The sequence below is a fragment of the Marinobacter sp. GH_1 genome, assembly GCF_048595985.1.
Lineage (GTDB): Bacteria > Pseudomonadota > Gammaproteobacteria > Pseudomonadales > Oleiphilaceae > Marinobacter > Marinobacter shengliensis.
In genome coordinates, this window is record NZ_CP184460.1 from 862,599 (window position 1) to 975,228 (window position 112,630).

Consider the following 112,630-nt stretch of genomic DNA (forward strand, 5'->3'; position numbering starts at 1 on the left):
CAATTTTCGCCTGGCTGCATTTTTTGTGGCAGGCAAGAAGCGATGTGACCGAAATGGTGGTATACGGGCTGTTGCTTCTGGCTTTGCTGTTTATCAGGGCATACTGGTTTGGTGTTTCTTCGTTGGTTCCCTTGCGAAAGTCCAGAGCTTGATTGGAAAGTAAGCATTTTGGTGGCGTATTGACCAGTGGCATAGGTGGAAACCGAATGAGGGGAAAGTTTTTCGAAAAAGGGCGTTGACAGTTTTTGTGGCGCCTGTAGAATGCGCACCACTTCTGAGGGACAAGCCGCTGACGGCAACCTTCCAGACGAAAGCAACTGTTTGAAAGTATTCGAAAATTTGATCTGAAGATTCTTCGAAATAAACGGTTGACAGGGCAGCGGAACGATGTAGAATACGCGGCCTTGATTGAGCAACAGCTCAAACGCTCTTTAAAAAGTTAACCAAGTAATTCGTGTGGGCGCTGGCCGAGGTGTTTCGGATACGAAATATCAGGACAGTGACTCGTCGAAATTGAGTTTTGTCTTGAGCAAGAATTAAGAACTTTCGAGTTCTTGTATGATTTAAACTGAAGAGTTTGATCATGGCTCAGATTGAACGCTGGCGGCAGGCTTAACACATGCAAGTCGAGCGGTAACAGGGGGTGCTTGCACCCCGCTGACGAGCGGCGGACGGGTGAGTAATGCTTAGGAATCTGCCCAGTAGTGGGGGATAGCCCGGGGAAACCCGGATTAATACCGCATACGTCCTACGGGAGAAAGCAGGGGATCTTCGGACCTTGCGCTACTGGATGAGCCTAAGTCGGATTAGCTAGTTGGTGGGGTAAAGGCCTACCAAGGCGACGATCCGTAGCTGGTCTGAGAGGATGATCAGCCACATCGGGACTGAGACACGGCCCGAACTCCTACGGGAGGCAGCAGTGGGGAATATTGGACAATGGGGGCAACCCTGATCCAGCCATGCCGCGTGTGTGAAGAAGGCTTTCGGGTTGTAAAGCACTTTCAGCGAGGAGGAAGGCTCTGAAGTTAATACCTTCAGGGATTGACGTTACTCGCAGAAGAAGCACCGGCTAACTCCGTGCCAGCAGCCGCGGTAATACGGAGGGTGCAAGCGTTAATCGGAATTACTGGGCGTAAAGCGCGCGTAGGTGGTTAGGTAAGCGAGATGTGAAAGCCCCGGGCTTAACCTGGGAACGGCATTTCGAACTGTCTGACTAGAGTGTGGTAGAGGGTAGTGGAATTTCCTGTGTAGCGGTGAAATGCGTAGATATAGGAAGGAACACCAGTGGCGAAGGCGGCTACCTGGACCAACACTGACACTGAGGTGCGAAAGCGTGGGGAGCAAACAGGATTAGATACCCTGGTAGTCCACGCCGTAAACGATGTCAACTAGCCGTTGGGACTCTTGAAGTCTTAGTGGCGCAGCTAACGCACTAAGTTGACCGCCTGGGGAGTACGGCCGCAAGGTTAAAACTCAAATGAATTGACGGGGGCCCGCACAAGCGGTGGAGCATGTGGTTTAATTCGACGCAACGCGAAGAACCTTACCTGGCCTTGACATCCAGAGAACTTTCCAGAGATGGATTGGTGCCTTCGGGAACTCTGAGACAGGTGCTGCATGGCCGTCGTCAGCTCGTGTCGTGAGATGTTGGGTTAAGTCCCGTAACGAGCGCAACCCCTATCCCTGGTTGCTAGCAGGTAATGCTGAGAACTCCAGGGAGACTGCCGGTGACAAACCGGAGGAAGGTGGGGATGACGTCAGGTCATCATGGCCCTTACGGCCAGGGCTACACACGTGCTACAATGGCGCGTACAGAGGGCTGCCAACTCGCGAGAGTGCGCCAATCCCTTAAAACGCGTCGTAGTCCGGATCGGAGTCTGCAACTCGACTCCGTGAAGTCGGAATCGCTAGTAATCGCGAATCAGAATGTCGCGGTGAATACGTTCCCGGGCCTTGTACACACCGCCCGTCACACCATGGGAGTGGATTGCACCAGAAGTAGTTAGTCTAACCTTCGGGAGGACGATTACCACGGTGTGGTTCATGACTGGGGTGAAGTCGTAACAAGGTAGCCGTAGGGGAACCTGCGGCTGGATCACCTCCTTAAACGAAGCCGAATGCTTCGGTCAGAGTCCACACGAATTACTTGGTTGGCTAATAAAGAGAGCAAAAGGGTCTTTCAGACCCGACTTGGCTTGTTGTATGACAAGCAAAACCGGGTCTGTAGCTCAGGTGGTTAGAGCGCACCCCTGATAAGGGTGAGGTCGGTGGTTCAAGTCCACCCAGACCCACCAAAATCGCTCAGCTCGTCGTTGCTTCCAGGCTCACGTGCTACTCGCACGCTACACCTGAAAGCGCCTAGATCTGAACGATTTTCCGAGTACGGCATCTGGCCGGCTTGGTGAGTGGTTTCGATGAGGGGCTATAGCTCAGCTGGGAGAGCGCCTGCCTTGCACGCAGGAGGTCGGCAGTTCGATCCTGCCTAGCTCCACCAAACTTTACTGACTAACTCCGGTTAGCAGTGTGCAGAAACAAGTATTTCGATTTAATGACATCGGTTGTTAAGCGAAGTCCTTCTTTCTGATCACTGGGTCAGATTTGCTCTTTAACAAATTGGACGAGATAGAACACGAATAGATTTCTCTCATTATCTCCGAGAGAAACTGTTCAAAGTGATAGCGATTTCAAGCGTTATCCGGTGTTGTCGTTGAAGTGGTTGTTATATCGCTTCAAGGAACTGTCTCCAGTTATCGTCTTCCTGGTTTACCAGGCGGTCGATGGATGGAACACAGTTGTCTTGGGGTTATATAGTCAAGCAACTAAGCGCATACGGTGGATGCCTTGGCAGTCAGAGGCGATGAAAGACGTGGAAGCCTGCGATAAGGTTCGGGGAGCTGGCAAACGAGCTGTGATCCGGACATCTCTGAATGGGGAAACCCACCTGGTTTCGGCCAGGTATCTTACACTGAATCCATAGGTGTAAGAGGCGAACCGGGGGAACTGAAACATCTAAGTACCCCGAGGAAAAGAAATCAACCGAGATTCCCTAAGTAGCGGCGAGCGAACGGGGACCAGCCCTTAAGCTGGACAACTGGTAGGAGAAGGCTCTGGAAAGTGCCGCCATAGTGGGTGATAGCCCCGTATCCGAAACCTGAGTCCAGTGAAATCGAGTAGGTCGGCGCACGAGAAACGTTGACTGAACATGGGGGGACCATCCTCCAAGGCTAAATACTCCTGACTGACCGATAGTGAACCAGTACCGTGAGGGAAAGGCGAAAAGAACCCCTGTGAGGGGAGTGAAATAGACCCTGAAACCGTATGCGTACAAGCAGTCGGAGCAGACTTGTTCTGTGACGGCGTACCTTTTGTATAATGGGTCAGCGACTTATGTTCAGTGGCGAGGTTAACCGTTTAGGGGAGCCGTAGGGAAACCGAGTCTGAATAGGGCGAATTAGTCGCTGGGCATAGACCCGAAACCGGGCGATCTATCCATGAGCAGGTTGAAGGTGCCGTAACAGGCACTGGAGGACCGAACCCACTGTCGTTGAAAAGCCAGGGGATGACTTGTGGATCGGAGTGAAAGGCTAATCAAGCCCGGAGATAGCTGGTTCTCCCCGAAAGCTATTTAGGTAGCGCCTCGGACGAATACCACAGGGGGTAGAGCACTGTTTCGGCTAGGGGGTCATCTCGACTTACCAACCCGATGCAAACTCCGAATACCTGTGAGTACTATCCGGGAGACACACGGCGGGTGCTAACGTCCGTCGTGAAGAGGGAAACAACCCAGACCGCCAGCTAAGGTCCCAAAGTACCAGTTAAGTGGGAAACGATGTGGGAAGGCTCAGACAGCTAGGAGGTTGGCTTAGAAGCAGCCATCCTTTAAAGAAAGCGTAATAGCTCACTAGTCGAGTCGGCCTGCGCGGAAGATGTAACGGGGCTCAAACTGGTCACCGAAGCTGCGGCTGCATACTTTGTATGCGGGGTAGGGGAGCGTTCTGTAAGCCTGCGAAGGTGTGTTGAGAAGCATGCTGGAGGTATCAGAAGTGCGAATGCTGACATGAGTAACGACAATGCGGGTGAAAAACCCGCACGCCGGAAGACCAAGGGTTCCTGCGCAACGCTAATCGGCGCAGGGTGAGTCGGCCCCTAAGGCGAGACCGAAAGGTGTAGTCGATGGGAAACGGGTTAATATTCCCGTACCTTGGATAGCTGCGATGGAGAGACGGAGAAGGCTAGGTGAGCCGGGCGACGGTTGTCCCGGTTTAAGCGAGTAGGGAGTGGACTTAGGCAAATCCGGGTCCACAATCCTGAGACGCGACGACGAGTGCCCAAGGGCGCGAAGTCATTGATGCCCTGCTTCCAGGAAAATCTTCTAAGCTTCAGGCTATTCGAGACCGTACCCCAAACCGACACAGGTGGTCAGGTAGAGAATACCAAGGCGCTTGAGAGAACTCGGGTAAAGGAACTAGGCAAAATGGTGCCGTAACTTCGGGAGAAGGCACGCCGGTGTGTACGTGAAGCCCCTGCGGGTGGAGCGGAAGCCGGTCGAAGATACCAGGCCCCTGCGACTGTTTATTAAAAACACAGCACTCTGCAAACACGTAAGTGGACGTATAGGGTGTGACGCCTGCCCGGTGCCGGAAGGTTAATTGATGGGGTTAGCACTCGTGCGAAGCTCTTGATCGAAGCCCCGGTAAACGGCGGCCGTAACTATAACGGTCCTAAGGTAGCGAAATTCCTTGTCGGGTAAGTTCCGACCTGCACGAATGGCGTAACGATGGGGGCGCTGTCTCTACCCGAGACTCAGTGAAATTGAAATCGCCGTGAAGATGCGGTGTATCCGCGGCTAGACGGAAAGACCCCGTGAACCTTTACTATAGCTTCACAGTGAACTTTGAGCATGCTTGTGTAGGATAGCTGGGAGGCTTTGAACCCGGGACGCCAGTTCCGGTGGAGCCAACCTTGAAATACCAGCCTGGCATGTTTGAGGTTCTAACTCTGACCCCTTATCGGGGTTGAGGACACTGTGTGGTGGGTAGTTTGACTGGGGCGGTCTCCTCCCAAAGCGTAACGGAGGAGCACAAAGGTGGGCTAAGTACGGTCGGACATCGTACGGTTAGTGTAATGGCACAAGCCCGCTTGACTGCGAGACAGACACGTCGAGCAGGTACGAAAGTAGGTCATAGTGATCCGGTGGTTCTGTATGGAAGGGCCATCGCTCAACGGATAAAAGGTACTCCGGGGATAACAGGCTGATACCGCCCAAGAGTTCACATCGACGGCGGTGTTTGGCACCTCGATGTCGGCTCATCACATCCTGGGGCTGAAGCCGGTCCCAAGGGTATGGCTGTTCGCCATTTAAAGTGGTACGCGAGCTGGGTTTAGAACGTCGTGAGACAGTTCGGTCCCTATCTGCCGTGGACGTTGGAGATTTGAGGAAAGCTGCTCCTAGTACGAGAGGACCGGAGTGGACGAACCGCTGGTGTTCGGGTTGTGTCGCCAGACGCATTGCCCGGTAGCTATGTTCGGACAGGATAACCGCTGAAAGCATCTAAGCGGGAAGCCCCTTCCAAGATGAGATCTCCCTGAGGCCTTGAGCCTCCTGAAGAGCCGTTCAAGACCAGGACGTTGATAGGCTGGGTGTGTAAGCGCTGTGAGGCGTTGAGCTAACCAGTACTAATTGCTCGTGCGGCTTGACTATATAACACCCAAGACAATTGCGGATAACGCAGAGCAGGGCAAACGCCACGCTCCATAGAAATCAACATCACGTTCCATCTCGTCCTTCCCAGTGATCATCCGTTTTGCCTGACGACCATAGCGGTCTGGAACCACCTGATCCCATCCCGAACTCAGAAGTGAAACAGACCAGCGCCGATGGTAGTGTGGTTCGCCCATGTGAGAGTAGGTCATCGTCAGGCTCTTAATACCAAAGCCCCAGCATCCTTGATGTTGGGGCTTTTTTATTCGTGCCTCGGGAGAAGTGATATACTCCCTACCATTATCCGAACCAAGTTTTGATGGGAGCCTTCCAATGGCCGCAACTGATCACCTGGTCATTTTTGACACTACTCTCCGTGATGGCGAACAGAGCCCTGGCGCCACCATGAACAAGAACGAGAAGCTGCGTATTGCCAAGGTGCTCGAGAAATTGCGCGTGGATGTGATAGAGGCCGGCTTTGCAATTGCCAGTCAGGGCGACTTCGAAGCGGTCAAGGCCATCGCAGAAACCATCAAGGATTCCACGGTATGTAGTCTTGCTCGTGCCCTGGACAAAGATATTGATCGTGCGGCGGAGGCCATCCGCCCAGCGGACAGCGGCCGTATCCATACCTTTATTGCCACCTCACCGATCCATATGAAGCATAAACTTCAGATGGAGCCGGATCAGGTAGTGGAGCAGGCGATCCGGGCGGTAAAGCGCGCTCGTAGCCATACCGATGACGTGGAGTTTTCCTGTGAAGACGCCGGTCGTTCGGAGCTGGATTTCCTGTGCCGAATTATCGAAGCGGCGATTGATGCCGGCGCCCGAACCATTAATATTCCAGACACTGTCGGTTATGCGATCCCCGAGCAGTTCGCTGAAACAATCCGACAGCTATTGAACCGTATCCCCAACGCTGACAAAGCTATTTTTTCCGTCCATTGTCATAATGATCTGGGGCTGGCTGTGGCTAACTCTCTTGCTGCGGTTACCAGTGGTGCCCGCCAGGTGGAGTGCACCATTAACGGTCTGGGTGAGCGTGCCGGTAATGCTTCTCTGGAAGAAATCGTGATGGCTGTGCGTACCCGCCAGGATCTCTTCAGTATTGATACACGAATCGATACCCAGCACATCGTGCCGGCGTCCCGGCTTGTGTCGACCATTACCGGTTTTCCGGTACAGCCGAACAAGGCCATTGTGGGCGCCAATGCCTTTGCCCATGAGTCCGGCATCCATCAGGATGGCGTACTCAAACACCGGGAAACCTATGAGATTATGCGCGCGCAAGACGTGGGCTGGCATACCAACAGCCTGGTTCTGGGTAAGCATTCCGGTCGTAACGCCTTCCGTACCCGGTTACTGGAACTGGGCATTCAGTTCGATACCGAGTCCGAGCTGAATGAAGCGTTTACCCGTTTCAAGGCCCTGGCTGATCTGAAGCACGAGATTTTTGATGAAGATCTCCAGGCCATAGCCAGCGACACGCGTCAGAAAGACGAGGAGGGGCGTTATGGTCTCGTCTGCATGCAGGTCTGCTCGGAAACCGGTGTTGTACCCAAGGCTCATCTGACCCTGACCATGGATGGCAAGGAACACACGGTTGAGGCCGAGGGTAGTGGTCCGGTGGATGCAACATTCAAGGCGATTGAGTCGCTGGTTGATTCAGGCTGTAATCTCCAGCTGTATTCCGTGAATAATATAACCAGTGGCACCGATGCCCAGGGCGAAGTGACCGTGCGCCTTGAGCGTGGCGGGCGTATTGTCAATGGCGTTGGCTCTGATACTGATATCATCATCGCATCAGCAAAGGCCTATATCGAGGCGTTGAACCTGATTGCCAGAGGTGGTATTCGTCAGCACCCCCAGGTGGCCGATGTCTGATAGTGACGTTATGTGGCACTTGTCCCCGGTCAGAGGCATGATGTGATCCGAACAGAAGCGGAAAGGCAGTTCTATCTTGGGGCCGCCGGCATTCAGCTGTGGTATGCCCGCGCACCGCTGCCTGGCGCGGCGGCAAGCCCGGAGTATGATTTCGGCGTTACCGAAGTCGAGCCAGCCCCGGTCGTTGTTGATGCGCCGGCAACCAAGCGTGCCGTGCCCACTCGCCCTGCCGTTGATCCCGGCAATAAAGACCGTCTGGCGCAACTCAAAAATCTGATGGAGACCGGCGCTGGTAAACCAGATAAAGCAGCGCCGCTGGCCGAGGCTGAGTCGCAAGTTGTGGATTCCGTCGAGCCAGACTCGGCCGCAGAACTGTTGGGTGAAAATCAGCCCAATGTCAGCCCACGGGTTGCTTCGATCAAAGATATCGCACGGCTGTGTCTGCAGTTCTGGGTGGGAGATAGAGTTCTTTTGCTTGCCAATCTCTCAGAGGAAGCCAGTTTCAGCATGCAGGAAGCGCTGGCTCGCAATATTCTTCGCAGTCTTGGTGAGCAGGCCCCGGACAAGTCAGGGGTCATTCAATGGCCGCTGTTCAATAATGTGAGGGTATCGCTCAACAGTGATGCAGATCTGACGGGCTTGCTGCAGCAATCGCTGTCCCATGTCTCTGACAAGTCTGTCATAACACTTGGTTTTGGTCCCGAGGCTGGTGCGGCGGCCAATATCCTTTCCGACGTTGTGGGTCGCAGGCCGGAAGTGGTATTTGATGCCTCGCTTGCAGCCCTGGCAGGTAACCCGGTACTGAAGCGAGAGTTATGGCAAAAAATTCGCGCCCTGGGCGCGAAGGATTGATGTCGACACAGATCCTTCGCCAGGTTCAGAATCAGGACCTGAGGGTTCGCAGCCTCGTGGAATCCGATCTCCCCCGAGTGATGGAACTGGAGCGCCTGGGGTATTCTCACCCCTGGCCGGTGTCTGTATTCCAGGACTGTTTTAAGCCGCAATATCGACTGTGGGCGCTGATGCAAGGCGATGAGTTGGTAGGTTATGCCGTAGTCAACTATATGGTTGATGAGGCTCACCTGCTGAATGTCTGCGTGCATCCTGCCCTGCGGGGTCACGGAGCTGGCCGTTACTTGTTGCGCTACGCCGTGGCTGAATCTATCCGGGACGGAATGGTACAGATGATTCTGGAAGTCCGGCAAAGCAACGAAGCGGCGGCTGCGTTGTATGCCAGCGAGGGATTTGAGGAAATCGGCCGCAGGCCCGGCTACTACCCGGATGCCACTGGCCGAGAAGATGCCCGCGTAATGGTCTATCGGTTCACCTGACCCCACGCTACCCCGTATAATAGCCCGTTTTTCACCCAACCCAATCAGGTTTCCGTTGTTTATGTCTAACCTATCCCAGGAAGTGGCCAAGCGCCGCACCTTTGCGATTATCTCGCACCCGGATGCCGGTAAAACCACCATTACCGAGAAAGTGCTGCTCTTCGGTCAGGCGCTTCAGAAAGCCGGAACGGTCAAGGGCAAGAAGTCCGGCCAGCACGCAAAGTCCGACTGGATGGAGATGGAAAAAGAGCGGGGTATCTCGGTCACCACCTCAGTGATGCAGTTTCCTTATGGTGGCAAGCTGGTCAACCTGTTGGATACCCCAGGTCACGAAGACTTCTCTGAGGATACCTATCGGACCCTGACGGCGGTTGATTCGTGCCTGATGGTTATCGACAGCGCCAAGGGCGTTGAGGAACGCACCATCAAGCTGATGGAAGTGACCCGCCTGCGTGATACGCCAATCATCACCTTCATGAACAAACTGGATCGCGACACCCGGGACCCGATCGAGTTAATGGATGAAGTGGAAGATGTTCTAAAAATTGCCTGCGCCCCCATCACCTGGCCGATTGGCATGGGCAAGAGTTTCAAGGGTGTCTACCACTTGTATCGGGATGAAGTGATCCTCTATCAGACTGGCCAGGGCCACACCATTCAGGAAAAGCGGGTTGTCAAAGGCCTGAATAACCCCGAGCTCGATGAAGCGATTGACGGCTATGCCGCTGACCTGCGTGACGAAATTGAATTGGTTAAGGGTGCGTCTCATGAGTTTGATCATGAGGCATTCCTTGCCGGGCAACTAACCCCGGTGTTCTTTGGTACAGCACTCGGTAATTTCGGTGTGGACCATATGCTGGACGGCCTGGTTGACTGGGCGCCTGCGCCCCAGGGGCGCGAAACGGATGTGCGCAAGGTCGAGCCGGCGGAGGATGCTTTTTCCGGTTTTGTATTCAAGATCCAGGCAAACATGGACCCACAGCATCGTGACCGGGTCGCGTTCCTGCGTATCGTGTCAGGTCGCTACAATCAGGGTATGAAGGCGCGCCATGTGCGGATTGGTAAAGAAGTGAGGTTCTCCGACGCTCTGACGTTCATGGCGGGTGACCGTGAACATGCCGAGGAGGCATACGCTGGCGATATTATCGGTTTGCACAACCACGGTACGATCCAGTTGGGCGATACCTTTACCGCCGGCGATGACATGAAGTTCACCGGCATTCCGAACTTCGCGCCGGAGCTGTTCCGCCGTATCCGCCTGAAGGATCCGCTCAAGGCGAAGCAATTACAGAAAGGCCTGATCCAGCTCTCTGAGGAGGGTGCTGTTCAGGTGTTTCGGCCGGTGAAGAACAACGATCTGATTGTTGGTGCAGTAGGCGTCTTGCAGTTCGATGTGGTGGTTAGTCGCCTCAAGAGTGAATACAAGGTTGAGGCCGTTTACGAGCCGATCAATGTTGCCACTGCACGCTGGGTGAGCTGCAGTGATGAGCGCAAACTCGATGAGTTCCAGCGCAAGAATCAGGAGAACCTGGCCCTCGATGGCAGTGACCGGCTGGCCTACATTGCACCGACCATGGTCAACCTGAATCTGGCTCAGGAACGTTATCCGGATATCCAGTTCCATAAAACCCGGGAACACTGATCGGCCACCGGAGGACTCCATGCAGCTGGTTGATGCCCATTGTCATTTCGATTTCCCCGAGTTTGATGGGATTCGTGACCAGGTGTTGGCGGAGGCCAGAGGCCGGGGAGTGGAGGCGTTGGTCATTCCGGGTGTTCGCCGGGCGGACTGGGCGCGGGTTCAGGCGCTGGCTTCACCGGATAGGGGGCTCTGGATTTGCCTGGGAATTCATCCCTGGTTTGTTGGAGAGCACAGTGAGCAGGATCTGATTGTCCTCGAGGCGCAGCTCGCCGACCTCCCCGAGGGCTGCGTAGCGCTGGGAGAATGTGGCCTTGATGCTCTTCATGGTGAACTCGCCGCGCAATTGCCTTGGTTCCAGGCGCAGGTTGATATTGCCGCGAGGGTGAAGTTGCCGTTGGTCATTCACTCGGTGCGCAGCCATGATGAAGTGCATGGGTTGCTGCGCTCTTCCGGTTGGTCTGGCCGGGCCTTGGTTCATGGCTTCTCCGGAAGTTACCAGCAAGCCAGAAAGCTGGTGGATCTTGGCTGTTATATCGGGGTTGGTGGTGTGATCACCCACGATCGGGCGCGTAAAACCCGCGATGCGATTGCCAGGTTGCCGGTCGAGGCCCTGGTGATCGAGACCGATGCGCCCGACATGGCTCCGGCCGGTGTGGCCAAGGGACAGAATTCACCGATTTACCTGCCGAGGGTACTGCAGGCGTTGGCGGAGCTGAGGGCCGAGTCGGCCGAAACGCTCTCTGAAGCCTTGTATGATAACGTTCGACAGTTGTACGGCTGGTGTTGATGCCAGTGCAGAATAGGGGATTGACGAAACACAGTGAGGCAGGGTTGGTTTTCCTGACTGCTTCGAGTATACTTCGCGCCCTGGCTTTTCAAGGCGATGTCACTATCTCAGCCCCGAATGGTGGCGACGTCAACATACAGGTATGAACCTCCTCCGGATGCCTTGCATTTACCGGTGGTGGTTTTTAACGTTTCTTATATAGCGTTCAAGGCGGAATCAATGAAGACTCTGAGTGCGAAACCAGAAACAGTAAAACGTGACTGGTACGTTGTAGACGCAGCCGGCAAGACGCTGGGTCGTCTGTCAACCGAAATCGCCCTTCGTCTGCGGGGCAAGCATAAGCCTGAGTATACCCCTCACGTGGACACTGGCGACTACATCATTGTTATCAATGCCAGCCAGGTGAAGGTTACCGGCAAAAAGGCATCGGCAAAGATGTATTACAGCCATACCGGCTTTCCGGGTGGAATCAAATCCATCAACTTCGAGAAGCTGGTTGACAAGGCTCCCGAGCAAATCATTCAGAAGGCCGTAAAAGGTATGCTTCCGAAGGGTCCGCTTGGTCGCGCCATGTTCAAGAAGCTGAAAGTGTACGCAGGCGCTGAGCATGCTCATGCCGCCCAGCAGCCCAAAGAACTCGACATCTAACGGAAGGCGAATATGTCTGTAGCACAAAATTACGGTACTGGTCGCCGCAAATCATCCACGGCTCGCGTCTTTATCAAGCCGGGTAGCGGTAACATCTCCATTAACGGTCGCACCATCGAAGATTTCTTCGGTCGTGAAACTCTTCGCATGATCGTTCGTCAGCCGCTGGTTGTTGCTGAGTCTGCTGATCGATTCGACATCACCATCACCGTAAAGGGCGGTGGTATCAGTGGCCAGGCTGGCGCAATTCGCCATGGTCTGACTCGTGCGCTGATGGAATACGACGAAACTCTGCGCCCTGCGCTGCGTAAAGCGGGTTACGTAACCCGTGACGCCCGTAAGGTTGAGCGTAAGAAGGTTGGTCTGCGCAAGGCGCGTAAGCGTCCGCAGTACTCCAAGCGTTAATCGGCGCCATTGCCGATGGAAAAACCCGATCCTATGGTCGGGTTTTTTTATGCCTTGAAGGTCGCCAGATTTTTGATCTGACGCAGGGATAGGCTCTCAGTTGAGCCTTTCCGGCTTGTAAGCGAGGGGTAATTTCATTACCATTTCAGCGCTTATATTTTTGGGTTGTGAAGTCCTTTTCGAAGCGCAGTGCCGGTTTTTCCGCGTCTGTGCCTCGCCTGATGGGAGAAAACCATAATGAGTAATGGCGACGTGAACCAAGGTCGACGCCGGTTTTTGATCGGTGCAACGTCCGTGGTGGGTGGTGTCGGCGTCGTCGGTGCAGCGGTCCCTTTCGTGGCGTCCTGGAATCCCAGTGCGAAAGCGGAAGCGGCCGGTGCTCCGGTAACCGTAACTGTCGACAAGATCGAACCTGGACAACAGATTACCGTCGAATGGCGGGGTAAGCCGGTGTGGATTATCCGGCGCACCGACGAGATGCTTGAGAACATTGAAAAGCTGTCTCCGCGAATGAAAGATCCTGAGTCCGAAGACCCTCAGCAACCGGCTTACATCACCGGCGCACAGCGGTCCATCAAGCCGGAGTTTATTGTCCTGGTGGGTATCTGCACGCACTTGGGGTGCGTGCCAAGCTATCGCCCGGAAGTGGCGCCGGCTGACTTGGGTAGTGAATGGTTGGGTGGTCTTTTCTGTCCGTGCCATGGCTCCCGATTCGACTTGTCCGGTCGTGTGTTCTCCAATCAGCCGGCTCCGCTGAACCTTGAGGTTCCGCCGTACCGGTTTGATGACGATGCGACCATGACCATTGGTCTTGATCCGGAGGCAGCGTAATGAACAAACTGCTTAATTGGGTAGACGAGCGTCTGCCGGTTGTCGATGCTTGGAACAAGCATGTAGGTAAGTATTACGCTCCGAAGAACTTCAATATGTGGTACTTCTTCGGTTCGCTTGCCATGCTGGTGTTGGTGAACCAGCTGGTCACCGGAATCTGGCTGACCATGAGCTATAATCCGTCTGCGGAAGGTGCGTTTGCTTCCGTTGAGTACATCATGCGTGATGTCGAGTGGGGCTGGCTGCTTCGTTATCTGCACTCCACCGGCGCGTCAGCGTTCTTTGTGGTGGTCTATCTGCACATGTTCCGTGGTCTGATGTACGGCTCGTACCAGAAGCCGCGTGAGCTGATCTGGATCTTCGGCATGCTGATCTACCTGGTGCTGATGGCAGAGGCATTCATGGGCTACCTGCTGCCCTGGGGTCAGATGTCTTACTGGGGTGCTCAGGTTATCGTTAACCTGTTCGGTGCAATTCCGGTAATTGGTGAAGACCTGTCTCTGTGGATTCGTGGTGACTACCTGATTTCCGGTATTACCCTGAACCGCTTCTTTGCCCTGCACGTGGTTGCATTGCCGATCGTACTGCTCGGTCTGGTGGTGCTGCACATTCTGGCGCTGCACGAAGTGGGTTCTAACAACCCTGACGGTATTGATATCAAGAAGAACAAGGACGAAAACGGTATTCCCAAAGACGGCATTCCGTTCCACCCGTACTACACCGTACATGACCTGTTGGGTGTGGCGGTCTTCTTCTTCATCTTCTTCATCGTTGTGTTTTACTTCCCGGAGATGGGCGGCCTGTTCCTGGAGAAGCCGAACTTCGAACCTGCGAACAGTCTGAAGACGCCGGCACACATCGCACCGGTATGGTACTTCACTCCGTTCTACGCAATGCTTCGTGCGGTAACCGTTGATCTCTTTGGTCTCGATGCCAAGTTCTGGGGTGTGGTTGTGATGGGTGCAGCAATTGCCATCCTGTTCGTGCTGCCATGGCTCGACAAGAGCCCGGTGCGGTCTATCCGCTACAAGGGCTGGATGAGTAAGGTTGCGCTGGCCATCTTTGTCGTCAGCTTTATCGTCCTGGGCTATCTGGGTATCGTTCCGGCCACCGAGGGTCGTACCATCGTCGCCCAGATTCTGACAGTGCTGTACTTCCTGTACTTCATTCTCATGCCGTTCTATACGCGCATGGAAAAAACCAAGCCAGTACCAGAGAGGGTGACAGGATAATGAGAAAGCTGATTTTTGGTCTTTTCATCGCAATCCTGCCGGCTCTCGGGCTGGCGGCTGCTCCCGGCGGTCCTCTCGACACCATGAAGCCGGATCACACCAACAAGGAATCACTGCAGCGGGGCGTGGCTCTGTTCACTAACTATTGCATGGGCTGTCACTCCATGGAGTACGCTCGTTACAAGCGGGTGTCTGACGACCTGGAGATTCCGGCCGAGCTTTACGAGGAGAACCTGATCTTCACCGGTGCCAAAATCGGTGAGTTGATGAAGATTTCCATGGGTAAGGACATGGCCGCAGGCTGGTTCGGTGCTCCGCCACCTGATCTGACTCTGGTTACCCGTGTGCGTGGTGAGTCCTGGGTATATTCCTACCTTCGTGGTTTCTACAAGGACGATTCCCGTCCGCTGGGGGTAAACAACGTGGTGTTCGACAACGTTGGTATGCCGCATGTGATGGTAGAAATGCAGGGACTGTGTGCTGTGGAGCCGCGCATTGGCGTTGGCGCTTCGGTAGAGCCGCTCAGTGGCAACATCAACAATGCCGATGTGTGCCCGGAGTATGCGATTGAAGGCAGCATGTCAGCAGCAGACTTCGACCGCGCCATGTGGGACTTGACCAACTTCATGTCCTACATGGGTGATCCTGTGAAGGTTGAGCGTGAGCGTCTGGGGATTTTCGTGCTGATCTTTGTGGCGATCTTCTTCATCTTTGCGTACCTGCTTAACCGCGAGTACTGGAAAGACGTGCACTAAGATTTAGGGTATAATCCTGGATCCTGAATTCCAGCGGGTCGGTAAGGTCCGCTGGAATTTTGCGTTTGTGGATTGTTTCGATTTTTAGAATCGTGAGGTAGCTATATGGGCGTTGTGACCAAGCGGTCATCAATGACGTTTTTCTCGGATCCGGCCAGTCATTACAGCCACCGTGTTCGCATTGTTCTGGCTGAAAAGGGCGTAACCGTTGATATCGTAGACGTGGATCCGGACAACCCGCCTGGAGAACTGGCGGATCTGAATCCGTATAACGCCCTGCCTACTCTGGTGGACCGGGATCTCGTGCTGTACGAGCCCAACATCATGATGGAGTATCTGGACGAGCGTTTCCCGCACCCGCCACTGTTGCCGGTATACCCGGTCGCGCGGGCCAACAGTCGCCTGATGATTCACCGTATTCAGAAGGACTGGTGCGGCCTGGTTGATCAGGTTCTGGCGCAGCCGACGGGCAAAGCGGCAGATGCGGCTCGTAAAGAGCTGAAAGAGAGTCTGCTGGCAACAGCGCCTCTGTTTGCGGAAATGCCGTTCTTCCTGTCAGAAGAGTTCACTATCGTGGATTGCTGCATCGCGCCAATTCTCTGGCGCCTGCCGGCGCTGGGCATTGATCTGAGTGACAAGCAGGCCAAGCCTATTCAGAAATACATGGACAGCATCTTTGCCCGGGAAGGTTTCAAGGCAAGCCTTTCAGACCTGGAAGAAGACATCCGAAGCTGATCGGCAAGCCCGCATGGCGGGGCAGGAGTGGTTGCAGTGCCTGATATGAGTGTCACTATGACGTCTAGCCGTCCATACCTGGTGCGATCCCTGAACGAGTGGATTCTGGATAACGACTGTACTCCCTACATCGTCGTCGATGCGGGTGTGCAGGGCGTTCAGGTGCCGACAGAGCACGTCGCCAACGGTCAGATTGTTTTGAATATCAGTCCCGGCGCCGTGCGGGGGCTGGTGATCGGCAATGGCGCGCTTGAGTTCAGTGCCCGCTTTGGCGGGGTGCCCATGCAGGTGTTTATCCCGTTGCAGGCCGTGATGGCTATCTACGCCAAGGAAAATGGTGAGGGGATGGTGTTCGGCAGTGAGCCGGGTTCACCGGACCCTGATGGCGGAGCGGATGGAGATGCGCCGGCTGACAGGCGATCCGATGAGCGCCCGAGTGGGCGACCAACCCTGAAAGTGGTGAAGTAAAAAAGCCGGCGAAAGCCGGCTTTTTCGTTATCCGCCAAACAGTTTGTGGTCAACCAGGTCGCACAGGGTGTTGATGATCAGCAGCATCAACGGGGTGGCTTCATGGGGTGCCAGATCATTCAGTGCAATTTCATGGTCTTCCGGGTGCATTAGCGAGGTGATGTCTGACTTTTCCCGGGCACTCAGAACGACCACCTGCATCTCCCGGTCGTGGGCGGCCTGGATCGCCTGGATGAGGTTGGCCTTGTGGCCGTCATCGACAATGACAAACAGAAGGTCACCGGGTTTGCCGATGGCACGAACCTGTCGGGAGAAGGTGTCGTTGAACCGGTTATCCCTGCATATGGCCGAATAGGTAGTGGCATCCGCACCGAGGTTGATGGCGGGCAGTGCCGGCCGGTCCTGCTCAAAGCGATTCAGCAGTGCCGTGCAGAAATACTGGGCCAGGATATTGGCGTTGCCATTGGCGCAGGCGATAAGTTTGCCGTCCTGCAGCAGAGTATTCACAAAGGCATCTGCCACGTCCTCGATATCCGGCCCAGCGGTGCTGGCGGCCTGGGCAGTCTGTTCCATGTGGTTGGCAAACCACTGGTTAATCTTTTGTGCGGTGTCGGTCATTGGTTCGGTTATTCTGCCTGGATTGCGTTTTTGATCCATTGTACCCGGTATTTGCGCACCGTACCCGGCATGATCGCGACGACGTCAATTCTCGAGGCGATGTTCCACAAGCCATGCCTGTGCAGGTAATAAGAGGCAGCCCGGAGCAGTCGTCGCTGCTTGCCATACGTTATGGAGCCTGCTGGATCGACCAGGCTGCCATCGCCGCGATAGCGAACCTCGAAGAACACCAGGGTATCGCCGTCCCGGCCAATCAGGTCAAGTTCTCCGCCCCGGTTGTAGACGTTCTGCTCCAGAATGGTAATACCGTTTTTCACCAGATAGCGGGCGGCCACCCCTTCGTAATGATTTCCAATGGCGCGTTTGCCTTCCATGGCTTATGTCCTCTACAGGCGCTGGCTATCAACTTGCTCAGTTTCACGAGCGCCTTCCCGGGAAGTAGCCTCGTTGAGTTCCGGGGCCAGTACCGGGCGCCCGTTCTGGAACTGTGCCCAAAGTTGATGGCGGTGGATGGCGCCGTCCGGGGACATGGTGAGGGTGCCGGTTTGACCATCAATGGCGGCGCCTTCCACCTGCCGCAGCAGCGGCAGCCGTTTGCTCAACTGCCAGGCGTCGGCCCCCATGGCAAACAGCCGGCCCAGTTGGCCGCGTGTGCCGCTGAGATTCTGCTCGGCCTGAGTGCGCATTGGGTTGTCCTCGGCCAGGACCCAGGGGATGTCGGTAAACGTCACCCGGTTCAGGTCGCGATCGCGCCCCGGGTCGGGGGTGCCCTCGTAGACAATGGACGGCGCATATACCGGCAGATCGCCAGAGAAGTAAAACGCAAACAGCGGATTGAACTGGCGTGCCACGTTGGGTTGCGCAACCAGTACAATGGCCTCGGCATCCTGTCGGCGACGGGGTTCGAACTCTACGTTCTGGCCAATGGTTCTTTCCACCTGGATAGCCCGCTGCCGGGATGTGGTGACCCCGAGCAGGTCGGCGGTAACTGACCGGAAGTTGTCCTCCGGGAAGAACCGTTCAATGTCGAGCGCGGAACCGTTGTGGGTAGCCATGCGTTGCAGCAATGCCTGTTCCACACGATCACCCCATTCGCCCCGGGGAATGAGCACCAGGATCTGGCGGAGCGACTGCGCTGCCAGCTGGTCGGCAATCTGCCGGGCTTCATCTTCGGCTGATAGGCCGAACTGGTAAAGCCCGTCGGGCACACGGCTGTCCGCCGGCAGGTAATTCAGCCCGAGCACTGGAACGGCAAGTGTGTTTCTCGCACTCAGGCCTGCAAGTGCGTCTTTCTCGAGGGGGCCAACAATCAGGTCAATGTTCTGGCCAGCCAGTTCTTCATACAGCGCCGTAAAAGGTTTGCTGGAGGTGTCGACGATGCGGATATCGGTTTTGCTGCGGTCCGCGCTGTCATCACTGAAATAGGCAGCGAGGAAGCCGTCCCGGATTGCGCGCCCGGCACTTGCCAGAGAGCCCTGCAGGGGAAGTGCCAGTACGATGCGTTCCGGCCGGCTGGTGGCCAGTTCCGACAGCAGGCGAAGGTCTGTGGGCAGGATCTGTGCCGCGGGGTGCCCTGGCCAGTTATTCTGCCAGGCCCTGATCAGACGCCCCTGTTCGTCAAGGCCGACATCGCGGGCGCGCAAGGTGGTGGCCAGCTCCAGCCAGCCCTGTTCTTCGAAGCCGATGGCTGTTTCTGAAGCTTCATTCAGCGCTTGCCCGGGGATTGTCCTGAGGTATTGCCAGATCTGGTCGTGGGTGTCCTGTGGGTCGCTTTGGGTGTCAGTCTGGCTGAGCAGCATCAGCGTGAGCGCGGCGGACAGCTGGTCATCATTGAAGGCGAATGTCTCGGCCTGCAGCTGCGCGGCTTTTGCCATGATGTCTGACGGGTAGCCGAGGAAGTGGTCTGGTGACAGATTGCCGACCAGTTCATTCGCCCAGTCGCTGTCTTGCAGTTCAACGGCGCTGGCCATGGACAGAAGTAATTTCTGGCCGGTTAGCTGGCTGTCGATAGTGTCCAGCTGCTGGTTGCGGAGAATCCGGCGCGCTGCCCTGTGGTTGCCCTGGTCTTGAAAGTTGCTGGCCATCCGCAGCAGGTAACGCTGTGCTGTTACGGGGTTTCGTTCGCTGGCAGCAAGCTCGAGTGCACGCTCTGGTGTGTCTGCAACCTGGCTGTCCAGGTTGACGGTGGCGCAACCCCCAGTCAGAAGGATGACCAGGGTGATCAGGGCAAAAAGTGTTCGATGGCTGCGGTATTTAGTCATAGCAGGCTCGGAGTCTCCGGATCATTAGGCTTGTGGTGCCGCTTTATTGGTGGCAAGTTTACCAGCTCCCGGCCCATTTCACATGACATGCCTGTCATGGGTGCCGGGTTGCACGGGAGTGACGCAGCTCCTGTCTTCTATCGGTGGGAGTATGTGTATGTCCGGTTCGGAAAATGTCCGGAAAGAGATGGATGGTGTTCTGTATGTGGTTGCAACGCCAATTGGTAATCTGGACGATCTCTCTGACAGGGCGCGTCAGACCTTGGCAAAAGTGGACCTGGTGGCTGCGGAGGATACCCGTCACTCCGGACGGTTGCTCCAGCATCTTGGGTTGAGCAAACAAATGTTGGCGCTGCATGACCACAATGAGCGTGCTCGGGTAGCAGGGATTCTGGATGCGCTGGCGGCGGGGCGGCAGGTAGCGTTGGTATCTGATGCTGGCACACCGCTGATCTCGGACCCGGGTTACTTGCTGGTTCGCGAGGTTCGCGCGGCGGGTTACCGGGTGTCGCCGGTGCCTGGCCCGTGTGCGCTGGTTGCCGCCTTGTCTGTGGCGGGGTTGCCGACCGACCGGTTTCTGTTCGCAGGCTTTTTGCCAGCCAAGCGCTCGGGCCGGCAGGCTGCGTTGACGGAATTGGCGCGGGAGCCAGCGACTTTGGTGTTCTATGAGTCGCCACATCGCATTATCGAATTTATGAAAGACCTGGCTGAGGTATTGGGGGCGGATCGGGAGTGTGTGTTGGGGCGAGAGCTGACCAAGACCTTTGAGACCTTCTACAGTGGTCGCGCGGATGAGGTGCTTGAACAGCTTGAGAGTGATCCTCATGGAGCCAGGGGCGAGTTTGTGGTGATGGTCCGTGGCGCGGCGCCGACACCCGCTGGAGAAGCCTCCGTTCTGGACACCGATAAACTGCTGGAGTTGTTGATCAAGGAGTTGCCGGTGAAGAAGGCGGCCCGGATTGCGGCGGAAGTCAGTGGTCTGGGTAAAAATGAGCTCTACCAGCGCGCGTTGGAGCTGAAAGATCATTAAGGCCTTGCATGGCGGCGGATGCGGGGGTATTGTCGGCACCGAGCTCGCCAGGCAGTCGCCGCCGGTTTCGATCGGGGGAGGAAAGTCCGGGCTCCGCAGGGTAAGGTGCCAGGTAACGCCTGGGCGGCGCGAGCCGACGGAAAGTGCAACAGAAAGTATACCGCCTAAGCGCCTTCGGGCGCCGGTAAGGGTGAAATGGTGCGGTAAGAGCGCACCGCGTGGCTGGCAACAGTCCACGGCGATGGTAAACCCCACCTGGAGCAAGACCAAATAGGAATCCAATGGCGTGGCCCGCGCTGGATTCGGGTAGGTTGCTTGAGGCCTGCGGTGACGCAGGTCCTAGATGAATGACTGTCCAAGACAGAACCCGGCTTATCGGCGAGCTCGCCATTTTCTCTTTTGATGTAATGCCTATCCTTCTCACAATTCGGCCTTTATAGCCAAAAAATCTTAAACCTCAGAAAGGCTCTTTAGAGTTTTCTGCAGGTGCTTGTTTTTTCTCCTTTTCTTTACGTCTTTTTAACGATTTTCTAAGTTTCCCCTTTGTAACCTCTTGTCATTAAAGGAACTTTCGCCTGTGTGGTGCCGAATGCGGCGCTTGCATTGTCTTTTGCGTGTTTCTATAGTGTGCGGAAGTGGGAAAAAGTGGTTTCAAGTGGTTTTTTGTGGAAATAGCAGCCTTGGATACGGCATAAATGAGCAACTTTCTTGGCAGTCATGCCATCAATATGGACGCGAAGGGTCGCCTGGCGATCCCGACAAAGGTGCGTGAGGAACTCGCGCAGCTTTGTGGTGGCCGTATTGTTCTGACCGCCAATGCCGATGAAGAGCGCTGTCTTTTGCTGTATCCAGAGCCGGAGTGGGAAACCCTCAGGCCCAAAATTGAAGCGCTGCCGAACATGAATAAAGCAGCACGGCGTTTACAGCGGCTGATTCTCGGTAATGCGGCGCCCATGGAGCTGGATTCCGCGGGCCGCATCCTGGTGCCGCCGACGCTGAGAAGCTACGCGCACCTGGAGAAAAAGTTGATGCTGATTGGCCAGGGCAAGAAGCTGGAGCTCTGGAGCGAGGAGCGCTGGTTTGCCTGGCTGGATGAGTCTTCTGGCGATGACGATATGCCGCCGGAAATGGAGGCGCTGTCGCTATGACCAAAACAGAGCAGGCGTCAGATCAACCTTTCCGGCATCGGTCGGTGCTTCTGGATGAGGCTGTCGATTATCTGATCAATGATCCAGCTGGTCGTTATGTGGACGCCACCTTCGGTCGGGGCGGTCACAGTCGTCTGATTCTGGGCCAGTTGGACGCTCAGGGCAGCTTGATGGGTATCGATAAAGACCCGGAAGCCATTCAGGTTGCCAAAGAACTGGCAGCACAAGATGGCCGGTTTTCCTGGTATCACGGCTCCTTTTCTGAGTTGAGTCGGGCTCTGGACAGTCAGCAGTGGCCGACGGTACAGGGCGTGTTGATGGATCTCGGGGTGTCGTCGCCACAGTTGGACGATGCCGCGCGCGGTTTTTCGTTTATGCGCAATGGTCCGCTGGACATGAGGATGAACCCTCAGGAGGGGCAAAGCGCTGCTCAATGGCTGGCAACCGCAGACGAGCGAGACATTGCGGATGTGATCTGGCGATACGGCGAAGAACGTTTTTCTCGCCGTATCGCGCGTCTGGTAGTTGCCCGCCGGCAGGAAGAGGCCATTGAAACAACCCGCCAGCTGGCGGAATTGGTGGCTGAGGCGGTGCCCAAGAAAGAAAAGCACAAACACCCGGCCACCAGAACGTTTCAGGCTATCCGCATCTTTATCAATCGGGAGCTGGAAGACCTGGAAGTCGGTTTGGTTGCTGCGGTCGAGCGCCTGGCGCCAGGCGGTCGCCTGGTGGTGATCAGCTTTCACTCGCTTGAAGATCGCCTGGTAAAGCGCTTCATGCGGGATTTGGCCCGTGGCCCGATGATACCCAAGGGTGTGCCAGTGACCGCTGACCAGGAGCGCTCCGAGTTTTGCCTGGTAGGTAAGGCCAGCAAGGCCAATGAGCAGGAAATTACCGAAAACGTCCGTGCCCGTAGTGCAGTCATGCGGGTACTGGAAAGACGAACCAACTAATCGAATTCGCAGGGGAGCGCGACGTTATGGGCGCGGTAGCCATCGAACAACCAACCAAGACCACCAAGCTCAGCAAGCAGCGGGTTCGTGACGGCGTGGCAACCGCCGTGCGCCTGTCCCGGCAGGTTTTCGACACCACGCGGGAGAGCCGGGTGGTGGTGACTCTGGCGTTGGTGGCGGTATTAACACTGTCTGCCATCGGTGTTGTTGTCAGTGCCCACGAAAACCGGGAGTTATTCAATACGTTGTCCGGGTTGCAGCAGCAACGTGATGCTTATCAGCGGGAATGGAGTCAGCTCTTGCTTGAGCAGAGTGCGCTGAGTGCTCATGGGCGCGTAGAACACCTGGCGGCAGAACGTTTCAATATGGTGGTGCCGGGGCGACAGGACATAGTTCTTGTGCCGCTGATGTCTCCGGTTGCGGCGAAATAACGATCATAACAAACACATCAGGGTGATCGATTTGTCCGGTCAGGGAAAGCAGGCAGCAAACTGGCAGCAGCGTTTGTCCGCGGGGTTGAAGGCCTGGCGCTTCGGCTCGGTGCTGGGCGTTTTTCTGCTCGTGATGCTGGGTATTGGCTGGCGTCTGGTCGATCTGCATGTGGTGGATAAGGAGTTTCTGCGCCAGCAGGGCGATGTCCGGACCATCCGGGTTGAGTCGATTGACGCTCATCGTGGCGTGGTTAGCGATCGCCATGGTGAGCCATTGGCGGTCAGCACCCCGGTTCAGACACTGTGGGCAAACCCCTCTGAAACTGATCCTGATGATCCCCGGTTGGCGGGTCTGGCTCGCCTGTTGGGTATGACCGAAGGTTCGCTGCGGGAGCGTTTGCGTACGTTTGCGGGTCGTGAATTCATCTATCTGCGCCGGAAAGTTCAGCCCAGCCTGGCGCGTGAAGCGCTGGATCTTGGGATCGGTGGCATCTATGCCCGGCAAGAATACCGTCGGTACTACCCTGCCGGAGAGGTGACTGCGCATGTGGTCGGTTTCACCAATATCGACGAACTGGGGCAGGAAGGGATTGAACTGGCCTATAACCAGTGGCTAACCGGCGAGCCCGGGCGCAAGCGGGTACTCAAGGACAATCGTGGGCGTGTCATCAAAGACCTGATGCTGATCCGGGATGCCCGCCCCGGCCGGGATCTTGAGCTCAGCCTGGACCTGAGGCTTCAGTACCTGGCCTACCGAGAACTCAAGGCAGTGGTAACTGCCCATAACGCCCGGGGCGGCACGCTGGTCATGCTGGACGTGGATACCGGTGAAGTTTTGGCAATGGTTAACCAGGGTTCATACAACCCCAATGACCGGGCCCAGTTATCCGCGGATAATCTGCGCAACAAAGCAATCACCGACTTGTTTGAGCCAGGCTCCACCATCAAGCCGATTACCATCGCGGCGGCACTGGAATCCGGCAAGTACCAGGTTAACAGCACCATAGACACCTCACCCGGCTTTCGCCGATTTGGTCGTTTTACCATCCGGGATGCGCGAAATTACGGAACCATGGACCTGACAGAAATGATCGTCAAATCCAGTAACGTGGGGGTCAGCCAGATTGCCACGGAGCTTGGGGGCGATGTGTTGAGGAATCTGTTCGCCAGGATGGGGTTGGGGCAGGCAACCGGTATCGGCTTCCCAGGGGAAGCCGTTGGTGTTTTACCGGCACCGCCAAGGTGGCGCCCGGTTGAAGAATCCACGCTGTCCTACGGTTACGGCATGAGCGTGAACGCCTTGCAGTTAGCCCAGGCCTATATGGTGATTGCTAATGGTGGCATCCGTTACCCGTTAAGCCTGATGAAGCAGGATGCTCCGCCCCAGGGGCAGCGGGTATTGAGTGAAGACGTGGCGTTTGCCGTGCGCGGTATGCTGAAAGAGGCCGTGGCGCGGGGAACGGGTGGTCGCGGCCAGCCGGGTCTCTATGCCGCCGGAGGCAAGACCGGCACGGTTCATCTCGTGGGCGCCCGGGGTTATGAAAAGAGCCAGTACAAAGCGATATTTGCGGGCATGGCGCCGATTGATGATCCGCGTATCGTGACGGTTGTGGCCGTGGATGCGCCTCAATCCGGAGAGTACTACGGTGGCGAAGTGGCGGCCCCGGTATTCGCCCGGGTGATGGGGGACGCACTGCGACTGCTGAATGTGAAGCCAGAACTGGAAGTCAGCGGGGCCAAAGCGCCCCGTCAGGCTCCCGGAGAGAGAGGGTAACACCATGTGCATCACATCTATCAGCAACTTGTTACAGGGTATTGTCGACGTGCCATCGGTGTTTGATGTCACGATTCATGGCCTGAAGACCGACAGCCGGGCGGTGACGCCGGGCGATGCGTTTATCGCACTGGCCGGGGCTCGAACGTCATCGGATCAATACGTTGATCAGGCGATAACGGCGGGTGCCACCGCGATACTTCTGGAGTCTGCAGAATCCAGGGAATGCCATGAACGCCATGGTGCGCTGGTGGTGCCAATCGTTGGGCTGCGGGCCCAGTTGGGGCGGCTTGCGGATCGATTTTTCGAGCATCCCTCCCGGCATTTGCGCCTGATCGGCGTGACCGGTACCAACGGGAAAACATCGGTTACCCAGTACATCGCACAACTTTTGAAAGCAACCGGCACCCCCTGTGGTGTGCTCGGTACGCTGGGGTATGGCATGCCGGGTAATCTTCAGCCCGCGACCCATACCACCCCGGACGTTGTCCAGGTCAACCGGGTGCTTAACCGGATTCGCACCGACGGCGGTCGTGCGGCGGTGATGGAAGTGTCATCCCACGCACTGGATCAGGGGCGGATTGACAAGCTGACCATGACCGGAGCGGTGTTCACCAACCTTACCCGCGATCACCTGGATTACCACGGCACCATGGAAGCTTATGGCGAGGCTAAGGCCAGACTGTTCCGCCGGGAAGAGCTGCATTTTTCCGTGATCAATTTTGACGACCCTTTCGGTCGGCAGCTGTATGAACAGCTCAATGGTCAGTGTGACCGGGTCCGTTACAGTTTGCATGAGGCCCAGACCGAGCTCTGGTTGAAAGATTTTGCGCCGACGACCACCGGCTTCCGGGCCCGCGTTGATGGCCAGTGGGGCGAGTTTGATTTGCAGGTGCCCTTGTTGGGCAGCTTTAACGCGAGCAACGTACTGGCGGCACTGGCCACGATCCTGACGCTGGGGGTGCCGGTTGACCGAGCGGTCGCCGCAACAGCAGGGCTGACCCCGCCACCGGGGCGGTTGGAGCGGTTTACCGGTGCCGATGGCAAGAACGTGGTCGTGGACTACGCCCACACGCCGGACGCCCTCGCCAATGCGTTGGCTGCCCTGCGCTCCCACGTCACCGGCCGGCTGATCTGCGTGTTCGGCTGTGGTGGTGACCGGGACCCCGGAAAGCGTCCGGAAATGGCCCGCGAGGCGGAGAAACAGGCAGATGTGATCATCGTCACCGATGACAACCCTCGATCTGAACACCCGGCGCGGATTGTCCGTGATATTGAGCAGGGTTTTTCAAAGGACGGGTGTTTCAAGGTTATTCATGACCGCGCTGAGGCGATAGCGGCAGCGGTGACCATGGCCGGGCCGGAAGACCTCGTACTGATCGCCGGGAAGGGACATGAAGCCTGGCAGGAGATTGCCGGGCAGAAGCTTCCGTTCAGTGATGCAGAGCAGGTTCGCCACCTATTGAAGCTGAATGGGGGTGTGGCATGATGCGCGCCTTTTCGCTGGCGGAGGCCCGCGACTGGTTGCAGGCAACCGTTGCCGGATCCGTTTCAGCGCTTGATGCGGTTCGGTTTGACGGCGTTTCCACCGACACCCGGTCTGTGGTGCCAGGGCAGCTGTTTGTGGCACTGCGAGGCGAGCGGTTTGATGGTCACGGATTTGTCCGGCAAGCCATGGAGCAGGGAGCGGTTGCGGCGGTTGTGGATACCGCCGACAGCTCCCTGGCGATCCCACAGCTGGTGGTCGCCGATACGGTGGATGCGCTGGCGCGGCTCGCGGCCGGAAATCGCGATGAAAGCAGTGCTCGCTTGTTGGCTGTGACCGGCAGCAGTGGCAAAACCACGGTTCGGGAAATGACGTCGGCGATTCTTGCGGGCATGGGGCCGACTCTGGCCACCGAAGGCAACCTGAATAATCACATCGGGGTGCCGCTGACCCTGTTCCGCCTGGCACCAGAGCACCGGTTTGGTGCTATTGAGTTGGGTGCCAGTGGCCTGGGAGAAATTGCCCACACGGTGGCGGTGGTTCGTCCCGAAGTGGCAATCCTGACCAACGCCGGCCAGGCACATCTGGAAGGCTTCGGCAGCTACCAGAACATTGTATTGGCCAAGGGTGAAATTATTGATGGCGTGCCCGCCGATGGCGTGGTTGTGCTGAATCGCGACGACCCCGCTTTTGACCAGTGGCGCGAGCGGGCGGGCCAGCGCCGGGTGCTGAGTGTTTCTCGCCTGGGTGCTGCGGATGCTGACTATCACGCAATTGCCAGCACTCCGATGGCAGAGGGGTTTGAAACTGAGGTTAGCGGCCCCGAAGGCTGGCGCTGCAACGTGCGCATTCCTTTGGCAGGGGAACACAACATCACCAATGGTCTGCTGGCCCTGGCGGCATGTCGTGCGTTGGGTGCCACGGACCAACAGATCGTGGACGGCCTCGCAGGGGTGCAGGCGGTGAAAGGGCGATTGCAGGTACTGAACCCCGCAGCCGATTTGACCGTGATTGATGACAGCTACAACGCCAACCCGGCGTCCATGATCGCTGCCCTGAATGTGCTGGCGGGTTACCCCGGTACTCGGGTGGCGGTATTGGGTGCCATGGCGGAGCTGGGTGCGGAGGCTGCCGAGTTGCACCGGCAGGTGGGTGCCCATGCCCAGGCCAAAGGCATTGAGCGCCTGTTGGCGGTAGGCCCGGGTGCAGAGGCATACGAGGCCGGTTTTGGTGCCGGCACTGAAATTTTCCAGAGTCATGAGCAGGCTGTGCCGGCCATCGTGGATGGCCGGCAGGGCGCTATAACAGTTCTGGTGAAAGGTTCTCGCAGTTCCGCCATGGATCGCGTGGTGGAGGGGATTCAGACAAAGGTGAAAAACACATGCTGCTCTGGCTGACAGAGATTCTATCGCAATACTTTTCCGCACTGACGGTGTTTCAGTACCTGACCCTGCGCGCCATTCTGGGCGTGCTCACAGCGCTGTTGATATCGCTGCTGATCGGGCCGGTGATGATTCGCAAGCTAAGCCAGTACCAGATTGGCCAGGCGGTGCGTGATGATGGTCCGCAGACCCATCTCAGCAAAGCCGGAACACCGACCATGGGCGGTGCGCTGATTCTGGTGGCGATTGCGATTTCCACCCTGTTGTGGGCGGATCTGAGCAACCGCTACGTCTGGGTGGTGCTGTCTGTCACGCTGCTGTTTGGTGCGATTGGCTGGGTTGATGATTACCGTAAAGTGGTTGAGCGTAATCCCCGTGGCCTGCCTGGGCGCTGGAAGTATTTCTGGCAATCGGTCATCGGCGCTGCCGCAGCTATTGTGCTTTACATGACGGCATCGCTGCCCCAAGAGACCTCGCTGTATCTGCCATTCCTGAAAAACGTATCACTGACCCTGGGGCCGGTGATGTTCATTCTTCTGACCTACTTTGTGATCGTTGGTAGCAGCAACGCCGTGAACCTGACCGACGGTCTGGATGGCCTGGCCATCATGCCGACGGTGATGGTGGCGAGTGCGCTGGCGATCTTTGCCTATGTGTCTGGTCATGCCCAGTTCGCCAACTATCTGCTGATTCCACACCTGCCGGGTGCCGGTGAGCTGATCGTGTTCTGCTGTGCGCTGGTCGGGGCGGGGCTTGGTTTCTTGTGGTTCAACACCTATCCGGCTCAGGTGTTCATGGGGGATGTAGGTGCACTTGCACTGGGCGCTGCCCTGGGCGTGGTGGCCGTGATTGTCCGCCAGGAGATCGTGCTGTTCATCATGGGCGGCGTGTTTGTGATGGAAACCATCTCGGTGATCCTGCAAGTGGCTTCGTTCCGGCTGACCGGGCGTCGCATCTTCCGCATGGCGCCGTTGCATCACCATTTTGAATTGAAAGGCTGGCCCGAACCGCGCGTTATTGTGCGTTTCTGGGTGGTCACTGTGGTTTTGGTACTGATTGGCCTCGCCAGTCTGAAAATCCGATAGGAAGTGGTTACAGCTATGAGTGTCATTGTTTCGGATCGTCGCACATTGGTAGTAGGGCTCGGTAAAACCGGGCTCTCCTGCGTGCGCTATTTGTCCGGAACGGGCCGCGACATTGCTGTGGCTGACAGCCGGGAAAACCCGCCCGGGCTGGAAGAACTGCGCGCGGGCTGGCCGGATATACCGGTCTATCTCGGAGCGTTTGATCCCTCGTTGTTTGCCGGTTTTAACGAACTGGTCGTCAGCCCGGGTATTGCCATTGCGGAGCCAGCCATTGCCGCTGCCGCCAAAAATGGCGCTCGAGTTCGCGGTGATATTGATGTGTTTGCCGACGCGGCAGATGCACCCATCATAGCCATCACGGGTTCCAACGGTAAGACAACGGTCACCACTCTGGTCGGGGAAATGGCCCGGGCGGCGGGGCGGAACGTCAAGGTTGGCGGCAATATCGGTACACCCGCCCTGGATCTCCTTGGTCAGGGCGCAGACCTGTATGTGCTGGAACTCTCGAGTTTTCAACTGGAAACCACCGAAGAGCTGAACGCCGAGGCCGCCACCGTGCTCAATGTCAGTGACGATCACATGGACCGTTACCCGGACAAAATGGCGTACTTTCAGGCAAAACAGCGGATTTACCGGGGCTGTAAGAACGCCATTGTGAATCTTGACGACGCCCTGAGCACTCCCATGGCGCGGGATAACCTGCGGTTTATCTGTTTTGGCTTTAATCGGGTGAACCCGGAGACCTTCAGCACCCGGGACGACGATCAGGGAACCTGGATAACCTTCGGGTTCGACAACCTGTTGCTGGCCAGCGAGCTCAAGCTGATGGGGCGGCACAACATCAGCAACGTGATGGCCGCATTGGCCCTTGGTCACGCAGCGGGCCTGCCAATGGAGACCATGCTTGGGGTGGCACGTGAGTTTACCGGCTTGCCCCATCGCTGTGAGTTTGTCCGGCATCTGGATGGCGTTGATTACATCAATGATTCCAAAGGCACCAACGTGGGTGCCACTGTTGCCGCGATCGAAAGCCTGACGCCCCAAGACGGCCAGGTAATCCTGATTGCCGGTGGCGATGGCAAAGGCGCTGACTTCAAACCCCTGGCGGAACCCGCAGCCAGATACTGCCGTGCGGTCGTATTGATGGGGCGTGATGCCGACACCATTGCCAGGTCGTTGGCCGACGGTGTTGACATCGTTAAGGCAGAGTCGCTGGCCGAGGCCGTCGAGCAAGCGCGCCGGCTGGCGCAGCCAGGCGACCGGGTGCTGTTGTCACCGGCCTGCGCCAGTTTTGACATGTTCCGGGATTATAACGATCGCGGAGACCAGTTCCGTGTGTTGGTGGAGGCCCAGTGATGCAAGTGGGTGCAGCCAGTTACCGGCCACAAGCCTGGTTAGGTGATCTCCAGCCCCTGCCAGTGCTGGTGGTGACATCCGTTGCGCTTCTGGTGCTGGGCGTGGTGATGATTTCGTCTGCCTCCATGGATATGGCAGCGGCCACCATGGGCAACAGTTATCACTACGTGATCCGGCAGGTGCTGTTTGCGGCGCTCGGTTGCCTCATGGCCCTGGTCGCCGTGAATGTGCCGGTGTCCTGGTGGGAGCGCAGCGGGTGGCTGCTGCTGGGTGTCGGCATGCTCGTCTTGGTGCTGGTGCTCACACCCATGGGGCGCACAGTCAACGGCTCAACCCGCTGGATTCCTCTGGGACTGTTCAATGTGCAGGTATCCGAGGTGGCCAAGCTTTGCCTGATCGCCTATCTGGCCGGATACGTGGTTCGGCGCCGGAATGAGTTGCTGAACACCTGGTCCGGGTTTCTGAAGCCCCTGGTGGTGTTGGGCCTGGCGTCGGTGCTGCTGGTTATTCAGCCAGACTTCGGCGCCACCGTGGTGCTGGTCACCGCCGCAGCGGGCATGATCTTCCTTAGCGGCGTTCGGCTAACCCGGTTTGCTCCGTTGATCGGCATCCTGGCGTTGCTGGGAACCGTTCTGGTGGTTACCCAGCCGTATCGTCTGAAGCGGGTGGTGAGCTATCTGGACCCCTGGAAAGACCAGTTTGATACCGGGTACCAGCTTACCCAGTCGCTGATTGCTTTCGGTCGGGGCGAATGGGCCGGTGTTGGCCTGGGCAATTCGATCCAGAAGCTGTTCTATCTGCCGGAGGCACATACCGACTTCATCTTCGCCATCATCGCCGAAGAGTTTGGTTTGTTGGGCTCGCTGATTGTGTTGGCATTGTTCACCGCACTGGTGGTGAGCGGGTTGGTGATCGCGCGGCGGGCGGAGAAAGCGGGTATGCCGTTTGGTGCGTGCTTCAGTTATGGCCTTACCCTGCTGATGGGTCTGCAGGCGGGTATCAATATGGCCGTCAGCACGGGATTGTTACCCACTAAGGGGCTGACGCTGCCCTTGGTGAGCTACGGCGGATCCAGCCTGATGATGACCTGCATTGGTATCGGCGTGTTGGCAAGGGTTGAAATTGAACGGCTTGATAAGGTGCGAATGAATTCAGAACAAACCAGAAAAAAAACGCGGGGAGGTGCTGTGTATGAGTAAGCCCCGTCGTTTTCTGATGATGGCTGGTGGCACCGGTGGCCACGTATTCCCCGCGCTGGCGACCGCCCGTGCGCTGCAGGACAGAGGCCACGAGGTGTTCTGGCTGGGCGCAAAGGGCGGTATGGAAGAGCGGCTGATTGGCGAGACGGATATTCCTCTGTCGCTGATTCATATTTCCGGGCTTCGTGGCAAAGGCAAACTGGCCCTGGTGCTGGCACCGATCCGCTTAATGCGTGCTCTGGGTGAGGCGTTCACCGTGCTGCGAAAGATCAAGCCGGATTGCGTTGTGGGCATGGGTGGCTTTGTGACTGGCCCGGGTGGCATCGCTGCCTTTCTGCAGCGTGTGCCCCTGGTGATCCATGAGCAGAATGCCATCGCGGGAATGACCAACCGTTGGCTGACTCGGGTTGCGGATACGGTGCTCGAAGCCTTTCCCGGGAGCTTTGGGGCGAACGTGGTAACCCGCTGCACCGGCAACCCGGTGCGCAAAGATGTCACCGAAATCGACGAGCCGGAGCGCCGCCTCAAGGGCCGGACCGGGCCGGTGCGTGTTCTGGTTGTGGGCGGCAGTTTGGGTGCCCGGGTTTTCAACCAGCAGGTACCAGCTGCACTGGCGTTGTTGCCGGAGGAACTGCGCCCGGAGGTTCGGCACCAGTGTGGTGAAAAAAATGCGCAGGAAGCCCGGGACGCCTATGAGGCTGTCGGTGTCTCGGCCAGTGTTGAACCGTTTATCCGGGACATGGCCGAAGCCTACGCCTGGGCAGATATTGTGGTGTGTCGGGCTGGAGCCCTGACGGTATCAGAACTCTGCGCCGCTGGCGTCGGGGCCGTGTTGGTCCCTTTCCCCCACGCGGTGGACGACCACCAGACCCGCAATGGCGAACACATGGTAAAAGCAGGGGCAGCCATTCTGATACCCCAGCAGATGATGACTCCGGATGTGCTGGCGGAGACCTTGAAAGATCTCGCAGGCGACCGGGAACGAATTTCGACAATGGCGACGGCCGCCCGCTCACTGGCCCGCCCTGATGCAACGGAGAGAGTCGTGAATTACTGTCTGGAGGCCGCCAATGGCTGAAGTAACCAATCCGCCGCTGGTCTATCAGGTGCCCGAAATGCGCCGTATTCGCCGTATCCATTTTGTTGGTATCGGCGGTGCGGGCATGAGTGGCATCGCAGAGGTGCTCAAGAACCAGGGTTACGACGTGTCCGGGTCGGACCTGAAAGAGAGTCCGGTTACCGGCCGCCTCCGCGCCATGGGCGTAGAAGTCCAGATCGGCCATCGGGCGGAGAACAGTGAGCAGGCAGACGTCGTGGTCGTCTCTTCTGCTGTCGCTGGCGACAACCCTGAGGTGACAGCCGCCCGCAGCCGCCGCGTGCCGATCGTACCGCGAGCAGAAATGCTGGCGGAAATCATGCGCTATCGCCATGGCATTGCCATCGCTGGCACCCACGGCAAGACCACCACCACCAGCCTGATTGCCTCGATTCTTGGGGAAGCGGGCCTGGACCCGACCTTTGTCATTGGCGGCAAGCTCAACAGTGCCGGTACCAATGCCCAGCTCGGTGGCTCCCGGTACCTGGTGGCAGAGGCTGACGAAAGCGATGCATCGTTCCTGCACCTGACCCCAGTGATTTCGGTGGTGACCAACATCGAAGCCGACCACATGGATACCTACGGCGGTGATGTTGAAAAACTGAAACAGACGTTCGTGGACTTTCTGCACAACCTGCCATTCTACGGCATTGCCGTGATGTGTGTGGATGACGCCTACGTGCAGGAAATCATTCCGAGGATATCCCGGGCCATCATTACCTACGGCATCGACAACCCGGATGCGGATTACCGGGCCGAGCAGATCAGTTCAGATGGTCTGAGAACCCATTTTGTTGTGCGCCGCCCAGGGAATCGCTCAGACCTGACGGTCGAGCTGAAAATGCCGGGCCGTCACAATGTTTTGAATGCTCTGGCTGCCATTGCCGTTGCCACCGATGAAGGGGTGGATGATCAGGCAATCTGTCGGGGCCTGGCGGGCTTTGCCGGTGTCGGCCGGCGCTTCCAGGTGTATGGCGAATACCGGATTCCGCAAGGGTCGGTAACGCTGGTGGACGATTACGGGCACCATCCCACTGAAGTGGAAGCGGTTATCCGTGCCGCACGCGATGCCTGGCCTGGCCGGCGCATTGTCATGCTGTACCAGCCCCATCGCTACACCCGTACCCGGGATTTGTACGAAGACTTTGTACGTGTGTTGTCGGAACTCGATGGCCTGTTATTGATGGATGTGTATTCAGCCGGCGAGCCGGCAATACCCGGTGCCGATGGCCGTGCCCTGTGCCGGAGTATCCGGCAGCGTGGCAAGGTTGAGCCGGTGTTCGTCGAGGAAAACCGGGAAATCGAAAACCTGTTGGAAAGTGCTCTGAAAGACGGCGACCTGCTGATTACCCAGGGTGCCGGCGATATTGGTGGCGTTGCTGCACGACTGGCTGCGGCGGGAGTGAGCAAGTGAGTGATTTGAGTCATACCAACGCACAGCCCTATCAGGCATCACCGGAACTGGTGAAAGCCTTCGGGCGCGTGGCGGTCTTCATGGGGGGCGATTCCGCAGAGCGGGCGGTGTCCCTGAAGAGTGGCCAGGCTGTGTTGTCGGCGTTGCAGTCGGCCGGCGTTGATGCCTTTGGTATTGACGTGCGTGGCTGCCTGCTGAAAACCGTCGAAGCTCCGGAGTACGACCGGGTGTTTATTGCCCTGCACGGCCGGGGCGGCGAGGACGGCACCCTGCAGGCGATTCTGGGGCAGGCGGGCATTCCCTACACCGGCAGCGAGGTTTTGGCCTCGGCCCTGGCCATGGACAAGTTACGTACCAAGTATGTATTCCAGGGCTGCGGTCTGCCAACGCCTGCATTCCGGGCCATGACCTCCGCCGCGGAGGCGGATGAGATTATCCGGAGCCTGGGCACACCGTTGAGTGTCAAGGCGGCCCACGAAGGTTCCAGTATCGGGATCTTCAAGGTTCACAATGTCGAAGAGCTGGCGGAGGCCTATCGAAAGGCAGCGGAAATCGATGATCTTGTGCTGGTGGAGCAGTGGATTGAGGGGCCGGAATTTACCGTCAGCCTGCTTCAGGACAAAGCTCTGCCGGCCATTGGCCTGAGTACAGACCATACCTTTTACGACTACGACGCCAAGTATCTGGCCGATGATACCCGGTACCGGATTCCGTGTGGCCTGGCCCCGGACGATGAAGTCCGGTTGCAGCACCTGGCGCTGGACGCCTTTCGGGTGCTCGGGTGCAGAACCTGGGGGCGGGTCGACATCATGCAGGATGCTGACGGCGAATTCTGGTTGCTGGAGGCGAACACTGTCCCTGGTATGACTGACCACAGCCTGGTGCCGATGGCCGCCAAGGCAGCAGGCATCAGCTTCGAAGAACTGGTCGTGCGGATTCTCAAGGACACGCTGCCGGAGGCGACGAATGCTTGAAACATTACTGATCCGGAGCCGGGCGGTACCGCCCGAGCCGCCCCGGCGACGGGGGGCAACCTCGGTCGGACCGGAGCGGGACCGGTTTGGTGTGTTGCGAGGGGTATTGTCGGCGGTGCCTTGGCTACAGGTGGGGCTGGGCGCGACCATTGTTCTGCTGGCGGCCATGGTGCCCTGGGCAACCGACCGGCTGCTTACTGCCATGGACCAGCAGATCATTGCGGTGGATGTGCGCGGAGACTTTGTTGGCGACAGCTCGGTGGCCGTGGAGCGTGCTGCCGGCGCCTGGATTGGCAAGAGTTACTTCGCCACCGATCTGGCGGAGGTGAAAGCCGAACTGGAACGTCGGCCGTGGGTAGCCTCGGCGGCGGTCAGGCGGGTTTGGCCAGGGCGGCTGGAGATCGACATCCGGGAGAAAAAGCCATTGGCGTATTGGACGGATGGCCGGCTGGTAAGCAGGTCAGGCGAGCTATTCCTGCCGCCAAACCCGGAAGTGGCGGGCAGATTGCCCAGGCTGGCGGGGCCGGATGAGCGGGTGCGAGAGGTGATTTCCATGGCCCGCACCATGAGTGACCAGTTGGCCGGTTACGGGCTCGGATTTGCTGGCTTGTCCCTGGAACAACGGGGCGCCTGGACACTCACGCTGTCAAACGGCATTGAGGTGGTTTTGGGGCGTGACAAGGTCGAGCAACGTTTTGAGCGTTTTATTACGGTTTATGAGAACCGCCTGGCTTCGCGAGTGGACGAAGTCAGTCGGGTTGATGCCCGCTACTCCAACGGCGTGGCGGTGCAGTGGAAGTCGGACGTGGCAACCGCCGCGCCGAAATCCTGATAACGATTATTACGAACCTGGGGTTTGGTGAAACACATGTCATCGGTTGAAACGGAAAACATGATTGTCGGCCTGGATATCGGAACTTCCAAAGTGGTTGCGATTGTCGGCAAGCGCAAGATGGATGGAACCATCGAAGTGGTTGGTATCGGCTCACACCCGTCCCGCGGCCTCAAGCGGGGGGTGGTGGTGAATATCGAAACCACGGTTCAGGCCATCCAGCGGGCAGTGGAGGAAGCTGAACTGATGGCTGGCTGCCGAATTCATTCGGTCTACGCAGGCATCGCGGGCAGTCATATCAAGAGCCTGAACTCCCACGGTATCGTGGCCATCCGCGACCGGGAAGTGACTCAGGCCGATATCGACCGGGTGATCGACGCGGCCCAGGCGGTTGCCATACCCGCTGATCAGAAAATCCTGCATATCCTGCCGCAGGAATTCGTGATCGATAACCAGGAAGGCATCAAGGAGCCCATGGGCATGTCCGGTGTGCGCCTGGAAGCCAAGGTGCACCTGGTGACCTGCGCGGTAAACGCGGCACAGAACATCGAGAAATGTGTGAAGCGCTGCGGCCTTGAGGTAGACGACATCATCCTTGAGCAACTGGCATCGAGCCACGCGATTCTGACCGAGGATGAAAAAGAGTTGGGTGTCTGTGTGGTGGATATCGGTGGGGGCACCACCGATATCGCGGTGTTTACCGGCGGTGCGATCCGCCATACCGCGGTGATTCCCATTGCCGGTGATCAGGTCACCAATGACATTGCCATGGCGCTGCGCACGCCAACGCAAAATGCCGAAGAGATCAAGATCAAATACGCCTGCGCGCTGACTCAGCTCGCCGGTGCCGACGAAACCATCAAGGTTCCCAGTGTCGGGGACCGGGCGCCCAGAGACCTGTCACGGCAGGCGCTGGCGGAAGTGGTGGAGCCCCGTTACGAGGAGCTGTTCACCCTGGTGCAGTCGGAACTTCGCCGGTCGGGATTCGAAGACATGATTCCCGCAGGCATCGTGATTACGGGCGGTTCGTCCACCATGGAAGGGGTGGTGGAGCTGGCCGAAGAAATCTTCCACATGCCGGTAAGGCTGGCCTGTCCGCAGGCGGTCTCCGGCATGACCGAAGTGGTCAACAACCCGATCTACGCCACTGGTGTGGGGTTGTTGATTCATGGCTTCCGGCAAATGGATCTTGGCCGGGCGCCGGTGCTCAAAGGGGAGGATGCACCTTCCCTGATTGAGCGCATGAAAGCCTGGTTTACCGGTCACTTCTGACGGTGAATCAGCAGGTAGTACACGAAGGTATCTCGAAAAACACAAAACGATCGAATGAAACCGGTCTGGAAAGACCGGAAACAGCACGAAGGAGTAGGGGATATGTTTGAACTCGTTGATAGTGTTCAGCAAAACGCAGTTATAAAGGTTGTCGGTGTTGGCGGTGGTGGCGGTAACGCCGTTCGTCACATGCTTAACAGCGACATTGAAGGTGTGGAGTTTATCTGCGCCAACACAGACGCCCAGGCACTGAAAGACCTGGACGCCCGCCAGATTATCCAGCTTGGTGGCAATATCACCAAAGGTCTGGGTGCTGGTGCCAACCCGGAAGTGGGCCGTCAGTCTGCCCTGGAAGATCGTGATCGTATTGCCGAGGCGCTCAGCGGCTCGGATATGGTCTTTATCACCGCCGGCATGGGTGGTGGAACCGGCACCGGTGCCGCGCCTGTTGTCGCGGAAGTGGCCCGGGAGTTGGGTATCCTGACCGTTGCCGTGGTCACCAAGCCGTTCCAGTTTGAGGGTGGCAAGCGTATGAGCGTGGCCGAGTCCGGCCTGAAAGAGCTGGGCGAGAGCGTTGATTCACTGATCACCATCCCGAACGAGAAGCTGTTGGCGGTCATGGGAAAGAAGACCAGCCTGCTGGACGCCTTTGCCTCCGCCAACGACGTGTTGCTGGGCGCGGTTCAGGGTATCGCTGACCTGATCACCCGCAACGGTATGATCAACGTTGACTTTGCCGATGTTAAAACCGTGATGTCCGAAATGGGCAACGCGATGATGGGTACCGGCCGCGCCACCGGCGAGAACCGCGCCCGTGAAGCCGCTGAGGCCGCCGTTCGCAGCCCGCTGCTGGAAGACATCAACCTGCAGGGCGCCAAGGGCATCCTGGTCAACATTACCGCCGGCATGGATCTGAACCTGGGCGAATTCTCCGAAGTTGGCGACATCGTTCGTGAATTTGCTTCAGACGCCGCCACGGTGGTGGTGGGCACGGTTATCGATCCGGAAATGACCGACGAGCTCAAGGTCACCGTGGTGGCGACGGGTCTCGGCGGTGAGCGTGAGAAGCCCACCAAGGTGGTGGACAACTCACGCACACTGGACGGCAAGACCGATTACAACCAGTTGGATCGGCCTGCTGTGCTGCGTCGTCGTGCGGTTTCGCAGGGCAATGTGGCGCTGGACCAGAGCAAAGAAAGCGAAGAGCAGGGCGTGGACTATCTCGATATTCCCGCATTCCTTCGCCGGCAGGCTGATTGATAATCTGTCTCACCTGTGTTCGGGGGTATCGGTTTCAACGCAGCCAGATGGAACCTTTAGTCCGGAATAAACGTGAGCTGGTTGGCCATAGCGGATGACTATTGCAATTTTTAAGTAAAGTCATGTTGGCTAAATGGTACTCAGTCTTGAATTCTGATATTCTCCGGGCAGTTTTTTGCTCAGAATATCGACTTTTTGTGACGGAATGATGAACCGATGATCAGACAACGGACACTCAAAAATACCATCCGTGCGACCGGTATCGGCCTGCACTCAGGGGAAAAGGTTTACCTGACCCTGAAGCCGGCTCCGGTTGATACGGGCATCATCTTCCGCCGTACGGACCTCGACCCAATGGTTGAGATCCGGGCATGCGCGGAAAATGTAGGTGAGACCATGCTGTCCACGACGCTGGTAAATGACGGTGTCCGTGTGGCGACCGTAGAGCATTTGCTCTCAGCCATGGCTGGTCTTGGCATTGACAACTGCTATGTCGAACTGAGCGCGGCGGAAGTGCCGATTATGGATGGTTCAGCTGGGCCGTTCGTATTCCTGCTGCAGTCTGCCGGCATTTCCGAACAGGATGCCGCCAAGCGGTTTATCCGCATCAAGCGGGAGGTCACCATCGAAGAAGGTGACAAGAAAGCGACCTTCCTGCCGTTTGAAGGCTTCAAGGTCAGCTTCGGTATCGACTTTGACCATCCTGTGTTCAAGGGTCGTGCCCAGACCGCAACGGTGGATTTCTCCAGCACGTCTTTTGTGAAGGAAGTCTCCCGTGCCCGTACCTTCGGGTTCATGCGCGATATCGAGAAGCTGCGTGCGATGAACCTGGCGCTGGGTGGCAGCGTGGACAATGCCATTGTGGTCGACGACTACAAGATCCTTAACGAAGATGGCCTTCGTTATGACGATGAGTTCGTCAAGCACAAGGTTCTGGACGCGATCGGCGATCTCTACCTGCTGGGCAACAGCCTGATCGGTGAGTTCCGCGGTATCAAATCCGGTCACGACTTGAATAATAAGCTGCTGCGCAAGCTCAGGGCGGAAGAAGACGCATGGGAAGTGGTGACCTTCGATGATGAAGCCACTGCTCCTATCTCTTACATGAAACCTGTGCTCGCGGTGGGTTAAGGCCGGAAGCCTTAATCCCGGACGTGGCTTGCGAGTTTTTCGAGAACCTCGCGTAGTGCTTTATCCTTCGTGTGCCCGGCTTCCTCTTTGAGGAGCCGGGCATTTTCTTTGCTGAGGGGCGTCATTTTCGCCTCCGGTTTGTCCCGGTACCTCAAGGGTGACACCTTGATGCGAACCTTCCAGACAAACCTGAACAACTCCTGCTCCCGCAGCTTTTCCATGATCTCGTGTTGCCGGAACCGTAACCGGGTAGCCTTGCTGGCGTTGTCGGTGGCCAGCACCAGTTCTCCGTCGGTACAGCTGACAAAACGCGTGCCGTCTGCCAGCTCCTCCGGAACCGCGTCGAGCACCAGTTGTTCCGCCTGCTGGTGAAGCTCGGCTTTGGTCAGCAGGGCTTTCAGAGTAGAGCCGGGGCTGGAAGCCACTTTGCCAAAGATCATTTTTTGGTCATTTTTTTTGCTCATAACCGGCTTTTTTCTCGACGGGACTGTTTACGATTGGTTACACTTCGGCACGCTTTGTGCGTAGCGCTGATAACACACTCGTTTTACATTGTGGGTAATGAGTATGTCTACCGGGCGCTGCGATTTATCAGTACGTAGTTGTTGCCAAGGATAGCAGAACCGCTCGGATATTTATTTCCGGGCCGCAGCACTACAGGGACAGGTATGCGGCTCTTCAATGAAATCGAATGACGATATGAACGTAATATTCGTTGGCAAACGCCACGGCCGTTCCCGGGCAATCGCGCTCAACGCCGGTATTGTTGCAGCTCTGGTGTTTACTGTGCTGGCGCTGCTGTTGGCGGCTGGCTGGGCGGGTTATCAGGTGGCCGTGGCAAAGGCGGAAGCCAAAAAGCCCACAGAGACCGAACTGGTATCTACCTGGCAAGACAAGCTTCAGGAGCAGCGGGCCGAGGTGACGCGGGTTCGGGAGAACGTGCAGCAGCAGGTGGACGCTTTGACACTCCGGCTTGGTGATATCCAGGGGCGGCTTCTGCGACTGGATGCCCTTGGTCAGCGCTTCGTTGAGTCCGGGCTGGTGGCCAGCGATGAATTCAACTTTGATCAGCCGGCGGCTGTTGGTGGCCCCGAAGACGGTATGGGTGGTGAGTCCTACAGTGCCCCTGAGTTGACCGATATGATCGAGCAATTGGAGCGCACGCTGGATGATCGTGAAAAGCAGCTGCGATTGCTTGATAAGGTGGCGTCCCGCAACAAGCTCGAAGACGAGCTGTATCTGCAGGGCCGTCCCATTACCTGGGGCTGGTTGTCGTCCCCTTACGGATACCGTACCGACCCCTTCACTGGCAAGCGCCGCTGGCATGCCGGAGTGGATCTGGCGGGTAAGGAAGGCAGTGATATCATCACTGTCGGTGCCGGCGTTGTGACCTTTGCCGGTGACCGCTTTGGCTACGGCAATCTGGTTGAGGTAGATCACGGCGACGGGCTGGTTACCCGTTATGCCCACGCCAAGACCATCAAGGTCGAAACCGGTGATGTGGTCCAGAAAGGGCAGGTTGTGGCACTGATGGGAAGCACCGGCCGGTCTACTGGCCCCCACGTGCATTTTGAAGTGATCCGCAATGGCAAGTCCGAAAATCCTGAGAAATATATCCAGCGCGCAAGCCGCTGATTCCATTCCCGTGAACCCCACCTTTTGTCCTGTCGCCAAATAAGGTTAGAATGCCGGCTTCCTCCGTTTAACTGAAGAAGCAGTGGTCTATGTTCACAAAGCTTGCAACGAAGATGTTCGGCAGTAAAAACGCCAGAGAAATCAAGCGGATGCGAAAAACCGTTACGCGCATCAATCAACTTGAAGAGGCGCTGGGCGGGTTGTCGGACACCGAGTTGCAGGGCAAGACCGCTGAATTCCGCCGGCGTCTTGATGAGGGCGAAGCCCTGGATGCCCTGCTGCCCGAAGCCTTTGCCACCGTTCGCGAGGCCAGCCGCCGGGTGATGGGCATGCGTCATTACGACGTACAGCTGATTGGTGGTATGACCCTGCACGAAGGCCGCATTGCCGAGATGAAGACCGGTGAGGGTAAAACCCTGGTGGCCACCGCAGCGGTTTATCTCAACGCATTGCCCGGCAAGGGCGTTCACGTTGTCACCGTCAACGATTACCTGGCAAGCCGTGATGCCGAGTGGATGGGCAAGCTGTATCGCTTCCTTGGCCTGACCATTGGCGTGGTCGTTGCTGGTCAGCCACCGGAAGAGAAGCGCGCCGCCTACCAGGCGGATATCACCTACGGTACCAACAACGAATTCGGCTTTGACTACCTGCGCGATAACATGGCCTTCAGTATTGATGACAAGGTTCAGCGCGGTCTCAACTTTGCCATCGTGGATGAGGTGGATTCCATCCTGATCGACGAAGCCCGTACCCCCCTGATTATTTCCGGTGCTGCCGAAGATTCCTCGAAGCTCTATCAGGCCATCAATACGCTGATTCCGGGCCTTGAAAAAGGCGAGGTCAGTGAATCCGGAGAAAGCTCCGGCGACTTTACCATCGACGAAAAGTCACGCCAGGTGGAGCTCACCGAGGCCGGTCATGAGAAGGTTGAAGAATTACTTCTGGAGCGAGGCCTGCTGCAGGAGGGCGAAAGCCTTTACTCGGCAGCCAACCTGAGCCTGCTGCACCACGTTCATTCGGCCCTGCGGGCTCATCACCTGTTCCAGAAGGATGTCGACTACATCGTTCAGGGTGGTCAGGTGGTGATCGTTGATGAACACACCGGCCGGACCATGCCGGGCCGCCGCTGGAGCGAAGGCCTGCACCAGGCCATCGAGGCGAAAGAAGGCCTGAAGATCCAGGCCGAGAGTCAGACCCTGGCGTCGACCACCTTCCAGAACTATTTCCGTCTGTACGACAAGTTGGCCGGCATGACCGGTACCGCAGACACCGAAGCTTTCGAATTCCGTCAGATCTACGGTCTGGACGTGGTGGTGATTCCGCCCAACAAGCCCATTCAGCGGATTGACTACAACGACCTGGTGTACCTGACCCAGGAAGAAAAGTTCCACGCCATCATTGATGAGATCAAGGATGTCACGGGTGAAGGTCGGCCTATCCTGGTGGGTACCGCGTCCATCGAGGCCTCCGAGCTGCTGTCCATGCTGCTCAAGAAGGCCCGCATCGAGCACAAGATCCTAAACGCCAAGCAGCATGACTCTGAGGCACTGATCATTGCCCAGGCGGGTCGCCCCGGCGCGGTGACGATTGCAACGAACATGGCCGGTCGTGGTACGGACATTGTGTTGGGCGGTAACTGGGAATACGAAGTGGCCGCCCTGGATAATCCGTCCGAGGAAGAAGTCGCCCGCATGAAGGCGGAATGGACCGAACGCCACAATCAGGTGCTGGATGCCGGTGGTCTGCATATTATCGGTACCGAGCGTCACGAATCCCGGCGGATTGACAACCAGTTACGGGGTCGTGCCGGCCGTCAGGGCGATCCGGGTTCTTCCCGTTTCTTCCTGTCGCTGGAAGATAACCTGATGCGGATCTTTGCGCCTGAACGGGTGAAGAACCTGATGCAGGCCATGGGTATGAAAAAGGGTGAGGCCATCGAGCACCGTATGGTCACCAACGCCATCGAGAAATCCCAGCGCAAGGTGGAAGGTCGTAACTTCGACATGCGTAAAACCCTGCTGGAATACGATGACGTAGCCAACGATCAGCGCACGGTGATTTACGACCAGCGTAACGAGGTGATGGCGTCTGACGACATCTCCGAGATGGTCGACACCATTCGCAGCGATGTGGTTGACGCTATGGTCAGCGAGTTTATTCCGCCCCAGAGCATGCCGGAACAGTGGGACGTGGCCGGGCTGGAAGCGCAGCTGCAATCTGAAATGGCGATTGATCTGCCGATTCAACAGTGGCTGGATGAAGACAGCAAGCTGTATGAGGAAAACCTGCGCCAGAAGATTCTCGACGCTATCGTCACCGAATATAAGGCGAAAGAAGAGATTGCTGGCGCAGAGCCCATGCGCAAGTTCGAGAAACAGGTGTTCCTGCAGGTGCTCGACACCCTGTGGAAGGAGCATTTGTCGAACATGGACCACCTGCGCCGGGGTATCCACCTGCGCGGTTACGCTCAGAAGAACCCGAAACAGGAATACAAGCGCGAAGCCTTCAACCTGTTTGAGACCATGCTGGACACCATGAAGCGTGACGTCACCCGTGTGTTGTGTCATGTCCGGGTTCAGAGTCGCGAAGAGATGGAAGAGATCGAGCGCCGCCGCAAGGAAGAGCTGGAGCGGGAAATGGCCCGGGCCAAGTTGCGGCACGATCAGACCAGTGCCACCCAGGGTGAGGATGCTGGCCAGGGCAACCAGGCCCAGGGCACCCCGGAGACCTTTGTTCGCCAGGAGCGCAAGGTAGGGCGAAACGAGCCGTGTCCCTGCGGGTCTGGCAAGAAGTACAAGCAGTGTTGCGGTAAGGTCAGCTAAAACCTGAGCAGCAACCTCGGCACCAGAACCCGCAATCGGCCAGTGTATGGGCGGTATGCGGGTTTTGTCGTTTACAGTTTCGGATAGATTCAGGAGGCAGGCATGGCAGTAGGTCCCGGAACCTTACCCGAGTTTTACCCGGTGGCGGGTATCAAGGTGGGGATTGCGAGTGCGGGTATCAAAAAGCCCGGGCGTAAAGACATAGTGGTGTTTGAGTTGGTGCCGGAGGCGAGGGTAGCGGGCATCTTTACCCGCAATCAGTTTTGCGCGGCTCCTGTGGCACTCAGCCGTAAACACTTGGCCCAGGGCGCACCCCGCTACCTGCTGATCAACACCGGCAATGCCAACGCCGGTACCGGCGAACGTGGCATGGCCGATGCTCTGCGCTGTTGTGAAGCGCTGGCCGCCGAAGCAAGCGTTAGCCCTGACGCAGTGTTGCCGTTCTCAACCGGTGTGATCGGTGAGCCCTTGCCGGTCGACAAGATTGTCAAGGCGTTGCCGGAAGCCCTGGCCAGTGCCCGGGAAGATCGCTGGGCGGAAGCCGCCAGTGGCATCATGACCACCGACACCCGGCCCAAAGGTGCGTCTGTGCGGGTGGATCTGGGTGGCCATGCGGTGACCATCTCCGGCATCAGCAAGGGCGCGGGCATGATCCGGCCAAACATGGCCACCATGCTCGGGTTTATCGCCACCGACGCCCGCATTGCACCCGACGTGCTGCAGTCATTGGCGTCGGAGCTGGGCGAGAAGTCGTTCAACCGGATTACCATTGATGGCGACACCTCCACCAACGATGCCTGCATGTTGATGGCCAGTGGCCAGTACGACGGGCCGGAAATCACCGCAGACAGCCCGCACCTGCCGACGCTGAGAGAAGCCCTTCGCCAGGTATACCTGGACCTGGCCCATGCCATTGTCCGGGACGGTGAGGGTGCCACCAAGTTTGTCACCATCGATGTCAGCGGTGCGGCCAGCCAGCAGGAGGCCCTCGATGTGGCCTATACCGTCGCGCACTCGCCGCTGGTGAAGACCGCGCTGTTTGCTTCGGACCCCAACTGGGGCCGGATTCTGGCGGCGGTGGGGCGCGCGGGTGTGCCGGACCTGGACCTGGGCTCTTTGGAAATCTATCTGGGGGATGTCTGCCTGGTGCGCAATGGTGGCCGTGCCGATGATTACTCCGAAGACCGGGGTCAGCGGGTAATGAGCCAGGAAGAAATCACCATTGCCATCGACCTCAAGCGCGGTAGCGTTCAGGAAACCGTGTGGACCTGTGACTTCTCCCACGACTATGTGACCATCAATGCCGAATACCGTACCTGAGCCTGAGACCCTGGCGGGGAAGAAGCAGATCCACGTTGCCGTCGCCGTCATTATCCGTGACGGCCGGGTTCTGATTGCCCGCCGTCCGGATCACGTGCATCAGGGCGGACTGCTGGAGTTCCCGGGTGGCAAGGTGGAGTCGGGGGAAACCGTACAGCAGGCCCTGGTTCGGGAGATTGCCGAGGAAACCGGCCTGCAGGTGCCCCTGGCCAGCCTGGAGCCGGTGATCGGTATTCGACATGATTACGGCGATAAACAGGTTTTCCTGGATGTCTGGAGAACCACCGAAGCCGAGGGGCAGCCAGAGGGCCGGGAAGGGCAACCGATCAGCTGGCTGCGCCCGTGCGAGCTCGCCGATGCGGATTTCCCCGCCGCCAACCGCCCGATCATCAGGGCACTCAATTTACCGCAGCGCCTCGCGATTGTTGGCCCTATGGCATCCTGGCAGGACGGTATCAGCAGGCTGGAACGGTCGATTGGCGGGATGGCGGGGCAGCTGGTTGTGCTTCGGGCGCCTCAATTGCCGGATAACGATTACCTGAAACTGGCGGCAGAGGCTTTGCCGATCTGTTCCGGTGCCGGTGTCGGACTGGTTTTGCATGGGCATCCGCGCTTGCTTGGTGCGTTTCCGAAAGCTGCCGGCCTGCACCTGCCCTGGCGTGAAGCTCAGGCGCTCTCAAGGCGCCCTGTGCCGGCCGATCGATGGCTGGGGGTGTCCTGCCATGACCAGGGGCAGCTGCACCATGCGGCGGCTCTGGGTGCGGATTACGCGACGCTGGGCCCGGTGTTGGAAACGCCCACCCATCCGGGGCAACCCGGAATCGGCTGGGAGCAGTTCGAATTCCTGGTGGCCAATGCCAGGCTTCCAGTCTACGGGCTGGGGGGGCTGGGGCCAGGTCATGAAACACTGTGTCGTGAGCGGGGCGGCCAGGGCATTGCCGGTATCGGTTTCTGGTGGTGAGCCGCTGGCGGAGATTACGGATTTCCGCCGGCATCAGCCTGTGCGACAGTGGTTAAACAGTGACAGATCAACAACGAGCGGGGAGTACAGCGTGAGCAAGTTGACCCATCTGGATGATAAGGGTGAAGCCCGAATGGTGGATGTGACGAGCAAGGCCGTCACCGAGCGGGAGGCCCGGGCGGAAGCAACCATCCGCATGGCGCCGGAAACCCTGCGAATGATCATTGATGGTGAGCATCCCAAGGGCGACGTGCTGGCTACCGCCCGTATCGCCGGCATCATGGCGGCCAAGAAGACCCATGACCTGATTCCCCTGTGCCATGCCCTGAATCTGACATCGGTGAAAGTGGAGTTGTCTCCGGGGGCGGATGGCGCCTCTGTGCATATCCTTACCCGTTGCAAGCTGTCGGGGCAGACCGGTGTCGAGATGGAGGCGCTCACGGCTGCCAGTGTTGCCGCTTTGACCCTGTACGACATGTGCAAAGCCGTTGATAAGGCGATGGTGGTGGATGGTGTGCGGCTGCTGGAAAAGAAGGGTGGCCGCTCGGGACACTGGCGCGCGCCGGAACAATGATCTGCTCTCTGGCCTTGGCCGTACTCTTTCCGACCACACTGTATTCGGAGAGTAAACGTGCCAACACTACGCCAGGCAAGCAGCCGCATGATAGAATGCCCGCCCAATTTGTCAGAACCACGAGGAAATACAGTGGCTGTTCGTTACATTGAGACCTGCCGTTTGCCCACCCCCTTCGGTGTGTTCGACATGCACGGCTTTGAGGAGCCGGACACCGGAAAGGAGCATGTGGCACTAACGCTGGGCGATATTGATAGCGATGAGCCGCTGCTGGCACGTACCCATTCCGAGTGCCTGACTGGCGACGCCCTGTACAGTATGCGTTGTGATTGCGGGTATCAGCTGGAAGAAGCATTGCGCAGCATTGCCCGCGAAGGCCGTGGCATTCTGATGTACCTGCGCCAGGAAGGCCGTGGCATCGGGTTGCTGAACAAGATTCGCGCCTACCGGTTGCAGGACCAGGGCGCAGATACCGTAGAGGCCAACGAGCGGCTGGGTTTCGGTGCGGATTTGCGGGACTACAGCATGTGCAAGGACATGCTCGAGCACCTGGGGATCCGAAGCCTGAAGCTGATGACCAACAACCCCAGGAAGGTCAAGGCGTTGGAGTCTTACGGAATTCAGATTTCGGAGCGGGTTCCCCTGCACGTGGGTCGCAACCCGCACAACGAACACTATCTCAATACCAAGCAAAGCAAGCTCGGCCACTGGCTCGAGACTCATCAGGATGACGACCCGGCCTGATTGAGCCGGTTGGCAGAGTCGGCTGATAGCACGGCTGCGCTATCAGCCAGCAGTGATCACTTGATGGCGGTCAGGGCGGCGTTACCGAGGCGGTCAATCCGACTGGCGATGGCGCTACGGATACCTTCCGGGTCCAGCCCGCATTCCTTGAGCAATTCCCCGTGCTTGCCATGGTCGACGAAGCGGTCAGGCAAGCCCAGCTGCAGCACCGGCAGCATCACTTCCCGTTTATTCAGGCATTCGGTCACTGCGCTACCGGCACCGCCGGCCACCACGTTTTCTTCCAGCGTTACCAGCAGGTCATGTTGTTCGGCCAGTTCCAGTACCAGGCTCTCATCCAGTGGTTTAACGAAACGCATATCCGCCACTGTCGCATTCAGGCTGTCGGCCGCTTCCAGGGCTGAGCCCAACAGGGTGCCAAAGTTAAGTATGGCCACCCGAGCGCCCTCGCGGACAACGCGACCCTTGCCGAGGGGCAGAGCCGACAGCGCCTGCTGGATTTCGGCACCGGGGCCGGTGCCCCGGGGGTAGCGCACGGCAGCTGGGCCATGGTACTGAAGACCGGTGTGCAGGAGCTGGCGGGTTTCGTTTTCATCTGAGGGGGTCATCACCACCATTTTCGGGATGCAGCGGAGATAGCTGATGTCGAACGCGCCGGCATGGGTCGGGCCGTCTTCGCCCACCAGCCCCGCCCGGTCGATGGCAAACAGCACGTCCAGATCCTGGATGGCAACGTCGTGAATCAGTTGGTCATAGCCCCGTTGCAGAAATGTGGAATAGATTGCCACGACGGGTTTGGCGCCGTCACAGGCCAGTCCGGCGGCCAGGGTGACCGCGTGCTGCTCGGCGATGGCGACGTCAAAGTAGCGGTCCGGGTAGCGTTCGGAAAACGCCAGCAGGTCTGAGCCTTCACACATGGCGGGTGTAATGCCGACCACGCGCTCATCCTGCTCGGCGGCATCGCACAGCCATTGTCCGAAGACGTTGGCGTATTTTGGTTTGGCCTGCTTCGGTTTGACCGGCTCCGGTTTGCTCGGTGGCACGGGTTCAATCTTGTTGATGGCGTGATAGCCAATGGGGTCCGCCTCTGCGGGCGCAAAGCCTTTGCCTTTGGTGGTGACCACATGCAGGAACTGCGGGCCGTCCAGCTCCCGGATGTTCTCCAGGGTTTCAACCAGCAATGGCAGATCGTGGCCATCAATCGGGCCGATGTAGTTGAAGCCCAGCTCCTCGAACAGCGTGCCCGGGGCAATCATGCCCTTGAAGTGTTCTTCGGTTTTCTTCGCCAGCGCCATCAGGTGCGGGGTGCTTTTCAGCACTTTCTTGCTGCTGTCCCGAACCTGGTTGTAGGTTCGGCTGGCCAGCAGCTTGGCAAAATAGTTGGACAACCCGCCCACGTTGCGGGAGATCGACATGTCATTATCGTTCAGGATGACCAGCATGTCGGCATGCAGATGGCCGGCGTGGTTCAGGGCCTCGAAGGCCATCCCGGCGGTCATTGCGCCGTCGCCGATTACGGCGATGCTCTTGCGCCCGGTATTCTGCATGCGGGCTGCAATGGCCATGCCCAGTGCGGCGCTGATCGATGTGCTGGAGTGGCCAACGCCAAAGGTGTCGTATTCACTTTCCGCGCGTTTCGGGAACCCGGCCAGGCCATCCTTGCGGCGGATGCTGCCCATCTGTTCCCGGCGACCCGTCAGGATCTTGTGGGGGTAGGCCTGGTGGCCAACATCCCAGACCAGTCGATCTTCAGGCGTATTGAAGACATAGTGCAGGGCGACGGTCAGTTCCAGAACGCCCAGGCCGGCACCAAAGTGCCCGCCGGTCTGGCCGACAGACCAGAGCAGGAAAGCCCGGAGTTCTCTGGCCAGTTGGGGAAGATCTTCCTCGGGCAGGGTGCGCAGCTGGGCGGGCACGTCAATCCGGTCAAGAATGGGCGTGTTGGGCCGCTGCGACGGGATTTCCCTGAAAATGTATGTGTCCTGCATCAGCTCGGGTCTTTATCGGAATATGGATTCTATGACTGGCATTATAAGGGAACAGGGAGGTGTGTTTCACACTTCCCGGGCCAGATGTTACAAAACGGTGTCGTCAAACCGGCCGATTCTTGTTTGTCAGCGCGGTTCAGTGGCTTCTGGCCACCACATAATCGGCCATGGCCCTCAGCACCTCGGCTTCGTCGCCGAAACTGTCCAGGGCACTCTGGGCCTGATCCAGCAGCTTCTCCAGGTGTTCCCTGGCACCGGAAATACCCAGCAGGGCCGGATAGGTGGGTTTCTCCCTGGCGGCGTCCGAGCCCTGTCGCTTTCCGATGACTTCGGTATCGCCTTCAATATCCAGCAGGTCATCCTGCACCTGGAACGCCAGGCCCAGGGCGCTGGCAAAATCAGACAGGGCGGCCAGTTGTTGATCTGTGACCGAACCGGATGTCAGCGCGCCAAGGCGAACACTGGCTTCGATCAGGGCGCCGGTTTTATGGCGATGCATGGACTCAAGCTGTTCTATGGTCAGTTGGCGGCCAACCGATTCCAGATCAATGGCCTGGCCACCAACCATGCCCTGATGTCCGCTGGCGGTCGCCAGTTCCCGAATCATTGCGATGCGTTGTTGGTCTGACAGCTCCGGGGCCTCCGCCAGAAGTGCAAAGGCCAGGGTTTGCAGCGCATCGCCGGCCAGTATGGCGCTGGCTTCGTCAAACGCGATGTGAACGGTTGGTCGGCCACGCCGGAGGTCGTCGTCATCCATGGCGGGCAGGTCGTCGTGCACCAGGGAATAGGCGTGCACCAGTTCCAGCGCACAGGCGGGGGCCAGCGCCGCTAACGGATCGGCGCCGATGGCGCGGGCTGCGGCCAGGCACAGTGCCGGGCGAATGCGCTTGCCACCGCCCAGAACGCTGTAGCGCATGGCCTCATCCAGCCTGGGTGAGGCGGCGCCATCGCGAATGGAGCGTTCCAGTGCCTGGTCGATTTGCTGGCGGGATTGCTCCAGAAATTCCAGAGCCAGGGACAGGCGCTCACTCATCAGTTGGCATCATCCGCTGAAAAGGGACGGGTCTCCAGGGAGCCATCGCTGTTCTGAACCAGCTGTTCAACACGCTGCTCGGCGGTTTTCAGGGCGGTCTGGCATTCTCGGGTGAGCTTTACGCCCCGCTCGAAGGCTGCCAGTGACTGCTCCAGCGAAAGCTCTCCCTGCTCAAGATCGCGAACCAATCGCTCAAGTTCGTCCAGGGATTTTTCAAAGTCGGCAATGGATGTGCTGCTGTTATTCTCACCGGCCATGGGCGACCTCCGGTCAGGTGTTTCGGAAATTGCGCGGATTATATCAGAGTCCCTGAGCTATCGCTGCCAGGCGAATTGGCGTTTTTCCAGAGTTGTGGCATTCGGTCCCCAGGATTGCTCGGTGACTGACACCTGGCCCTGTCGGGACACGGTAACAACCGTGGTTGCTCGGGTTCCGTAGTGGTCGCCGACGATGAATGGTGAAGACAGAAATCGCTCGGTTTCCATGCCAACGCCGGTATCCGGAAGGCTCTGGTCTGGCGCTGGCGTGGTGTCCTGTAAGAGTGACAGTAGCTGTTTGTGCAGCGGCGCCGGGTCTTTGCGCGCTTGTTCCACGCAGTGGCCAACGGCCTTGCGTAGCCTCAGCAGTTTTGGCCAGGGGGTCTGCAGCAGGTGGTTACTCAGGCCATAAACGCCCCGGAATACCTGCCGGCCAGGGTGGGCGTCCCGATTGCTGTAATACCAGCCTCCAAGCCCGGTCAGCTTCACCAGGTTGAACCCAGCGTAGCGGCCCGGCTCTGCATCCAGTGAGGATTGCAGTTCACTGGTTGAGAGTCTCAGTGCGTGTAAGGGCAGTTCGCCACGGCTTTGGCGGCCAGCCTCGGGGCTTCCCTCCCGCACGTTGGTCACGGCTGTTACCGTGCCGTCGGTATTGACCGCCAACCAGGTGCCGCCGGATTCCAGGTCCTGTCCGGCCAGAATTTGCTGGCCGTTGTTGTCCTGCCACCAGTCCATGGCGGCGGTGGGGCGCCGGAAGAACTCGTCCCGGTTGGCTGCCACCACCAGGGGAAATTCCGGGCTTTGTCCGATGGCGAAAGCAATGAGGCACATGGTCGATGGCAATCCTTTAATTGAATTGGGAGGCTGCAGCGGTTGGCAACAATGCGTATCATACCAGCCTGATTTATTCCCGGGATTAAGCAAACAAACATGACCCTGATCGGTATATTCATTCTGTACCTGACACTAGGTGCACTGGCAGGCACCATGGCTGGCCTGTTCGGAATCGGTGGTGGCCTGGTTATCGTTCCGGTGCTGATTTTCACTTTTGGCTTCCAGGGGTTCAGTTCCGAGATCGCCGCTCACCTCGCTATTGGTACTTCTCTGGCCACTATTGTCTTTACGTCTATCAGTTCCATACGCACCCACCATATCCATGGGGCTGTCCGGTGGGAACTGGTGCGGCCCATGACGGTCGGAATCATCGTCGGGGCATTGGCCGGCGCGTGGACTGCGTCGCTGCTGAGTGGCCCGATGCTGAAAACCATCATTGGCGCCTTTGCGATTCTGGTCGCGCTGAAAATGCTGCTGGAAGCAAACCCCAAGCCTGGTCGGGATGTGCCTGGAAACGCCGGGCTCGGGGTGGCCGGTGGGTTTGTGGGCTGGGCATCTGCCATCTTCGGAATTGGTGGTGGCACAATCTCCGTGCCTTACCTCACCTGGTGTAACGTGCGCATGCAACAGGCTGTCGCCACGTCCGCGGCTTGCGGCTTGCCGATTGCCTTGGCCGGCGCTGCTGGCAACATCTGGACCGGCTGGCAGAACCCGCAGCTGCCTGATTTCAGTGTTGGGTTTATCTATTTGCCGGCGTTGGTCGGTATTGTTGCCACCAGTGTCTTTTTTGCCCGTTTCGGCGCAAAGCTGGCGCACAAGCTGGATGGCCGCCTGTTGAAGAAGATATTTGCCGTTGTGCTGATCCTCGTCGGCCTCCGATTCCTGCTGAGTTGAGAGCGTATTCATGTTGCAACACCCGCAGATTGACCCGGTGGCTATTGCCATCGGCCCCCTGAAAATCCACTGGTATGGCCTGACCTACCTGGTTGGCTTCGCCGCCGGCTGGTGGCTTGGCCGCCTGCGTAGCCGCAAACCCTGGTCGCCCCTGAATGAAGAGCAAGTAGGTGACCTGCTGTTTTATATGGCCCTGGGTGTCATTCTCGGTGGCCGTTTCGGGTATGTGGTGTTTTATAACTTCGATGCCTTCCTGGCCGACCCGCTATGGTTGTTGCGGGTGTGGGAAGGGGGGATGTCGTTCCATGGCGGCCTGCTGGGCGTCATGCTGGCGATGTGGTGGTTCGGGCGTAAAACGTCGGCCGGGTTCTGGAGCATCGCCGATTTTGTGGCGCCGCTGGTGCCGGTGGGCCTGGGCGCGGGCCGCATCGGCAATTTTATCAACGGGGAGCTTTGGGGCAAACCTACGGATGTGTCTTGGGGCATGGTGTTCCGCACCGCCCCCGACAGCCTGGCCAGGCACCCCTCCCAGATCTATCAGTTTGCCCTGGAAGGGGTGGTGTTGTTCGCCATCCTGTGGTGGTTCTCCTCCCGGCCCCGCCCGAAAATGGCCGTCTCTGGCCTGTTTCTGGCCTGCTATGGCAGTTTCCGATTCTTTACCGAATTCTTCCGCCAGCCTGACCCGCAACTGGGTTACCTGGCCTTCGACTGGCTGACCATGGGGCAGGTGCTGTCGTTGCCCATGGTCATTGCTGGCGCTGCCCTGATTGTTATTGCTTACCGGAGAAACGCTGCATGAAAGCTTACCTCGACCTGATGCAAGACGTTGTTGACAACGGATTCGACAAGGGCGACCGCACCGGCGTTGGCACCCGCTCCGTGTTCGGCCGGCAAATGCGCTTCAATCTGCAGGATGGCTTCCCCCTGGTGACCACCAAGAAAGTCCACCTACGCAGCATCATTTACGAATTGTTGTGGTTCCTGAAAGGTTCCACTGACAACAACTGGCTGGCGGAACGAAAGGTCAGCATCTGGAACGAATGGGCACTCGATAACGGCGACCTGGGGCCAATTTATGGCAAGCAGTGGCGCAGCTGGCAGTGCCACGACGGCCGCGTGATCGACCAGATCAGCGAGGTTATCGAGCAAATCCGAACCAAGCCCAACTCCCGGCGCCTGATTGTCTCCGCCTGGAACCCGGCGGAACTTCCGGACGAGTCGGTCAGTCCGCAGGAGAACGTGCGGGAAGGGCGCATGGCGCTGGCTCCCTGCCACTGTCTGTTCCAGTTCTATGTGGCGGACGGCAAGCTGTCTTGCCAGCTTTACCAGCGCAGCGCGGATCTGTTTCTGGGGGTGCCCTTTAACATTGCGTCTTACGCTTTGTTGACCCACATGATTGCCCAGCAGTGTGATCTGGATGTTGGCGAGTTTGTGCACACGTTTGGGGACTGTCACTTGTACAGTAATCACCTGACCGACGATATCGTGTTCGAGCAGCTAAAGCGCGAGCCCCGTGCCTTGCCCAGGCTGGTCATCAAGCGCAAGCCGGAATCCATCTTCGACTACGAGCTGGAAGATTTCGAATTCGAAGGCTATGACCCTTACCCGGTCATCAAGGCCCCTATTGCGATTTGATTGATGGTCTGGCGGTGTTTTCGTCAGACGGGCCCGCGAGTATGGGGGGCTGCTGCCAAGCGGGTGGGGCTTTCCGAAAAGCGCCTCAAGACGTCCCTGTGCAGCTTCGGCTCCGCCATCCCTGGCTCCGCAGATTTTCGGAAAGCCCCACCCGCTTGCCAGCGATCACGCTGCGAGATGGATCGCAGTAAATGAGGTCATACAGTGAAGTTTGGGTGCGAGGGGCGGGAGCTGGTTTTCAAAACTGTGCGGAGCCAGGGATGGCGGAGCCCAAGCGTCACATGGATGTGCTTGAGCGTGTTTTGAAAACCAGCTCCCGCTCCTCGCTAACTCCAAGTTATGAGGACCAAATATGAGAAAGGCACTGATTGTTGCGATGTCCCGGAACCGCGTCATTGGGCGGGACAACAAGCTCCCCTGGTATCTGCCTGGCGATCTGCGTTACTTCAAGCAAGCCACTATGGGTAAGCCGATCATCATGGGGCGGAAAACCTGGGATTCCATTGGCAGGCCACTGCCGGGACGGATGAACGTGGTGATTTCCCGAAACCCGGCATGGGAAGCGCCGGCCGGCACGGTCGCGGCGGCATCATTGAATGACGCGTTAGTCAGAGCAGAAGCCCAGGCGGAACTGGAGGGCGGTGATGAGGTAATGATCATCGGCGGTGGCCAGATCTACGCCGAGGCGTTGCCCATGGTCGACCGGATGTACATCACACAGGTGCACGCCGAGGTAGATGGCGACGCTTACTTTCCGGAAGTGAACTGGGATGACTGGGAAGAAATCGGACGCGAAGATTTCTCCGCGTCTGATCATAATCCTTACGACTACAGTTTCGTCGTCTACCAGCGTAGCCGGTCAGCCTGACCGGCTAGCGGTTCTGGCCTTCAGCGCGGGGCGCGCTTGGGGCCATTGGCAGAGGGCTTGCCGCCCTTGCCAGCAGGCTTGCCCTTGGGTGGGCCCTTGCGGAAGCCGGGCTTGCCATCTTTGCTGAATTTCTTGCCAGGAGCGCCTTTACGGAAGCCACCTTTGCCTGGAGGCGGGCCTTTGCGGTCGCGACGGGGCGCTGCGGACACTTCCGGCAGGGCTTCGGGCTGCTCCAGCGGCAGTGAATCCGGCTGGGAGGCTTCAAGCAAGCAGGCCAGGGCGCCAGCAACGGCCGCCATGTCCATGTCATTGCGCTCGGCAATGTCGTCCAGCAGGGCAATGGCCTTGGCAGATCGGGGATCGTTGGTGAAGCCCAGCAGTTGCTCTTCAAACTGCTCTACTCGCATTTTCTGCAGCGCAGCCGGTGACGGCAGCTGGTACGGTTCCATCGGAGAGTTGGTGGCCCGCTCCAGGGTGCGCAGCCAGCTGCGCTCGCGCGGTGTGACCAGCAAAATCGCCTTGCCGGTGCGGCCCGCACGGCCGGTGCGGCCAACCCGGTGGATGTACGCCTCGGTGTCGTAGGGCACGTCGTAGTTGATCACGTGGGTAATCCGGGGTACGTCCAGGCCACGGGCAGCAACGTCAGTGGCGATGATGATGTCTTTCTTGCCGCGCTTGAGGTCTTCTACGGTCTGTTCACGCTGGCGCTGGTTGAGGTCACCACTCAGGGGCGCAACCGCATGGCCACGGGCTGACAGTTTTTCAGCCAGCAGGGTGGTTTCTGCCTTGGTGCGTACAAAGATAATGGAGGCGTCGAACGGCTCCACTTCCAGGATGCGGGTCAGGGCATCCAGTTTGCGCTCGGCGTAGACCGGTAATACGAATTGCGAGATACGCTCAACCGTGCGGGTTTCGCTCTCGATTTTTACTTCTGTCGCATTCTTGAGATAGGTTTGCGCAACCTTCTTGATCTGCGGCGGCATGGTGGCCGAGAACAGGGCGCGCTGACAGGTGTCCGGTGTCTTCGCCAGAATCGCTTCTACGTCGTCGATAAAGCCCATGCGCAGCATTTCGTCTGCTTCATCCAGCACCAGTGCCTTCAGGCTGCCCAGCTTCAGGGTGCCTTTGCGCAGGTGGTCCAGCATCCGACCTGGCGTACCCACGATGACCTGGGCGCCACGCTTCAGGCCGCGGATCTGTGGCGCAAAGTCCTGGCCGCCGTAAATCGGCAGAACGTGGAAGTGTTTGAACTTGCTGGCGTAGGTGGTGAACGCCTCGGCCACCTGAATGGCCAGCTCCCGGGTAGGAGCAAGCACCAGAATCTGGGGCTCTGCAACGCTGGCATCAATACGGCTCAGCAGCGGCAGTGCAAACGCGGCCGTTTTGCCAGTACCGGTCTGGGCAACGCCCAGTAGGTGGTTGCCGGCCAGCAGGGCTGGAATGGATTGCGCCTGGATGGGCGACGGGGTTTCATAGCCAACTGCGGAGACGGCTTCCAGTACTGCTGGATCCAGCCCCAGTTCGGCAAAAGACAATTCTGACATGAATGTACTCGGTATTCGGAGGGTATCGCATTACAAATGCAATGCATGATTTTGAAACATTATAGTCGGTTTGGGCAGTCTTTAACATGACTATTGCCGGTAATAGGGTAGGTAGTTGCCGGGGAAGCCGCTTGCCAGCTTCGGTAAACTGCGGCAGTCTTGGTTGTTTGCAGGCTAATTAACAGGAATGGAAGAGTATGACGTTCGATGAGCTTCTGAATTCGGTGCGCGAGGGCCGAGACGTTGTGATCCCGGCCAGTTGGGGGCAGGGACGGGCTACCTTCGGTGGGCTGGTAGCGGCACTGGCGTTCGATGTGATGGCGTCGAAAGTTGCTTCTGGCAGGGCGATGCGGGCGATGCAGGTGTCGTTTGTCGGGCCGGTGGAACCGGATGTGCCTGCGGTGTTTGAGGCAGAGCTGTTGCGTGAGGGCAAGGCGGTCTCTCAGGTTCAGGGGCGAATTCTGCAGAACGGTGAGACCAGACTGGCATGCCTGGCGAGTTTTGGCGGTGACCGGGAGTCGTCGGTTCAGGTAGCGCCATCGCCTGCCCCGGCGGCTGCTCCGGTAAACCAATGCCAGGAGTTGCCATACATTCCCGGAGTTACCCCGGAATTTACCCAGCATATCGACATGCGTTGGGCGTTCGGCAACATGCCGTTTTCCGGCAAGGGTGGTCGTGATATGGGGGGCTGGATGCAGTTCCGGGAAACGCCCTCTGCTCTGACCGACGCGCACATTGTGGCGTTGGTGGATGCCTGGCCGCCTGCGTTATTGCCGCACTTGAAAGGTCCTGCACCGGCGAGTTCCCTGAGCTGGGCGTTGGAGATTGTGCACCCGCGGCCGACCATGAAGCCGGGAGAGTGGCTGCTCTACAGGGCCACGATTGATCAGGCAGGTGCCGGTTACGGCCATACCCATGCCGGTATCTGGACTGAGAGCGGCGAACTGGTGGCGCTGAGCCGCCAGACAGTGACCGTTTTTGGTTGAATGGGTGGGGGCTCAGGCCGCCATTTCAGCTTTCAGGGCATCCAGTATGACCCGGGCAAACTCCCTGGGGGAGTCCTCCTGCAGGAAATGGCCACCGCGCAGGGTAATGTGGGGCTGTCCTAGTGCCCCGGGAATGCGTCTTTGCATGTGACGATCACCTCCCCGGGTGATCGGATCGCCATTGCTGAAGCAGGTGATGAAGGGCTTGCGCCATTTCTCCAGGATCCGCCAGGCCTCACGGTTGGCGGCGCTGGCTGGATCATCCGGTGAAACCGGAACCAGGCCCGGAAAGGCGCGGGCGCCCGCTTTGAATGCCGCGCTCGGAAAGGGTGCCTCGTATGCCGCCATCTCACCCGGGCTCAGAGCCCTTTCGGTACCCAGCTGTATGATGCGGGCCACGGGAAACCAGGGGCTGTGGCTGGCAAACGCTTTCCAAGCACGGAACACTGCAGGCACCGGCGAGTCTCCGGTAGGCAGCATGCCGTTACCGACAATGATCCGGCTGAAACGTCTGTGATGTTCTGCGGCCAGTCTCAGGCCAAGCAGTGATCCCCAATTCTGACACACCAGGGTGATGTTGGTGAGGTTCAGGTCTTCCAGCCAGCGGGCCAGCCAGCTCATATGGCTACTGTAGCTGTAATCGGTCACATTGGCTGGTTTGTCGGATTTTCCGAAGCCGATCAGATCCGGTGCCAGTACCCTGTAACCTGCTTCTGCGACCATGGGGATCATGTGCCGGTAAAGGTAGGACCAGGAGGGCTCGCCATGCAGCATGACCACCGGTGCTCCATTGGTCGGACCTTGATCGACGAAGTGCATGCGCAGGCCTGGCTCAACGTCCAGATAATTTGCTTGGAAGGGATAATCCGGAAGGCCTGCGAAGCGGGCTTCGTCGGTTCTCAGAATACGCATGCCATCGACTGTCCTGACTGATTGGTTGCGTGATTGTCTTTACGGCAATCGTCGGAAATCAGGATAAATCAGATGGAAATTTTGTGTGTTTGAGTTGCGTAACAGTGCGTTGCCGGTTTGAATCAGGACGCGATATCAAACAGGCGTTCAGGGTTGTCAATCCGGGCCAAAGCATCGTCACAACAATTGACGGCGCCACAGTCGTCGGCCGAGCACAGGCCGATGGTATGGCAATGGATGTCCTGATGGCCGTCGCCCTGGTTTCTGAAAATCCTGGCTCTGGAAAGAATGGAACGGCAATGGCCGCATAACAGTGTCGGCACGGCACTGCCTTCGGCCAGGATGGCGGTGTAATGGGTAGTATTTGTCATAATAATCCTCCTGATCCATAGAACATAAGGACAAAATGTGACAGTTCAAAGTCGCCACAGTGATCCTGCATTGGTTCGGGTTCAGCAGTTATACGTATCAGGCGTCAGGATCGACCACGGGGCGACGGTTTGAGCGTTTGTCCTCCCAGTCCAGGTCTTTCGGGTCGTACCAGCCGAGTTTGTCCATGACCCGGTGCCGGGTATACTCGGACAGGGTTGGCCACAGTTCCTGGAAGTCTTCCAGCCCTCTGTCCCGTTGCCTCTGCTGTTTGCTCTGCAAGCGGTTGATGATGCGCGGAAGATGTAGGGCTTCACCGAGTTGACCAGGCACCAGAACTTCCTGCCCCATCACCTTACGGCGGTGCATACGCGAAGCCAGAACCTTCTGGAGTTCTGTCGCGGCCTCAAGGGCTGTTTCAACGGTAAAAGCGTCTGAATCCAACAACATGACCTGTTAATTGGCTGATCGATAACCTGATACTATATCGTGAAGGTGGCTATAGTGGCCACGCTATCGTGTTAGTCTGTTTTTTCGTGAAACGTTCCATCCGGTATGGGCACCGTTCGCTTCAGGGTATAGGGATTATGTACGCAAAACTTGAGACACGGACTTTTCTGGCGATGCTGGTGGGCGTTTCCATCGCCTTCGCGTTGTTGATGAAACCATTTTTCGGGCCAATATTCTGGGCCATCGCCATTGCCCTGATCTTTTACCCGGTCAACCAGTGGCTGACCCGCCGGCTGGGCCACCGGCCTAATATCAATGCGATAATTACCCTGCTGGTTTGTATTGTTATCGTGGTGATTCCGGTTCTGGGGCTGGGCGCGGCCCTGATTACCGAAGGCATGGGGCTATACCAGAAGATCCAGAGCGGTGAGATCCGTCCTGGTGAATACATTGACCAGGTCAACCGGTCGTTCCCTGCCATTCAGGCGTTTCTGGGCCAGTTTGATATCAGTTTCGGTGAATTGCGGGATCGCGTGGTCAGTGCGTTTGTTGGTGGCAGCCAGTTCCTTGCCAAGCAGGCGCTGGGCATCGGCCAGAACACTTTCCAGTTTTTCCTCGGCCTGGCGCTTATGGTGTATCTGGCGTTTTTCCTGATTCGGGATGGCCAGCAACTGGTAGAGCTGCTGATCAAGGCATTGCCCCTGGGTGATGAGCGGGAGCGCCTGCTGTTTGCCAAGTTTGCCGAAGTTACCCGGGCAACGGTCAAGGGCAATTTGCTGATTGCCATCATTCAGGGTGCCCTGGGTGGCGTGATTTTCTGGATTCTGGGGATCTCCGGTGCGCTCCTGTGGGGGGTGGTGATGGCCATTTTCTCCCTGCTACCGGCCGTTGGCGCTGCCATTGTGTGGATTCCGGCGGCGGTCTACCTGGCTGCCATCGGTGACGTGGTGCCAGCGGTCATTCTGACGGTCTACGGTATGGTGGTAATTGGCCTGGCCGATAACCTGTTACGGCCAATCCTGGTGGGGCGGGATACCAAGATGCCCGACTACCTGGTTTTGCTGTCGACCTTGGGCGGGCTTGTCATGTTCGGCATTAACGGGTTTGTGATGGGCCCGCTGGTGGCGGCTCTGTTCATGGCGTTCTGGGGTATCTTTATCCGGGAATTTGGCAACGAAAGCACCGGGAATATGCCGAAACGTGCGACAGGTTCGGCAGAAGACGACTGATCTGTGTTAGGGTCTGTGGGTCGCCCGGGCTTGTGGAGATGGGCGCCACATAATAATAAATAGACCGATATCCCTGAGGTATCAGGAGCAGATCAGGTGTCAATGACGAATCCTTTCAGCCATCGCATACGAATGGCGGCTATGGCCGCCGGAACTATCGCCTTCCTGGGATTAACATCCCCGGCCTATGCCAACGACGTAGTCGCCCTCAAGCATGCTTTGTACGGTGCCGGTTACGATATAGAAAACGTTAACCCGGAACTGGACAGTAATACCCGAGCCGAACTGGAAAAGTTCCAGCGTGACCAGGGGCTTGAGGTAACCGGTTCGCTGGATGAGGCAACCGAGCGCGCCCTGGGTATGACCGCTGTGCAGCCGGTGGCCAGCGCCGCGGGCCAGGCCGGAGCTGGAGCTGCGCCGGCTGCAGAGGAGAGCGCCGCTGCCGCGACCGAGCCGGAGCCCGAAGAGGAAGAAGAGAAGAGCGGCTGGTCACTGTGGTGACCGGACGATAGCCACAAAAAAGCCCGCCAGGCATCCGTCAGGCGGGCTTTTTTGTTAGTGCGTGGGGGCCTAGTCCAGCTTGGACAGGTCCCGCACAGCACCTTTGTCGGCACTGGTCGCCAGCAGCGCGTAAGCCTTGAGTGCCGCAGAGACTTTGCGGTCGCGGGCGAGTTCGGGCTTCCAGCCTCTAGCGTCACGGTCTTTGCGACGTTTGTCCAGTTCTTCGTTGCTGACCTGCAGATTGATGCTGCGCTCCGGGATGTTGATCAGGATGGTGTCACCATTCTCGATCAGGCCGATGGCACCACCGGCGGCGGCTTCTGGTGACGCGTGCCCGATGGACAATCCGGAAGTGCCACCTGAGAAGCGGCCGTCCGTCAGCAGGGCGCATTCCTTGCCGAGGCCCTTGGATTTCAGGTAACTGGTGGGGTACAGCATTTCCTGCATGCCTGGGCCACCACGGGGGCCTTCGTACCGGATAATGACGACCTCGCCGGGTTTGACTTCGTCGCTCAGAATGCCGGCAACTGCCGCATCCTGGCTTTCAAATACCCTGGCTTTACCCTCGAACACGTAGATGCTCTCATCCACCCCGGCTGTTTTTACCACGCAGCCGTCCTGGGCAATATTGCCGAACAGAACCGCCAGGCCACCCTCGGAAGAGTAGGCGTTTTCAACGGACCGGATGCAGCCGTTTTCACGGTCGCCGTCCAGGCTGGGCCAGCGGGTGCTCTGGCTGAAGGCGGTCTGGGTGGGAATGCCAGCGGGGCCGGCCTTGTAGAACTCAACCACTTCCGCGGTGGGAGAACGCATGATGTCCCATACTTCGAGGGCATCTCTCATGGTTTTACTGTGTACTGTTGGCAAATCGACGTTGATCAGCCCGCCACGTTCCAGTTCACCCATGATGCCCATGATGCCGCCGGCCCGGTGTACATCTTCCATATGGTATTTCGGGGAGTTGGGGGCCACCTTGCACAGCTGGGGGACTTTCCGCGACAGCTGGTCAATTTCGGCCAGCGTAAACTCAACACCGCCCTCCTGGGCCGCTGCCAGAAGGTGCAGAATCGTGTTGGTGGAGCCGCCCATGGCAATGTCCATGACCATCGCATTCTCGAATGCGGAGAAAGACGCAATGCTGCGTGGCAGCACGCTGGCATCGTTCTGCTCGTAATAGCGCTTGGCATTCTCCACAATTTGACGACCGGCGTTCAGGAACAGCTGTTCACGGTCGGCGTGGGTGGCCAGCATGGAACCGTTGCCGGGCAGCGCCAGGCCAATGGCTTCGGTAAGGCAGTTCATGGAGTTGGCAGTGAACATGCCGGAGCAGGAACCGCAGGTAGGACAGGCGCTGCGCTCGTATTCTTCGACCATTTCATCGGTGGCCGTCGGGTCCGCTGCGATCACCATGGCATCCACCAGGTCCAGTTTGTGCTCGGACAACTTGGTTTTGCCGGCCTCCATCGGGCCACCGGAGACGAAGATTGTCGGAATGTTCAGGCGCATGGCGGCCATCAGCATGCCAGGGGTGATCTTGTCGCAGTTGGAAATGCAAACCAGCGCGTCGGCACAGTGGGCGTTAACCATGTACTCGACGGAATCGGCAATTATTTCCCGGGAGGGCAGGGAGTAAAGCATGCCGTCGTGGCCCATGGCGATGCCATCATCCACCGCGATGGTGTTGAACTCTTTGGCAACGCCGCCAGCCGCTTCGATCTCACGGCAGACCAGTTGTCCGAGGTCTTTCAAGTGAACGTGGCCAGGCACAAACTGGGTGAAGGAGTTGGCAACGGCGATGATGGGTTTGCCAAAGTCTTCATTTTTCATGCCGGTGGCGCGCCAGAGCGCCCGGGCACCGGCCATGTTGCGGCCAGCGGTTGATGTATGGGAACGGTACTGGGGCATGGTGTGCTGCTGTCTCCCTGATTATCTGGTTGTACTTGAGCACAAAGGATACCAGATTAAACGCTGGTCGCATGGCTGTTTTGCCAGTGCGTGTTTACAATACGTAACAAGTAACGGGATATTTTGACCAGAATTGCGAGGGAGTCTGTCTATGGGTGGCCAGGAAAGCCTGCAGCTGCGTCGTCTCAAGGATTTCCAGCCATTGGGGCGGTTGACGGACGACCAATTGGTGTTGTTAGCCAGCCGGGCTGAACGCCGGACCCATGGGCCCGGCCAACGGGTGATAGAGCGGGGCGTTCGCGACGGCCTGGACTTTTTCCTGATATCCGGGAAGGTAGAGCTCGAGTCTGTGGACGGGCGCAAAACGGTGATTGAGGCTGAAACGGAAAAGGCACTCAACCCCATTGCCCGGTTGCAGCCCAGGATGTACGACGTTACTGCGGTCAAACCCTGCGAGTTTCTGGTCATTGAGCAGGAGATTCTGAACCAGATGCTGAGATCGGCGCCGGTCGCCCAGGTGGAAATGGATTCCGGGGATGGCGGCGCCGATGAAAGTGAAGAACATCATCTGTTGATGGAGTTTTACGCCGAACTCCGCTCCAATCAGCTCAAGTTGCCCAGTGTGCCGGATGTGGCCTGGAAAGTGCGCCGGGTGGTGGACCGCGAAGACTCGACGGCGCTCGATGTATCCAAGGCGGTCTCAGCCGACCCCGCCATGGCGGCAAAGCTGGTGCGGTCCTGCAACAGTCCGTTGTACCGGGGGTTCAGTGATGTCCGGAACGTGCGGGAGGCGGTGGTTCGTTTGGGTATGCGAACCACCCGGCAATTGGTAACAGTATTTGCCATGCGCGAGGTGTTCAAGACTCGTCGGGCCTCGCTGCAGAAGGAAATGGAACAGCTTTGGCGGCATTCCCGGGAGGTGGCGGCCTTGTGTTGGGTGCTGGCGGATCACGCCACCCGGATTGATCCGGAAGAGGCCCTGCTGGCGGGCTTGCTGCACGATATTGGTATCGTTCCGGTCCTGGTGCAGGCCGAGCACCATGTGAACCTGTTTGCTGATGAAAAGAACCTTCAGCATGCCATGTCGGAGTTGCGGGCCGATGTAGGGTGTGCGGTTCTGGAGAACTGGCAGTTTCCGAAAGCGTTTATCGAGTCCGCCCGCCACGCGGAAGACTGGAGCTATGAGTGTCGGGAGTCTGCGCCCCAGCTGGTTGATGTTGTGATCGTGGCGCAGTTGCATTCCATGATCGGATCCAGTCAGAATGCCGGCTTGCCCGCTTTTGACCAGGTGCCAGCCTGGCGCCGCCTGGGGGAACTGGATCTCAATGCCTCCCGGAGCCTACAGCTTTTGAGTGAGGCCCGTGAACGGGTAGATGAGGTGCAAAAGCTCCTGTCCATCCGATAACTACTGCCTGATGACGGAGTCTGCCCTGCAGTGAATGACACCATTATGAATGTTCCCCTGTTTCCGTTGAATTCAATTGTTTTGCCCAAGGGGCGCATTCCCCTCCAGCTGTTTGAGCCGCGTTACATCGATATGCTTTCCCGGTGTATGAAAGAAGACCGTGGGTTTGTGGTGGTCCTGCTTCGTGAGGGCGGGGAGACAGCCCGCCAGGCGGCGTTCTACGACATCGGAACCTACGTGCGGATTATCGATTTCCAGCAATTAGACAGCGGGCTGCTCGGGATCACTGTGGAAGGTGAGTTGAAAGTGTCTGTTGTTCGAAGCTGGCAGCAGGAAGACGGCTTGAACCTGGGGGACGTGGAGTGCCTGATCGCAGAAGCCGAAAGCGAAGTCCCTGAGCGTTTCCATGAACTGCCTTCCGTGCTGAGGGCGTTGTTCCGCCACCCGGTTGTCAAGGATCTGGGTATGGACGTGGACTACGAGGATGCCCGGGACGTAGGCTGGCGGCTAACGGAGCTGCTGCCCCTGGACAAGCAGGAAAAACAGCGGCTGGCAGAACTGCAGGATCCCCTTGAGCGGCTACAGCGGCTTCAGGAATTGCTTGAGGCGCTGGAGCAAAACTAGTTCGGTGGCAAGGGCGAATAGGCCAGGCTGGCAGTGTCCCACTGGGTGATGAGGTAACCTGCGGCGAACGCCAGCCAGAGCATCACCGCGGCCCAGGTCAGGGCATCCGGCCAGATGGGTACCCGGTCGTAGCGACTGTAGCTGGCGCGAATGGCGCCGGTAATGGCCATCCCCAGTAATACTCCTCCCAGTACATCGGTAAACCAGTGTACCCCCAGGTAGAGCCTGCTCAGGGCAATGGGCACCAGGGGCAAGGACAGCAATACATAGGTTTGCCAGCGCTGTCGCATCCTGTTTTCGCCAGCGATGAAGCTGGCGGCCATGGTGACCAGCACCGTTGCCCCTGCAGTATGGCCGCTGGGAAAAGCGCCTGAGGCCGGTGGCCTAAGCACCTGATCCGGGCGTTCCACCATCAGGCCGGTTTTGACCAGCCATACACAGGCAAAGCAGAGAATCGCCGCCAGGGCAATGTGCAGGGCAGCGGCGTAATACCCCCTGAACGACAGAACGGCCACGGCCAGTACGGCTGCACTGATCAGTACCGGAGGGTCGCCCATGAGCGTGGCGGCGATCACCGGAATATCCAGCAGCGGTTGCCGCAGCACTTCAAACCAGGCAGCGACCAGCTGGTTCAGCTCGTTAATCCGCCGGCTGTAAGTAACCAACTGGGTCAGGATCACAAACATCGCCAACGACCCCGTAGCCAAAACAATCGATGGCAGGGGGAATTCGCCTTTGCGGGCAGGTCGTTTGTTGGTGTAAAGCCGCCAGAATCGATGCGTGGTGTCGTAACGGGCCATGAATGACTCCAGCCAGCGGTAGGGCCTGCTGCCCTCGCCAACTCCAAGCCGGAACTGAAGAACCACCACATACAAAGCCACCAGCACCGCTGCGCTGATGCCAATAACCGGGTAGAAATGAGGTGGTGGCTCTATTTCGCTGGCGAGGGCGCTGCCGACGGCATAGCCCGGCAGCACATAGACCAGGGCCCAGCCGACCGCGGAAATCAGGTTGAAGGTAAGAAACCGGCGCCATGGCATGTGCAGCGCACCGGCAATCAGCGGGATGACCGGGCGGATAGGGCCGATAAAACGCCCGGCAATCACACTTTTGCCGCCGTGGGCATTAAAAAAAGACTCGCCCCGGGTAATCAGCCCCGGGTAACGGCTGAAGGGCCAGACCGAATGCAGCCGCCCCTTGAAGAAGCGGCCCACGGTAAAACTGATGAGGTCACCGATAACCGCTCCCATGCCTGCCCAGGCCAGGGCTTCGGACAGGGGCATGCCGGATTTTCCTGCCAGTGCGGCAAAACCAAACAGCATGGCAACGCCGGGCACAACAATGCCGGCAATTGCCAGGGACTCCACCATGGCGGTGGCAAAGAGTGCCAGTATCAGCCAGCCGGGGTTGTCTGCTACCCAGGCTGCCGCATCAGCCAGCCAGCTTTCAATCATATGTCGACGGACGCTCCCGGGCTGAACCAGGCCGAATCCATACCCCGTTTACGTGCCTGATGCATTGCCTGATTGGCCCGGTTACGGAGTGAGACCGTACTGGTATCGCCGTTGCCGCGAGTGGTGCAGCCCAAGCTGACAGACAGCCTGCCAATGCCGCTCCACTCCCTTTCGCCGATGGTCCTTCGAATCCGCTCGGCGATTACGCGTACGCCTTCCTCTGGCGTGAAGGGGAGGATCAGGAAAAACTCGGAATCGTTCAGGGTGTACAGGCTGTCGCCCGCCCGGATAACGCCAAACAGATGCTCGGTGACCGATTTAAACAGGTTCTGCAGCCCCGCTTTGCCATGCAGGTCCCGTATTTCGTCCGTGTAATCAAAGCTCAGGTTAATCACTGACAAGGGGTGGCCCGTGGCAATCGCTCTGCTGATTTCCTTTTGCAGGGTTTCGTCAAGAAACCGTGAGTTGTGGGCGCCGGTGACCGGGTCGGTAATGGCAAGATCCTCCGCAGATTGGGCGATGTGATCATAGTGCCAGATGTACAGGGCGCCGACTGCGAGTGTCAGGATCAGGCCCACGGAGGTCATCAGGGCGTAGGCGGCGGGATGACCGAACCACACAGCACCCATTACCGGAACCAGGAGCAATGCAGACAGGCTTAGCCCCTGGCGCAGCGGCAGAACCAGAAGGTTCAGGATCAGGAGCGGCATCGCCCAATGAGTTACCCCAGGGCTGTCCAGAACCAGAATGGCGGCCACCAGGCCTGCGTTGAGGCCGGCCAGAATCAGCAGGTGCCCGGGGGCCGATAGCTGCTGGCGGCGACACACGAAGGTGTAGATCAGCCCGGCCAGCAACAGGCAGGTCATCGCCAGTGCGAGATAAAATAACTCGTAAAAGCCGTAGCGCAGGTTCTGCAGTGCCAGCGAGAAAATAAACAGGGCCGCCAGTCCGTAGCCGAAGCTGTGAGTCCAGGTTCTGAGTCTTGTTTCTGTCATCGCGCGTCACCTTGGGTGCCGGTGGGGCTCTGGACATCCGGATGCAGCCAGTTGCTGTAGGCCTGGGTGCGGTTGCCCCCCTGTTGCTGCGCCCGGCGTAGCGCGTTGGCGGCACTGTGTTGCAGGCTGTCGGCGTCGTCGCCGATGTTCAGGCCGGCAATGCCGGTGCTGACGGTCAGTTTCATGCCGTGGGATGCCAGCAGCTTGCACAGGCCATTGCGGATTTTCTCGGCGCTGGCGGCGGCGCCCGCGGTATTGATACCAGGTAGGATAACCAGAAACTGCAGGTCGGCTACCCGGTAGTAAGTGTCAAAATCCCGAAGCTGTGAATGCAGGTAACGGCCAATTCTGGGCAGGATAGCGCGAATGTCTTCGTCCGGATCATTGTCGCTCAGGTGGGTGTCCAGCCCGATCATCATCACAGACATGTCGGTGCCCTCACGCTCGCTACGCTGGATTTCCTTGTGCAGGTCGGCAGACAGGTACTCCCGGCTGGCGGCCTGGGTGAGTTCGTCGGTTCGCCTCAGCGGTGCCAGCTGCCGGGCCTTGTATTCTCGCAAGAAGATCAGCAGCGTGGAGAGCAGCGTTGTCAGCACAAAGGCGCTGATCATCTGGTGGCGGTCGGGAAGAATCACGGCCCATTGGGTGGAAACCAGTATGGCAAAGGTCAGGAGCGCAGTGATCAGAGCTGCAATATAAGTTGGCATCAGGGCAAAAGTCACCAGCGGTAGTGCATAGAGCCAGTGGCTGAGCGCCCAGGGCCCCTGCCAGAGTGCGGCCAGCAACAGGATTGCCAGGATTGAATAGCTGGCTGTTTTGACGTGTTTCCAGAACCGGGCATGGTGGCTGGTGAAACGTGGGTTGCTGGCCAGGCTGATGCCCGCCGCCATGGCAGCGCAAGCTGCCAGCAGGAATTCGCCCAGCATTATGCCGGCTGCGCTGGTGAGCGCAAGGGCAACAAAACCGGCTCTTGAGAGCCGGCCTGGCAGGAACTTTTCAGCCGACTGGGGCATGTTATCTATCCTTTGCTGGCGCATCCATTTGAATCTGTGCAGCGCTATAATAGTCGTTTGGGATGCGGACTTGAAACGGGAAAGGTAAAGTAGCGTTCCAGTTCCGGAATCAGTATGCAAAATATAAAGGTAATCCGATGGATGTAGCAGCCTACATGGCAGAACTCGGTCAACAGGCTCGGGCCGCCGCTCGGGAAGTGGCCCGCTCAACCACCGCCGTTCGCAATCAGGCACTGCTGGCAACGGCCAGGGCGTTGAGCGCTGCCCGTACCGAGCTGGTGCGGGCCAACCAGAAGGATCTCGAAGCTGGCCGGGCGAATGGCCTGGACGATGCCATGCTCGACCGCCTGGAGCTTACCGAGGCCCGCATTGACACCATGATTGAGGGGCTGCAACAGGTGGCAGGCTTGCCAGATCCCGTGGGTGAAATTACCGACATGACCTACCGGCCATCCGGCATTCAGGTTGGCAAGATGCGGGTGCCTCTGGGGGTGATTGGTATTATCTACGAATCCCGCCCCAACGTGACGGTTGAAGCAGCCAGCCTGTGCCTGAAGTCGGGTAATGCTACCATTCTGCGCGGCGGTTCTGAGGCTATTCATTCCAACCAGGCCATCGCTGCCTGCCTGGCGACCGGGCTGGCTGAAGCCGGTTTGCCTGAAACGGCGGTACAGGTGGTGGCGACCACCGATCGGGCCGCAGTGGGTGAACTCATTACCATGCCCCAGTATGTGGATGTGATCGTGCCGCGGGGCGGCAAAGGCCTGATCGAACGAATCAGCCGTGACGCCCGGGTGCCGGTCATCAAGCACCTGGATGGTGTTTGCCATGTCTACATAGACAGCCACGCGGACCCGGAGAAGGCGCTGAGGGTCGCCGTCAATGCCAAGACTCACCGTTACGGAACCTGCAACACCATGGAAACCCTTCTGGTGGATGAGGAAATTGCCGATGACATGCTGCCTTTGCTGGCTCGGGAGTTTGTGGCCAAGGGGGTTGAGCTGCGTGGCTGTGAACGCACCCGGGCGGTACTGCCCGATGTGATCGCTGCCACGGAAGAAGATTGGCACGCGGAGTACCTTGCGCCGATTCTTGCGGTGCGGGTTGTGGCCGGGCTGGATGCCGCCATAGATCACATCAACCGCTACAGCTCTCAGCACACCGAGAGCATTATTACCGAAAACTACACCCGTGCTCGCCGGTTCCTGACCGAGGTCGATTCCAGTTCGGTGATGGTGAATGCTTCTACCCGGTTCGCTGACGGATTCGAATACGGTCTGGGTGCGGAGATCGGTATCTCGACCGACAAGCTCCATGCCCGTGGACCGGTAGGTCTGGAAGGGTTGACGTCACAGAAATACGTGGTGTTTGGCGACGGCCACATCCGGACATGATGTCATGCACGTGATCTACGGCGGCACCTTTGACCCGATCCATCACGGCCACCTGCGCCTTGCGCTGGAGATAGCCGATGCCCTGGCGGTGACAAAGGTGCATCTGGTGCCTTGCCATATTCCGCCCCACCGGGGCAGTACCGGTGCCAGTTCTGAGCAGCGACTGGCACTGATCCAGCTGGCCATCGAGGGCGAGCCGGGGCTGCGTGTGGATGACCGTGAACTGCGCAGGGCTGGCGCCTCCTATACCGCCGACACCCTGCGTCAGTTGCGCCTTGAGCTGGGGCCGGATGAGCCCCTGGTGATGGTGGTGGGCACCGATGCCTTTGCCGCTTTTGATCGCTGGCGTGAATGGGCCGACATTCCGGGCCTGGCGCACATTGTGGTTGTGAAGCGCCCTGGTTCGGATTTGCCCGTTGGTAGTGAGGCGGCTCGCCTGGTGCGTGAACGCCGGGCGGATGGACCTGAGGCTCTAAGCTCGGGGCCTTGCGGGGCGGTGCTGGAACTGGATCCGCCCCTGCTGGATATCTCTGCAACGGGTATCCGACAACGCATCGCAGACGGGCGCTCTCCCCGGTATCTGACCCCGGATTCTGTATGGCAGAGAATCCAGGCGCTCGGTCTTTACGGTGCGTGCCCCGCCAGGAACTTTTAATGGTACAATTGCGTCTGAATATCACTTATCGGGCGGTCATCCTGGCCAGAGCCCGGAAAACAGGGTAATTATGCAGGCAGAACAACTGAAAGATCTGGTCGTAACCGCACTTGAAGATATCAAGGCACAGGACGTCAGCGTGATTGATGTCCGTGATCGAACCAGTGTTACCGACTTTATGGTTCTTGCATCCGGCACCTCAAGCCGTCACGTAAAATCCCTGGCAGACTCCGTCGTATCTGAAGCCAAAGATCAGGGCGTGAGGGCAAACAACGTTGAAGGCGAGGGTGGCAGCGACTGGATTCTGGTGGATCTGGGAGACGTGGTCGTGCATGTCATGATGCCTGCAACCCGCGAATTTTACGACCTGGAACGCTTCTGGCGTGACGCGCCGGACCTGGGTGCGGCAGGTCACGAGTAACCATGAAACTGCGTCTGATCTGTGTGGGGCAGAAGATGCCCGACTGGGTCAGTACGGGGTATAACGATTATGCTCGCCGGATGCCGCCGGAGCTGCCCCTGGAACTGACCGAAATTGCCATGGCTCACCGGGGTAAGAACCCGGACATTCCGCGGCTTATGCAGCGTGAAAGCGATGCCATCCTGGCGTCGGTCGCCCCCCGTGACCGGGTCATCGCCCTGGAAGTGGGCGGCAGGCCCTGGTCCACGGAAAAACTGGCCAGTCAGCTGGAGAGCTGGCAACAAGACGGTCAGGATGTCTGTTTTCTGGTTGGCGGCCCCGATGGCCTGGCCGATGCCTGCCGGCAGCGAGCTGACCAGCAGTGGTCTCTGTCACCGCTTACCTTGCCCCACCCCCTGGTGCGTATTGTGCTTGCCGAGCAGCTCTATCGCGCCTGGTCGATCACCCGTAACCACCCGTATCACCGGGCCTAGGAGTTTCCATGGCCTGGGGCGAATTCAAGGATACTGCAGCCGAGCGCCGGCTGTTCCAGCGCCGTGCCGTGGTCATGCTGGTGTTCGTCCTGCTAATGATGATCGGCCTGCTGGCGCGGATGTACCAGCTACAGATTGTCGAACATGAGATCTACACCACGCTGTCCGACAAAAATCGGGTTCAGGTCCAGTCTGTGCCACCGCCCCGGGGCCTGGTGTACGACCGGAACAATCTGCTGCTGGCAGAGAATCGCCCGGTGTTCAGCCTTACACTGGTGCCAGAGCGCGTGGCGGGTATGGAGGCCACCCTGGCCCGGTTGTCCGAGATTCTGGACATCGCCGAGGAGGACATAGAGCGGTTTAAGAGGCGACTTCGTGAACCCCGCCGGCCCTTCCAGGAAATGCCTCTGAGCTACGATCTGGGCGAAGAGGAAATTGCCCGAATGGCGGTGCATCGGCATGAGTTCCCCGGCGTGGAGGTTCGCGCTGAACTGGTTCGATATTACCCCCACAGTGAACTGACGGCTCATGCCCTGGGCTTCGTTGGCCGAATCAATCGGGAAGAGCTGCAGCGGATTGACCCGGTGAACTACGCGGGAACCAACTACATTGGAAAATCCGGTATTGAGCGATTCTACGAGCAGGTGTTGCACGGTACCGTGGGCTACCAGCACGTCGAAACCAACGCCCGGGGTCGTATTCTGCGGGTGCTTGAGCGGGTAAACCCGGTGCCCGGTGAGGATCTGCAGTTGCACCTTGACCTGCGCCTGCAACGCAAGGCCTATGAGCTGCTCGAGGGGCGCCGCGGCGCTATTGTGGCAATCGAACCGGAGACTGGAGGTATCCTGGCGCTGGCCAGCGTGCCGGGCTTTGATGCCAACAAGTTTGTCACCGGGATCAGTGTTGAGGACTACCGCAATCTCAGTACAGATATTGACAAGCCCCTGTTCAACCGGGCGCTACGTGGCCAGTATCCGCCAGGTTCCACGATCAAGCCGATGATGGCGATTGCCGCCCTGGACAGCGGCGTGACCAATCGGGAAAGGCGAATATGGGACCCCGGGTACTTCCAGTTGCGTGAGGGCGGCCGGCGTTTCCGTAACTGGAACAGGTCGGGTGACGGTTGGGTTGATCTCAAGTATTCCATGGCCCGATCCAACGACGTGTACTTCTATGAGGTGGGCGTTGAAATGGGCGTCAGCGTGATGTCCGAATACCTGGCGCATTTCGGCTTTGGCGAAGATGCCACCCTGGATGTGTCGGGGGCGCTGAGCGGTCTGTTGCCCACCGCAGACTGGAAACGGGCCGCCCGAAATGAGCCGTGGTATCCGGGGGATTCCGTGAACATGAGCATCGGCCAGGGTTTCATGCTGGCGACGCCCCTGCAGCTGGCAACGGCAACCACACTGATCGCCAATCGTGGCGTATGGGTTGAGCCCAGGCTGCTGAAGGATATTCGCGGTGACCGTTCAGTGGATGAGTTTCTTCCGTCAGAAACCCATGAGCCGTTGATACTGAAGAATCCCGATGATTGGGAATACGTGGTGGAGACCATGGAAGAGGTGATGCATGGTGCCAGGGGCACAGCGCGTGCCGCTGCCCGCGGGGCCAGCTATCGGATGGCGGGAAAAACCGGAACTGCGCAGGTGTTCAGTCTCGCAGAAGATGAAGAGTATGACGAAGAGCAGGTGCGCGAGCGCCTGAGGGATCACGCGCTTTTCGTTGGCTTTGCACCTTCGGATAACCCCAGGATTGCTGTCGCTGTCATCGTTGAGAACGGTGGTGGCGGCAGCTCCACGGCCGCACCGGTTGCCCGTGCCCTGTTTGATGCCTGGCTTGAGGAGTTACCAGCGGCGGAGAAGTCATCGGTAATCAGTCAGGTTAACCGCGAGGAGAGTCGCTGATGGCATTGGGGAGCTTGCTCAATAACCCGGCGAATCACCATCTTGGCCGTTCGCGGGGGTTCTGGTCGGCCATCCATCTGGATCCTTTGCTGCTTTTGATGCTGTTGTTGCTCATGGGCGGTGGCCTTTTCGTGCTTTACAGTGGCGCTGACCGTAACATCGAAGTGGTCAAGGCTCAGGGCATCCGGTTTGGTGTGGCGCTGGTGGTGATGTTTGTTTTTGCCCAACTGGACCCGGCGGTATTCCGGCGTTGGGCTCCGTGGTTATATGCGGCTGGCATGGTAGGGCTTGTGGCCGTGCTGTTGGTGGGCGTGGGGGCTAAAGGGGCTCAGCGCTGGCTGGCGATTCCCGGGCTGCCCAGGTTTCAGCCCTCGGAATTCATGAAACTGGTTGTTCCGATGATGGCTGCCTGGTATCTGTCGCGGCATTTTCTGCCGCCGCGCCTGTCCCACGTCGCGGTTGGGTTGATCCTGGTACTGGTGCCCATGGCCCTGATTGTTCAGCAGCCCGACCTTGGTACTTCACTGCTGGTGGGTATGGCCGGGATATTTGTGGTGTTCTTTGCTGGCATGAGCTGGAAGCTGATTTCAGCGTTCTTTGCGCTGGTATCGGTATCTGCGCCGATGATGTGGTTTTTCGTCATGAGGGACTACCAGAAACAGCGAGTGCTGACATTGCTCGACCCCCAGAGTGACCCTCTGGGAGCCGGCTGGAACATCATCCAGTCCAAAACCGCCATTGGTTCCGGTGGCATGGATGGCAAAGGATGGTTGCAGGGTACCCAGTCCCATCTGGAGTTCCTTCCCGAAAGTCACACGGATTTTATCGTGGCAGTGCTGGCCGAGGAATTCGGTTTTATTGGCATGTTGCTGCTGATGACCCTGTATTTCTTGATCATTCTTCGTTGCCTGTATATTGCGGTCACCGCCCAGGATTCATTCAGTCGTCTGCTGGCCGGTGCCTTGACCATGACCTTCTTTATCTACGTTTTTGTGAACGTTGGCATGGTCAGTGGATTGCTGCCCGTGGTGGGTGTGCCCCTGCCACTGGTCAGCTATGGTGGCACGTCCGGGGTAACGTTGATGGCAGCGTTCGGGGTGCTGATGTCGATTCATACCCATCGCCGTATGATCTCTGCGTAGAGGGTGTAAGCGATGATGGCTTGCCGGTAATGGTGAATACTGCCGGGAACCCGTTACAATATTACAGGTCACTAAGGCTGGGTGCCGGATGAAGATGCATGGGTTGCCGAAAATAATGATCAGGGAACAAAGAACAATGTGGTTGGGGGTGCTGGTAAGCCTGATCCTTGCGGGTTGCTCCAGTACGCCCAAGTCGACATCTTCAGAGCCGGATCACTCATCACGCTATACGATCAAACAGGATAGAGCGCCTTCCGGGAGTTTCGATGTTTCGGGCCTGCAAGATGCGGTTCCCCGTTACGAGCAGCCCCGGAATGCCGGCAATATGGCGCAGTACAAGGTGTGGGGGAAAACCTACCGGGTTATGGACAGTAACGACGGCTACGTCGCCCGGGGAATCGCCAGCTGGTACGGCGAGAAGTTCCATGGTCACAAAACGTCCAATGGCGAGATATTCGACATGTATTCGATGTCTGCCGCCCACAAGTCCCTGCGCATACCGAGTTATGCCCGGGTGACGAACCTTGAAAACGGCCAGTCTGTGATTGTTCGGGTGAACGATCGCGGGCCGTTTCACGATGACCGGCTGATTGATCTGTCGTACGCGGCGGCCAAGAAACTTGGCTACAAATCCAAGGGCACCGCAAGGGTTGAGGTGGCGGCGATCACCGTTCGAGAAGACGGCTCCATGACGCTGGCCGGCAAACCGTTCAAGCCGGGTGTCGGGGCACCTGCTGTAGCCGCTGCTCCGGTGCCTGGCCAATCGGCGGGCGGGAACAGTGGGCTGTTTGTTCAGCTCGGCTCGTTCAGCCAGCGCGACCCCGCGGAGGCCTTGCTGGCAAAGGCGCGGGGCGTCATCGAAACCCCGATGCGAGTGCGCGAAGTGACAACAGGCTCTGGCCGCTTTCACCGGGCCCAGATAGGGCCATTCAGTGATGAGTCCGAGGCCCGTCATGCACAGAATTTACTGGAATCCCGGGGCTTTGGTCAGTCTATTGTGCTGACCGACAGCCACTGATTCCTGAAACCCCAGAAGAAAATACACCTTACGACGAATGAACCTACCCATGGCTTTTAATTCAGTGATTCGCAGCTTTGTTTTTGTCTTGTCCCTGGCCACCCTGCTGGTGGGACAGGCGGTTGCCCAGTCGGCTTTGATTCCGTCTCCGCCCCAGATCGCAGGCAGTTCCTGGGTGCTGAAGGACCCTCTCAGTGGTCGTATCATCATGGAGCATAACAGCCAGGAACGAGTGCCGCCTGCCAGCCTGACCAAGATGATGACGGCCTATATCGTTGAGCGCGAGCTGGATGAAGGCCGAATTGCCATGACGGACATGGTGCCGATCAGCGTTAAGGCCTGGCGAACCGGCGGCTCCCGGACCTTTGTTCGGGAGGGTACACAGGTATCCGTGGAAGACCTTCTTAAGGGCGTGATTATTCAATCCGGCAACGACGCCTCCGTCGCGTTGGCGGAGTTTGTGGCCGGTAGTGAAGATGCCTTCGTGGATATCATGAACCAGCAGGCGCGCCAGCTGGGTATGAACAATACCAATTTTGAGAATGCCACCGGGTTGCCACATCCTAATCAGTATTCCACCGCTTATGACCTGGCCCTGCTGGCCAAGGCCATTATTGAGGACTACCCGGAGAACTACCCGTTGTATGCGGTGAAAAGCTTTACCTACAACAACATCCGTCAACCGAACCGGAACAGTCTGTTGTGGCGGGATGAAAGTGTGGATGGCCTGAAAACCGGCCATACTGAAGAAGCCGGTTACTGCCTGGTGGCCTCTGCCAAGCGGGACAACACGCGGCTAATTGCTGCCGTGATGGGAACCAGCAGTGCCGAGGTGCGGGCCCGCGAAGTTCAGAAGATGCTGAACTATGGCTTCCGTTACTATGAGACGGAGCGCCTGTTCCGGGCCGGTCAGGAGCTGGTGGATGCCAAGGTCTGGGGTGGCAAGAGCGATCAGATTTCTGTAGGCCTGGCGGAGGATGTGTTTGTAACGATTCCCCGTGGTGCCCGGGATAAGCTTGAATCAACCGTAGACCTTGATTCTGTCATCAAGGCACCCATCAAGGTGGGGGATGAGCTGGGCCGGATCCAGGTTATGCTCGACGGTGAGGTGTTGGTGGATGAGCCTGCACTGGCACTGACTGATGTGCAGCAGGGTGGCGTTTTCAAACGGCTTTGGGATGCTATCAAACTGTTTTTCGTACAACTGTTCAATTAAGGTGGTCGGTGATAGCCAGCCGGGCATCGGGGAGTATCTGGCATGAGTGAGCCTAAAGCGCCGAAGATCGAGTTTCCCTGTGACTACGTCATCAAGGTGATCGGCAATTCCGCTCCGGATTTCACCGAGTTTGTCGTGGAAGTTGTGGAGCAGCACGCTCCTGGTATCAGCGAAACCGATATTTCGGTGACGGACAGTAGCAAAGGTCGATTTTCCTCTGTGCAGCTCAAGATTGTGGCCACTGGAGAAGCGCAGCTCAAGGCCCTGTTCGAAGATCTGAAAGCGAGCGGTCGCGTGCACATGGTGCTCTGACGCCATGGCTGATCTGATTGTCCGTTCATTGGGCCAGCAGCCCTACATGGAAGCCTGGGAGGCGATGAAAACCTTCACCGCCAACCGGGACGAAACCACCGTGGATGAGCTGTGGTGCCTTGAGCACCCGCGGGTGTTTACCCAAGGCCAGGCGGGCAAGGCAGAGCATATTCTGTTGCCGGGCGATATCCCGGTGATTCAGGTGGACCGGGGCGGGCAGGTGACCTATCACGGCCCCGGCCAGCTTGTTATCTACCTACTGATCGATCTGCCCCGTTGCAAACTGGGTGTTCGGGAGCTGGTGGATCATATCGAGCAGGCTATTGTTCGCACGCTTGCGCAATCGGGCATCGAGGCGGCGCCAAGGCAGGATGCGCCGGGTGTCTATGTCAACGGCGCCAAGATTGCCTCGTTGGGGTTGCGGGTACGCCGGGGTTGCTCGTTCCATGGTCTGGCGCTCAACGTCAATATGGATATGGAACCGTTCAGCCGCATTAATCCCTGCGGCTACGCCGGTATGTCCATGTGCCAGGTCAGTGATTTCGAACCGGAAGCCAGCGTGTACAGCCTGGAGCATAGGCTTGTTCACGAGCTGGTCAGCGGTCTCGACCGCCAGCAGGTGGAGCTACGACAGGGCTGGCAATGATGCTCAGGCGGCGACGCTGGCCTGGCAGGTACGGTTGCGGCCCTCGGACTTGGCCTGGTAAAGCGCTTCGTCTGATCGCTGCAGCAGGCGGTCAATCGACTCCGATCCCTGGATCGTTGCCACGCCAATGCTTATCGTGGCCCGAATAACCTTGCCATCCACAGTAATGGTCTGGCTGGATACTGCCTGCCGTATCCGCTCAGCGGAGGCGTAGGCATCCGCTAACGATGTTTCCGGAAGCAGAATCAGAAACTCCTCGCCGCCCCAACGGGCAATGGTGTCCACCTTTCGGCACTGGCTGGCCAGCGTTCTTGCGACCAGAACAATCATCTCGTCACCGGCCTGGTGGCCGTGAGTGTCGTTCACACTCTTGAACAGGTCGATGTCCATCAGCAGGACGGAAAAGCCGCGGCCGCTACGCAGGTAACGTTGATATTCGTTATCCAGTTGTTCCAGGCCTTCGCGTCGATTGGCCAGCCCGGTCAGCGCATCGTGTTTCGCAGCGTATTCAAACTCCTTGGCCAGCTTGATCAACCCGAGTTTGCTGCGCCGGCGGCTCTGGTCAAGGATGTAACAGGTCACCATGACGAACGCCAGGACGATGATCATGACAAGGCGGAAGGTGGCGTTGTAGGGGGATGCAAACAGCGCATCGCCAATCGGGCTGAACAACACCAGGACGGCCAGCCAACCACCCAGGCAGGCGTAAATACCGACCCGGGCCTCACTGATATAGAAAATAATCGGTGGGTAGGCAAACAGCCAGATAATCGCTGAGCCATCCTCCACCGCTTGCGTTGCCAGATAGGTAAACAGCGCGGTGATCAGGGTAATAAAGACCCGGCGATGAAAGGTCTTGTGGCCCACGAACAGAAAAACCAGGCTGTTGATCGCCAACAATATAGCGAAGCCAATCAGGAAGGGGGCAGTAACCGAATCCCCCTGCTGCATTGAGCGCCAGGAAAAAAACAACAGTAACGGCACAGCAGCGGCCGTAAGCCCGTTGATAAGGGCCGGTACCGGGATCTCACCCTTCACCCGGAACTGGGAAAGTTCAGAATCTGGTGTTCTGGTTGTTGAAGGCTTCATGTCTTGGCTTTTATTGTAATTGACGAAAGTCACATTGTTCCTGTTAACCAATTCTAGAACGCATTGTGACTTGAGATTGTGTTAAATCGTAACCATCGACCTGAACATATTTACGGTGAACAATATTTGTCCACATTGGCTGCGGAAACGGAGCTTTTGCGGCGTAGAGGTTAGGTTGTCACCGCTTGCGATCCGTATAATGCAGTAACGGCGCCGGGGAAAACTGTTCCGGGCGCGGTCGAAACGCCAAAATTTTCTGAACATACAGGTTATCCATGTCTTCCAGACGCCCCGGAAAATCCGTGTCCCGCATCAAAACCGGCAGCTTCGAGCGCAGGCTTTCCCTGACCAAGGCCGGGCTTTTCGCTGGTACCCGTATGGCATCACACATGGCCACCAACTGGTTCAGCAACAAGGACACTCGGGAGCAGCGCCATCGTGCGATGTTGTCGAGCCAGGCGCGTTTCCTGGTGGATGAGTTAGGCCGGCTGAAAGGCAGTGTGGTCAAGATTGGCCAGGTGATGGCGCTCTATGGCGAGCATTTTTTGCCAGAAGAGGTGACCGAAGCCCTGCACACCCTGGAAGACCAGACCACGTCGCTGGAATGGCCGGCGATCGAGCGGGTGCTGAAGGCTGAGATTGGTGCCGAAAAGCTCGCAGAGCTGGATGTCGATCCGGAACCAATCGGTGCTGCCTCCCTTGGCCAGGTGCACCGTGCAGTGCGACGCAGTGACGGCCTGGAGTTGGTGCTCAAGGTGCAATACCCCGGCGTTGCTGATGCCGTGGACAGTGACCTGAATGCCGTGGCGCAGTTATTGAAGGTGGCCCGGCTGGTGAGCTTCGGCCCGGAATTCAATGACTGGCTGGAAGAAGTCCGGCAGATGATGCACCGGGAAGTGGACTACCGCCTGGAGGCCAGGACCACCGAGAAATTCCGCAACATGCTGGGCTCCGACCCAAGGTTTGTTGTGCCCAGGGTATTACAGGAGTATTCGACCGACCATATCATCGCTTCTACCTACGAGCACGGCCATTCCGTTGGCTCCCCGGCGGTACGGGATTTGCCGCTGGAGCGCCGCAGTGCCCTGGGCGAGGCGGCGCTGGAGTTGTTCTTCCGGGAGCTGTTTGACTGGGGCGAAATCCAGACAGACCCGAACTTCGGGAACTACCGCATCCGGATTGCCGGCGAGGAGGGTGGTGACGAAGACTATGACCGCATCGTGCTTCTGGACTTTGGTGCCGTTCAAAGTTATTCACCGGCCTTTCTTGATCCGGTTATCCAGATGATTCGCGCGTCCTACGAGCAGGATCTGGAGCAGGTGATTGAGGGTGGCGTTACCCTCCGGTTCATGAGCCGGGATTGGCCAGAAGAAGTCCTGGAGAAGTTTGGTTCGGTGTGTATGTCGGTGCTGGAGCCCCTGGCCCGGGACCGCAGCCAGTGGCCGGACTATGCCGTGAACGCCAGGGGCCAGTACCGCTGGAAGCAGAGTGACTTGCCTTCGCGGGTAGCCAAACACGCAGCGCGCTCAGCCATCAGTCGGTATTTCCGGGTGCCCCCGAAGGAATTCGTGTTCCTCAACCGAAAGTTGATCGGGGTGTATACCTTCATCGCGGTGATGCACGCAGAGTTCAACGGCGAAGACCTGTTGCGCAAATACCTTTATGGTGATGGCGCCGATGAGGCAAATCCGGTGGCCTCCAGCACTACCCAGATCACGAAGGCATAGCGCAGGCCCTTTCCGATACCCACCAGGATCACAAAGTTGAGCCAGGGCACCCGCATGATGCCGCCTACCAGGGTCAGCGGGTCTCCAACAATCGGCAGCCAGCCCAGCAACAATGACCATTGCCCATAGCGATTGAACCGGTTGCGGGCCTTGTGCAGCTGCAATTCGCTGACCGGAAACCATCGTTTATGCTTAAAGCGATCCACCTGCCGGCCGATAAGACCATTAACGACTGACCCCAGCGTATTGCCCAGTGTGGCCCAGAACCACAGCCAGAATAGCGGCAGGCCCTGACTGGCCAGAGTGCCCAGCAGCAGCTCGGAATAGGCTGGCAGCAATGTGGCGGCGGCGAATGCGGTGAAAAAGAGGGTCAGGTACGCCAAGGGCGCCTCCATGCTCTAGTATTGTCAGTAAAGGTTCATTAACAAAGGTTTCGCGGTTTATGAAACACCTGTCGCTTCGCTTCAAGCTCTATGGTCTGGTTATCTCACTGCTGCTGGTAATGGGCATCAGTATTGTGGTGACTGCCCAGTTATCACTTGGTTCGATGGAAGAGCGATTGTCCCGGGAAACCCGCGATACCGTGCAGAATATTGTCATGGACCAGCTGAGCGCAACGGCCGGGCAGTACGGTGAGTTGGTGACCGGCCTGTTCGAAACCGCCTACCAGACGCCGGAAGTGGTGCGCAGCCTGATCACCCGCAACATTGAAACGGACAGTTCCGGCCGCATCAGCCGCCGGGATCTTCAGGAAACCATCGGAACCATTCTGTCCGAACAGCAGCATTTAAGTTCCATCTACGCCCAGTTTGAACCTGACGCATACGATGGCATGGACATCTATTTCACCGACGGTGTAGAGGAACACAGCAGTGATGAAGGTACCCTGGAGATCTACTATTACCGTGATCCTCAGGGCAATGTGTTGTTCAGCCGCACCGAAGACCCGTCCACCAAGTACCTCGACAACCGGAACGAATTCGGCATTCGTGAAGCAGAGTGGTATCTGTGTTCCAGGGATTCCCTCAAACCCTGCCTGATGGAGCCGTACGAGTACGAAATCGAGGAGGGATATTCTGAGCTGATGACCAGCCTGGTAGTGCCGATTCAGAACAACGGTGAGTTTGCCGGTGTGTCCGGTGTGGATATTAACCTGTCCACACTGCAAGCCACGATTGCTGGTGTCAGCCAGGCGTTGTTTGATGGTGAGTCCCGGGTGTCACTGTTAAGCGAGGGTGGGCTGATTGCCGCATCCAGCCATTACCAGTCCCACCTTGGCCGGCCATTACAGGAAGCCGTACCAGACCTGGCTGACGAATTTGTCCGCCTGCACCAGCGTGGCGGCCGGTTTGATGATGGGCAGACCCTGGCGGTGGCCTATCCGGTGGAAGTGCAGTTACCCGGCGCCGAATGGTCGTTGTTGATTGAATTGCCGCGCTCAGTGGCCCTGGCCAGTGTTGAGGAAATCACCGGTCTGTTGTCTTCCGAAGTGGCTGATACGGCGGCGCGGCAGACCATGGTGGGTGTGGTGGTGGTACTGATTGCCATTGCTGTGTTGATTCTGCTGGTGCGTTCAGTCACCCGGCCATTGGATGAAATTCGAGACCGGATGCGCAACCTGGCCAGCGCTGAAGGGGACCTTACCCGTGAACTTGATATAGACACCCACGCCGAGCTGATTGACCTGGCCGGTGGCTTCAACGCTTTCCTGGCTCGCCTGCGGGAAATGATCAATGACCTGAAAGAGGTCAATGCCCAGGTGCGAGGTCAGGCTGCAGACGTGGGCGCCATCGCCCGTGATACTGACGACCAGACGTCGCGACAGCATCAGGACATCGACAGCGTCGTCACCGCCATGAACGAGATGTCTGCCGCCGCCGGCGAAGTAGCAGGCTTTGCCGGTGAGGCTGCTGATAATGCCCGGGCCGCCCGGGATGGCATCCGGTTTACCCAGGATACCCTGGGCGCGGCGCTCAAGGGCGTCGATGCGCTGGCGGGAGATATGGAACAGGCCAGCTCCGCCATCGGCCACGTGGCACAGCGCAGCGAGGAGATTAACCGAATCCTGGAAGTGATTCGCGGCATTGCCGAACAGACCAACCTGCTGGCGCTGAATGCGGCCATTGAAGCGGCCAGGGCCGGCGAGCAGGGCCGGGGCTTTGCGGTGGTGGCCGACGAAGTGCGAACCCTGGCGTCGAAAACCCGGGAATCCACCGACGAAATCAGCGATATGATCGAACGCCTCAAAGGCGATGTGGACGGCGCGGTAACCGTCATCCAGGGTGGTGTTGAGCGAGCAACCACTGCGGTAGAGGGCACTCGCGAAGCGGACCACTCACTGGCCACGGTGGTGGAGCGGATTGGTACCATTGTCGAGCATGTCACCCAGGTGGCCACGGCCGCCGAAGAACAGAGTTCGGTGAGCGAAGAGATCAACCGCAACCTGACCCAGATTGGCGATGCGGCCAACGATCTGCGGGAGCTCGCACAGCGGGTCCGCCAGAGCGGTGACGCGCTGGACGGCCAGGTGCAAGTGCTTGACCGGGAACTGGGCCGGCTGAAAACCTGATGACTTAACGCAGAGGGTTAGTATCGCCCCTTACTATCACAGCCATGAGAAGCATCAATTTTCAATTGTTGCTTCTCATGTCATCATTCAAACCAAGTATTGAACCATTCGTTTCACCCTGGGGCTCACCCGGATTCAGGAGGTTGTTATGGAGCAGGTCACTATTTATGGCCGTACAAGCTGTGGTTTTTGTGTTCGAGCGAGGGACCTGTGTGAATCCAGAAACATCCCGTACATCTGGATCGATATGATCGAGCGGGGAATGAGCAAGCAGGATATTGCCGACCAGATCGGCCGCCCTGTGTATACCGTGCCCCAGATTCTCGTCGGTTCCGAATACGTTGGCGGTTTCGATGATTTTTATGGCTACGTTCGCGACCATGAGGCCGCAACAGCACGCTGATTGCCATCCGTTTTCAGGTACAAAAAAAGCCCGGCTACCGTGAGGTGACCGGGCTTTTTCATGACGACCAGATCAGAGCTTGAACTCAGTCCTCAGCTTCTTCTCGACCAGCTGGTTTTTCAAGTGCGCAACCTTGGGCAGACCATTCTCGAATGGCGGGAAGCTCTCGCCCTCGATCAACGGCTGCAGGTAGTCCCGGCAATCCTGGGTAATGCCAAAGCCGTCATCGGTAATGTAGTGGATCGGCATTTTCTTTTCCTGGTTGGCCACTTCGCTCAGGTTGGCCTCACCAATGCTCCAGCGGTAGGGTTTCGCCTGCTCGCGAACGATGGTGGGCATCAGCGCCTGTTTGCCCGCTATTGCCATTTCCACTGCGGCCTTGCCTACGGTATATGCCTGCTCTACATCAGTGGCCGAGGCAATGTGCCGGGCGGCCCGCTGCAGGTAGTCAGCAACGGCCCAGTGGTACTTGTGTCCCAGGGCCTGTTTGACCATGTTGGCCAGTGCCGGAGCAACACCGCCCAGTTGGGTATGGCCAAAGGCATCCTTGGCACCGGCGTCGGCCACAAAGCGGCCGTCTTCGTACTGGGCACCCTCAGAGGCGACTACCACGCAGTAGCCGTAATCTTTCACGCACTGGTCGACCCGCTCCAGGAACTTCTCCCGGTTGAACGGAATTTCCGGGAACAGAATGATGTGCGGCGGCTGGCCTTCACCCTGGCCGGCCAAGCCACCAGACGCTGCAATCCAGCCCGCGTGCCGGCCCATTACTTCCAGGATGAACACCTTGGTGGAAGTTTCGCACATGGATTTGATGTCCAGGCTGGCTTCCAGGGTAGAGGTGGCAATGTACTTGGCTACCGAGCCAAAGCCCGGGCAGCAGTCGGTGAACGGCAGATCGTTATCCACTGTCTTGGGCACACCAATGCAGGTGATCGGATAACCCATTTTTTCACCAATCTGTGAGACCTTGTACGCCGTATCCTGAGAGTCGCCGCCACCGTTGTAAAAGAAGTAGCCGATGTCGTGGGCGCGGAAGACTTCGATCAGCCGCTCGTACTCGCGCTGGTTCTCGGAGATGTTTTTCAGTTTGTAGCGGCAGGAGCCAAAGGCGCCGCCCGGGGTGTGAAGCAGCGCGGCAATGGCGTCGTCTGATTCCAGGCTGGTGTCGATCAGCTCTTCTTTCAGGGCGCCGATAATGCCGTTACGACCGGCAAACACCTTGCCTATTTTATCCGTGTGCTTGCGTGCGGTCTGGATAACGCCACAGGCGCTGGCATTGATAACGGCGGTAACCCCGCCAGACTGGGCATAAAATGCGTTCTTGATAGCCATCTCGGGCTAAGGCCTCCTGCTGGTTCAACGATGGCGCAGATGATACGCCAAACACGGCGGTTTTTCATGAGCACATACCGGCTCTTGACCCCGCAGAAAGTATGGTAGAGGCTTGGCAGGTTTCAAACCGGAGGCAACACGTTAATGCACATACACATTCTGGGCATCTGCGGCACCTTTATGGGTAGCCTGGCGGTTATCGCCAGAGAGCTTGGCCATACCGTGACCGGCTCCGATCAGGGTGTTTACCCGCCCATGAGTACCCAGCTTGAGGCTCAGGGCATCGAGTTGATGCAAGGCTATCGGGTCGAGAATCTCGAGCCCAGACCAGATTTGGTGCTGATCGGCAATGCCATGTCCCGGGGCAATCCGGAAGTGGAAGCGGTGCTCAATCGCGGCATTGACTACATGTCTGGCCCCGAGTGGCTGGCCCGGGAAGTGCTCCGCCATCGTTGGGTGATGGCGGTTGCCGGCACCCATGGCAAAACCACCACCACCGCTATGCTGTTGTGGATTCTGGACCAGGCCGGGTTTGATGCCGGCTACCTGGTGGGTGGCGTGCCCCAGGATTTCCCGGTTTCGGCGCGCCTCGGTACCAGTGACTTTTTCGTGATTGAGGCGGATGAATATGACAGTGCGTTTTTCGACAAGCGTTCCAAGTTCATCCATTACCGCCCGAACACCCTGATTCTGAACAATCTGGAATACGACCACGCCGATATTTTCGACAGCGTGGAAGCCATCGAGCGCCAGTTCCACCACCTGGTGCGTACCGTGCCTTCCCAGGGGCTGATCATTCGCCCGGCGGTTGACAAGCACCTGGACAATGCCCTCGACATGGGCTGCTGGAGCCCGGTGCAGGATACCGCCATCGGCAGCGAGATCAGCCGCACCGCAGACTGGCGCGCTGAACTGCTGGCGGAGGATGGCAGCCGGTTCATGGTGATTCACCACGAGCAACCGGTGGCCACCCTGAAGTGGAATCTCACCGGCATGCACAATGTGCGCAACGCGCTCTCGGCCATCGCCGCTGCCCGCCATGTGGGTGTCACCCCGGACCATGCAGTGGCAGCCCTGTGCCGGTTCTCCGGCGTGAAACGACGCATGGAACTGGTGGGCGAAGTAGGCGGTGTGCGTGTGTATGACGATTTCGCTCATCATCCCACGGCCATCGCCCTGACGCTGGAAGGCTTGCGTAACCGGGTGGGGGATGAGCCGATATTGGCAATCATCGAACCCCGGTCCAACACCATGAAACAGGGCGTGCATCAGCAAACCCTGATTCCCAGTGCCGCTGCTGCTGACCGGGTACTCTGGGGTAACCTCAGCGAGATGACCTGGCTGCCAGAACTGGTCGAGGGCTGGCGGGCTGAACACGGTGAGCTGGATCACCATGCCGTGGAAGATTCGGTCGAGGCACTGATTGCCCGGGCCCTGGAACAGCTGCCTGAAACCTGCCACATTGTGGTTATGAGCAATGGCGGCTTTGGTGGTATTCATCGCAAACTGGTTGCCGAACTGGAGAAACGTCGTGGCTGATAACTCGCCGGTCATCAATCTGGCCTTTACCGGTGCCTCTGGTGCCCAGTACGGGCTGCGACTGCTGCAATGCCTGGCAGCCAATGGCTGCCGGGTGAATGTGATGGTGAGCAAGGCTGCCCAGGTGGTAATCGCCACCGAGGCAGAGTTCCGGCTGCCGGGTTCCAAGCCGGCCATGGTTGAGGCGTTCACGGACTATGCCAAGGCAAAGCCGGGGCAGGTGCAGGTGTTTGGCCGGGAAGAGTGGTTCTCGCCACCAGCTTCCGGCTCCGGAGAAAAGGCCCCGTTGGTGATCTGCCCCTGCAGCACAGGCACCCTGTCGGCGCTGGCGACCGGCGCCAGCAACAACCTGATCGAGCGGGCCGGCGATGTGGCGCTGAAAGAACGCCGCAAGCTGATCCTGGTGTTGCGGGAGACACCGTATTCCGAGGTTCACCTGGAGAATATGCTTAAACTGACCCGCATGGGGGCGGTAATCATGCCCGCGAGCCCGGGCTTCTACCATAACCCGCAATCCCTGGACGACCTGGTGGATTTCATGGTGGCGCGGATTCTGGATCACCTGGACCTGCCGCAAACTCTGGTACCCCGTTGGGGCGAGAGCGCGGACTAATGATCTGCGCCCGTCCGGGGCGATGGTTTTGGCCAAAGCGATTGATGGTTTTCACCATTGAGCGAAAACCCGCCCCGCCACAGACTTGCTGAACACAACGATAAACCAACCCGTTCACCGAGGTTCAGCATGATTCCACGTACTCTTTTCGACGCCGATCTTGAAGGCTTCCGGGACTCCGTCCGCAAATTCCTGGAGCAGGAAGCCGCGCCTTATCACGAGCAATGGGAAAAAGACGGCCAAGTCAGCCGCGAGCTCTGGCGGAAGGCGGGCGAGCTGGGCTTCCTGTGCCCGATGCTGCCGGAAGAGTATGGCGGTGTTGGCGCCGATTTCCGCTACTCGGCGGTGATTATGGAAGAAATCTCCCGGGCCGGTTTGTCTGGCATCGGCTGGGGGCTGCATTCCGATATCGTGGCGCCCTACATTCTGAACTACGGCTCAGAAGAGCAGAAGCAGAAATATCTGCCCAAAATGGCTTCCGGTGAAATGATCACCGCCATCGCCATGACCGAACCGGGCGCGGGTTCTGACCTTCAGGGCGTGAAAACCACTGCGATTCGCCAGGGCGACCACTACATTCTGAACGGCTCCAAAACCTTTATCACCAACGGCCAGTTGGCAGACCTGGTAATCGTTGTTGCCAAGACTGACCCCAAGGAAGGCGCCAAGGGCACCAGCCTTCTGCTGGTGGAAACCGCCTGGGAAGGCTTCGAGAAAGGCCAGAACCTGAACAAAGTAGGCATGAAGGCCCAGGATACCTCCGAGCTGTTCTTCCAGGATGTAAAAGTACCCGCAGACAACCTGCTGGGCGCCATGGAAGGGCAGGGCTTCTTCCAGCTGATGCAAGAACTGCCGGCGGAGCGCTTGCAGGTGGCGCTGACCGCTGTGGCGGCCGCCGAGGCCGCCTGGCAGTGGACCCTGGATTACGTGAAAGAGCGCAAAGCCTTCGGTAAGCCGGTTATCGCGTTCCAGAACACCCGCTTTAAGCTGGCAGAACTGAAAGCCGAAATCACCGCCGCCCGCGTGTTTACCGACCGCTGCCTGGAGCTGCACCTGACCAAGAAGCTGGACATTCCCACCGCCGCCATGCTCAAGCAGCACACCACCGACCTGCAGTGCAAGGTGATGGACGAATGCGTGCAGCTGCATGGCGGCTACGGTTACATGTGGGAATACCCGATCGCCCGGGCCTGGGCAGACTCGCGGGTTCAGCGCATCTATGCCGGCACCAACGAAATCATGAAGGAAATCGTGGCCCGGTCGTTCTGATCGGAGCCCTGTAAGTGCAAGCCCCGGCACATTCCGGGGCTTGCCTGTTACCAAACTTTACAATTTGCCAAGCCTGTCAAGGTCTGCACCGATTACATCTCCTAAAGTAGCGGCACTAATAAAGATAAATGGTTGCCGCGATGAAACGCCTGATCACCCTTACTGTTCCTTTGCTGTCTCTTGTTATCGCCGGTTGCGGTGAAGAATCCGATCGCTTGCCGGTTGACGGGCGAGATTTCGATGGGGTTGATTACAGCGAGCCTGGGCCATATCAGGGGCGCGTGATTGACGGTTACCTCAACAATGCTCGAGTCTGGCTGGATATTGATGGTGATGGCCAATTCACCCCGGGCCCGCTGGAAGTGGAGTTGGCCAACGGCGCAGTGGTGACTCTCGACGAAGGCGAGCCCACGGCCATGAGTGGAGCGGGTGGCAGGTTCTCTATCGATATTTCGGCACTCAGCGTGGACCCATCCGTTGGGCCTAATCTGGACCCCAGGCATTACCCGCTGTACGCCCTGGCCATTCCCGGAAAAACTCTGGAGGAAACCTCCCGCGGCGACGTAGTTGTTGAGCAGGCTTACCTGATGTCGGCCAGCCCCAGCATCCGTAACGTGACACCTCTGAGCACCCTGGCCCGGTTCCGCGCCGACGCCGCCCGCCGCAACAGCCTGAGCCCGGTCAATGAAAGCCAGTTGGCGGACCTGGATGGTCTGAATCTCTGGCAGGACTATATCGTTGCCGGTGATCATCGCGCCCACGCTTACGCCAGAGCGTTGGCTCGCTTCATGGCCAGCCAGATTCCGGATAGCTACAATGAAGTGCTCTCTCGCCCCGGCAGTGACGGTACCGAGCGGCAACTGAGTAAGGATGCCGTTTTCCTGTTGGGGTATTCCCTGGTGCAGAATGCAGGCGATGTCATCGCCATCGTTGATGCGGCTGCGGCAGGCAATTACGAGAACCTGGACACCGATTCACTGGCATTGCCTAACGTGCCAGTGGAGTTGGCCAATCCAGTGCTCTTGACCCGCCTGCAGGTATCGGCGGATTCCAGGCGGGGGCAGGATCTGCCCACGGGTACCTCCGATCTCGATGTCTCCGCGGAACTGTTTTTTGATTACACCGAAGACGGCCGGCTGCTCTCTGTGTCCAGTCGTGGCTGCCTGGTGCCTTCCATGCCTGAGTTCGCCCGCCTGATTCAGGTGAATGGTTATATGGCGCAGTTGAAAACCCAGTGGCTGCCGTCAGCCTCTCTCTCCCGCCAAAGTCGGCAGCGCTATGAGGAAGAGGGCGAGGCCATCCACGAGCGAATTGTCTTCGATTGGGACAATCAGCAAGCGTACTTCGATACCGTAACCAGCTGCCACAAGCAAACCCTGGCGGTTTCTCCGGAAAGCTCAGAGCTGGACGGAACGCCGGAACTGTCCTGGAGCTGGAGCCAGGATGATGCCGGGGTGGAGTTGATTGAGCGCCTTGGCAGTGCGGGAGGTGAGCGGCGAACCTTCACGACACTGGCGGCCAACTCGCCATCGGAAGAGCTGGAAGCCGATGCGCCGGATTGGGTGACCGGTTACCGGGTACTGGCGGAGGAAGCGACGGAAGCAGAACTCAGTTTCACCACGCCCGATGACGCCTGCGAACCTGAAGGTACCGACCGAACACCGGTTGATGAGGCGGCACCCTATGTCACCCGACTATTCCCGTTTGATTACGCCGGCAATACAGAGGCCGCTAACAACTTCGGGCCCCGCGCCTATGAGTACGACGCCCGTGACGTGGACGGACTGGCCATAGAGCGATTGCTGAAACTGCCGTTCCTGGACACGGCAACGGCTAATCTCGATGGGGTCAGCCCCGGTGATGGCGCCTTCCAGTGGTCGCTCTATTACCCCCGGCTGGATGCCGACAGCCTGAACCCCGACCTGCCAAACCTGATCCAGACGGCGTACCTGCTGGATGTGACAACCGTGGCCGGTTGTGGTGCCCGGTTCCAGGATGCACCCAGAAATGCTTATGCCAGGGTGGATTATCAGTATCAGACCCTGTCGGATTACCTGGTGGGTTTGCTGGCGGAGTGATTTGAGCGTTGGTTGCACGGGCAACTTCGCTCTTGGCTCTACAGAAAGCATTACTCCTTGTTTGTGCCTGCTTCTTGACGTGCCTGGAACGCGTCACTGAATGCAGCGGCCAGTATTCCGGTCGGCATGGCAACAATGCCAATGCCTGAAATGGCCGTCAGGCTGGCGAAGAACTTACCTGCAGCAGTGATTGGCGTGACGTCTCCATACCCTACGGTTGTCAGTGTGGCTACGCTCCACCATAGAGCCCTGGGTATGCTTCCAAATTCTTCTGGCTGTAATTCAGCCTCGAACAGATAAAGAAAGGCGCTGGATACTAGTAAAAGAATAAACGCGATAGTTGCGCTCATGAGCAGCTCAAACTTGCGTCTGGCTGTAGCTTCCCAGAGCAGATCCCAGGCTTGAGTGAAGCGTCCGAGCCTGGATACCCGAAGTATTCTGAATATGCGGGTCAGCCTGATGTAGAAAGCCAGAGAATTGGAGACGAAAGGTGCCATGAATGATAGAAGTGCCAGTAAATCGAAAACGGCCCATCCGGATTTCATGTAGCGGAGTCGTCCAAATCTGCCAGAGTACTTTGGATTTTCCGGAGCGACATACACCCGAAGACCATACTCAATGACAAACAAGGCGAACAAAATCCGCTCTGATACCAGAAAAAGATACGGGTAGGCTTCTCTGATGGGGCGTTCGGTCTCAATGACCGCCAGGAAAACCGAGACAATAATTAGAATGCATATCGCAAAGTTGAAGGGGGAAAGCCCTTTACGATTCCACGCAGTGGCATCTACATACCTGTAGAGAAGTTGGTGCATTGTATTTTCCGGAAGTGCCTTTTGCTTTCCTGCTGAAGGTCTTGGGCAAAGGGAGTGGCTTGATGCTCTTTTTAAGTGGAGATTACCGGAGCAGCTTCTATGGGGCAAATAGCCTGAGCTGGGAGTGAGTCGATAAGAGTTGGCGGGGCTTAGTGCTGATTGAAATATGCTTTGGCTTAGTCGAGATATTCAGGAGGGCCAATAGGGCGGCATTTCAGAAACGGAAAAACCACCGATAACCTGAAGGTCGGTGTGATCGCTTGATTCTTGGGAGTTCGTTCTTGCCATTCCTGATGAAGGAATGGTGCCGAGGAGAGGACTTGAACCTCCACGGGGTTGCCCCCACTAGCACCTGAAGCTAGCGTGTCTACCAATTTCACCACCTCGGCAGGTGATTTGCAAAATCGCTGTTAGTTTGTTGAAAACCTAGCGTTTTGCCAGTGTTGAGGCGTTGCCCCTCAACCGATGGCGCGTACTTTAATAATTCCCCCGAACGCTGTCAAATATTTTTTCAAAAATCTTTTTGCCGTATTTATGCCTATAAATCAGCCCGCGGTTAGGCAGGTACCGCCTACCGACGTTATACTGCTGGAATAATGAATTCCGCCGCAGTGTTTGCGGCCTGATAACAAGGATCCGAATGGTTTCCAGGAAGAAAGAAGGACGGGATCCTCACGCTGAACGTGAGGCCCAGAAGTATGAAAACCCCATCCAGAGCCGGGAGTTTATTCTCAAGCACCTGAAAGAGCGCGGTGCGCCGGCCACTCATGAAACGTTGTGCCAGGAACTGGGGCAAACGTCCGAGGAAGGTATCGAGGCGTTGCGGCGACGGCTGATTGCCATGTGCCGTGATGGCCAGTTGATCTGTAACCGCCGGGATGCGTTCCTGCCCATTGAAGAGGCGGATCTGGTCACGGGTAAGGTGACTGGGCACAAAGATGGCTTCGGGTTCCTGATTCCCGATGACGGCGGCTCAGACCTGTTCCTCACCGCGCGCCAGATGCGCCAGGTGTTTCATGGTGACCGGGTGGCTGCCCGGGTGGACCGCGTGGATGATCGTGGTCGCCGTGAAGGGGTAATTGTCGAGGTTCTGGAGCATCGCACCAGTCAGACGGTTGGTCGCTTCTTCAAGGAGAGTGGCATTGCATTTGTGGTGCCCGAGAATGCCCGCATCAATCACGAGATTCTGGTGCCGGATGAGCACGCCGGTAAGGCTGTGCACGGCCAGTACGTGGTGGTGGAAATTCTGCGCCAGCCCACCGTGCGCACCCAGCCAACAGGGCGTATTGTTGAAGTTCTCGGGGAGCATATGGCTCCGGGGATGGAAATCGACGTAGCAATCCGCTCTTACGAGATTCCACACAGCTGGCCAACCGCCGTGGGCGAGCAGGCGGCGGGCATTCCCGAAGAGGTTGCCGAGAAAGACAAGGCGAACCGGGTGGATATCCGCAACATGCGGCTGGTCACCATTGATGATGAAACCGCCCGTGATTTTGATGACGCCATCTACTGTGAGCCCCGGCCCCGTGGCGGTTACCGGCTGGTCGTGGCCATTGCGGATGTGTCGCACTATGTACGCCCTGGCTCGCCGCTGGATGAGGAGGCGATTCGTCGGGGTAACTCGGTGTACTTCCCGGACCACGTGGTGCCCATGCTGCCGGAGAAGCTCTCCAATGGCTTGTGTTCACTGAACCCGGGTGTCGATCGGTTGTGTATGGTGGCGGATATGACCATCAGCGCAGCCGGTAATATCAGTGGCTACACCTTCTACCAGGCGGTGATGCGCAGCCATGCCCGGCTGACCTATAACAAGGTCAGTGCCATGCTGGAGCACCCGGACTCGGAGCAGGGGTACAAGCTGTCGGCCCATTACGCCGATTTGCTGCCGCATCTGCATAACCTCTATGAGCTTTATAAGCTGCTACGCCGTGCCCGGACTGAGCGTGGAGCGATTGATTTCGAGACCACCGAGACCAAAATCGTTTTTGATGCCGAGCGCAAGATTGAGGAAATCGTGCCGGTGCACCGCAACGATGCCCACAAGATCGTAGAAGAGTGCATGCTCTGCGCCAACGTGGCCACGGCCCGGCTGTTGAAAAAGCATCAGGTGCCGGCGCTTTACCGGGTGCACGATGGGCCCTCTGAGGAGCGTCTGAATAACCTGCGCTTGTTCCTGGGTGAGCTCGGTTTGCAGTTAGGGGGCGGTGACAAGCCAACCTCCGGGGATTACCAGCAGCTGTTGGCCCAGGTTGCCGACCGTCCGGATGCCAATGTGATCCAGATGGTGATGCTGCGTTCCCTCAGTCAGGCGGTATACAGCCCGGAAGAAGCTGGCCATTTTGGTCTGGGCTTTCCCAGCTATACCCACTTTACCTCGCCCATTCGCCGGTATCCGGACCTGATCGTTCATCGGGCCATCAAGTCCCGGATTCACAATCCGGAAGTTCAGAAAGACGTGGTGTCGCCGAAAAGCCACGATCCGGAGCTGGCGGTGTATCCCTACGACTATGCCCGTATGGAGCAGCTGGGTGAGCATTGCTCGATGACCGAGCGCCGTGCCGACGATGCCACCCGTGACGTGATGGCCTGGCTCAAGTGCGAGTTCCTGCGGGATCACGTGGGCGAGGAGCACGATGGTGTGATTGCGGCCGTCACACCCTTCGGTTTCTTCGTCGAACTGTCGGATATCTATATTGAGGGGCTGGTGCACGTGTCCACCCTCAGTGGCGATTACTTTCACCACGATTCCGCCAAGCACCGCCTGATCGGTGAGCGCACCGCGGTGAGCTTCCGGTTAGGGGATGAGGTTCGCGTCAGGGTTGTTCGGGTAGGGCTGGAAGATCGCAAGATCGATCTGGAACTGGTCAGTACGCCCAGAAAGCGGACAGCAGATCGTGACGCCCTGGACATGTCCAAACGCGAGACCCGCGGTAAAGGTGATCGTGCCGGTAAGGGCGGAAAGGGTGGAAAGCGCGGTAAATCTGCCAAGCCTGAGAGTGCCAAGGAGAAGCTGGCAGCCGAGGCGGCCAGGGCGGCGTCCCGAAAAGTTGGCAGGGGTAAGCCCTCTGCCGGCGGTAAAGCCCGTAAGCCCCGAAAGTAAACCGTTGCACAGGAAATAAGCGTCAGTGTCACAGGAATATGTATTTGGCTGGCATGCCGTCGATGCCGTTCTCAAGCGGGAACCGGAGCGCCTGCAGCAAGTCTGGATTCAGACCGGGCGGCAGGATAAGCGGGTTAAATCGGTTACCGACACCCTGGATAGCCTGGGTGTGCGTTGGAAAGTGGTGCATCGTCGTGAGCTGGATGAGCGGGTCGCCGGTGTTCACCAGGGTATTGTTGCCGCCGTGGCGGAAAGCCGTGAGTGGACCGAAGCGGACTTGCTGGCCCAGCTGGCCGCCAGTGGCAAACCACCATTCCTGCTGGTGCTGGACGGGGTGACCGACCCGCACAACCTCGGTGCCTGTATGCGTACGGCAGATGCCGTGGGAGTGCAGGCGGTGATTGTGCCCAAGGACAAATCCGCTTCGCTGACCCCGGTGGCCCGAAAGGTTGCCTGTGGTGCAGCGGAGACCGTGCCGTTTGTTCGGGTGACCAACCTGGCTCGCTTCCTGCGCGAGCTCAAGGAACTCGGCGTTTGGCTGATTGGTACGGCCGGAGAGGCGAGTGCAAACCTGTATCAGGCAGACTTCAAGGGGCCGGTGGCCCTGGTGATGGGCGCCGAGGGTAAGGGTATGCGCCGTTTAACCCGGGAACACTGCGACCAGTTGATCAACATTCCCATGCTGGGGCATGTCGATAGCCTGAACGTGTCGGTGGCGACCGGAGTTTGCCTGTATGAAGCCCTGCGCCAGCGGCTCGGTTAAGTCTTGCACAACACCGCCCATACGCCTAGAATACGTGACCCCTTTTCCAAGGGGTGGTTTTGTATTGCCTGAATGCAGGCAGGCAGAACCTGGCTTTTGATCGGGTCTTTATATTTAAGGCCTTGTTGATAAAAGCAAAAAGAAGCCGGCAGCTTTGCTGTCACCTCCTTGCTTTCATGCTCGGGAACGGGGCTTAACCGCGCCCGCCGCAGAAGAAAGCTGTTTAAACCGTAGGGAGAACTCATGCGTCACTACGAAATCGTTTTTATGGTACATCCGGATCAGAGCGAGCAGGTGCCCGCAATGATCGAGCGTTATACCAGCGTCATCACTGAAGATGGCGGCAAGGTACATCGCCTGGAAGATTGGGGCCGTCGTCACCTGGCTTACCCGATCAACAAGATCCACAAGGCTCACTACGTGCTGATGAACGCTGAGTGTTCACAAGCCGCTATGGACGAGCTGACTCATAACTTCCGGTTCAACGATGCCATCATCCGTGACCTGATTCTGCGTCGCGATGAGGCTGTTACCGACATGTCTCCGATGAAAGCTGCCGAGTCCCGTGAGGACCGTCGTTCCGGCGGAGACGATCGTCCGCGTCGTTCAGCTGACTCTGAAGATCGTCAGAGCGCATCCCAGGACGAAGAAGAGTAATCAACCGGAGTTAGGAGTTACGTTATGGCTCGTTTTTTCAGACGTCGTAAGTTCTGCCGCTTCACGGCAGAAGGTGTGAAAGAGATCGATTACAAAGATCTGGACACCCTGAAAGGCTACATCACTGAAACCGGCAAAATCGTGCCCAGCCGTATCACCGGCACCAAAGCACGTTATCAGCGTCAGCTGGCTACCGCTATCAAGCGTGCCCGCTACCTGGCACTGCTGCCGTATACGGACAGCCACGACCACTAAGCACAGATAGACAGGACCCGGGACCATGCGTGCACTGGCACAATATGTAATGCGCGGTCCCCTGCAGGCTGGCGGGGTTGCAGCAGTTACCACTGCAGTGCCCCTGTTGTTCTGGATTGGCGCAGCGGTTATTGGCCTGGTCATTCTCAGACTGGGCATCCGGCAGGGGTTGAATATCGGCCTCTGGGCATTAATGCCGGCGTTGGGCTGGGCCGTTTACGGCCAGGATCCAACGTCACTGGTGGTACTGCTGCAGGTGATGCTGATGGCATCCATCCTGCGAACAACCCTGGCCTGGGAGAAAGCACTGTTGTCGGGTGCTTTTCTGGCGATATTGAGCGGGTTGATGTTGCCCGTCATGTATCCGGCACTGCTGAACGATCTGGTTCAGACCGGTGTCAGCTTTTACGAGCAGTACAACGCCGAAGTGGCCCGGTCATTGGGCAGCGATCTTGAGCTGATCATCCGGGACACCATGAACGCCAGTATGGCGGGCACTTACTTCGCGACAGCGGTTGGTATGACCATGCTGGCGAGGGCTTGGCAGGCGGGGCTCTATAACCCCGGCGGATTCCGCAAGGAATTCCATGCCCTGAGGTTGTCGCCGGCCATTGCGGTGGTTTGTGCACTCACCATGGTGATTGGCCCGGTGTTGGGGCTCAATTCCATGCTGTTGGCCTGGGCAGCGGGTACGCCGCTGTTCATCGCTGCGCTGGGGTTGGTTCACGGTGTTGTTGGTCGTAAGCAGTTGAGCGGTAACTGGCTGGCCATGTTTTATCTGGCGCTGGTATTGCTGGGTCCGAGTCTGATGTTGCTGTTATTGGTTCTGGCTTTTGTGGATAGCTGGCTGGATATCCGGGGGCGTATACAACCCGCCGGGCCAGCTGAATAAAGCACGAAGAGGTTAACGAGATGGAAGTTATTCTGCTCGAGAAAGTAGCAAACCTTGGCTCCCTGGGTGACAAGGTAAAGGTTAAGGCCGGTTACGGTCGTAATTTCCTGCTGCCGTACGGCAAAGCTGTTCCTGCCACGGCCGCAAACGTACAGGCGTTCGAAGAGCGTCGCGCTGAGCTGGAAAAAGCGGCTGCTGAGAAGCTGGCTGCTGCCCAGGCCCGTGCCGAAGCTCTGGAAGGTGCATCCTTCACCATTACCTCCAAGGCTGGTGATGAAGGCAAGCTGTTTGGTTCTATCGGTGTTCGTGACATCGCAGACGTGGTTTCTGCCGGTGGCACGGAAGTCGAGAAGAGCGAAGTTCGTCTGCCGGAAGGTCCTATCCGGACCACTGGCGAGTTCGAGATCGAACTGCAGCTGCACTCAGACGTAGAAGTAACCATCAAGCTGGCGGTTGTTGCCGAGTAATCGGTCATCGTTGATTGATGTAAGCATGGAGTGTTGAAGCCAACGGCTTGAGCATTCTGAGACGGGCCCGAGCCGGAAACGGTTTCGGGCCCGTTGCTTTCTGGTATTCTTGTTTCCTGTTATTCAATTCAACGTTGTCTGGTGTTTATGGCCAATCCCACTTTGAAACCTGCATCCATTGATCCGGAAACCAGCCGTATCAAGGTTCCGCCCCATTCTGTTGAAGCGGAGCAGGCGGTGCTCGGTGGTTTGATGCTGGATAACCGGCGTTTTGATGAAGTCTCCGAGATCATTTCTGCTGCTGACTTTTACCGCCAGGACCACCGGTTGATTTTTGGTGCCGTGGAGCGCCTCGCCAGTGAAAGTGAACCCCTGGATGTGGTTACCCTGGCCGAGTTTCTGGAGCGTGCCGGTGACATTGAAGATGCCGGTGGCTTGTCGTATCTGGCCGAGCTGGCAGAGAAAACGCCGGGTGCGGCGAACATCCGTGCCTATGCCGAGATTGTCCGTGAGCGTTCGGTGCTTCGAAAACTGGTGGAGGTCTCTGGCCAGATTTCCGACTCTGCGTTCAATCCCCAGGGGCGAAAGAGTAGCGAGATTCTGGACGAGGCCGAGCGCAGCGTATTCCAGATCGCCGAATCCCGGTCGAAGGAAGGCTCTGGCCCCAAGGCAATCAATCCCATTCTGGCGACAACGCTGAGCCGTATTGAAGAGCTGTTTGAATCCGGTGAACAGACCACGGGTTTGACTACGGGCTTCCGGGATCTGGATGACCAGACCTCCGGTATGCAGCCAGCGGACCTGATCATCGTTGCAGGCCGGCCCTCCATGGGTAAGACCACCTTCGCCATGAACATTGTCGAGAACGCTCTGATCAGTACCGGCACGCCGATACTGGTGTTCAGTATGGAAATGCCGGCAGACGCTCTGGCCATGCGTATGCTGTCTTCCCTGGGGCGGATAGACCAGACCAAAGTCCGGAGCGGTAAGCTGGAGGAAGATGACTGGCCTCGGCTGACCTCTGCGGTGAGCCTGCTCAAGGACAAACCCCTCTATATTGACGATACGCCGGGCCTGAGCCCGACGGAGATGCGGTCACGGGCACGGCGGATTGCCAGGGAAAATGGCGGCAAAATCGGCCTGATCATGGTCGACTACCTGCAGTTGATGCGGGTGCCTGGCAATACCGAGGGCAGGACGGCAGAGATTTCGGAAATATCGCGATCCCTGAAGGGTATCGCCAAGGAGCTGAGCTGCCCGGTGGTGGCGCTGTCACAGCTTAACCGTAGCCTGGAGCAGCGGCCCAACAAGCGGCCGGTGAACTCGGATCTGCGGGAATCCGGTGCGATCGAGCAGGATGCCGACGTTATCATGTTCGTATACCGGGATGAGGTCTACAACGAAGACACCCAGGATAAGGGCATCGCGGAAATTATTATTGGTAAGCAGCGGAATGGTCCTATCGGCACCATTCGCCTGGCGTTCATCGGTAAATACACCAAGTTTGAAGATCTGGCCCACGGCGATTACAGCGATTACGGTGGTGATTATTAATGCCACGCAGTACCGTTGCCCGCGTTGACCTGGATGCTCTAAGGCATAATTATCGGTTGGCTCAGGCCAGGGCCGGTGGCGCGCGTGCCATGGCAGTGGTCAAGGCGGATGGTTATGGCCACGGGATTGTTAACGTTGCCCGGGCCCTGGCCGGCGAGGTCGAAAAATTTGCCGTAGCCTGTATTGAGGAAGCGCTGGCAATCCGGAGCGTCGGCCTCGGGCAGCCCGTCGTGTTGCTACAGGGCGTGCATACCCCTGACGACTTGCGTGATTGCGTACAGCATGGTTTTGAGCCCGTGATGCATTGCCACGGGCAACTTGACTGGCTGGCTGCGGGCCCAAACCCCCGATTCTGGCTGAAAGTGAACTCTGGCATGAACCGTTTGGGGTTTCGCCCGGAAGAACTGGATTCCGTGGTTGCCGCCTTGAGGCCGTCAGCGACAACGGGGCCATTGCTGGGGTTTGTTACCCATTTCGCCTGTGCTGATGACCTCACCAGCGGTATGACCGATCATCAAACCCGTTTGTTTGAGAACGCCACGGCTGCCTGGCCAGCGTTAATGCGCAGTGTCGGCAATTCTGCGGCCCATTTTCGGCCGGGCCAGCCGCTCTATGATTGGAGTCGGCCCGGTATCATGCTGTACGGGGCCTCGCCCATGATCGGCAAGACCGGCCCGGATTTGGGACTGCGGCCAGTGATGACTCTTGAGGCGCCATTGATCAGCACGCGGGTTGTTCGCGCTGGAGAATCCGTGGGTTACGGTGCAAGTTGGGTGGCTCAGGAGGATACCCGAATGGGTATGGTGGCCATCGGGTATGGTGATGGTTATCCTCGCCATGCCGGTACCGGAACGCCGGCAGCCATTCGTGGCAAGCGCGTTCGCCTGTTGGGCCGGGTATCCATGGATATGCTGGCAGTCGACCTGACAGGTGCACCAGAGGCCCGTGAAGGCGATCCGGTGGAGCTGTGGGGTACGACGGTCAGCGTCGACGAAGTCGCAAGCTGTGCCGGTACCATAGGCTACGAGCTGCTGACCGGCGTTACCGCAAGGGTGCCCAGGGTCTGCGAGTAAAAGGCAGGCCCTCAGGGCTCTTGGGCGAGTTCAGTGGGCTTCAGGTTCGTGAATGATTTCTTCGATAAAATCGAGAATTGCCGCCAGGCTCCGGTCATCGAGCTTTTTCAGCACCTTGTGAACAACCATCTTGCTGCCTTTAAGCATGCTGCTGATGCCCATTTTGGCCATGCCCATCATCATGCTGCTGGCATTCAGGCGCCGCAGGGGCTCCAGGAAGAAGAAATCCAGGCCCTGTTCAGTCAGCTCGACAATCAGGTTGTACAGCTTTTCGATGGCTTCCTTATCGGCTTTACCGCGCCCCTTGAGCTCGCTTACGGTATACAGGGCCCGGGTGCGCAGTTCGTCCGGGATGGGGGCCACGATATGGCTTTGTTGTTTCAGCATAGAGGTTCCTGTTGTTGTATGCTCGTCAGTGAGAATGGTTTTACACCGGCGCTTGAAGTTGCATGATAGTGCAGCAAATGGATTGCCCGGGCCATTGGCCTGAGTGATTGCCAGCGCCCGTCATATCAGTGATATTCCGGAGGCAGTGATTCAACGTGCATGTACTTGTGGTTCACGACTATGGCCCTCTTGGCAGGGTGTTGCTGGAGCGGCTGCGAAGAACCCATCTTCAGGTCAGCCCTTTGCTGGTCAGCGACCCGGCCAATGCCGACTTGCACGCTCTGGAAAACTGGATTCCTGAAGACACTGACCTGATTGTGAATGCCCTGTGGCTGGTAGACCCCGAAAAGGCCGAGGATAATCGCGAGGCAACGCACCAGGCGGCGTTTTCCCTGCCCCTGGCGCTGGCGGAGTTTGCCCGTGACCGGAACATGGCCCTTTTACAGCTGTCGTCTTGCTATGTCTTTGATGGCCGCAAGCAGGCGGCTTACATTGCCTCCAATCCCGGGCAACCAGTCAATGAACTGGGCCGCTGGCAGTGGGAGTGTGAACAGGCGCTTCGCACCGTATTGCCCAGGCATATTCTGCTCAGAACCGGCTGGAGCCTCGCCCGGTTTATCGAGAAGGTTCAGAAAAGCACCGCTGGTAATGAAGGGCTGCATTTGCCCGGGCGTTGCAAAGGCCAGCCGGTGGCCGTGCAGGATCTGGCACGGGTGATTACCGCGGTGGTTCTGCAGGTAGATTGTGGCGCTGAGGTATGGGGCACCTATCAGTACGCCGGGGCTGAAGAAATCAACCTCTATGAGCTGGGGCTGGCGATTGCCGGGATGCCCGGTATTCCCGAAGACATAAGGATAGTAGATGAAGTGCCCGGGTGGGGGCACCTGGAGCCGGTGAACACCACGATGGTGTGCAGCAAGATTCGCAACACCTTCGGCATTAAACAGTTGCCGTGGCGAACCTGGTTGTCAGAGGAGGTGGCGATGCTGAAAACCTCGCCGGAGGCAGAAGCAGACAAGGCGCCGGCGAGCTCCTGAAGCTGCCGGCGCTGTTGGTCCCCGGGCTTACTGCTGGCAGCCCTGGCGAGCGAAATCCCGGGTGACCATCTGCAGGGCTTCAACATCAAGAAGTTCTACTTCCCGGCCTCTGGCCCGGATGATGCCCTGATTCTGGAAGCGGGTGAACACCCGGCTCACGGTTTCCACGGCCAGCCCCAGGAAATTGGCGATATCGTTTCTCGCCATGGGCAAGCTGAAGTTGGTGGGCGACATTCTGCGACGGCGGAACCGGCTGGATAGAGACAGCAAAAGGGCAGCGATGCGCTCTTCGGCGGTATTCTTGCTCAGCAGCATGGCCAGTTGATGGCTATTCTGGATTTCCTGGCTCATCAGGTGGTACATGTGGTGCTGCAGTTCCGGCAACTTGCCGGTGAGTTCCTCCAGTTTGTCTACCGGGAACTCACACACGCTGGTGCGTTCCAGGGCTTTCGCGGTGCAGGCGTAGTGTTCGCTGCTCATACTGTCGAGCCCCACCAGTTCGCCGGGCATGAAGAAGCCCGTCACTTGCTCGTCGCCACCTTCGGTAATGATGGATGTTTTGATGGAACCGCTCTTGACCGCAAAGCACGAGCGGAACGGCGTGCTCTGATCAAAGATGTGCTCGCCGCGATTGAAAATCCGTCCCTGCTGGACAATGTCTTCCAATCGCTCCAGATCGTTTTCTTCCACTGCCAGGGGAAGACACAGGTTGCTCAGGCTGCACTGCTGGCAGGAGGCCTTGAGGGGAGACACTTGGTGAAGTCGAATTGCCTGGGCCATATTGACGAACCATCCGGGTTGATCCATATCAGGCTGCCGTCATGCGCAGCCGTCCTCATTCCTGGTTGGCAAGGATTGCCCCTGCTCAGGAAGCAAGACCATGGCCAATCCGGATACGCTCAAAGTTTAGCGGACCGCCATGGGTGATAATGCTGAAACATCTGGATTCTCACACATTGATCAAAATCAAGTATAGCAAAAGAGTCTAGTCTTATGCGTGGATTTTAAGAAGGCTTTAGTCTAACCGGTCCGGTGTTCAATCGGTGGGTATTCCTTCAGGACGACCTATTTTTGCGTTGCTCGGTTCGGGCCTGCTTCTCGGCGTTCCTGGCCTCTTCATCGGCCCGAGCCTGCTGAAGTTCTCTCTCTACCATCTCAGGTGTTTCCAGGGAAATCCGGCCGATGGTTCCGGCCCTGAATTCATTGAGCAGGATCTCGGACACTTTGTGGAGGTCTGGCACACCGCCCCGGCGGAAGAACTTTCGTTTCGCGGCAATGGCATCCATCAGGGCCAGGCCATCGGCCGGCTTTTGTTCCAGACCGTAGCGGGCCATCACCAGTTCCGGGTAGGACTTGACCAGGTAGTCCGCTTCAAACATCGCCACATCTTCGAAGTCCAGCACAGCGCTGCGAATGGCGCCGGAAATGGCCAGCCGGTAACCGCACTGTTCCGGGGACAGTTTGGGCCATAGGAAGCCGGGCGTGTCATAGAGCAGTATGTTGTCTGGCAATTTGATGGCTTGCTGGGCCCGGGTAACCGCCGGCTCGTTGCCGGTCTTGGCGGCGGGCCGGCCGGCAAGGGTGTTGATCAGGGTGGACTTGCCAACGTTCGGAATGCCCAGGATCATCACCCGAAGCGCGCTTTTCTGCCGATCATGGCCGGGGGTAAGTTCCTCGGCCAGCTTGAGGATACCCAACGCTTCCTTACGTTCGTTATGGGTCAGGGTGATGGCACGAACGCCCCGTTCCTGCTCCAGCCACTGAAGCCATTGATCGGTGATCGCCGGATCAGCCAGATCACGCTTGTTCAGGATTTTGATCAGCGGGGTGTCACCACGAAGCGAGGGCACCAGCGGGTTCTCACTGCTGAAAGGAATGCGCGCGTCGACTACCTCGATGATCAGATCCATCTGAGGCATGACTTTTTTGATCTCCTTTCGGGCCTTGTGCATGTGCCCGGGAAACCAGTTAATCGCCATGGTGTGTGCTCCGCTCGCTGTTTAAAGGCGCCATTATGCAGGGGAATGACCAAATTTTCATAGTCGCTGCGACCCCCGTGTGCCGGGAGCCGACGGAGTTTTTTTCGGAAGTGTGTACAAAAAGAAGGGTGATCGGGGTGAAAAGTGGGGCCGGAATGTTTTAGTGTGTACAGCCTTGAACAGTGAAAGCAACGAAATCCGGTGGTTAGAGCGTGGCCACCGGCCATTTGGAGACATTTATGAAGATTGCAAAAATTATCGGTTCTGCCCTGGTGGCCGTCAGTCTGTCAATGCCTGCCTTTGCCCAGCAAGCCGCCCCTGGCCAGCCTGACCAGGTAGACCAGTTGGCCGAGATGGTGGGTTTGTCTGATGACCAGCAAACTGAGATTCGCGGCATCATCGACGAAATGCAGGGCGATATAGGTGCGCTGCGTCAGAATGCCCAGTCACTGCAGCAGGCACTGCAGGCTGAAATCAAGGCGGACTACAGCGAATCCGCCATTCGGGATAACGCCGAGAAGCTGGGTGATGTAACGGGCGAGATCGCGGCGCTGTCTGCACTGATGCAGGCCCGCGTAGATGCGGTATTCACTGAAGAACAGCGTGATGAGCTGGATCGTCGCATGCGTGAAATGCAGCAGCAGATGCAGCAGCAACAGCAGATGATGCAGCCTGGCCAGTAAAACCGGCTGAATCAGACCCCGCCCGAGCGATGCTCCGGCGGGGTTTTTTATTATGGGGCAGGGAAAGGCTTGAACAGGATGATCAGCCTTGGCAGCAGGGTCAGGGCGCCGACCAGGGCCATGAACATGGCAAAGCCGGTGAACAGGCCGAAGTAGATGGTGGGGATGAAGTTGGACAGCACCAGAATCGAGAACCCGGAGATGATGGTCAACGAGGTGAAGAACATGGCCTGGCCGATGCTGCGGTGACATCGGTGCATGGTGGCCAGGTAATCACCGTCTTTGGCTAACTCGGTCTTGAACCGGTGGATGTAATGGATGGTGTCATCCACCGCAATGCCCACGGTAATGGCAGCCACGGTGATGGTCATCATATCCAGAGGAATCCCCAGCCAGCCCATCAACCCAAGCACCGAGCCAGCCGCTATCAGGTTCGGGGCCATGCCGATCAGCGCCAGTTTGAGTGACCGGAACAGGATCAAAAACATCACCATAATGGCTGCGAAAACCACCCCGATGGTTTTGATCTGGGAGTCGAACAGGCTTTGCAGCATGTTGTTGTACATGACGGTCATACCCGAGAGCTGGACTCGTTCCGGGGCGTAGCCAAGTTCCGTTGTCAGGTGGTTGTGTATGCGGTCCAGGAGGTCCTGCCGGCGCAAATCCGGCATGGTTTCCAGAATCCGGATGCTGAACCGGGCCTGGCTTTGTTCTTCCGATATGTAGGGTGTCAGAAGAATGTCCTGTAAATCGTCGGGTACCGCGGCGGGCACAAATGCCAGCTCAACGGCGTTCAGCGGCGTACCGCCGTTGATCTGGGCGAGCAGGTCCAGGGTGGTGCTGATCGACAGCACCTTGCCGGTCTCTGGCAGGCTGTTCAGGTAGTCGTGCACGTCACCAAGCTGGCGCATTTTCTGGTAGGTATACCAGGTGTCCCGGTAGTCTTCTTCGTCACAGTCTTCCACAAACGGGTCGCAATCGCTGGCGAAGGGGTCGTCGCTGTAGTTCTCAGGTGGCGGCTCATCGGTAATCACCACGTCCAGCGGGGTGGTGCCGCCAAGCCGGTCGTCTATGGTGATCATGCCCTGGTGGATTTCGGTGGAGGATTTGAAGTAATCAATAAAGCTGTTCTCAACGGTCAGCCGGTTCAGGCCAATCACGCACAGCACGGCAATCACCCCGGAGCCCACTAGCACGGTGCCGCCAAACCGCTCTGTAAAGCGGGCAAAGGCATCGGTGAACGGAATCCTGTCCGAGGTTACCCGGCTGTCCAAAGGGGGCGGCAGCAGGCTGAGCAGGGCAGGGAACACCAGGAAGGTGATGATGAAGGCTACGGATAGCCCCAGGGTCATCATCCAGCCGAAATCGATCACTGGTCGAATGCCGCTGAAGGTCAGGGAGCCGAAGGCGACAATGGTGGTGATGGCCATATAGAAGCAGGGTTTGATCATGGCCATGACGGTGCGGCGCAGGACATCCCGGGGCGCAGCACCTGGCTCGTCGTGCTGGAACTCCCGGTAGCGCACAATCAGGTGAATGGTGAGCGACAGAGTCATGATCAGCAGCAGGGAGATAAAGTTGGATGAGATGACGGTAACGGGCCATTGCGCCCAGCCAAGGAAGCCAATCATCAGCCACACGGTAAAGCCACAGCACAACAGGGGCACCAGAACCCAGCGCCACTGCCGGAAGATAATCGCCAGAGTCAGCAGCAGGAACGCCAGTACACCCAGGCCAAAGGTAGACAGGTCGTTCTGAATGAAGCGAATCATATCGGCCACAATCATCGGTACGCCACCCAGGTGAATGCTGGCGTGCTCCCGGTGGTTATCGAGGATCACCCGGACCTTCTTGATGGTGGCATCCCTCTCCTTGCCCAGGAATTCGGTGTAACGAATGAATTCCTGGCTGACCTGTTCCAGTTGCCGTTGGTCATCGGCGCTGGCGTTGCCGGAGTTCACCCTGTCCCGCAGGTTGTCACGCTGGTTCAGCAACTCGAAATAGCGCTCGGGTGTGGGCAGGTTAACCTGAATGGCCGTGGTGCCGGCATCTTCGCTGAGCAACAGGTTCGGGTACATGGGGTTGTCCAGCAACGCCTGGCGCGCGGTATCCGGGGCAACCTCGTGTTCGTCCAGGGTCTTGATTTCAGTGTCGACGGTATCCAGCGTCAGGTCCGGACTGTGCAGCAGCGGTACGTTCAGGATGCTGTTGGTCGAGCTGACGGCTTCCAGTGCCTGCAGCTCGTCCCGAAGGGCTTTGAGGCGGCCCAGGCCTTCTGCTGTAAACAGTGGCTCGTGGGGCGTATAGGTCACCACCAGGAAGTCGTCCGAGGTAGTGAAGGTGCGGTTTACCTGCCGGTACTCTTCCAGTGAGCGATCATTCTCAAGCACCAGCGATTCGGCGGAGGCGTCGAGCCGGAACTGGTCAAAGCGCAAGGCTGCCAGGGCCAGGATGGCTCCGAACAGGACCAGGACAATCCAGGGGTGGGGAAGGATAAAGCGATCGTAAAAGGCACCGATGCGGTTCATGTATCAGGACTCTGCAGCGAAAAACGACTGCAGAGTGTGCCACAAACCTCAGTGAACTTTGACCTTTGATGCCGCGTCTTCGAGCGATTCGATCAGGTGTTTCAGTCGACGGGTCATCTCGGCGCTGTCGGAAAGCTGGGTGACCATGCTCTGGGTGGTGTCCCGGATACCCTGGACATTGGCCAGCACGTCATCGGTACCGGCCGTCTGTTCGGCGGACATATCCGCGATTTCCTGGTTGGTCCGGTCAATGCGGGTAACCACTTCATTGATGGCTTCCAGTGCCTGGCGCCCCAGTTCCGACTCCTCCACGCAGCGGGCAGCGCTCTCTGAACTGCCGGTCATCTGCTGTACCGAGGTGTTCATGGCGGCCAACAGCTTGTCCAGTCTGGTCTGGATCTGGTCGGTGGAGTCCTGCACCCGTTGGGCCAGCTTGCGCACTTCGTCCGCGACCACAGCAAAGCCCCGGCCCTGCTCTCCGGCCCGGGCGGCTTCAATGGCAGCATTCAGTGCCAGTAGGTTGGTCTGCTCGGCAATACCCTTGATTTCGGTGATGGTCTGGCCAATGGCCTGGCTGTTCTCGGCCAGGGATTCGACGCTGCTGGCGGAGTTGCGGATAACCTGTTCCAGCTGGCGAATGCTGTCGGCGCTCCTGCCCACGCGTTCCTGGCCGGCAAGGGCGGTGTCGCGGGCTTCGTGGGACAGGGTTTTGGCAATGCCAGACTGCTCGGCAATGCCGACGAAACTCTGCAGCATGGTTTCGATCACTTCGGCAGAGCGATCAGCGCCAGCTTGTTGGCGGGCCAGATCATCTCGCCGGGATTCGGCCGCGAGCGTCAGTTCCTGAACCTCCCGGTTCAGCCGTTCGATAGCCTCCTTCATGCTGCGAACAACCTCGACGGTACGATCCTGCATGGCATTGAAAGCGGTAGCCATCTCGCCGATCTCATCGGTGGAATCCACCGGGGCCCGCTCGCTGAGATTGCCGCTGGCCTGAACCGATACCATGGTGTCTTTGAGGCGGTGTATGTGCCGCTCTATAAAGGAAATCAGTAATTGGGAGCCGGCCATCTCAAGTGCCATAAGCGCGGCAACCACCAGGGCAAACCCCGGTGCGGTGTCGGCAAACACCTGTGAGAAGGTCGCACCTGACTGGTCAGCGATCAGCTGCATGGCGTAAAGCACCAGCAGGCAGAGCACAGCAAACACTACAATATTCAGCAACCAGAACTTGTACTTCAGCCGGGCATTGCGCAGCAGTGTCAGCATGGGCGCCTCAGTCGATGGCTTTAACGGGAATCTGCATGGCGTTGCTCGCCTGCGGAACGTCGGGCACGGCCAGCCCCAGGTTGTTCTTGTCGAACACCCGGTCAGCCCGATAGCTGGAGCGCACCATGGGGCCTGATGGCACTTCCATGAAGCCCTTCTCCAGGCCGATGTCGCGGTAACGGTTGAACTCTTCCGGGGTCACGTAGCGTTCCACCGGCAGATGGTTGGGAGTGGGGCGAAGGTACTGGCCAAGGGTAAGAATGTCGACGCCAATGGCCCGCAGGTCATCCATGGTTGCCATGATTTCTTCTTCGGTTTCACCCAGGCCGAGCATCAGGCTGGTCTTGGTAAGTACGTCTGGTCGGTGCTTCTTGGCGTGGGCCAGCACGCTCAGGGTTTTCTCGTAACCGGCCCGGGGGTCGCGCACGCGGTGAGTCAGGCGTTTGACGGTTTCCACGTTCTGGGCGAACACGTCCAGGCCGGAATCCACCACTTTTTCCACGTCGCTCATCACCGCGTCAAAATCCGGGGTCAGGGCTTCAACGGCCACTTCCGGAGTACGCTGTTTGATGGCAGAGACGCAGGCGGCGTAGTGCGCGGCACCACCGTCGTCCAGATCGTCCCGGTCTACCGAGGTCAGAACGATGTAGCGCAGGCCCATCAGTTCCACAGACCTGGCGGTGTTCTCAGGCTCTTCCGGGTCCAGCCAGCCTTTGGGGTTGCCGGTGTCGACCGCGCAAAACTTACAGGCCCGGGTGCACACCGAGCCCATCACCATGATGGTGGCGGTACCGTTGGTCCAGCATTCGCCGATGTTGGGGCAGTGGGATTCCTGGCATACGGTGCTCAGGCGGTGTTCCGATACATTCCGGCGCACGGCATCGTAGCGTTCGCCACCGGGCATTCGCGCTCTCAGCCATTTTGGCTTGCGCTCCAGAGGTTTGTCTTCCGTGCTGGAGGCTGTTCTTTTCACGCCGTCCTTGATGGCGGAAAAGCCGTGTTCGTTACGGAATTTGGAACCACTGGTAATGCGGGGCTTTGCGCTTTCGCTCATTGGGCCGGAGACTCTCGCAGAAAAGGTATGGAGAACCTTAAAGGTTAATCGGCGGGGCGAGCAGTTACAAGGCAGATACGGGCAATCACGGGGTAACCGGGCACGACTTTGGTCGTACCCGGTTGATGGTTATCAAGCCTGGGATTTGTCCAGGGCCTGGGTGATGTCGGCAATGATGTCGTCTACGTGTTCAATGCCGATAGACAGGCGCACCAGGTCTTCACTGACACCGGCACTCTTCAGCTCGTCTGCGTTGAGCTGGCGGTGGGTGGTGGTGGCCGGGTGGCAAGCCAGGGATTTGGCGTCGCCAATGTTTACCAGGCGCAGGATCATGTCCAGCGCATCGATAAACCTGGCGCCGGCCTCGCGGCCGCCCTTGATGCCAAAGCTCAAAATGCCGGAGGCCTTGCCGCCGCAGATCTTGTCACAGGTGGCCTTGTAGGGGCTGTTGGCCAGGCCGGCGTAGTTCACCCACTCCACGGCGGGGTGATCCTGCAGGAACTGGGCAACCTTCTGGGCGTTGTCGCAATGGCGCTCCATGCGCAGGGCCAGGGTTTCCAGGCCCTGCATGATCAGGAAGGCGTTGAATGGCGACAGGGCAGACCCGGTGTTACGCAGTGGCACCACGCGGCAGCGGCCGATAAAGGCGGCTTCGCCCAGGGCTTCGGTGTAAACCACGCCATGGTAGGACGGGTCCGGCTGGTTCATCATCGGGAACTTGTCGGCACTGGCTTTCCAGTCAAACTTGCCGGAATCCACCACAATACCCGCTACAGTGGTGCCGTGGCCGCCGATGTACTTGGTCAGGGAGTGAATGACGATATCGGCGCCATGCTCAAACGGTCGGCACAGGAACGGGGTGGCGACGGTGTTATCGACAATCAGCGGAATGCCGTGCTTGTGTGCAATCTCCGCCCACTTCTGGATATCCACCACGTTGCCGGCCGGGTTGCCGATAGACTCACAGAACAGGGCGCGGGTCTGGTCGTCGATGGCGTTTTCCACCGCCGCAAAATCATCGTGGGGCACCATCTTGCACTCGATGCCCTGGTTGGGCAGGGAGTGGGCGAACAGGTTGTAGGTGCCGCCATAGAGTTGGCTGGTGCTGACGATGTTATTGCCCACTTTACAGATGGTCTGCAGGGCATAGGTGATCGCAGCCATGCCGGAGGCCACGGCCAGGGCCCCGATACCGCCTTCCAGCGCCGCCATGCGCTCTTCCAGAACCGCGTTGGTGGGGTTCATGATGCGGGTATAGATGTTGCCTTGTACCTTCAGGTCAAACAGGTCGGCACCGTGCTGGGTGTCGTCGAAGGTGTAGGATGTGGTCTGGTAAATGGGTGTGGTGGCGGCCTTGGTGGTCGGGTCGCTCTTGAAGCCGGCGTGCAGTGCGAGGGTTTCCGCTTTCATCACAACATTCCTTGCTGGTGGTTTGTTCGTTATTGGTTTGAGGCCCTGAAGTATGGCACAGAGGTTTCCAGAAGAGGATGATGCCTGTCAATCGCCACAGATCAGTCCAGGGCTCCGTATACCAGAGCTCTGAGTTCCTGACGTATCGCATAAGAGGAAGAGGGCATTAGCTGAGTCATGAAAATCACCACCATGTCCTCCACCGGATCGACAAAGAAACTGGTGCTGGCCAGCCCACCCCAGCCGAACTCGCCTTCTGAGCCGATAGTGGCGGATTTGGCGACATCGGTTTTGACCGAAAAGCCCAGCCCGAAGCCGCTGCCCGCGTAGGGCGTTTCGCTGAAGCCACCAATGGAGAGCGCCGGCAGATCCTTGCCCCCGGGCAAATGGTTCAGGCGCATGAACTCAAGGGTCTTTCGCCCGATAATCCGCTGGCCCTGATACTCGCCACCCTGGCACAAGGCCTGGGCAAACCGGTAATAGTCATCAATGGTGGAGACCAACCCGCCACCGCCAGAGAGAAAACGGGGCTGCTTCAGATACTTCGAGCGCTGCGGGTCATCCTGCAGTTTCATGGTGTCGCCGGGTTGATGCAGGTAGCAGGCGGCAAACCTGTCTTGCTGGTCCGGGCGCACCTGAAAGCCCGTCTCGGTCATACCCAGTGGTTTAAATATATGCTCCTGGAAATAGTCATCCAGGGGTTGGCCGGAGAGCAGCTGGACCAGATAGCCGATCACATCTGTAGACACCGAGTAGTTCCAGGCGGTCCCTGGCGAAAACTCCAGTGGCAGGTCGGCCAGCCGATCCACCAGCTTGTCCAGGGTCAGGATGGAGCTGCCATCCAGCTTCAGCTGACGGTAGGCGGCATCCACTTCCGTTCTTTCTGTGAAACCGTAAGTCAACCCCGAAGTGTGGGTCATCAGGTCCCGGATGGTCATGGTGGTGGTTGCCGGCTCGGTTTTGAAATCCGGGTAGCGGCCACCCTTGTACACCCGCAGGTTGCGCCAAGAGGGAATGTACTTGTGCACCGGGTCGTTCAGCAGGAACTTGCCCTGTTCGTACAGCTGCATCATCGCAATGCTGGTGATGGGTTTGGTCATCGAATAGATGCGGAACACCGTATCCCGTTCCATGGGCAGGTTGCGCTCTATATCTCTCAGCCCTTGGGCCTCACTCCAGACAATCTTGCCGTGTCGCGCAACCAGTGCCGCAAAACCGGGTAGCTTGCCGGGCTGGATATAGTTCTGTTCAAAGTGCCGGCTGATGCGCTCGAGGCGATCCAGCGACAGTCCTGACACGAGGGATTCCGGCATGGCTGCTATCCTGTGCTGTAAAACACGCAATCGGGCTCTCAACGGGGTTGGGCCAGAACGAAAAAAGCCCGGATCTTTCGAACCGGGCTTTTAAGAATACTGGTAGCAAGGGGCGGAGTCGAACCGCCGACCCCAGCATTATGAGTGCTGTGCTCTAACCAACTGAGCTACCTTGCCATTTCGTTTCAGGGCATGCCCCAAACGAGGCGCGTATTTTCGGTATTTGGGTCCAAGGTGTCAAGGCTTTGGGGCCAAAAATCCGGAAAAATTACACGTTAAACCGGAAGTGAATTACGTCGCCATCCTTAACGATGTATTCCTTGCCTTCCAGGCGCCATTTGCCGGCATCCTTGGCGCCGGCTTCGCCGTTGTACTGCACGAAATCGTCGTAGCTGATGACTTCGGCGCGGATGAAGCCGCGTTCGAAGTCGGTGTGAATAACGCCGGCAGCCTGGGGGGCGGTAGCGCCGATTTTAACCGTCCAGGCGCGCACTTCCTTTACGCCTGCGGTGAAGTAGGTTTGCAGGCCCAGCAGGCCGTAACCGGCGCGGATCACGCGGTCCAGGCCGGGCTCTTCCATGCCCATTTCATCGAGGAACATGGCCTTTTCTTCGTCTTCCAGTTCAGAGATTTCGGCTTCCATCTTGTTGCAGATGGGTACTACCACCGCGTTCTCGGAGGCGGCAATTTCGCGAACCTTGTCCAGGTGTGGGTTGTTCTCGAAGCCGTCTTCATTCACGTTGGCGATGTACATGGTGGGCTTGACGGTGAGCAGGCACAGCTCGCGTACCAGGGCCATCTGGTCTTTGTCCAGGCCCATGCTGCGCACCGGTTTGCCTTCATTCAGCACCGGCAGCAGCTTCTCGAACATTTCCAGCTGGGCCTTGGCCTCTTTGTCGCCGCTCTTGGCTACCCGCTGCACGCGCTTGATAGCTTTCTCGACGGTGTCCAGGTCGGCCAGCGCCAGCTCGGTGTTGATCACTTCAATGTCAGATGCCGGGTCAACTTTGTTGGCCACGTGGATGACGTTGCCGTCTTCGAAGCAGCGCACTACATGGGCAATGGCGTCGGTCTGGCGGATGTTGGCCAGGAACTGGTTGCCCAGGCCTTCGCCTTTGGAGGCGCCGGCGACCAGGCCGGCGATGTCGACAAATTCCATGGTGGTGGGCACGACTCGCTCGGGCTTTACGATTTCGGCCAGTTTGGTCAGGCGTGGGTCGGGCATGGCCACCACGCCGGCGTTGGGTTCGATGGTGCAGAACGGGAAGTTCTCTGCGCCGATGCCGGCTTTGGTCAGTGCGTTGAACAGGGTAGATTTGCCGACGTTGGGAAGGCCGACGATGCCGCAGTTAAATCCCATGGAATGCCTCTGCTGGAACTGAAAAATTTGGGCGGATTATACCGGGGTATCGGTACGGGTGCGAGTAAGGGGATGTGCCTTGCTCAGGGGGTCGGTTTGAAACTGTGTAACCGGTTCATAGCAGCAGCCAGTTTGCCGTTGGCGGCTTCTGGTAATAC

Annotated in this window: 102 protein-coding genes, 4 tRNA genes, 3 rRNA genes and 1 other RNA gene (2 of these 110 only partly in view); 78 read left to right on the forward strand and 32 right to left on the reverse strand. The window is 58.1% G+C overall.

Annotated elements, in window-relative coordinates; genetic code table 11:
- The 18 genes from ACNSOI_RS03980 to ACNSOI_RS04065 all read left to right on the forward strand — a co-directional run.
- Positions 1 to 152: the end of a sulfite oxidase heme-binding subunit YedZ gene (locus tag ACNSOI_RS03980; protein WP_286253912.1), read on the forward strand. Its footprint begins 472 nt before the window's first position; 152 of the gene's 624 nt are visible here — the last part of the coding sequence; its start codon lies off the left edge, out of view; the stop codon is at positions 150 to 152.
- 413 nt (positions 153 to 565) lie between these two features.
- Positions 566 to 2,106: ribosomal RNA gene (locus ACNSOI_RS03985) — 16S ribosomal RNA — on the forward strand.
- A 111-nt stretch (positions 2,107 to 2,217) separates the two neighbouring features.
- Positions 2,218 to 2,294: transfer RNA gene (locus ACNSOI_RS03990), tRNA-Ile, on the forward strand.
- Between the two features lie 124 nt (positions 2,295 to 2,418).
- Positions 2,419 to 2,494 (forward strand) — tRNA-Ala (locus ACNSOI_RS03995).
- 315 nt (positions 2,495 to 2,809) lie between these two features.
- Positions 2,810 to 5,701 (forward strand): 23S ribosomal RNA (locus tag ACNSOI_RS04000).
- A 106-nt stretch (positions 5,702 to 5,807) separates the two neighbouring features.
- A 5S ribosomal RNA gene (rrf, locus tag ACNSOI_RS04005) occupies positions 5,808 to 5,921 on the forward strand.
- Together the 16S, 23S and 5S rRNA genes with 2 tRNA genes alongside form the textbook arrangement of a ribosomal RNA operon.
- A gap of 113 nt (positions 5,922 to 6,034) precedes the next feature.
- A complete protein-coding gene (locus ACNSOI_RS04010; protein WP_420195188.1) occupies positions 6,035 to 7,585 on the forward strand; it encodes a 2-isopropylmalate synthase in 1,551 nt (516 codons plus the stop codon).
- A gap of 42 nt (positions 7,586 to 7,627) precedes the next feature.
- Positions 7,628 to 8,437: a hypothetical protein gene (locus ACNSOI_RS04015; RefSeq protein ID WP_420195189.1), complete on the forward strand. Its 810-nt coding sequence runs from the start codon at positions 7,628 to 7,630 to the stop codon at positions 8,435 to 8,437.
- The gene (gene rimI, locus ACNSOI_RS04020) at positions 8,437 to 8,916 is read left to right on the forward strand and encodes a ribosomal protein S18-alanine N-acetyltransferase (protein ID WP_420195190.1); all 480 of its coding nucleotides are present in this window, start codon (positions 8,437 to 8,439) and stop codon (positions 8,914 to 8,916) included. Before ACNSOI_RS04015 ends, rimI begins: the two co-directional genes overlap by 1 nt.
- A gap of 61 nt (positions 8,917 to 8,977) precedes the next feature.
- Positions 8,978 to 10,558, forward strand: a complete 1,581-nt coding sequence (prfC, locus tag ACNSOI_RS04025) for a peptide chain release factor 3 (RefSeq protein ID WP_058092408.1) — start codon at positions 8,978 to 8,980, stop codon at positions 10,556 to 10,558.
- 19 nt (positions 10,559 to 10,577) lie between these two features.
- Positions 10,578 to 11,345 carry a TatD family hydrolase gene (locus ACNSOI_RS04030; RefSeq protein WP_058092409.1) on the forward strand — a complete coding sequence of 256 codons (768 nt, stop codon included), beginning with the start codon at positions 10,578 to 10,580 and terminating at the stop codon, positions 11,343 to 11,345.
- Between the two features lie 219 nt (positions 11,346 to 11,564).
- A complete protein-coding gene (gene rplM / locus ACNSOI_RS04035) occupies positions 11,565 to 11,993 on the forward strand; it encodes a 50S ribosomal protein L13 (RefSeq protein WP_022988664.1) in 429 nt (142 codons plus the stop codon).
- 12 nt (positions 11,994 to 12,005) lie between these two features.
- Entirely contained in the window at positions 12,006 to 12,398 is a 393-nt protein-coding gene (rpsI, locus tag ACNSOI_RS04040; protein WP_058092410.1) for a 30S ribosomal protein S9, read from the forward strand.
- Positions 12,399 to 12,635: 237 nt separating this feature from the next.
- Positions 12,636 to 13,229 carry a ubiquinol-cytochrome c reductase iron-sulfur subunit gene (gene petA / locus ACNSOI_RS04045; RefSeq protein ID WP_058092411.1) on the forward strand — a complete coding sequence of 198 codons (594 nt, stop codon included), beginning with the start codon at positions 12,636 to 12,638 and terminating at the stop codon, positions 13,227 to 13,229.
- Complete coding sequence (locus ACNSOI_RS04050) at positions 13,229 to 14,461, forward strand: cytochrome b (RefSeq protein ID WP_058092412.1); 1,233 nt, start codon at positions 13,229 to 13,231, stop codon at positions 14,459 to 14,461. Before petA ends, ACNSOI_RS04050 begins: the two co-directional genes overlap by 1 nt.
- A complete protein-coding gene (locus ACNSOI_RS04055) occupies positions 14,461 to 15,216 on the forward strand; it encodes a cytochrome c1 (RefSeq protein ID WP_072678072.1) in 756 nt (251 codons plus the stop codon). Before ACNSOI_RS04050 ends, ACNSOI_RS04055 begins: the two co-directional genes overlap by 1 nt.
- A 105-nt stretch (positions 15,217 to 15,321) precedes the next feature.
- Complete coding sequence (locus ACNSOI_RS04060) at positions 15,322 to 15,951, forward strand: glutathione S-transferase N-terminal domain-containing protein (protein WP_058092414.1); 630 nt, start codon at positions 15,322 to 15,324, stop codon at positions 15,949 to 15,951.
- A 57-nt stretch (positions 15,952 to 16,008) separates the two neighbouring features.
- Positions 16,009 to 16,419: a ClpXP protease specificity-enhancing factor gene (locus ACNSOI_RS04065; RefSeq protein WP_228263750.1), complete on the forward strand. Its 411-nt coding sequence runs from the start codon at positions 16,009 to 16,011 to the stop codon at positions 16,417 to 16,419.
- A gap of 27 nt (positions 16,420 to 16,446) precedes the next feature.
- On the opposite strand, the gene ACNSOI_RS04070 is transcribed toward ACNSOI_RS04065, so the two are convergent.
- The 3 genes from ACNSOI_RS04070 to ACNSOI_RS04080 are packed head-to-tail and all read right to left on the reverse strand — an operon-like array spanning position 16,447 to position 19,298.
- On the reverse strand, positions 16,447 to 17,037 hold the full coding sequence (locus ACNSOI_RS04070; protein ID WP_058091019.1) for a D-sedoheptulose-7-phosphate isomerase: 591 nt from the start codon (positions 17,035 to 17,037) through the stop codon (positions 16,447 to 16,449).
- Between the two features lie 8 nt (positions 17,038 to 17,045).
- Positions 17,046 to 17,411: a YraN family protein gene (locus tag ACNSOI_RS04075; RefSeq protein ID WP_152437361.1), complete on the reverse strand. Its 366-nt coding sequence runs from the start codon at positions 17,409 to 17,411 to the stop codon at positions 17,046 to 17,048.
- A 12-nt stretch (positions 17,412 to 17,423) separates the two neighbouring features.
- Positions 17,424 to 19,298, reverse strand: a complete 1,875-nt coding sequence (locus tag ACNSOI_RS04080; protein WP_420195191.1) for a penicillin-binding protein activator — start codon at positions 19,296 to 19,298, stop codon at positions 17,424 to 17,426.
- 151 nt (positions 19,299 to 19,449) lie between these two features.
- On the opposite strand from ACNSOI_RS04080, the gene rsmI reads away from it, so the two are divergent.
- From rsmI to lpxC, 18 genes are all read left to right on the forward strand, one after another.
- Positions 19,450 to 20,328: a 16S rRNA (cytidine(1402)-2'-O)-methyltransferase gene (gene rsmI / locus ACNSOI_RS04085; RefSeq protein WP_061333006.1), complete on the forward strand. Its 879-nt coding sequence runs from the start codon at positions 19,450 to 19,452 to the stop codon at positions 20,326 to 20,328.
- Between the two features lie 39 nt (positions 20,329 to 20,367).
- Positions 20,368 to 20,719: RNase P RNA component class A (gene rnpB / locus ACNSOI_RS04090), an RNA gene on the forward strand.
- 304 nt (positions 20,720 to 21,023) lie between these two features.
- On the forward strand, positions 21,024 to 21,476 hold the full coding sequence (gene mraZ, locus ACNSOI_RS04095) for a division/cell wall cluster transcriptional repressor MraZ (RefSeq protein WP_061333007.1): 453 nt from the start codon (positions 21,024 to 21,026) through the stop codon (positions 21,474 to 21,476).
- Entirely contained in the window at positions 21,473 to 22,429 is a 957-nt protein-coding gene (rsmH, locus tag ACNSOI_RS04100; protein WP_420195192.1) for a 16S rRNA (cytosine(1402)-N(4))-methyltransferase RsmH, read from the forward strand. Before mraZ ends, rsmH begins: the two co-directional genes overlap by 4 nt.
- A 26-nt stretch (positions 22,430 to 22,455) precedes the next feature.
- Positions 22,456 to 22,860 carry a cell division protein FtsL gene (ftsL, locus tag ACNSOI_RS04105; RefSeq protein WP_286921844.1) on the forward strand — a complete coding sequence of 135 codons (405 nt, stop codon included), beginning with the start codon at positions 22,456 to 22,458 and terminating at the stop codon, positions 22,858 to 22,860.
- 31 nt (positions 22,861 to 22,891) lie between these two features.
- The gene (locus ACNSOI_RS04110; protein ID WP_061333043.1) at positions 22,892 to 24,634 is read left to right on the forward strand and encodes a peptidoglycan D,D-transpeptidase FtsI family protein; all 1,743 of its coding nucleotides are present in this window, start codon (positions 22,892 to 22,894) and stop codon (positions 24,632 to 24,634) included.
- Positions 24,635 to 24,638: 4 nt separating this feature from the next.
- A complete protein-coding gene (locus ACNSOI_RS04115; RefSeq protein ID WP_420195193.1) occupies positions 24,639 to 26,123 on the forward strand; it encodes a UDP-N-acetylmuramoyl-L-alanyl-D-glutamate--2,6-diaminopimelate ligase in 1,485 nt (494 codons plus the stop codon).
- On the forward strand, positions 26,120 to 27,517 hold the full coding sequence (locus tag ACNSOI_RS04120) for a UDP-N-acetylmuramoyl-tripeptide--D-alanyl-D-alanine ligase (RefSeq protein ID WP_420195194.1): 1,398 nt from the start codon (positions 26,120 to 26,122) through the stop codon (positions 27,515 to 27,517). Before ACNSOI_RS04115 ends, ACNSOI_RS04120 begins: the two co-directional genes overlap by 4 nt.
- Positions 27,502 to 28,587, forward strand: a complete 1,086-nt coding sequence (gene mraY / locus ACNSOI_RS04125) for a phospho-N-acetylmuramoyl-pentapeptide-transferase (RefSeq protein ID WP_058091011.1) — start codon at positions 27,502 to 27,504, stop codon at positions 28,585 to 28,587. The genes ACNSOI_RS04120 and mraY overlap by 16 nt, the downstream gene beginning before the upstream one ends.
- Positions 28,588 to 28,602: 15 nt before the next feature.
- A complete protein-coding gene (gene murD / locus ACNSOI_RS04130) occupies positions 28,603 to 29,943 on the forward strand; it encodes a UDP-N-acetylmuramoyl-L-alanine--D-glutamate ligase (protein WP_420195195.1) in 1,341 nt (446 codons plus the stop codon).
- Entirely contained in the window at positions 29,943 to 31,142 is a 1,200-nt protein-coding gene (ftsW, locus tag ACNSOI_RS04135; RefSeq protein ID WP_058091009.1) for a putative lipid II flippase FtsW, read from the forward strand. The genes murD and ftsW overlap by 1 nt, the downstream gene beginning before the upstream one ends.
- A complete protein-coding gene (gene murG / locus ACNSOI_RS04140; RefSeq protein WP_420195196.1) occupies positions 31,135 to 32,220 on the forward strand; it encodes an undecaprenyldiphospho-muramoylpentapeptide beta-N-acetylglucosaminyltransferase in 1,086 nt (361 codons plus the stop codon). The genes ftsW and murG overlap by 8 nt, the downstream gene beginning before the upstream one ends.
- A complete protein-coding gene (gene murC / locus ACNSOI_RS04145) occupies positions 32,213 to 33,652 on the forward strand; it encodes a UDP-N-acetylmuramate--L-alanine ligase (protein WP_058091007.1) in 1,440 nt (479 codons plus the stop codon). Before murG ends, murC begins: the two co-directional genes overlap by 8 nt.
- Positions 33,649 to 34,626 (forward strand): D-alanine--D-alanine ligase, encoded by a 978-nt coding sequence (locus ACNSOI_RS04150; RefSeq protein WP_106693373.1) that lies wholly within the window; start codon positions 33,649 to 33,651, stop codon positions 34,624 to 34,626. The genes murC and ACNSOI_RS04150 overlap by 4 nt, the downstream gene beginning before the upstream one ends.
- On the forward strand, positions 34,619 to 35,458 hold the full coding sequence (locus tag ACNSOI_RS04155; protein ID WP_106693375.1) for a cell division protein FtsQ/DivIB: 840 nt from the start codon (positions 34,619 to 34,621) through the stop codon (positions 35,456 to 35,458). Before ACNSOI_RS04150 ends, ACNSOI_RS04155 begins: the two co-directional genes overlap by 8 nt.
- A gap of 36 nt (positions 35,459 to 35,494) precedes the next feature.
- Positions 35,495 to 36,730, forward strand: coding sequence for a cell division protein FtsA (gene ftsA, locus ACNSOI_RS04160; RefSeq protein ID WP_058091004.1), 1,236 nt, complete (start codon positions 35,495 to 35,497; stop codon positions 36,728 to 36,730).
- A gap of 102 nt (positions 36,731 to 36,832) precedes the next feature.
- The gene (gene ftsZ / locus ACNSOI_RS04165) at positions 36,833 to 37,990 is read left to right on the forward strand and encodes a cell division protein FtsZ (RefSeq protein ID WP_058091003.1); all 1,158 of its coding nucleotides are present in this window, start codon (positions 36,833 to 36,835) and stop codon (positions 37,988 to 37,990) included.
- A 216-nt stretch (positions 37,991 to 38,206) separates the two neighbouring features.
- On the forward strand, positions 38,207 to 39,121 hold the full coding sequence (gene lpxC, locus ACNSOI_RS04170) for a UDP-3-O-acyl-N-acetylglucosamine deacetylase (RefSeq protein WP_058091002.1): 915 nt from the start codon (positions 38,207 to 38,209) through the stop codon (positions 39,119 to 39,121).
- Between the two features lie 11 nt (positions 39,122 to 39,132).
- Here lpxC and ACNSOI_RS04175 read toward each other — a convergent pair whose 3' ends face one another.
- Positions 39,133 to 39,585, reverse strand: coding sequence for a DUF721 domain-containing protein (locus ACNSOI_RS04175; protein ID WP_061333016.1), 453 nt, complete (start codon positions 39,583 to 39,585; stop codon positions 39,133 to 39,135).
- 235 nt (positions 39,586 to 39,820) lie between these two features.
- On the opposite strand from ACNSOI_RS04175, the gene ACNSOI_RS04180 reads away from it, so the two are divergent.
- From ACNSOI_RS04180 to ribA, 6 genes are all read left to right on the forward strand, one after another.
- Positions 39,821 to 40,756, forward strand: coding sequence for a M23 family metallopeptidase (locus ACNSOI_RS04180; RefSeq protein ID WP_244178157.1), 936 nt, complete (start codon positions 39,821 to 39,823; stop codon positions 40,754 to 40,756).
- A gap of 89 nt (positions 40,757 to 40,845) precedes the next feature.
- Positions 40,846 to 43,578: a preprotein translocase subunit SecA gene (secA, locus tag ACNSOI_RS04185; protein ID WP_072678058.1), complete on the forward strand. Its 2,733-nt coding sequence runs from the start codon at positions 40,846 to 40,848 to the stop codon at positions 43,576 to 43,578.
- Between the two features lie 102 nt (positions 43,579 to 43,680).
- On the forward strand, positions 43,681 to 44,898 hold the full coding sequence (gene argJ / locus ACNSOI_RS04190) for a bifunctional glutamate N-acetyltransferase/amino-acid acetyltransferase ArgJ (protein ID WP_420195197.1): 1,218 nt from the start codon (positions 43,681 to 43,683) through the stop codon (positions 44,896 to 44,898).
- On the forward strand, positions 44,879 to 45,859 hold the full coding sequence (locus ACNSOI_RS04195; RefSeq protein WP_286253967.1) for a Nudix family hydrolase: 981 nt from the start codon (positions 44,879 to 44,881) through the stop codon (positions 45,857 to 45,859). The genes argJ and ACNSOI_RS04195 overlap by 20 nt, the downstream gene beginning before the upstream one ends.
- A gap of 91 nt (positions 45,860 to 45,950) precedes the next feature.
- Positions 45,951 to 46,433: a cyclic pyranopterin monophosphate synthase MoaC gene (gene moaC / locus ACNSOI_RS04200; protein WP_058090996.1), complete on the forward strand. Its 483-nt coding sequence runs from the start codon at positions 45,951 to 45,953 to the stop codon at positions 46,431 to 46,433.
- A 132-nt stretch (positions 46,434 to 46,565) separates the two neighbouring features.
- Positions 46,566 to 47,177, forward strand: coding sequence for a GTP cyclohydrolase II (gene ribA / locus ACNSOI_RS04205; protein ID WP_058090995.1), 612 nt, complete (start codon positions 46,566 to 46,568; stop codon positions 47,175 to 47,177).
- A 56-nt stretch (positions 47,178 to 47,233) separates the two neighbouring features.
- On the opposite strand, the gene dxs is transcribed toward ribA, so the two are convergent.
- The 4 genes from dxs to ACNSOI_RS04225 form a co-directional block, all read right to left on the reverse strand.
- Positions 47,234 to 49,165: a 1-deoxy-D-xylulose-5-phosphate synthase gene (dxs, locus tag ACNSOI_RS04210; RefSeq protein WP_230713971.1), complete on the reverse strand. Its 1,932-nt coding sequence runs from the start codon at positions 49,163 to 49,165 to the stop codon at positions 47,234 to 47,236.
- Positions 49,166 to 49,301: 136 nt separating this feature from the next.
- Entirely contained in the window at positions 49,302 to 50,198 is an 897-nt protein-coding gene (gene ispA / locus ACNSOI_RS04215; protein WP_286253971.1) for a (2E,6E)-farnesyl diphosphate synthase, read from the reverse strand.
- Positions 50,198 to 50,455: an exodeoxyribonuclease VII small subunit gene (locus tag ACNSOI_RS04220; RefSeq protein WP_058090992.1), complete on the reverse strand. Its 258-nt coding sequence runs from the start codon at positions 50,453 to 50,455 to the stop codon at positions 50,198 to 50,200. Before ACNSOI_RS04220 ends, ispA begins: the two co-directional genes overlap by 1 nt.
- A 57-nt stretch (positions 50,456 to 50,512) precedes the next feature.
- Entirely contained in the window at positions 50,513 to 51,286 is a 774-nt protein-coding gene (locus tag ACNSOI_RS04225; protein ID WP_286253974.1) for an NRDE family protein, read from the reverse strand.
- Between the two features lie 99 nt (positions 51,287 to 51,385).
- Between ACNSOI_RS04225 and ACNSOI_RS04230 the strand changes: the two genes are divergently transcribed.
- The 4 genes from ACNSOI_RS04230 (at position 51,386) to ACNSOI_RS04245 (ending at position 54,686) form a co-directional block, all read left to right on the forward strand.
- Positions 51,386 to 52,183 (forward strand): sulfite exporter TauE/SafE family protein, encoded by a 798-nt coding sequence (locus ACNSOI_RS04230; RefSeq protein WP_106693386.1) that lies wholly within the window; start codon positions 51,386 to 51,388, stop codon positions 52,181 to 52,183.
- 10 nt (positions 52,184 to 52,193) lie between these two features.
- Positions 52,194 to 52,982 (forward strand): prolipoprotein diacylglyceryl transferase, encoded by a 789-nt coding sequence (gene lgt / locus ACNSOI_RS04235; RefSeq protein WP_061333025.1) that lies wholly within the window; start codon positions 52,194 to 52,196, stop codon positions 52,980 to 52,982.
- A complete protein-coding gene (locus ACNSOI_RS04240; RefSeq protein WP_106693389.1) occupies positions 52,979 to 53,818 on the forward strand; it encodes a thymidylate synthase in 840 nt (279 codons plus the stop codon). Before lgt ends, ACNSOI_RS04240 begins: the two co-directional genes overlap by 4 nt.
- A gap of 352 nt (positions 53,819 to 54,170) precedes the next feature.
- Positions 54,171 to 54,686, forward strand: a complete 516-nt coding sequence (locus ACNSOI_RS04245) for a dihydrofolate reductase (protein WP_061333027.1) — start codon at positions 54,171 to 54,173, stop codon at positions 54,684 to 54,686.
- A gap of 20 nt (positions 54,687 to 54,706) precedes the next feature.
- On the opposite strand, the gene ACNSOI_RS04250 is transcribed toward ACNSOI_RS04245, so the two are convergent.
- Positions 54,707 to 56,230 carry a DEAD/DEAH box helicase gene (locus ACNSOI_RS04250; protein ID WP_106693390.1) on the reverse strand — a complete coding sequence of 508 codons (1,524 nt, stop codon included), beginning with the start codon at positions 56,228 to 56,230 and terminating at the stop codon, positions 54,707 to 54,709.
- Between the two features lie 197 nt (positions 56,231 to 56,427).
- Here ACNSOI_RS04250 and ACNSOI_RS04255 point away from each other — a divergent pair, with 197 nt between their 5' ends.
- Positions 56,428 to 57,216 carry an acyl-CoA thioesterase gene (locus ACNSOI_RS04255; protein WP_106693392.1) on the forward strand — a complete coding sequence of 263 codons (789 nt, stop codon included), beginning with the start codon at positions 56,428 to 56,430 and terminating at the stop codon, positions 57,214 to 57,216.
- 12 nt (positions 57,217 to 57,228) lie between these two features.
- Here ACNSOI_RS04255 and ACNSOI_RS04260 read toward each other — a convergent pair whose 3' ends face one another.
- From ACNSOI_RS04260 to ACNSOI_RS04270, 3 genes are all read right to left on the reverse strand, one after another.
- Positions 57,229 to 58,128 carry a haloalkane dehalogenase gene (locus ACNSOI_RS04260; protein WP_061333030.1) on the reverse strand — a complete coding sequence of 300 codons (900 nt, stop codon included), beginning with the start codon at positions 58,126 to 58,128 and terminating at the stop codon, positions 57,229 to 57,231.
- A gap of 122 nt (positions 58,129 to 58,250) precedes the next feature.
- Complete coding sequence (locus ACNSOI_RS04265; protein ID WP_058090983.1) at positions 58,251 to 58,499, reverse strand: hypothetical protein; 249 nt, start codon at positions 58,497 to 58,499, stop codon at positions 58,251 to 58,253.
- Positions 58,500 to 58,596: 97 nt separating this feature from the next.
- Positions 58,597 to 58,947, reverse strand: a complete 351-nt coding sequence (locus ACNSOI_RS04270) for a hypothetical protein (RefSeq protein WP_061333031.1) — start codon at positions 58,945 to 58,947, stop codon at positions 58,597 to 58,599.
- 137 nt (positions 58,948 to 59,084) lie between these two features.
- Between ACNSOI_RS04270 and ACNSOI_RS04275 the strand changes: the two genes are divergently transcribed.
- Together ACNSOI_RS04275 and ACNSOI_RS04280 are read left to right on the forward strand one after the other, a co-directional pair.
- Entirely contained in the window at positions 59,085 to 60,176 is a 1,092-nt protein-coding gene (locus ACNSOI_RS04275) for an AI-2E family transporter (RefSeq protein WP_061333032.1), read from the forward strand.
- A 102-nt stretch (positions 60,177 to 60,278) separates the two neighbouring features.
- Positions 60,279 to 60,677 (forward strand): peptidoglycan-binding domain-containing protein, encoded by a 399-nt coding sequence (locus ACNSOI_RS04280; protein ID WP_061333033.1) that lies wholly within the window; start codon positions 60,279 to 60,281, stop codon positions 60,675 to 60,677.
- A 69-nt stretch (positions 60,678 to 60,746) separates the two neighbouring features.
- On the opposite strand, the gene ilvD is transcribed toward ACNSOI_RS04280, so the two are convergent.
- Positions 60,747 to 62,582: a dihydroxy-acid dehydratase gene (gene ilvD, locus ACNSOI_RS04285; RefSeq protein ID WP_106693393.1), complete on the reverse strand. Its 1,836-nt coding sequence runs from the start codon at positions 62,580 to 62,582 to the stop codon at positions 60,747 to 60,749.
- A gap of 151 nt (positions 62,583 to 62,733) precedes the next feature.
- On the opposite strand from ilvD, the gene ACNSOI_RS04290 reads away from it, so the two are divergent.
- Both ACNSOI_RS04290 and ACNSOI_RS04295 read left to right on the forward strand, forming a co-directional pair.
- Positions 62,734 to 63,987: an HDOD domain-containing protein gene (locus tag ACNSOI_RS04290; protein ID WP_286253988.1), complete on the forward strand. Its 1,254-nt coding sequence runs from the start codon at positions 62,734 to 62,736 to the stop codon at positions 63,985 to 63,987.
- 45 nt (positions 63,988 to 64,032) lie between these two features.
- Entirely contained in the window at positions 64,033 to 64,611 is a 579-nt protein-coding gene (locus ACNSOI_RS04295; RefSeq protein WP_318036586.1) for an LON peptidase substrate-binding domain-containing protein, read from the forward strand.
- Here ACNSOI_RS04295 and ACNSOI_RS04300 read toward each other — a convergent pair.
- From ACNSOI_RS04300 to ACNSOI_RS04310, 3 genes are read right to left on the reverse strand one after another with little or no spacing between them, the layout of a single operon-like run.
- Positions 64,608 to 66,065, reverse strand: a complete 1,458-nt coding sequence (locus ACNSOI_RS04300; protein WP_420195198.1) for a bifunctional DedA family/phosphatase PAP2 family protein — start codon at positions 66,063 to 66,065, stop codon at positions 64,608 to 64,610. The two genes, ACNSOI_RS04295 and ACNSOI_RS04300, sit on opposite strands and share 4 nt — an antisense overlap.
- Positions 66,062 to 67,060, reverse strand: a complete 999-nt coding sequence (locus ACNSOI_RS04305) for a GGDEF domain-containing protein (protein ID WP_286253996.1) — start codon at positions 67,058 to 67,060, stop codon at positions 66,062 to 66,064. Before ACNSOI_RS04305 ends, ACNSOI_RS04300 begins: the two co-directional genes overlap by 4 nt.
- Entirely contained in the window at positions 67,057 to 68,073 is a 1,017-nt protein-coding gene (locus ACNSOI_RS04310) for a GGDEF domain-containing protein (RefSeq protein ID WP_420195199.1), read from the reverse strand. Before ACNSOI_RS04310 ends, ACNSOI_RS04305 begins: the two co-directional genes overlap by 4 nt.
- 137 nt (positions 68,074 to 68,210) lie before the next feature.
- Between ACNSOI_RS04310 and ACNSOI_RS04315 the strand changes: the two genes are divergently transcribed.
- From ACNSOI_RS04315 to lipB, 10 genes are all read left to right on the forward strand, one after another.
- Positions 68,211 to 69,467 (forward strand): glutamate-5-semialdehyde dehydrogenase, encoded by a 1,257-nt coding sequence (locus tag ACNSOI_RS04315; RefSeq protein WP_286254001.1) that lies wholly within the window; start codon positions 68,211 to 68,213, stop codon positions 69,465 to 69,467.
- Between the two features lie 4 nt (positions 69,468 to 69,471).
- Entirely contained in the window at positions 69,472 to 70,122 is a 651-nt protein-coding gene (nadD, locus tag ACNSOI_RS04320) for a nicotinate-nucleotide adenylyltransferase (RefSeq protein ID WP_420195200.1), read from the forward strand.
- A gap of 70 nt (positions 70,123 to 70,192) precedes the next feature.
- Positions 70,193 to 70,543: a ribosome silencing factor gene (gene rsfS / locus ACNSOI_RS04325; protein WP_058090972.1), complete on the forward strand. Its 351-nt coding sequence runs from the start codon at positions 70,193 to 70,195 to the stop codon at positions 70,541 to 70,543.
- Positions 70,544 to 70,545: 2 nt separating this feature from the next.
- On the forward strand, positions 70,546 to 71,016 hold the full coding sequence (rlmH, locus tag ACNSOI_RS04330) for a 23S rRNA (pseudouridine(1915)-N(3))-methyltransferase RlmH (protein WP_072678034.1): 471 nt from the start codon (positions 70,546 to 70,548) through the stop codon (positions 71,014 to 71,016).
- Positions 71,017 to 71,024: 8 nt separating this feature from the next.
- Positions 71,025 to 72,920, forward strand: a complete 1,896-nt coding sequence (gene mrdA / locus ACNSOI_RS04335) for a penicillin-binding protein 2 (protein WP_286254006.1) — start codon at positions 71,025 to 71,027, stop codon at positions 72,918 to 72,920.
- Positions 72,920 to 74,062, forward strand: coding sequence for a rod shape-determining protein RodA (rodA, locus tag ACNSOI_RS04340; RefSeq protein WP_106693405.1), 1,143 nt, complete (start codon positions 72,920 to 72,922; stop codon positions 74,060 to 74,062). The genes mrdA and rodA overlap by 1 nt, the downstream gene beginning before the upstream one ends.
- Positions 74,063 to 74,198: 136 nt before the next feature.
- Positions 74,199 to 75,080 (forward strand): septal ring lytic transglycosylase RlpA family protein, encoded by an 882-nt coding sequence (locus ACNSOI_RS04345; protein ID WP_286254010.1) that lies wholly within the window; start codon positions 74,199 to 74,201, stop codon positions 75,078 to 75,080.
- A gap of 49 nt (positions 75,081 to 75,129) precedes the next feature.
- Positions 75,130 to 76,296 (forward strand): D-alanyl-D-alanine carboxypeptidase family protein, encoded by a 1,167-nt coding sequence (locus ACNSOI_RS04350; protein ID WP_106693408.1) that lies wholly within the window; start codon positions 75,130 to 75,132, stop codon positions 76,294 to 76,296.
- A gap of 42 nt (positions 76,297 to 76,338) precedes the next feature.
- Positions 76,339 to 76,608: a YbeD family protein gene (locus ACNSOI_RS04355; RefSeq protein ID WP_058090966.1), complete on the forward strand. Its 270-nt coding sequence runs from the start codon at positions 76,339 to 76,341 to the stop codon at positions 76,606 to 76,608.
- A 4-nt stretch (positions 76,609 to 76,612) separates the two neighbouring features.
- Positions 76,613 to 77,254, forward strand: coding sequence for a lipoyl(octanoyl) transferase LipB (lipB, locus tag ACNSOI_RS04360; RefSeq protein ID WP_058090965.1), 642 nt, complete (start codon positions 76,613 to 76,615; stop codon positions 77,252 to 77,254).
- Between the two features lie 3 nt (positions 77,255 to 77,257).
- Here lipB and ACNSOI_RS04365 read toward each other — a convergent pair whose 3' ends face one another.
- Positions 77,258 to 78,343: a GGDEF domain-containing protein gene (locus tag ACNSOI_RS04365; RefSeq protein WP_106693644.1), complete on the reverse strand. Its 1,086-nt coding sequence runs from the start codon at positions 78,341 to 78,343 to the stop codon at positions 77,258 to 77,260.
- A gap of 275 nt (positions 78,344 to 78,618) precedes the next feature.
- On the opposite strand from ACNSOI_RS04365, the gene ACNSOI_RS04370 reads away from it, so the two are divergent.
- Complete coding sequence (locus ACNSOI_RS04370; protein WP_138435375.1) at positions 78,619 to 80,070, forward strand: ABC1 kinase family protein; 1,452 nt, start codon at positions 78,619 to 78,621, stop codon at positions 80,068 to 80,070.
- On the opposite strand, the gene ACNSOI_RS04375 is transcribed toward ACNSOI_RS04370, so the two are convergent.
- A complete protein-coding gene (locus tag ACNSOI_RS04375; RefSeq protein ID WP_058090963.1) occupies positions 80,004 to 80,453 on the reverse strand; it encodes a YqaA family protein in 450 nt (149 codons plus the stop codon). The genes ACNSOI_RS04370 and ACNSOI_RS04375 overlap by 67 nt on opposite strands.
- 59 nt (positions 80,454 to 80,512) lie before the next feature.
- Between ACNSOI_RS04375 and ACNSOI_RS04380 the strand changes: the two genes are divergently transcribed.
- Together ACNSOI_RS04380 and ACNSOI_RS04385 are read left to right on the forward strand one after the other, a co-directional pair.
- Positions 80,513 to 82,639 (forward strand): methyl-accepting chemotaxis protein, encoded by a 2,127-nt coding sequence (locus tag ACNSOI_RS04380; RefSeq protein ID WP_420195201.1) that lies wholly within the window; start codon positions 80,513 to 80,515, stop codon positions 82,637 to 82,639.
- Between the two features lie 148 nt (positions 82,640 to 82,787).
- Positions 82,788 to 83,042 (forward strand): GrxA family glutaredoxin, encoded by a 255-nt coding sequence (locus tag ACNSOI_RS04385; RefSeq protein ID WP_072678027.1) that lies wholly within the window; start codon positions 82,788 to 82,790, stop codon positions 83,040 to 83,042.
- A 72-nt stretch (positions 83,043 to 83,114) separates the two neighbouring features.
- On the opposite strand, the gene ACNSOI_RS04390 is transcribed toward ACNSOI_RS04385, so the two are convergent.
- Entirely contained in the window at positions 83,115 to 84,377 is a 1,263-nt protein-coding gene (locus ACNSOI_RS04390; protein WP_061333038.1) for a 6-phosphofructokinase, read from the reverse strand.
- Between the two features lie 144 nt (positions 84,378 to 84,521).
- Between ACNSOI_RS04390 and mpl the strand changes: the two genes are divergently transcribed.
- The 4 genes from mpl to ACNSOI_RS04410 all read left to right on the forward strand — a co-directional run bounded on the left by mpl (position 84,522) and on the right by ACNSOI_RS04410 (position 89,876).
- Entirely contained in the window at positions 84,522 to 85,916 is a 1,395-nt protein-coding gene (gene mpl / locus ACNSOI_RS04395) for a UDP-N-acetylmuramate:L-alanyl-gamma-D-glutamyl-meso-diaminopimelate ligase (RefSeq protein ID WP_374815056.1), read from the forward strand.
- Positions 85,909 to 86,529 (forward strand): flavin prenyltransferase UbiX, encoded by a 621-nt coding sequence (locus ACNSOI_RS04400; protein WP_420195202.1) that lies wholly within the window; start codon positions 85,909 to 85,911, stop codon positions 86,527 to 86,529. The genes mpl and ACNSOI_RS04400 overlap by 8 nt, the downstream gene beginning before the upstream one ends.
- 129 nt (positions 86,530 to 86,658) lie before the next feature.
- Positions 86,659 to 87,798: an acyl-CoA dehydrogenase family protein gene (locus tag ACNSOI_RS04405; protein WP_230713999.1), complete on the forward strand. Its 1,140-nt coding sequence runs from the start codon at positions 86,659 to 86,661 to the stop codon at positions 87,796 to 87,798.
- 140 nt (positions 87,799 to 87,938) lie between these two features.
- Positions 87,939 to 89,876: a hypothetical protein gene (locus ACNSOI_RS04410; RefSeq protein ID WP_420195203.1), complete on the forward strand. Its 1,938-nt coding sequence runs from the start codon at positions 87,939 to 87,941 to the stop codon at positions 89,874 to 89,876.
- Between the two features lie 50 nt (positions 89,877 to 89,926).
- On the opposite strand, the gene ACNSOI_RS04415 is transcribed toward ACNSOI_RS04410, so the two are convergent.
- Both ACNSOI_RS04415 and ACNSOI_RS04420 read right to left on the reverse strand, forming a co-directional pair.
- Positions 89,927 to 90,691: an ion transporter gene (locus tag ACNSOI_RS04415; protein ID WP_420195204.1), complete on the reverse strand. Its 765-nt coding sequence runs from the start codon at positions 90,689 to 90,691 to the stop codon at positions 89,927 to 89,929.
- A 302-nt stretch (positions 90,692 to 90,993) separates the two neighbouring features.
- Positions 90,994 to 91,080, reverse strand: a tRNA-Leu gene (locus ACNSOI_RS04420).
- 251 nt (positions 91,081 to 91,331) lie between these two features.
- Between ACNSOI_RS04420 and rnr the strand changes: the two genes are divergently transcribed.
- The 8 genes from rnr (at position 91,332) to alr (ending at position 99,452) form a co-directional block, all read left to right on the forward strand.
- Positions 91,332 to 93,791: a ribonuclease R gene (rnr, locus tag ACNSOI_RS04425; protein WP_420195205.1), complete on the forward strand. Its 2,460-nt coding sequence runs from the start codon at positions 91,332 to 91,334 to the stop codon at positions 93,789 to 93,791.
- A 25-nt stretch (positions 93,792 to 93,816) separates the two neighbouring features.
- Positions 93,817 to 94,554, forward strand: a complete 738-nt coding sequence (rlmB, locus tag ACNSOI_RS04430) for a 23S rRNA (guanosine(2251)-2'-O)-methyltransferase RlmB (protein ID WP_058092239.1) — start codon at positions 93,817 to 93,819, stop codon at positions 94,552 to 94,554.
- 243 nt (positions 94,555 to 94,797) lie between these two features.
- Positions 94,798 to 95,211, forward strand: coding sequence for a 30S ribosomal protein S6 (gene rpsF, locus ACNSOI_RS04435; protein WP_061333280.1), 414 nt, complete (start codon positions 94,798 to 94,800; stop codon positions 95,209 to 95,211).
- A gap of 24 nt (positions 95,212 to 95,235) precedes the next feature.
- On the forward strand, positions 95,236 to 95,466 hold the full coding sequence (gene rpsR / locus ACNSOI_RS04440) for a 30S ribosomal protein S18 (protein WP_008937282.1): 231 nt from the start codon (positions 95,236 to 95,238) through the stop codon (positions 95,464 to 95,466).
- A 25-nt stretch (positions 95,467 to 95,491) separates the two neighbouring features.
- On the forward strand, positions 95,492 to 96,358 hold the full coding sequence (locus tag ACNSOI_RS04445) for a hypothetical protein (RefSeq protein ID WP_058092237.1): 867 nt from the start codon (positions 95,492 to 95,494) through the stop codon (positions 96,356 to 96,358).
- A gap of 20 nt (positions 96,359 to 96,378) precedes the next feature.
- Entirely contained in the window at positions 96,379 to 96,825 is a 447-nt protein-coding gene (rplI, locus tag ACNSOI_RS04450; protein WP_058092236.1) for a 50S ribosomal protein L9, read from the forward strand.
- A gap of 147 nt (positions 96,826 to 96,972) precedes the next feature.
- A complete protein-coding gene (gene dnaB, locus ACNSOI_RS04455; RefSeq protein WP_058092235.1) occupies positions 96,973 to 98,379 on the forward strand; it encodes a replicative DNA helicase in 1,407 nt (468 codons plus the stop codon).
- Positions 98,379 to 99,452, forward strand: a complete 1,074-nt coding sequence (alr, locus tag ACNSOI_RS04460; protein WP_420195206.1) for an alanine racemase — start codon at positions 98,379 to 98,381, stop codon at positions 99,450 to 99,452. Before dnaB ends, alr begins: the two co-directional genes overlap by 1 nt.
- Positions 99,453 to 99,482: 30 nt before the next feature.
- Here the strand turns inward: alr and ACNSOI_RS04465 are convergent, their stop codons facing one another.
- Positions 99,483 to 99,839 (reverse strand): hypothetical protein, encoded by a 357-nt coding sequence (locus tag ACNSOI_RS04465; protein ID WP_058092233.1) that lies wholly within the window; start codon positions 99,837 to 99,839, stop codon positions 99,483 to 99,485.
- Between the two features lie 155 nt (positions 99,840 to 99,994).
- On the opposite strand from ACNSOI_RS04465, the gene ACNSOI_RS04470 reads away from it, so the two are divergent.
- Positions 99,995 to 100,876 carry an SDR family oxidoreductase gene (locus ACNSOI_RS04470; protein WP_286254055.1) on the forward strand — a complete coding sequence of 294 codons (882 nt, stop codon included), beginning with the start codon at positions 99,995 to 99,997 and terminating at the stop codon, positions 100,874 to 100,876.
- A gap of 27 nt (positions 100,877 to 100,903) precedes the next feature.
- Here the strand turns inward: ACNSOI_RS04470 and fnr are convergent, their stop codons facing one another.
- Both fnr and ylqF read right to left on the reverse strand, forming a co-directional pair.
- A complete protein-coding gene (fnr, locus tag ACNSOI_RS04475) occupies positions 100,904 to 101,656 on the reverse strand; it encodes a fumarate/nitrate reduction transcriptional regulator Fnr (protein WP_061333312.1) in 753 nt (250 codons plus the stop codon).
- A gap of 275 nt (positions 101,657 to 101,931) precedes the next feature.
- Complete coding sequence (ylqF, locus tag ACNSOI_RS04480) at positions 101,932 to 102,855, reverse strand: ribosome biogenesis GTPase YlqF (RefSeq protein WP_286254057.1); 924 nt, start codon at positions 102,853 to 102,855, stop codon at positions 101,932 to 101,934.
- Positions 102,856 to 103,094: 239 nt separating this feature from the next.
- Here ylqF and ACNSOI_RS04485 point away from each other — a divergent pair, with 239 nt between their 5' ends.
- Entirely contained in the window at positions 103,095 to 103,538 is a 444-nt protein-coding gene (locus ACNSOI_RS04485) for a Spy/CpxP family protein refolding chaperone (protein WP_420195207.1), read from the forward strand.
- A gap of 50 nt (positions 103,539 to 103,588) precedes the next feature.
- Here ACNSOI_RS04485 and ACNSOI_RS04490 read toward each other — a convergent pair whose 3' ends face one another.
- The 8 genes from ACNSOI_RS04490 to pth form a co-directional block, all read right to left on the reverse strand.
- Positions 103,589 to 106,066 carry an efflux RND transporter permease subunit gene (locus ACNSOI_RS04490; RefSeq protein ID WP_420195208.1) on the reverse strand — a complete coding sequence of 826 codons (2,478 nt, stop codon included), beginning with the start codon at positions 106,064 to 106,066 and terminating at the stop codon, positions 103,589 to 103,591.
- 48 nt (positions 106,067 to 106,114) lie between these two features.
- A complete protein-coding gene (locus tag ACNSOI_RS04495; protein ID WP_420195209.1) occupies positions 106,115 to 107,335 on the reverse strand; it encodes a methyl-accepting chemotaxis protein in 1,221 nt (406 codons plus the stop codon).
- 7 nt (positions 107,336 to 107,342) lie between these two features.
- Entirely contained in the window at positions 107,343 to 108,389 is a 1,047-nt protein-coding gene (lipA, locus tag ACNSOI_RS04500; protein WP_420195210.1) for a lipoyl synthase, read from the reverse strand.
- Between the two features lie 132 nt (positions 108,390 to 108,521).
- Positions 108,522 to 109,799: an O-acetylhomoserine aminocarboxypropyltransferase/cysteine synthase family protein gene (locus tag ACNSOI_RS04505; protein ID WP_106693433.1), complete on the reverse strand. Its 1,278-nt coding sequence runs from the start codon at positions 109,797 to 109,799 to the stop codon at positions 108,522 to 108,524.
- A gap of 101 nt (positions 109,800 to 109,900) precedes the next feature.
- Positions 109,901 to 111,112, reverse strand: a complete 1,212-nt coding sequence (locus tag ACNSOI_RS04510; RefSeq protein ID WP_420195211.1) for a serine hydrolase domain-containing protein — start codon at positions 111,110 to 111,112, stop codon at positions 109,901 to 109,903.
- Positions 111,113 to 111,212: 100 nt separating this feature from the next.
- A tRNA-Met gene (locus ACNSOI_RS04515) sits at positions 111,213 to 111,289 on the reverse strand.
- A gap of 91 nt (positions 111,290 to 111,380) precedes the next feature.
- Positions 111,381 to 112,472, reverse strand: a complete 1,092-nt coding sequence (ychF, locus tag ACNSOI_RS04520) for a redox-regulated ATPase YchF (protein ID WP_061333290.1) — start codon at positions 112,470 to 112,472, stop codon at positions 111,381 to 111,383.
- An 83-nt stretch (positions 112,473 to 112,555) separates the two neighbouring features.
- Positions 112,556 to 112,630: the 3' portion of an aminoacyl-tRNA hydrolase gene (gene pth / locus ACNSOI_RS04525; protein WP_106693435.1), read on the reverse strand. The gene runs 516 nt beyond the window's last position; only the last 75 of its 591 coding nucleotides appear in the window; the start codon falls outside the window, past its right edge; its stop codon occupies positions 112,556 to 112,558.

Excerpts from the sequence above, each read along its gene's own strand:
- ACNSOI_RS04010 (WP_420195188.1), top strand. The coding sequence starts at position 6,035 with ATGGCCGCAACTGATCACCTGGTCATTTTTGACACTACTCTCCGTGAT.
- rimI (WP_420195190.1), top strand. The coding sequence starts at position 8,437 with ATGTCGACACAGATCCTTCGCCAGGTTCAGAATCAGGACCTGAGGGTT.
- prfC (WP_058092408.1), top strand. The coding sequence starts at position 8,978 with ATGTCTAACCTATCCCAGGAAGTGGCCAAGCGCCGCACCTTTGCGATT.
- ACNSOI_RS04030 (WP_058092409.1), top strand. The coding sequence starts at position 10,578 with ATGCAGCTGGTTGATGCCCATTGTCATTTCGATTTCCCCGAGTTTGAT.
- rplM (WP_022988664.1), top strand. The coding sequence starts at position 11,565 with ATGAAGACTCTGAGTGCGAAACCAGAAACAGTAAAACGTGACTGGTAC.
- rpsI (WP_058092410.1), top strand. The coding sequence starts at position 12,006 with ATGTCTGTAGCACAAAATTACGGTACTGGTCGCCGCAAATCATCCACG.
- petA (WP_058092411.1), top strand. The coding sequence starts at position 12,636 with ATGAGTAATGGCGACGTGAACCAAGGTCGACGCCGGTTTTTGATCGGT.
- ACNSOI_RS04050 (WP_058092412.1), top strand. The coding sequence starts at position 13,229 with ATGAACAAACTGCTTAATTGGGTAGACGAGCGTCTGCCGGTTGTCGAT.
- ACNSOI_RS04055 (WP_072678072.1), top strand. The coding sequence starts at position 14,461 with ATGAGAAAGCTGATTTTTGGTCTTTTCATCGCAATCCTGCCGGCTCTC.
- ACNSOI_RS04060 (WP_058092414.1), top strand. The coding sequence starts at position 15,322 with ATGGGCGTTGTGACCAAGCGGTCATCAATGACGTTTTTCTCGGATCCG.
- ACNSOI_RS04065 (WP_228263750.1), top strand. The coding sequence starts at position 16,009 with ATGACGTCTAGCCGTCCATACCTGGTGCGATCCCTGAACGAGTGGATT.
- ACNSOI_RS04070 (WP_058091019.1), bottom strand. The coding sequence starts at position 17,037 with ATGACCGACACCGCACAAAAGATTAACCAGTGGTTTGCCAACCACATG.
- ACNSOI_RS04075 (WP_152437361.1), bottom strand. The coding sequence starts at position 17,411 with ATGGAAGGCAAACGCGCCATTGGAAATCATTACGAAGGGGTGGCCGCC.
- ACNSOI_RS04080 (WP_420195191.1), bottom strand. The coding sequence starts at position 19,298 with ATGACTAAATACCGCAGCCATCGAACACTTTTTGCCCTGATCACCCTG.
- rsmI (WP_061333006.1), top strand. The coding sequence starts at position 19,450 with ATGTGTATGTCCGGTTCGGAAAATGTCCGGAAAGAGATGGATGGTGTT.
- mraZ (WP_061333007.1), top strand. The coding sequence starts at position 21,024 with ATGAGCAACTTTCTTGGCAGTCATGCCATCAATATGGACGCGAAGGGT.
- rsmH (WP_420195192.1), top strand. The coding sequence starts at position 21,473 with ATGACCAAAACAGAGCAGGCGTCAGATCAACCTTTCCGGCATCGGTCG.
- ftsL (WP_286921844.1), top strand. The coding sequence starts at position 22,456 with ATGGGCGCGGTAGCCATCGAACAACCAACCAAGACCACCAAGCTCAGC.
- ACNSOI_RS04115 (WP_420195193.1), top strand. The coding sequence starts at position 24,639 with ATGTGCATCACATCTATCAGCAACTTGTTACAGGGTATTGTCGACGTG.
- ACNSOI_RS04120 (WP_420195194.1), top strand. The coding sequence starts at position 26,120 with ATGATGCGCGCCTTTTCGCTGGCGGAGGCCCGCGACTGGTTGCAGGCA.
- mraY (WP_058091011.1), top strand. The coding sequence starts at position 27,502 with ATGCTGCTCTGGCTGACAGAGATTCTATCGCAATACTTTTCCGCACTG.
- murD (WP_420195195.1), top strand. The coding sequence starts at position 28,603 with ATGAGTGTCATTGTTTCGGATCGTCGCACATTGGTAGTAGGGCTCGGT.
- ftsW (WP_058091009.1), top strand. The coding sequence starts at position 29,943 with ATGCAAGTGGGTGCAGCCAGTTACCGGCCACAAGCCTGGTTAGGTGAT.
- murG (WP_420195196.1), top strand. The coding sequence starts at position 31,135 with ATGAGTAAGCCCCGTCGTTTTCTGATGATGGCTGGTGGCACCGGTGGC.
- murC (WP_058091007.1), top strand. The coding sequence starts at position 32,213 with ATGGCTGAAGTAACCAATCCGCCGCTGGTCTATCAGGTGCCCGAAATG.
- ACNSOI_RS04155 (WP_106693375.1), top strand. The coding sequence starts at position 34,619 with ATGCTTGAAACATTACTGATCCGGAGCCGGGCGGTACCGCCCGAGCCG.
- ftsA (WP_058091004.1), top strand. The coding sequence starts at position 35,495 with ATGTCATCGGTTGAAACGGAAAACATGATTGTCGGCCTGGATATCGGA.
- ftsZ (WP_058091003.1), top strand. The coding sequence starts at position 36,833 with ATGTTTGAACTCGTTGATAGTGTTCAGCAAAACGCAGTTATAAAGGTT.
- lpxC (WP_058091002.1), top strand. The coding sequence starts at position 38,207 with ATGATCAGACAACGGACACTCAAAAATACCATCCGTGCGACCGGTATC.
- ACNSOI_RS04175 (WP_061333016.1), bottom strand. The coding sequence starts at position 39,585 with ATGAGCAAAAAAAATGACCAAAAAATGATCTTTGGCAAAGTGGCTTCC.
- ACNSOI_RS04180 (WP_244178157.1), top strand. The coding sequence starts at position 39,821 with ATGAACGTAATATTCGTTGGCAAACGCCACGGCCGTTCCCGGGCAATC.
- secA (WP_072678058.1), top strand. The coding sequence starts at position 40,846 with ATGTTCACAAAGCTTGCAACGAAGATGTTCGGCAGTAAAAACGCCAGA.
- argJ (WP_420195197.1), top strand. The coding sequence starts at position 43,681 with ATGGCAGTAGGTCCCGGAACCTTACCCGAGTTTTACCCGGTGGCGGGT.
- ACNSOI_RS04195 (WP_286253967.1), top strand. The coding sequence starts at position 44,879 with ATGCCGAATACCGTACCTGAGCCTGAGACCCTGGCGGGGAAGAAGCAG.
- dxs (WP_230713971.1), bottom strand. The coding sequence starts at position 49,165 with ATGCAGGACACATACATTTTCAGGGAAATCCCGTCGCAGCGGCCCAAC.
- ispA (WP_286253971.1), bottom strand. The coding sequence starts at position 50,198 with ATGAGTGAGCGCCTGTCCCTGGCTCTGGAATTTCTGGAGCAATCCCGC.
- ACNSOI_RS04220 (WP_058090992.1), bottom strand. The coding sequence starts at position 50,455 with ATGGCCGGTGAGAATAACAGCAGCACATCCATTGCCGACTTTGAAAAA.
- ACNSOI_RS04225 (WP_286253974.1), bottom strand. The coding sequence starts at position 51,286 with ATGTGCCTCATTGCTTTCGCCATCGGACAAAGCCCGGAATTTCCCCTG.
- ACNSOI_RS04230 (WP_106693386.1), top strand. The coding sequence starts at position 51,386 with ATGACCCTGATCGGTATATTCATTCTGTACCTGACACTAGGTGCACTG.
- lgt (WP_061333025.1), top strand. The coding sequence starts at position 52,194 with ATGTTGCAACACCCGCAGATTGACCCGGTGGCTATTGCCATCGGCCCC.
- ACNSOI_RS04240 (WP_106693389.1), top strand. The coding sequence starts at position 52,979 with ATGAAAGCTTACCTCGACCTGATGCAAGACGTTGTTGACAACGGATTC.
- ACNSOI_RS04245 (WP_061333027.1), top strand. The coding sequence starts at position 54,171 with ATGAGAAAGGCACTGATTGTTGCGATGTCCCGGAACCGCGTCATTGGG.
- ACNSOI_RS04250 (WP_106693390.1), bottom strand. The coding sequence starts at position 56,230 with ATGTCAGAATTGTCTTTTGCCGAACTGGGGCTGGATCCAGCAGTACTG.
- ACNSOI_RS04255 (WP_106693392.1), top strand. The coding sequence starts at position 56,428 with ATGACGTTCGATGAGCTTCTGAATTCGGTGCGCGAGGGCCGAGACGTT.
- ACNSOI_RS04260 (WP_061333030.1), bottom strand. The coding sequence starts at position 58,128 with ATGCGTATTCTGAGAACCGACGAAGCCCGCTTCGCAGGCCTTCCGGAT.
- ACNSOI_RS04265 (WP_058090983.1), bottom strand. The coding sequence starts at position 58,499 with ATGACAAATACTACCCATTACACCGCCATCCTGGCCGAAGGCAGTGCC.
- ACNSOI_RS04270 (WP_061333031.1), bottom strand. The coding sequence starts at position 58,947 with ATGTTGTTGGATTCAGACGCTTTTACCGTTGAAACAGCCCTTGAGGCC.
- ACNSOI_RS04275 (WP_061333032.1), top strand. The coding sequence starts at position 59,085 with ATGTACGCAAAACTTGAGACACGGACTTTTCTGGCGATGCTGGTGGGC.
- ACNSOI_RS04280 (WP_061333033.1), top strand. The coding sequence starts at position 60,279 with ATGACGAATCCTTTCAGCCATCGCATACGAATGGCGGCTATGGCCGCC.
- ilvD (WP_106693393.1), bottom strand. The coding sequence starts at position 62,582 with ATGCCCCAGTACCGTTCCCATACATCAACCGCTGGCCGCAACATGGCC.
- ACNSOI_RS04290 (WP_286253988.1), top strand. The coding sequence starts at position 62,734 with ATGGGTGGCCAGGAAAGCCTGCAGCTGCGTCGTCTCAAGGATTTCCAG.
- ACNSOI_RS04295 (WP_318036586.1), top strand. The coding sequence starts at position 64,033 with ATGAATGTTCCCCTGTTTCCGTTGAATTCAATTGTTTTGCCCAAGGGG.
- ACNSOI_RS04300 (WP_420195198.1), bottom strand. The coding sequence starts at position 66,065 with ATGATTGAAAGCTGGCTGGCTGATGCGGCAGCCTGGGTAGCAGACAAC.
- ACNSOI_RS04305 (WP_286253996.1), bottom strand. The coding sequence starts at position 67,060 with ATGACAGAAACAAGACTCAGAACCTGGACTCACAGCTTCGGCTACGGA.
- ACNSOI_RS04310 (WP_420195199.1), bottom strand. The coding sequence starts at position 68,073 with ATGCCCCAGTCGGCTGAAAAGTTCCTGCCAGGCCGGCTCTCAAGAGCC.
- ACNSOI_RS04315 (WP_286254001.1), top strand. The coding sequence starts at position 68,211 with ATGGATGTAGCAGCCTACATGGCAGAACTCGGTCAACAGGCTCGGGCC.
- nadD (WP_420195200.1), top strand. The coding sequence starts at position 69,472 with ATGCACGTGATCTACGGCGGCACCTTTGACCCGATCCATCACGGCCAC.
- rsfS (WP_058090972.1), top strand. The coding sequence starts at position 70,193 with ATGCAGGCAGAACAACTGAAAGATCTGGTCGTAACCGCACTTGAAGAT.
- rlmH (WP_072678034.1), top strand. The coding sequence starts at position 70,546 with ATGAAACTGCGTCTGATCTGTGTGGGGCAGAAGATGCCCGACTGGGTC.
- mrdA (WP_286254006.1), top strand. The coding sequence starts at position 71,025 with ATGGCCTGGGGCGAATTCAAGGATACTGCAGCCGAGCGCCGGCTGTTC.
- rodA (WP_106693405.1), top strand. The coding sequence starts at position 72,920 with ATGGCATTGGGGAGCTTGCTCAATAACCCGGCGAATCACCATCTTGGC.
- ACNSOI_RS04345 (WP_286254010.1), top strand. The coding sequence starts at position 74,199 with ATGTGGTTGGGGGTGCTGGTAAGCCTGATCCTTGCGGGTTGCTCCAGT.
- ACNSOI_RS04350 (WP_106693408.1), top strand. The coding sequence starts at position 75,130 with ATGGCTTTTAATTCAGTGATTCGCAGCTTTGTTTTTGTCTTGTCCCTG.
- ACNSOI_RS04355 (WP_058090966.1), top strand. The coding sequence starts at position 76,339 with ATGAGTGAGCCTAAAGCGCCGAAGATCGAGTTTCCCTGTGACTACGTC.
- lipB (WP_058090965.1), top strand. The coding sequence starts at position 76,613 with ATGGCTGATCTGATTGTCCGTTCATTGGGCCAGCAGCCCTACATGGAA.
- ACNSOI_RS04365 (WP_106693644.1), bottom strand. The coding sequence starts at position 78,343 with ATGAAGCCTTCAACAACCAGAACACCAGATTCTGAACTTTCCCAGTTC.
- ACNSOI_RS04370 (WP_138435375.1), top strand. The coding sequence starts at position 78,619 with ATGTCTTCCAGACGCCCCGGAAAATCCGTGTCCCGCATCAAAACCGGC.
- ACNSOI_RS04380 (WP_420195201.1), top strand. The coding sequence starts at position 80,513 with ATGAAACACCTGTCGCTTCGCTTCAAGCTCTATGGTCTGGTTATCTCA.
- ACNSOI_RS04385 (WP_072678027.1), top strand. The coding sequence starts at position 82,788 with ATGGAGCAGGTCACTATTTATGGCCGTACAAGCTGTGGTTTTTGTGTT.
- ACNSOI_RS04390 (WP_061333038.1), bottom strand. The coding sequence starts at position 84,377 with ATGGCTATCAAGAACGCATTTTATGCCCAGTCTGGCGGGGTTACCGCC.
- mpl (WP_374815056.1), top strand. The coding sequence starts at position 84,522 with ATGCACATACACATTCTGGGCATCTGCGGCACCTTTATGGGTAGCCTG.
- ACNSOI_RS04405 (WP_230713999.1), top strand. The coding sequence starts at position 86,659 with ATGATTCCACGTACTCTTTTCGACGCCGATCTTGAAGGCTTCCGGGAC.
- ACNSOI_RS04410 (WP_420195203.1), top strand. The coding sequence starts at position 87,939 with ATGAAACGCCTGATCACCCTTACTGTTCCTTTGCTGTCTCTTGTTATC.
- ACNSOI_RS04415 (WP_420195204.1), bottom strand. The coding sequence starts at position 90,691 with ATGCACCAACTTCTCTACAGGTATGTAGATGCCACTGCGTGGAATCGT.
- rnr (WP_420195205.1), top strand. The coding sequence starts at position 91,332 with ATGGTTTCCAGGAAGAAAGAAGGACGGGATCCTCACGCTGAACGTGAG.
- rpsF (WP_061333280.1), top strand. The coding sequence starts at position 94,798 with ATGCGTCACTACGAAATCGTTTTTATGGTACATCCGGATCAGAGCGAG.
- rpsR (WP_008937282.1), top strand. The coding sequence starts at position 95,236 with ATGGCTCGTTTTTTCAGACGTCGTAAGTTCTGCCGCTTCACGGCAGAA.
- ACNSOI_RS04445 (WP_058092237.1), top strand. The coding sequence starts at position 95,492 with ATGCGTGCACTGGCACAATATGTAATGCGCGGTCCCCTGCAGGCTGGC.
- rplI (WP_058092236.1), top strand. The coding sequence starts at position 96,379 with ATGGAAGTTATTCTGCTCGAGAAAGTAGCAAACCTTGGCTCCCTGGGT.
- dnaB (WP_058092235.1), top strand. The coding sequence starts at position 96,973 with ATGGCCAATCCCACTTTGAAACCTGCATCCATTGATCCGGAAACCAGC.
- alr (WP_420195206.1), top strand. The coding sequence starts at position 98,379 with ATGCCACGCAGTACCGTTGCCCGCGTTGACCTGGATGCTCTAAGGCAT.
- ACNSOI_RS04465 (WP_058092233.1), bottom strand. The coding sequence starts at position 99,839 with ATGCTGAAACAACAAAGCCATATCGTGGCCCCCATCCCGGACGAACTG.
- fnr (WP_061333312.1), bottom strand. The coding sequence starts at position 101,656 with ATGGCCCAGGCAATTCGACTTCACCAAGTGTCTCCCCTCAAGGCCTCC.
- ylqF (WP_286254057.1), bottom strand. The coding sequence starts at position 102,855 with ATGGCGATTAACTGGTTTCCCGGGCACATGCACAAGGCCCGAAAGGAG.
- ACNSOI_RS04485 (WP_420195207.1), top strand. The coding sequence starts at position 103,095 with ATGAAGATTGCAAAAATTATCGGTTCTGCCCTGGTGGCCGTCAGTCTG.
- ACNSOI_RS04490 (WP_420195208.1), bottom strand. The coding sequence starts at position 106,066 with ATGAACCGCATCGGTGCCTTTTACGATCGCTTTATCCTTCCCCACCCC.
- ACNSOI_RS04495 (WP_420195209.1), bottom strand. The coding sequence starts at position 107,335 with ATGCTGACACTGCTGCGCAATGCCCGGCTGAAGTACAAGTTCTGGTTG.
- lipA (WP_420195210.1), bottom strand. The coding sequence starts at position 108,389 with ATGAGCGAAAGCGCAAAGCCCCGCATTACCAGTGGTTCCAAATTCCGT.
- ACNSOI_RS04505 (WP_106693433.1), bottom strand. The coding sequence starts at position 109,799 with ATGAAAGCGGAAACCCTCGCACTGCACGCCGGCTTCAAGAGCGACCCG.
- ACNSOI_RS04510 (WP_420195211.1), bottom strand. The coding sequence starts at position 111,112 with ATGCCGGAATCCCTCGTGTCAGGACTGTCGCTGGATCGCCTCGAGCGC.
- ychF (WP_061333290.1), bottom strand. The coding sequence starts at position 112,472 with ATGGGATTTAACTGCGGCATCGTCGGCCTTCCCAACGTCGGCAAATCT.